The organism is Gottfriedia sp. NPDC058432, from assembly GCF_042721555.1.
Classification (GTDB): Bacteria; Bacillota; Bacilli; order Bacillales; family Bacillaceae_G; genus Gottfriedia.
On record NZ_JBHXLC010000008.1, the window covers coordinates 1 to 114,492 of the forward strand.

Annotated in this window: 129 protein-coding genes and 3 tRNA genes (1 of these 132 only partly in view); 104 read left to right on the forward strand and 28 right to left on the reverse strand. The window is 32.1% G+C overall.

Features of this window, described 5'->3' with window-relative positions:
* The first annotated feature begins 175 nt into the window (after window positions 1-175).
* From ltrA to ACFWM3_RS09710, 3 genes are all read left to right on the forward strand, one after another.
* Window positions 176-1,477, forward strand: coding sequence for a group II intron reverse transcriptase/maturase (gene ltrA / locus ACFWM3_RS09700; RefSeq protein ID WP_390311225.1), 1,302 nt, complete (start codon window positions 176-178; stop codon window positions 1,475-1,477).
* A gap of 270 nt (window positions 1,478-1,747) precedes the next feature.
* Window positions 1,748-1,990, forward strand: a complete 243-nt coding sequence (locus ACFWM3_RS09705) for a hypothetical protein (protein ID WP_390311226.1) — start codon at window positions 1,748-1,750, stop codon at window positions 1,988-1,990.
* 502 nt (window positions 1,991-2,492) lie between these two features.
* Entirely contained in the window at window positions 2,493-2,681 is a 189-nt protein-coding gene (locus ACFWM3_RS09710) for a hypothetical protein (RefSeq protein ID WP_390311227.1), read from the forward strand.
* A 253-nt stretch (window positions 2,682-2,934) separates the two neighbouring features.
* Here ACFWM3_RS09710 and ACFWM3_RS09715 read toward each other — a convergent pair whose 3' ends face one another.
* Window positions 2,935-3,138, reverse strand: coding sequence for a hypothetical protein (locus tag ACFWM3_RS09715; RefSeq protein ID WP_156339729.1), 204 nt, complete (start codon window positions 3,136-3,138; stop codon window positions 2,935-2,937).
* Window positions 3,139-3,547: 409 nt separating this feature from the next.
* Here ACFWM3_RS09715 and ACFWM3_RS09720 point away from each other — a divergent pair, with 409 nt between their 5' ends.
* Both ACFWM3_RS09720 and manA read left to right on the forward strand, forming a co-directional pair.
* Window positions 3,548-4,417 carry an ROK family protein gene (locus ACFWM3_RS09720; RefSeq protein WP_390311228.1) on the forward strand — a complete coding sequence of 290 codons (870 nt, stop codon included), beginning with the start codon at window positions 3,548-3,550 and terminating at the stop codon, window positions 4,415-4,417.
* 23 nt (window positions 4,418-4,440) lie between these two features.
* Window positions 4,441-5,385 (forward strand): mannose-6-phosphate isomerase, class I, encoded by a 945-nt coding sequence (manA, locus tag ACFWM3_RS09725; RefSeq protein WP_390311229.1) that lies wholly within the window; start codon window positions 4,441-4,443, stop codon window positions 5,383-5,385.
* A 135-nt stretch (window positions 5,386-5,520) separates the two neighbouring features.
* Here the strand turns inward: manA and ACFWM3_RS09730 are convergent, their stop codons facing one another.
* The 3 genes from ACFWM3_RS09730 to ACFWM3_RS09740 all read right to left on the reverse strand — a co-directional run bounded on the left by ACFWM3_RS09730 (window position 5,521) and on the right by ACFWM3_RS09740 (window position 7,754).
* Entirely contained in the window at window positions 5,521-6,039 is a 519-nt protein-coding gene (locus ACFWM3_RS09730) for a cysteine hydrolase family protein (protein WP_390311230.1), read from the reverse strand.
* Window positions 6,040-6,159: 120 nt separating this feature from the next.
* Window positions 6,160-7,044: an RCC1 domain-containing protein gene (locus ACFWM3_RS09735; RefSeq protein WP_390311328.1), complete on the reverse strand. Its 885-nt coding sequence runs from the start codon at window positions 7,042-7,044 to the stop codon at window positions 6,160-6,162.
* Between the two features lie 74 nt (window positions 7,045-7,118).
* On the reverse strand, window positions 7,119-7,754 hold the full coding sequence (locus tag ACFWM3_RS09740) for a pentapeptide repeat-containing protein (RefSeq protein ID WP_390311231.1): 636 nt from the start codon (window positions 7,752-7,754) through the stop codon (window positions 7,119-7,121).
* 270 nt (window positions 7,755-8,024) lie between these two features.
* Between ACFWM3_RS09740 and ACFWM3_RS09745 the strand changes: the two genes are divergently transcribed.
* Both ACFWM3_RS09745 and ACFWM3_RS09750 read left to right on the forward strand, forming a co-directional pair.
* Window positions 8,025-8,417 carry a spore coat protein gene (locus ACFWM3_RS09745; protein WP_390311232.1) on the forward strand — a complete coding sequence of 131 codons (393 nt, stop codon included), beginning with the start codon at window positions 8,025-8,027 and terminating at the stop codon, window positions 8,415-8,417.
* Window positions 8,418-8,725: 308 nt separating this feature from the next.
* Window positions 8,726-9,094: a DUF4180 domain-containing protein gene (locus tag ACFWM3_RS09750; protein ID WP_390311233.1), complete on the forward strand. Its 369-nt coding sequence runs from the start codon at window positions 8,726-8,728 to the stop codon at window positions 9,092-9,094.
* Here the strand turns inward: ACFWM3_RS09750 and ACFWM3_RS09755 are convergent, their stop codons facing one another.
* Window positions 9,095-9,637: a helicase gene (locus ACFWM3_RS09755; protein ID WP_390311234.1), complete on the reverse strand. Its 543-nt coding sequence runs from the start codon at window positions 9,635-9,637 to the stop codon at window positions 9,095-9,097.
* 149 nt (window positions 9,638-9,786) lie between these two features.
* On the opposite strand from ACFWM3_RS09755, the gene ACFWM3_RS09760 reads away from it, so the two are divergent.
* Window positions 9,787-10,485 carry an aspartate/glutamate racemase family protein gene (locus tag ACFWM3_RS09760; RefSeq protein WP_390311329.1) on the forward strand — a complete coding sequence of 233 codons (699 nt, stop codon included), beginning with the start codon at window positions 9,787-9,789 and terminating at the stop codon, window positions 10,483-10,485.
* Window positions 10,486-10,573: 88 nt separating this feature from the next.
* Here the strand turns inward: ACFWM3_RS09760 and ACFWM3_RS09765 are convergent, their stop codons facing one another.
* Window positions 10,574-11,119, reverse strand: coding sequence for a CcdC protein domain-containing protein (locus ACFWM3_RS09765; protein ID WP_390311235.1), 546 nt, complete (start codon window positions 11,117-11,119; stop codon window positions 10,574-10,576).
* Window positions 11,120-11,302: 183 nt separating this feature from the next.
* Between ACFWM3_RS09765 and ACFWM3_RS09770 the strand changes: the two genes are divergently transcribed.
* The 4 genes from ACFWM3_RS09770 to megL all read left to right on the forward strand — a co-directional run bounded on the left by ACFWM3_RS09770 (window position 11,303) and on the right by megL (window position 15,468).
* The gene (locus tag ACFWM3_RS09770) at window positions 11,303-12,442 is read left to right on the forward strand and encodes a sensor histidine kinase (RefSeq protein WP_390311236.1); all 1,140 of its coding nucleotides are present in this window, start codon (window positions 11,303-11,305) and stop codon (window positions 12,440-12,442) included.
* Window positions 12,443-12,463: 21 nt separating this feature from the next.
* Window positions 12,464-13,132, forward strand: coding sequence for a response regulator (locus ACFWM3_RS09775; protein ID WP_390311237.1), 669 nt, complete (start codon window positions 12,464-12,466; stop codon window positions 13,130-13,132).
* A 545-nt stretch (window positions 13,133-13,677) separates the two neighbouring features.
* Window positions 13,678-13,809, forward strand: coding sequence for a hypothetical protein (locus tag ACFWM3_RS09780; RefSeq protein ID WP_268875886.1), 132 nt, complete (start codon window positions 13,678-13,680; stop codon window positions 13,807-13,809).
* Window positions 13,810-14,271: 462 nt separating this feature from the next.
* Window positions 14,272-15,468: a methionine gamma-lyase gene (gene megL / locus ACFWM3_RS09785; RefSeq protein WP_056474842.1), complete on the forward strand. Its 1,197-nt coding sequence runs from the start codon at window positions 14,272-14,274 to the stop codon at window positions 15,466-15,468.
* Window positions 15,469-16,079: 611 nt separating this feature from the next.
* Here megL and ACFWM3_RS09790 read toward each other — a convergent pair.
* Complete coding sequence (locus ACFWM3_RS09790) at window positions 16,080-16,868, reverse strand: HAD family hydrolase (RefSeq protein ID WP_390311238.1); 789 nt, start codon at window positions 16,866-16,868, stop codon at window positions 16,080-16,082.
* 216 nt (window positions 16,869-17,084) lie between these two features.
* Between ACFWM3_RS09790 and ACFWM3_RS09795 the strand changes: the two genes are divergently transcribed.
* The 4 genes from ACFWM3_RS09795 (at window position 17,085) to ACFWM3_RS09810 (ending at window position 19,869) form a co-directional block, all read left to right on the forward strand.
* Window positions 17,085-17,651: a DUF1643 domain-containing protein gene (locus tag ACFWM3_RS09795; protein ID WP_056474845.1), complete on the forward strand. Its 567-nt coding sequence runs from the start codon at window positions 17,085-17,087 to the stop codon at window positions 17,649-17,651.
* Between the two features lie 287 nt (window positions 17,652-17,938).
* Window positions 17,939-19,126, forward strand: coding sequence for a helix-turn-helix domain-containing protein (locus tag ACFWM3_RS09800; RefSeq protein WP_390311239.1), 1,188 nt, complete (start codon window positions 17,939-17,941; stop codon window positions 19,124-19,126).
* Between the two features lie 154 nt (window positions 19,127-19,280).
* Window positions 19,281-19,568 (forward strand): hypothetical protein, encoded by a 288-nt coding sequence (locus ACFWM3_RS09805; protein WP_390311240.1) that lies wholly within the window; start codon window positions 19,281-19,283, stop codon window positions 19,566-19,568.
* A 73-nt stretch (window positions 19,569-19,641) separates the two neighbouring features.
* Window positions 19,642-19,869 carry a hypothetical protein gene (locus ACFWM3_RS09810; protein WP_056474851.1) on the forward strand — a complete coding sequence of 76 codons (228 nt, stop codon included), beginning with the start codon at window positions 19,642-19,644 and terminating at the stop codon, window positions 19,867-19,869.
* Here the strand turns inward: ACFWM3_RS09810 and ACFWM3_RS09815 are convergent.
* Window positions 19,856-20,812, reverse strand: a complete 957-nt coding sequence (locus tag ACFWM3_RS09815) for a hypothetical protein (protein ID WP_390311241.1) — start codon at window positions 20,810-20,812, stop codon at window positions 19,856-19,858. The genes ACFWM3_RS09810 and ACFWM3_RS09815 overlap by 14 nt on opposite strands.
* A 181-nt stretch (window positions 20,813-20,993) precedes the next feature.
* Window positions 20,994-21,911 (reverse strand): alpha/beta hydrolase, encoded by a 918-nt coding sequence (locus ACFWM3_RS09820; RefSeq protein WP_286131752.1) that lies wholly within the window; start codon window positions 21,909-21,911, stop codon window positions 20,994-20,996.
* Between the two features lie 188 nt (window positions 21,912-22,099).
* Here ACFWM3_RS09820 and nagZ point away from each other — a divergent pair, with 188 nt between their 5' ends.
* Together nagZ and ACFWM3_RS09830 are read left to right on the forward strand one after the other, a co-directional pair.
* Window positions 22,100-23,743, forward strand: coding sequence for a beta-N-acetylhexosaminidase (gene nagZ / locus ACFWM3_RS09825; RefSeq protein ID WP_390311242.1), 1,644 nt, complete (start codon window positions 22,100-22,102; stop codon window positions 23,741-23,743).
* 89 nt (window positions 23,744-23,832) lie between these two features.
* Window positions 23,833-24,075 (forward strand): hypothetical protein, encoded by a 243-nt coding sequence (locus ACFWM3_RS09830; protein ID WP_390311243.1) that lies wholly within the window; start codon window positions 23,833-23,835, stop codon window positions 24,073-24,075.
* A 171-nt stretch (window positions 24,076-24,246) separates the two neighbouring features.
* On the opposite strand, the gene ACFWM3_RS09835 is transcribed toward ACFWM3_RS09830, so the two are convergent.
* Window positions 24,247-26,643, reverse strand: a complete 2,397-nt coding sequence (locus tag ACFWM3_RS09835) for an Ig-like domain-containing protein (protein WP_390311244.1) — start codon at window positions 26,641-26,643, stop codon at window positions 24,247-24,249.
* A gap of 260 nt (window positions 26,644-26,903) precedes the next feature.
* On the opposite strand from ACFWM3_RS09835, the gene ACFWM3_RS09840 reads away from it, so the two are divergent.
* The 6 genes from ACFWM3_RS09840 to ACFWM3_RS09865 all read left to right on the forward strand — a co-directional run bounded on the left by ACFWM3_RS09840 (window position 26,904) and on the right by ACFWM3_RS09865 (window position 30,155).
* On the forward strand, window positions 26,904-27,290 hold the full coding sequence (locus ACFWM3_RS09840) for a RidA family protein (protein ID WP_390311245.1): 387 nt from the start codon (window positions 26,904-26,906) through the stop codon (window positions 27,288-27,290).
* A gap of 129 nt (window positions 27,291-27,419) precedes the next feature.
* A complete protein-coding gene (gene cdaS, locus ACFWM3_RS09845; protein WP_056474857.1) occupies window positions 27,420-28,046 on the forward strand; it encodes a sporulation-specific diadenylate cyclase CdaS in 627 nt (208 codons plus the stop codon).
* Between the two features lie 297 nt (window positions 28,047-28,343).
* Window positions 28,344-28,772, forward strand: coding sequence for a DUF4395 domain-containing protein (locus ACFWM3_RS09850; RefSeq protein ID WP_335474467.1), 429 nt, complete (start codon window positions 28,344-28,346; stop codon window positions 28,770-28,772).
* A 196-nt stretch (window positions 28,773-28,968) separates the two neighbouring features.
* Window positions 28,969-29,232 carry a hypothetical protein gene (locus ACFWM3_RS09855; protein WP_390311246.1) on the forward strand — a complete coding sequence of 88 codons (264 nt, stop codon included), beginning with the start codon at window positions 28,969-28,971 and terminating at the stop codon, window positions 29,230-29,232.
* Window positions 29,232-29,513 carry a hypothetical protein gene (locus ACFWM3_RS09860; protein WP_390311247.1) on the forward strand — a complete coding sequence of 94 codons (282 nt, stop codon included), beginning with the start codon at window positions 29,232-29,234 and terminating at the stop codon, window positions 29,511-29,513. The genes ACFWM3_RS09855 and ACFWM3_RS09860 overlap by 1 nt, the downstream gene beginning before the upstream one ends.
* Before the next feature lie 186 nt (window positions 29,514-29,699).
* Window positions 29,700-30,155, forward strand: coding sequence for an SRPBCC family protein (locus tag ACFWM3_RS09865; RefSeq protein WP_390311248.1), 456 nt, complete (start codon window positions 29,700-29,702; stop codon window positions 30,153-30,155).
* A gap of 58 nt (window positions 30,156-30,213) precedes the next feature.
* Here the strand turns inward: ACFWM3_RS09865 and ACFWM3_RS09870 are convergent, their stop codons facing one another.
* The gene (locus ACFWM3_RS09870) at window positions 30,214-31,251 is read right to left on the reverse strand and encodes an LLM class flavin-dependent oxidoreductase (RefSeq protein WP_390311249.1); all 1,038 of its coding nucleotides are present in this window, start codon (window positions 31,249-31,251) and stop codon (window positions 30,214-30,216) included.
* 297 nt (window positions 31,252-31,548) lie between these two features.
* On the opposite strand from ACFWM3_RS09870, the gene ACFWM3_RS09875 reads away from it, so the two are divergent.
* The 10 genes from ACFWM3_RS09875 to ACFWM3_RS09920 all read left to right on the forward strand — a co-directional run bounded on the left by ACFWM3_RS09875 (window position 31,549) and on the right by ACFWM3_RS09920 (window position 38,796).
* The gene (locus ACFWM3_RS09875) at window positions 31,549-31,752 is read left to right on the forward strand and encodes an alpha/beta-type small acid-soluble spore protein (RefSeq protein ID WP_056474875.1); all 204 of its coding nucleotides are present in this window, start codon (window positions 31,549-31,551) and stop codon (window positions 31,750-31,752) included.
* A gap of 170 nt (window positions 31,753-31,922) precedes the next feature.
* Window positions 31,923-32,372, forward strand: a complete 450-nt coding sequence (locus ACFWM3_RS09880) for an RrF2 family transcriptional regulator (RefSeq protein WP_025568186.1) — start codon at window positions 31,923-31,925, stop codon at window positions 32,370-32,372.
* Between the two features lie 443 nt (window positions 32,373-32,815).
* A complete protein-coding gene (locus ACFWM3_RS09885; protein ID WP_390311250.1) occupies window positions 32,816-33,142 on the forward strand; it encodes a hypothetical protein in 327 nt (108 codons plus the stop codon).
* 497 nt (window positions 33,143-33,639) lie between these two features.
* Window positions 33,640-33,999: a DoxX family protein gene (locus tag ACFWM3_RS09890; protein WP_390311251.1), complete on the forward strand. Its 360-nt coding sequence runs from the start codon at window positions 33,640-33,642 to the stop codon at window positions 33,997-33,999.
* The gene (locus ACFWM3_RS09895) at window positions 33,996-34,850 is read left to right on the forward strand and encodes a VOC family protein (protein ID WP_390311252.1); all 855 of its coding nucleotides are present in this window, start codon (window positions 33,996-33,998) and stop codon (window positions 34,848-34,850) included. The genes ACFWM3_RS09890 and ACFWM3_RS09895 overlap by 4 nt, the downstream gene beginning before the upstream one ends.
* 315 nt (window positions 34,851-35,165) lie before the next feature.
* Window positions 35,166-35,993: an electron transfer flavoprotein subunit beta/FixA family protein gene (locus tag ACFWM3_RS09900; RefSeq protein WP_056474895.1), complete on the forward strand. Its 828-nt coding sequence runs from the start codon at window positions 35,166-35,168 to the stop codon at window positions 35,991-35,993.
* Window positions 35,994-37,034, forward strand: coding sequence for an electron transfer flavoprotein subunit alpha/FixB family protein (locus ACFWM3_RS09905; RefSeq protein WP_098428894.1), 1,041 nt, complete (start codon window positions 35,994-35,996; stop codon window positions 37,032-37,034).
* Window positions 37,018-38,313: an FAD-dependent oxidoreductase gene (locus ACFWM3_RS09910; RefSeq protein WP_056474900.1), complete on the forward strand. Its 1,296-nt coding sequence runs from the start codon at window positions 37,018-37,020 to the stop codon at window positions 38,311-38,313. Before ACFWM3_RS09905 ends, ACFWM3_RS09910 begins: the two co-directional genes overlap by 17 nt.
* The gene (locus ACFWM3_RS09915; protein WP_025568180.1) at window positions 38,314-38,610 is read left to right on the forward strand and encodes a ferredoxin family protein; all 297 of its coding nucleotides are present in this window, start codon (window positions 38,314-38,316) and stop codon (window positions 38,608-38,610) included.
* Between the two features lie 6 nt (window positions 38,611-38,616).
* The gene (locus ACFWM3_RS09920) at window positions 38,617-38,796 is read left to right on the forward strand and encodes a tudor domain-containing protein (protein ID WP_025568179.1); all 180 of its coding nucleotides are present in this window, start codon (window positions 38,617-38,619) and stop codon (window positions 38,794-38,796) included.
* A 97-nt stretch (window positions 38,797-38,893) separates the two neighbouring features.
* Here ACFWM3_RS09920 and ACFWM3_RS09925 read toward each other — a convergent pair whose 3' ends face one another.
* The gene (locus ACFWM3_RS09925) at window positions 38,894-39,319 is read right to left on the reverse strand and encodes a hypothetical protein (RefSeq protein ID WP_056474903.1); all 426 of its coding nucleotides are present in this window, start codon (window positions 39,317-39,319) and stop codon (window positions 38,894-38,896) included.
* 729 nt (window positions 39,320-40,048) lie between these two features.
* Between ACFWM3_RS09925 and ACFWM3_RS09930 the strand changes: the two genes are divergently transcribed.
* From ACFWM3_RS09930 to ACFWM3_RS09940, 3 genes are all read left to right on the forward strand, one after another.
* Window positions 40,049-40,888, forward strand: a complete 840-nt coding sequence (locus tag ACFWM3_RS09930; RefSeq protein ID WP_056474907.1) for an SAM hydrolase/SAM-dependent halogenase family protein — start codon at window positions 40,049-40,051, stop codon at window positions 40,886-40,888.
* A gap of 389 nt (window positions 40,889-41,277) precedes the next feature.
* Window positions 41,278-41,991: a WxL domain-containing protein gene (locus ACFWM3_RS09935; protein ID WP_390311253.1), complete on the forward strand. Its 714-nt coding sequence runs from the start codon at window positions 41,278-41,280 to the stop codon at window positions 41,989-41,991.
* 142 nt (window positions 41,992-42,133) lie between these two features.
* Window positions 42,134-42,601, forward strand: coding sequence for an RDD family protein (locus ACFWM3_RS09940; RefSeq protein ID WP_056474912.1), 468 nt, complete (start codon window positions 42,134-42,136; stop codon window positions 42,599-42,601).
* A gap of 29 nt (window positions 42,602-42,630) precedes the next feature.
* Here the strand turns inward: ACFWM3_RS09940 and ACFWM3_RS09945 are convergent, their stop codons facing one another.
* On the reverse strand, window positions 42,631-42,942 hold the full coding sequence (locus ACFWM3_RS09945) for a hypothetical protein (protein WP_025568175.1): 312 nt from the start codon (window positions 42,940-42,942) through the stop codon (window positions 42,631-42,633).
* A 171-nt stretch (window positions 42,943-43,113) separates the two neighbouring features.
* On the opposite strand from ACFWM3_RS09945, the gene ACFWM3_RS09950 reads away from it, so the two are divergent.
* The 24 genes from ACFWM3_RS09950 (at window position 43,114) to ACFWM3_RS10065 (ending at window position 64,595) form a co-directional block, all read left to right on the forward strand.
* The gene (locus ACFWM3_RS09950; protein WP_390311254.1) at window positions 43,114-43,725 is read left to right on the forward strand and encodes a sterol desaturase family protein; all 612 of its coding nucleotides are present in this window, start codon (window positions 43,114-43,116) and stop codon (window positions 43,723-43,725) included.
* Between the two features lie 352 nt (window positions 43,726-44,077).
* The gene (locus tag ACFWM3_RS09955) at window positions 44,078-45,295 is read left to right on the forward strand and encodes an SLC45 family MFS transporter (protein ID WP_390311255.1); all 1,218 of its coding nucleotides are present in this window, start codon (window positions 44,078-44,080) and stop codon (window positions 45,293-45,295) included.
* 140 nt (window positions 45,296-45,435) lie between these two features.
* Window positions 45,436-46,107 (forward strand): deoxyribose-phosphate aldolase, encoded by a 672-nt coding sequence (gene deoC, locus ACFWM3_RS09960; protein ID WP_098860840.1) that lies wholly within the window; start codon window positions 45,436-45,438, stop codon window positions 46,105-46,107.
* Window positions 46,108-46,270: 163 nt separating this feature from the next.
* Window positions 46,271-46,444: a 30S ribosomal protein S21 gene (gene rpsU, locus ACFWM3_RS09965; protein ID WP_003152957.1), complete on the forward strand. Its 174-nt coding sequence runs from the start codon at window positions 46,271-46,273 to the stop codon at window positions 46,442-46,444.
* A gap of 14 nt (window positions 46,445-46,458) precedes the next feature.
* Entirely contained in the window at window positions 46,459-46,908 is a 450-nt protein-coding gene (locus ACFWM3_RS09970) for a GatB/YqeY domain-containing protein (protein ID WP_056474918.1), read from the forward strand.
* Window positions 46,909-46,951: 43 nt separating this feature from the next.
* Entirely contained in the window at window positions 46,952-47,131 is a 180-nt protein-coding gene (locus tag ACFWM3_RS09975) for a hypothetical protein (protein WP_390311256.1), read from the forward strand.
* A 448-nt stretch (window positions 47,132-47,579) separates the two neighbouring features.
* Window positions 47,580-48,044 (forward strand): hypothetical protein, encoded by a 465-nt coding sequence (locus ACFWM3_RS09980; protein ID WP_390311257.1) that lies wholly within the window; start codon window positions 47,580-47,582, stop codon window positions 48,042-48,044.
* Between the two features lie 342 nt (window positions 48,045-48,386).
* Window positions 48,387-48,635: a sporulation protein YqfC gene (yqfC, locus tag ACFWM3_RS09985; protein ID WP_088011443.1), complete on the forward strand. Its 249-nt coding sequence runs from the start codon at window positions 48,387-48,389 to the stop codon at window positions 48,633-48,635.
* Window positions 48,636-48,682: 47 nt separating this feature from the next.
* On the forward strand, window positions 48,683-49,870 hold the full coding sequence (gene yqfD, locus ACFWM3_RS09990) for a sporulation protein YqfD (RefSeq protein WP_390311258.1): 1,188 nt from the start codon (window positions 48,683-48,685) through the stop codon (window positions 49,868-49,870).
* 4 nt (window positions 49,871-49,874) lie between these two features.
* Window positions 49,875-50,837, forward strand: coding sequence for a PhoH family protein (locus tag ACFWM3_RS09995; RefSeq protein ID WP_056474929.1), 963 nt, complete (start codon window positions 49,875-49,877; stop codon window positions 50,835-50,837).
* Window positions 50,838-50,910: 73 nt separating this feature from the next.
* Window positions 50,911-53,013, forward strand: a complete 2,103-nt coding sequence (locus ACFWM3_RS10000) for an HD family phosphohydrolase (protein WP_390311259.1) — start codon at window positions 50,911-50,913, stop codon at window positions 53,011-53,013.
* A 9-nt stretch (window positions 53,014-53,022) separates the two neighbouring features.
* A complete protein-coding gene (ybeY, locus tag ACFWM3_RS10005) occupies window positions 53,023-53,499 on the forward strand; it encodes an rRNA maturation RNase YbeY (RefSeq protein WP_056474934.1) in 477 nt (158 codons plus the stop codon).
* Entirely contained in the window at window positions 53,480-53,860 is a 381-nt protein-coding gene (locus tag ACFWM3_RS10010; protein ID WP_390311260.1) for a diacylglycerol kinase family protein, read from the forward strand. Before ybeY ends, ACFWM3_RS10010 begins: the two co-directional genes overlap by 20 nt.
* Before the next feature lie 47 nt (window positions 53,861-53,907).
* The gene (locus ACFWM3_RS10015) at window positions 53,908-54,306 is read left to right on the forward strand and encodes a cytidine deaminase (protein ID WP_025671606.1); all 399 of its coding nucleotides are present in this window, start codon (window positions 53,908-53,910) and stop codon (window positions 54,304-54,306) included.
* Window positions 54,299-55,207: a GTPase Era gene (era, locus tag ACFWM3_RS10020; protein WP_056474939.1), complete on the forward strand. Its 909-nt coding sequence runs from the start codon at window positions 54,299-54,301 to the stop codon at window positions 55,205-55,207. The genes ACFWM3_RS10015 and era overlap by 8 nt, the downstream gene beginning before the upstream one ends.
* Before the next feature lie 232 nt (window positions 55,208-55,439).
* Complete coding sequence (locus ACFWM3_RS10025; RefSeq protein WP_069034173.1) at window positions 55,440-55,583, forward strand: YqzL family protein; 144 nt, start codon at window positions 55,440-55,442, stop codon at window positions 55,581-55,583.
* A 27-nt stretch (window positions 55,584-55,610) separates the two neighbouring features.
* Window positions 55,611-56,396: a DNA repair protein RecO gene (recO, locus tag ACFWM3_RS10030; protein WP_390311261.1), complete on the forward strand. Its 786-nt coding sequence runs from the start codon at window positions 55,611-55,613 to the stop codon at window positions 56,394-56,396.
* A 97-nt stretch (window positions 56,397-56,493) separates the two neighbouring features.
* Window positions 56,494-57,132 (forward strand): transcriptional regulator CcpN, encoded by a 639-nt coding sequence (gene ccpN / locus ACFWM3_RS10035; RefSeq protein ID WP_056474942.1) that lies wholly within the window; start codon window positions 56,494-56,496, stop codon window positions 57,130-57,132.
* 20 nt (window positions 57,133-57,152) lie between these two features.
* Entirely contained in the window at window positions 57,153-57,965 is an 813-nt protein-coding gene (locus tag ACFWM3_RS10040; RefSeq protein WP_056474945.1) for a pyruvate, water dikinase regulatory protein, read from the forward strand.
* Window positions 57,966-58,509: 544 nt separating this feature from the next.
* Entirely contained in the window at window positions 58,510-60,318 is a 1,809-nt protein-coding gene (gene dnaG / locus ACFWM3_RS10045; protein ID WP_056474946.1) for a DNA primase, read from the forward strand.
* 29 nt (window positions 60,319-60,347) lie between these two features.
* A complete protein-coding gene (gene rpoD / locus ACFWM3_RS10050; RefSeq protein ID WP_069034168.1) occupies window positions 60,348-61,466 on the forward strand; it encodes an RNA polymerase sigma factor RpoD in 1,119 nt (372 codons plus the stop codon).
* Between the two features lie 843 nt (window positions 61,467-62,309).
* Window positions 62,310-62,666: a cytochrome c550 gene (cccA, locus tag ACFWM3_RS10055; RefSeq protein ID WP_056474948.1), complete on the forward strand. Its 357-nt coding sequence runs from the start codon at window positions 62,310-62,312 to the stop codon at window positions 62,664-62,666.
* A gap of 106 nt (window positions 62,667-62,772) precedes the next feature.
* Complete coding sequence (locus ACFWM3_RS10060; protein ID WP_390311262.1) at window positions 62,773-63,480, forward strand: tRNA (adenine(22)-N(1))-methyltransferase; 708 nt, start codon at window positions 62,773-62,775, stop codon at window positions 63,478-63,480.
* Window positions 63,477-64,595 (forward strand): Nif3-like dinuclear metal center hexameric protein, encoded by a 1,119-nt coding sequence (locus ACFWM3_RS10065; RefSeq protein WP_390311263.1) that lies wholly within the window; start codon window positions 63,477-63,479, stop codon window positions 64,593-64,595. The genes ACFWM3_RS10060 and ACFWM3_RS10065 overlap by 4 nt, the downstream gene beginning before the upstream one ends.
* A gap of 56 nt (window positions 64,596-64,651) precedes the next feature.
* Here ACFWM3_RS10065 and ACFWM3_RS10070 read toward each other — a convergent pair whose 3' ends face one another.
* Both ACFWM3_RS10070 and vrrA read right to left on the reverse strand, forming a co-directional pair.
* The gene (locus ACFWM3_RS10070; protein WP_390311264.1) at window positions 64,652-65,596 is read right to left on the reverse strand and encodes a 4-hydroxy-3-methylbut-2-enyl diphosphate reductase; all 945 of its coding nucleotides are present in this window, start codon (window positions 65,594-65,596) and stop codon (window positions 64,652-64,654) included.
* Between the two features lie 81 nt (window positions 65,597-65,677).
* Window positions 65,678-66,469 (reverse strand): VrrA/YqfQ family protein, encoded by a 792-nt coding sequence (gene vrrA, locus ACFWM3_RS10075; protein ID WP_390311265.1) that lies wholly within the window; start codon window positions 66,467-66,469, stop codon window positions 65,678-65,680.
* Between the two features lie 225 nt (window positions 66,470-66,694).
* Here vrrA and ACFWM3_RS10080 point away from each other — a divergent pair, with 225 nt between their 5' ends.
* Both ACFWM3_RS10080 and ACFWM3_RS10085 read left to right on the forward strand, forming a co-directional pair.
* Window positions 66,695-68,002 (forward strand): DEAD/DEAH box helicase, encoded by a 1,308-nt coding sequence (locus ACFWM3_RS10080; RefSeq protein WP_056474957.1) that lies wholly within the window; start codon window positions 66,695-66,697, stop codon window positions 68,000-68,002.
* A 251-nt stretch (window positions 68,003-68,253) separates the two neighbouring features.
* Complete coding sequence (locus ACFWM3_RS10085; RefSeq protein ID WP_390311266.1) at window positions 68,254-69,147, forward strand: deoxyribonuclease IV; 894 nt, start codon at window positions 68,254-68,256, stop codon at window positions 69,145-69,147.
* Between the two features lie 238 nt (window positions 69,148-69,385).
* On the opposite strand, the gene ACFWM3_RS10090 is transcribed toward ACFWM3_RS10085, so the two are convergent.
* The 3 genes from ACFWM3_RS10090 to ACFWM3_RS10100 form a co-directional block, all read right to left on the reverse strand.
* A complete protein-coding gene (locus tag ACFWM3_RS10090) occupies window positions 69,386-69,679 on the reverse strand; it encodes a hypothetical protein (protein ID WP_390311267.1) in 294 nt (97 codons plus the stop codon).
* Between the two features lie 124 nt (window positions 69,680-69,803).
* On the reverse strand, window positions 69,804-70,055 hold the full coding sequence (locus tag ACFWM3_RS10095; RefSeq protein WP_056474964.1) for a DUF2624 family protein: 252 nt from the start codon (window positions 70,053-70,055) through the stop codon (window positions 69,804-69,806).
* A gap of 373 nt (window positions 70,056-70,428) precedes the next feature.
* On the reverse strand, window positions 70,429-71,298 hold the full coding sequence (locus ACFWM3_RS10100; RefSeq protein WP_056474967.1) for a YitT family protein: 870 nt from the start codon (window positions 71,296-71,298) through the stop codon (window positions 70,429-70,431).
* Between the two features lie 266 nt (window positions 71,299-71,564).
* Here ACFWM3_RS10100 and ACFWM3_RS10105 point away from each other — a divergent pair, with 266 nt between their 5' ends.
* The 5 genes from ACFWM3_RS10105 to ACFWM3_RS10125 all read left to right on the forward strand — a co-directional run bounded on the left by ACFWM3_RS10105 (window position 71,565) and on the right by ACFWM3_RS10125 (window position 74,869).
* Window positions 71,565-72,341: a metal ABC transporter ATP-binding protein gene (locus tag ACFWM3_RS10105; protein WP_056474968.1), complete on the forward strand. Its 777-nt coding sequence runs from the start codon at window positions 71,565-71,567 to the stop codon at window positions 72,339-72,341.
* Window positions 72,338-73,174, forward strand: a complete 837-nt coding sequence (locus ACFWM3_RS10110) for a metal ABC transporter permease (protein ID WP_056474971.1) — start codon at window positions 72,338-72,340, stop codon at window positions 73,172-73,174. The genes ACFWM3_RS10105 and ACFWM3_RS10110 overlap by 4 nt, the downstream gene beginning before the upstream one ends.
* Before the next feature lie 7 nt (window positions 73,175-73,181).
* Window positions 73,182-73,592 carry a Fur family transcriptional regulator gene (locus ACFWM3_RS10115; protein ID WP_056474972.1) on the forward strand — a complete coding sequence of 137 codons (411 nt, stop codon included), beginning with the start codon at window positions 73,182-73,184 and terminating at the stop codon, window positions 73,590-73,592.
* 162 nt (window positions 73,593-73,754) lie between these two features.
* Complete coding sequence (locus ACFWM3_RS10120; protein WP_390311268.1) at window positions 73,755-73,928, forward strand: DUF4083 family protein; 174 nt, start codon at window positions 73,755-73,757, stop codon at window positions 73,926-73,928.
* Window positions 73,929-74,086: 158 nt separating this feature from the next.
* On the forward strand, window positions 74,087-74,869 hold the full coding sequence (locus ACFWM3_RS10125; RefSeq protein WP_056474976.1) for an SDR family NAD(P)-dependent oxidoreductase: 783 nt from the start codon (window positions 74,087-74,089) through the stop codon (window positions 74,867-74,869).
* Window positions 74,870-75,003: 134 nt separating this feature from the next.
* Here the strand turns inward: ACFWM3_RS10125 and ACFWM3_RS10130 are convergent, their stop codons facing one another.
* Window positions 75,004-75,435, reverse strand: coding sequence for a VOC family protein (locus ACFWM3_RS10130; RefSeq protein ID WP_390311269.1), 432 nt, complete (start codon window positions 75,433-75,435; stop codon window positions 75,004-75,006).
* A gap of 299 nt (window positions 75,436-75,734) precedes the next feature.
* On the opposite strand from ACFWM3_RS10130, the gene ACFWM3_RS10135 reads away from it, so the two are divergent.
* Both ACFWM3_RS10135 and ACFWM3_RS10140 read left to right on the forward strand, forming a co-directional pair.
* A complete protein-coding gene (locus ACFWM3_RS10135) occupies window positions 75,735-76,190 on the forward strand; it encodes a hypothetical protein (protein WP_390311270.1) in 456 nt (151 codons plus the stop codon).
* Window positions 76,191-76,459: 269 nt separating this feature from the next.
* Window positions 76,460-78,070 carry a M20/M25/M40 family metallo-hydrolase gene (locus tag ACFWM3_RS10140; protein ID WP_390311271.1) on the forward strand — a complete coding sequence of 537 codons (1,611 nt, stop codon included), beginning with the start codon at window positions 76,460-76,462 and terminating at the stop codon, window positions 78,068-78,070.
* Window positions 78,071-78,112: 42 nt separating this feature from the next.
* On the opposite strand, the gene ACFWM3_RS10145 is transcribed toward ACFWM3_RS10140, so the two are convergent.
* Together ACFWM3_RS10145 and ACFWM3_RS10150 are read right to left on the reverse strand one after the other, a co-directional pair.
* Window positions 78,113-78,244, reverse strand: coding sequence for a hypothetical protein (locus ACFWM3_RS10145; RefSeq protein WP_286131754.1), 132 nt, complete (start codon window positions 78,242-78,244; stop codon window positions 78,113-78,115).
* Window positions 78,245-78,343: 99 nt separating this feature from the next.
* Window positions 78,344-79,108, reverse strand: a complete 765-nt coding sequence (locus ACFWM3_RS10150; protein WP_056474989.1) for an arylamine N-acetyltransferase family protein — start codon at window positions 79,106-79,108, stop codon at window positions 78,344-78,346.
* A gap of 441 nt (window positions 79,109-79,549) precedes the next feature.
* Between ACFWM3_RS10150 and ACFWM3_RS10155 the strand changes: the two genes are divergently transcribed.
* The 4 genes from ACFWM3_RS10155 (at window position 79,550) to ACFWM3_RS10170 (ending at window position 83,518) form a co-directional block, all read left to right on the forward strand.
* Window positions 79,550-80,602 carry a sulfate ABC transporter substrate-binding protein gene (locus ACFWM3_RS10155; RefSeq protein ID WP_056474991.1) on the forward strand — a complete coding sequence of 351 codons (1,053 nt, stop codon included), beginning with the start codon at window positions 79,550-79,552 and terminating at the stop codon, window positions 80,600-80,602.
* 107 nt (window positions 80,603-80,709) lie between these two features.
* The gene (gene cysT, locus ACFWM3_RS10160) at window positions 80,710-81,540 is read left to right on the forward strand and encodes a sulfate ABC transporter permease subunit CysT (RefSeq protein ID WP_056474994.1); all 831 of its coding nucleotides are present in this window, start codon (window positions 80,710-80,712) and stop codon (window positions 81,538-81,540) included.
* A 2-nt stretch (window positions 81,541-81,542) separates the two neighbouring features.
* Window positions 81,543-82,424: a sulfate ABC transporter permease subunit CysW gene (gene cysW / locus ACFWM3_RS10165; RefSeq protein ID WP_390311272.1), complete on the forward strand. Its 882-nt coding sequence runs from the start codon at window positions 81,543-81,545 to the stop codon at window positions 82,422-82,424.
* Between the two features lie 11 nt (window positions 82,425-82,435).
* Entirely contained in the window at window positions 82,436-83,518 is a 1,083-nt protein-coding gene (locus ACFWM3_RS10170) for a sulfate/molybdate ABC transporter ATP-binding protein (protein ID WP_390311273.1), read from the forward strand.
* Window positions 83,519-83,578: 60 nt separating this feature from the next.
* Here ACFWM3_RS10170 and ispG read toward each other — a convergent pair whose 3' ends face one another.
* The 3 genes from ispG to ACFWM3_RS10185 all read right to left on the reverse strand — a co-directional run bounded on the left by ispG (window position 83,579) and on the right by ACFWM3_RS10185 (window position 86,004).
* A complete protein-coding gene (ispG, locus tag ACFWM3_RS10175; protein WP_056475001.1) occupies window positions 83,579-84,679 on the reverse strand; it encodes a flavodoxin-dependent (E)-4-hydroxy-3-methylbut-2-enyl-diphosphate synthase in 1,101 nt (366 codons plus the stop codon).
* Window positions 84,680-84,796: 117 nt separating this feature from the next.
* The gene (locus ACFWM3_RS10180; protein WP_056475004.1) at window positions 84,797-85,129 is read right to left on the reverse strand and encodes a hypothetical protein; all 333 of its coding nucleotides are present in this window, start codon (window positions 85,127-85,129) and stop codon (window positions 84,797-84,799) included.
* Between the two features lie 116 nt (window positions 85,130-85,245).
* On the reverse strand, window positions 85,246-86,004 hold the full coding sequence (locus tag ACFWM3_RS10185; protein WP_056475006.1) for a DUF1189 domain-containing protein: 759 nt from the start codon (window positions 86,002-86,004) through the stop codon (window positions 85,246-85,248).
* Window positions 86,005-86,317: 313 nt separating this feature from the next.
* Here ACFWM3_RS10185 and ACFWM3_RS10190 point away from each other — a divergent pair.
* The 17 genes from ACFWM3_RS10190 to ACFWM3_RS10270 all read left to right on the forward strand — a co-directional run bounded on the left by ACFWM3_RS10190 (window position 86,318) and on the right by ACFWM3_RS10270 (window position 102,125).
* Window positions 86,318-86,392: transfer RNA gene (locus tag ACFWM3_RS10190), tRNA-Asn, on the forward strand.
* A 12-nt stretch (window positions 86,393-86,404) separates the two neighbouring features.
* Window positions 86,405-86,481: transfer RNA gene (locus ACFWM3_RS10195), tRNA-Met, on the forward strand.
* A 12-nt stretch (window positions 86,482-86,493) separates the two neighbouring features.
* Window positions 86,494-86,583: transfer RNA gene (locus ACFWM3_RS10200), tRNA-Ser, on the forward strand.
* A gap of 236 nt (window positions 86,584-86,819) precedes the next feature.
* Window positions 86,820-87,428, forward strand: a complete 609-nt coding sequence (locus ACFWM3_RS10205) for a superoxide dismutase (protein ID WP_056475008.1) — start codon at window positions 86,820-86,822, stop codon at window positions 87,426-87,428.
* Between the two features lie 113 nt (window positions 87,429-87,541).
* A complete protein-coding gene (locus ACFWM3_RS10210) occupies window positions 87,542-88,759 on the forward strand; it encodes an MFS transporter (protein WP_390311274.1) in 1,218 nt (405 codons plus the stop codon).
* Between the two features lie 102 nt (window positions 88,760-88,861).
* On the forward strand, window positions 88,862-91,030 hold the full coding sequence (locus tag ACFWM3_RS10215) for a peptidoglycan D,D-transpeptidase FtsI family protein (RefSeq protein ID WP_390311275.1): 2,169 nt from the start codon (window positions 88,862-88,864) through the stop codon (window positions 91,028-91,030).
* Between the two features lie 248 nt (window positions 91,031-91,278).
* Complete coding sequence (gene pstB, locus ACFWM3_RS10220) at window positions 91,279-92,106, forward strand: phosphate ABC transporter ATP-binding protein PstB (protein ID WP_056475015.1); 828 nt, start codon at window positions 91,279-91,281, stop codon at window positions 92,104-92,106.
* A 23-nt stretch (window positions 92,107-92,129) separates the two neighbouring features.
* Complete coding sequence (gene phoU, locus ACFWM3_RS10225; protein WP_056475018.1) at window positions 92,130-92,783, forward strand: phosphate signaling complex protein PhoU; 654 nt, start codon at window positions 92,130-92,132, stop codon at window positions 92,781-92,783.
* A gap of 137 nt (window positions 92,784-92,920) precedes the next feature.
* Entirely contained in the window at window positions 92,921-93,907 is a 987-nt protein-coding gene (locus ACFWM3_RS10230; protein ID WP_056475021.1) for a nucleotidyltransferase family protein, read from the forward strand.
* Between the two features lie 85 nt (window positions 93,908-93,992).
* Window positions 93,993-94,142 carry a 50S ribosomal protein L33 gene (gene rpmG / locus ACFWM3_RS10235; RefSeq protein ID WP_056475024.1) on the forward strand — a complete coding sequence of 50 codons (150 nt, stop codon included), beginning with the start codon at window positions 93,993-93,995 and terminating at the stop codon, window positions 94,140-94,142.
* Window positions 94,143-94,254: 112 nt separating this feature from the next.
* A complete protein-coding gene (locus tag ACFWM3_RS10240; protein ID WP_390311276.1) occupies window positions 94,255-94,818 on the forward strand; it encodes a 5-formyltetrahydrofolate cyclo-ligase in 564 nt (187 codons plus the stop codon).
* Window positions 94,819-95,025: 207 nt separating this feature from the next.
* Window positions 95,026-95,973 (forward strand): L-lactate dehydrogenase, encoded by a 948-nt coding sequence (locus ACFWM3_RS10245; RefSeq protein ID WP_056475030.1) that lies wholly within the window; start codon window positions 95,026-95,028, stop codon window positions 95,971-95,973.
* Window positions 95,974-96,088: 115 nt separating this feature from the next.
* Window positions 96,089-96,835, forward strand: a complete 747-nt coding sequence (locus tag ACFWM3_RS10250; RefSeq protein WP_390311277.1) for a M15 family metallopeptidase — start codon at window positions 96,089-96,091, stop codon at window positions 96,833-96,835.
* 111 nt (window positions 96,836-96,946) lie between these two features.
* A complete protein-coding gene (locus ACFWM3_RS10255) occupies window positions 96,947-97,150 on the forward strand; it encodes a YqgQ family protein (protein ID WP_390311278.1) in 204 nt (67 codons plus the stop codon).
* Between the two features lie 57 nt (window positions 97,151-97,207).
* On the forward strand, window positions 97,208-98,182 hold the full coding sequence (locus ACFWM3_RS10260) for an ROK family glucokinase (protein WP_156339737.1): 975 nt from the start codon (window positions 97,208-97,210) through the stop codon (window positions 98,180-98,182).
* Between the two features lie 299 nt (window positions 98,183-98,481).
* Complete coding sequence (locus ACFWM3_RS10265; protein ID WP_056475041.1) at window positions 98,482-100,374, forward strand: LTA synthase family protein; 1,893 nt, start codon at window positions 98,482-98,484, stop codon at window positions 100,372-100,374.
* Between the two features lie 818 nt (window positions 100,375-101,192).
* The gene (locus ACFWM3_RS10270) at window positions 101,193-102,125 is read left to right on the forward strand and encodes a M14 family metallopeptidase (protein ID WP_056475043.1); all 933 of its coding nucleotides are present in this window, start codon (window positions 101,193-101,195) and stop codon (window positions 102,123-102,125) included.
* An 85-nt stretch (window positions 102,126-102,210) separates the two neighbouring features.
* On the opposite strand, the gene ACFWM3_RS10275 is transcribed toward ACFWM3_RS10270, so the two are convergent.
* Entirely contained in the window at window positions 102,211-102,387 is a 177-nt protein-coding gene (locus ACFWM3_RS10275; RefSeq protein ID WP_069034124.1) for a DUF2759 domain-containing protein, read from the reverse strand.
* 157 nt (window positions 102,388-102,544) lie between these two features.
* On the opposite strand from ACFWM3_RS10275, the gene ACFWM3_RS10280 reads away from it, so the two are divergent.
* Complete coding sequence (locus tag ACFWM3_RS10280; RefSeq protein WP_056475045.1) at window positions 102,545-103,171, forward strand: MBL fold metallo-hydrolase; 627 nt, start codon at window positions 102,545-102,547, stop codon at window positions 103,169-103,171.
* A gap of 12 nt (window positions 103,172-103,183) precedes the next feature.
* Window positions 103,184-104,314, forward strand: coding sequence for an SAM-dependent methyltransferase (locus ACFWM3_RS10285; protein WP_390311279.1), 1,131 nt, complete (start codon window positions 103,184-103,186; stop codon window positions 104,312-104,314).
* Between the two features lie 29 nt (window positions 104,315-104,343).
* Here ACFWM3_RS10285 and ACFWM3_RS10290 read toward each other — a convergent pair whose 3' ends face one another.
* Window positions 104,344-104,586: a DUF2626 domain-containing protein gene (locus ACFWM3_RS10290; protein ID WP_056475051.1), complete on the reverse strand. Its 243-nt coding sequence runs from the start codon at window positions 104,584-104,586 to the stop codon at window positions 104,344-104,346.
* A gap of 349 nt (window positions 104,587-104,935) precedes the next feature.
* Between ACFWM3_RS10290 and comGA the strand changes: the two genes are divergently transcribed.
* From comGA to ACFWM3_RS10335, 9 genes are read left to right on the forward strand one after another with little or no spacing between them, the layout of a single operon-like run.
* On the forward strand, window positions 104,936-105,997 hold the full coding sequence (comGA, locus tag ACFWM3_RS10295) for a competence type IV pilus ATPase ComGA (RefSeq protein WP_056475054.1): 1,062 nt from the start codon (window positions 104,936-104,938) through the stop codon (window positions 105,995-105,997).
* Window positions 105,990-107,033 (forward strand): competence type IV pilus assembly protein ComGB, encoded by a 1,044-nt coding sequence (gene comGB / locus ACFWM3_RS10300; protein ID WP_390311280.1) that lies wholly within the window; start codon window positions 105,990-105,992, stop codon window positions 107,031-107,033. Before comGA ends, comGB begins: the two co-directional genes overlap by 8 nt.
* Before the next feature lie 11 nt (window positions 107,034-107,044).
* Entirely contained in the window at window positions 107,045-107,341 is a 297-nt protein-coding gene (gene comGC, locus ACFWM3_RS10305) for a competence type IV pilus major pilin ComGC (RefSeq protein ID WP_082459599.1), read from the forward strand.
* A complete protein-coding gene (gene comGD, locus ACFWM3_RS10310) occupies window positions 107,307-107,780 on the forward strand; it encodes a competence type IV pilus minor pilin ComGD (RefSeq protein ID WP_390311281.1) in 474 nt (157 codons plus the stop codon). The genes comGC and comGD overlap by 35 nt, the downstream gene beginning before the upstream one ends.
* Window positions 107,767-108,096, forward strand: coding sequence for a pilus assembly FimT family protein (locus ACFWM3_RS10315; protein ID WP_056475059.1), 330 nt, complete (start codon window positions 107,767-107,769; stop codon window positions 108,094-108,096). The genes comGD and ACFWM3_RS10315 overlap by 14 nt, the downstream gene beginning before the upstream one ends.
* Window positions 108,077-108,511: a competence type IV pilus minor pilin ComGF gene (comGF, locus tag ACFWM3_RS10320; protein WP_390311282.1), complete on the forward strand. Its 435-nt coding sequence runs from the start codon at window positions 108,077-108,079 to the stop codon at window positions 108,509-108,511. Before ACFWM3_RS10315 ends, comGF begins: the two co-directional genes overlap by 20 nt.
* Window positions 108,480-108,884 (forward strand): hypothetical protein, encoded by a 405-nt coding sequence (locus ACFWM3_RS10325; protein ID WP_390311283.1) that lies wholly within the window; start codon window positions 108,480-108,482, stop codon window positions 108,882-108,884. The genes comGF and ACFWM3_RS10325 overlap by 32 nt, the downstream gene beginning before the upstream one ends.
* Window positions 108,885-108,897: 13 nt before the next feature.
* A complete protein-coding gene (locus tag ACFWM3_RS10330; RefSeq protein WP_390311284.1) occupies window positions 108,898-109,422 on the forward strand; it encodes a shikimate kinase in 525 nt (174 codons plus the stop codon).
* 22 nt (window positions 109,423-109,444) lie between these two features.
* Complete coding sequence (locus tag ACFWM3_RS10335) at window positions 109,445-109,654, forward strand: YqzE family protein (protein ID WP_056475068.1); 210 nt, start codon at window positions 109,445-109,447, stop codon at window positions 109,652-109,654.
* Window positions 109,655-109,778: 124 nt separating this feature from the next.
* Here the strand turns inward: ACFWM3_RS10335 and ACFWM3_RS10340 are convergent, their stop codons facing one another.
* Both ACFWM3_RS10340 and ACFWM3_RS10345 read right to left on the reverse strand, forming a co-directional pair.
* On the reverse strand, window positions 109,779-110,585 hold the full coding sequence (locus tag ACFWM3_RS10340) for a YqhG family protein (protein ID WP_390311285.1): 807 nt from the start codon (window positions 110,583-110,585) through the stop codon (window positions 109,779-109,781).
* On the reverse strand, window positions 110,572-112,257 hold the full coding sequence (locus tag ACFWM3_RS10345; RefSeq protein ID WP_390311286.1) for a DEAD/DEAH box helicase: 1,686 nt from the start codon (window positions 112,255-112,257) through the stop codon (window positions 110,572-110,574). Before ACFWM3_RS10345 ends, ACFWM3_RS10340 begins: the two co-directional genes overlap by 14 nt.
* Before the next feature lie 357 nt (window positions 112,258-112,614).
* Between ACFWM3_RS10345 and gcvT the strand changes: the two genes are divergently transcribed.
* Both gcvT and gcvPA read left to right on the forward strand, forming a co-directional pair.
* Complete coding sequence (gcvT, locus tag ACFWM3_RS10350; RefSeq protein ID WP_056475077.1) at window positions 112,615-113,718, forward strand: glycine cleavage system aminomethyltransferase GcvT; 1,104 nt, start codon at window positions 112,615-112,617, stop codon at window positions 113,716-113,718.
* 26 nt (window positions 113,719-113,744) lie between these two features.
* Window positions 113,745-114,492, forward strand: the 5' portion of a protein-coding gene (gene gcvPA / locus ACFWM3_RS10355; RefSeq protein WP_056475079.1) for an aminomethyl-transferring glycine dehydrogenase subunit GcvPA. Its footprint extends 638 nt past the window's final position; 748 of the gene's 1,386 nt are visible here — the first part of the coding sequence; the start codon lies at window positions 113,745-113,747; its stop codon lies beyond the right edge, outside the window.

Genomic DNA, 114,492 nt, shown 5'->3' on the forward strand with positions numbered 1-114,492 from the left:
ATGACATAAAGGAAAGCGGATTACGGGAAAACTGTACGATCCGTTTGATTGAGCGGACGGAGGGAGGCTATTGCCGACCTCCTTCGACTCTACACCAATAATTATCATGACAACACAACATGATATAGGAAAGGACCTCTACTTTGTTCATGTGTTTAGAAGGAGGTAAGAGTGAGTGAATGCTAGAAAACTAGCTAACTACACCGATGAAAAAGCTCAAGAACTTTTGAAAACACTATATCTATGTGCCAAGGAGAAACCTAATCGTAAATTTCATGCATTATACGATAAAATCTATCGCCCTGACATTCTATTAGAAGCATGGAAACGTGTAAAGAGTAAGAAAGGAAGTGGAGGAATAGATGGACAAACGATTGATGAGATCGTTACAAAATATGGAGAAAGTAAATTCTTAAATGAACTGTATGCACAGCTTAAAGAGAATAATTACAATCCTAATCCAGTTTTGAGGACCTATATTCCAAAAGACGATGGAAAGAAAAGACCTCTAGGGATTCCTACTATAAAAGACAGAGTGGTGCAAATGGCAACAAAGATGGTCATTGAACCTATTTTTGAAGCTGATTTTCAAGATTGTTCATTTGGATTCCGTCCTAAAAGAAACGCCCATCAAGCGATGGCGAAAATAAGGAAAGCAGGCAGAAATAGTTCTTGGGTAGTCGACGTCGATATCCAAGGTTACTTTGATAACATTAATCAAGATAAACTGATGAAGCTAGTTGAACAGAAAATCAATGACCGCCGAGTTTTAAAGTTAATCCGAAAATGGTTACAAGCAGGAATAATGGAAGAAGGAACAATAAGAAATCCCATAACTGGGACACCGCAAGGTGGGGTAATCTCTCCATTACTCGCTAATATATATTTGAACACATTGGATAAACTCTGGATGAAGAAATTCCATCATTTAGGGGAGCTAGTTCGTTACGCAGATGACCTTGTAATTTTAACTAGAACAAAACAACAAGCTTTAGAAAGTATACATATTTTACAAATAATCATGAACAAACTGGACTTAACAATCAATCGTGAAAAATCGAAGTTAATAAATCTGTTTGATAACAAAGAAGGTTTTGATTTCTTAGGATTCCACAACCGAAAATTTAAGGTCTTACTAAAAGGTGGAAAAACCTATTACGCAATGTCACACATTCCGAAGAAAAATGCGATGAAAAAGATGAGAGCAAAGATTAAAGCATATACAGAACCTAGAAACAAACTGTATTTAGACATAAAAGAACTAATAAAAGGATTAAATAGGAGGCTTCAAGGCTTTAAGAATTATTACAAAATATCCTCGAAAGCAGCAAAGTGGCTAAATATAATCGACTGGTATGTGCTAGAAAGGCTCACACTTTTCTATAACAAGAAAAGAAACAACAGTAACAACCATGGTAACTTTAAGAGAATTCGAGGAGAGATAGAACATTTAATTGTGAAATTAGCAAGGAATTAACCGTAAAGCATGAGAAAGAAGAACATCGGAAAGCCGTATGAGGGAAAACTTCATGTACGGTTTGATGAGGGGGAGCTGAAATTAAAAGAGATAGCGTAAGCTATCCCTTTGAAATCAGTTCTCTACTCTACAAGTAAATGGCAGATTAATTCAATAAGGAATTTGCAAACATATAGTTAAAAATGGAAAAATATGTTAATGTTAGTAGTATCAACTTAGGAAAATCTTATTAGTGAATATAATAAATTGAGTAACTAAGGGAGAATAAAAATGAAAAAAATTCTTTTGTTTTCAGTAAGTTTTATCCTATTATTTGTTGCTTTAAATGTATTCTTAGGTATGCTTTTAACGGTATTTTATCAGCCTGATATAGCTAATCAATGGAGTGATATTTCAAAATTGCCACATGAGGTTGTTTTTGTGGAAAGTTCTTCTGTATCTCCATTCATTATTACAATGTTATCAGTTATTATCGCATTTGTTATACAAAACCGTTTTGCTAAAGCTAATTAAAATATAATTGAATTAACTAACTAACTAACTAATGCAATAGTTGAAGATCAAGTTGCAAATTTGTGGCTTTTTTTATTGAAGTAAATGGCAGTTTAGTTAAACAAGGGAATTAATAATTTATTGTCGAATAATAGTAAGTTAAATATAGATTTTTAGAATATTGAATATACTTATAGTTCATAAAAGAATTACTTAAAGGAGATGAGTTTTTATTAGAAAAAAAATACTTTCATCATTCAGCATATTAATACTAATAATCATAAATTTAACAGGATGTAACACAGTCAAAGGAAGTACCAATGAGAATCAAACTTCAAAGGTAAATAAGGCAGTAGTCTCTACAAATGATTTAGCAGATGGTTATATAATAGAACAATTAGACATTGAAGAAATAGAGTATTCCTTTATTAAACAAGGAATTGCAAATAATAAAAGAAATGGTGTTTATGCAATTCATGACAAAGGGGGAAAAGAATTATATTTTTTCTTTAACGGAATTGACATGAATTATTGGAATATTAAATTCGGGTTGGATGAACATAAATTAACAATTTCATATAACTCAAAAGCAGATAAAGGTTTAAGAATACAATCATTGTTTGTTTTGAAATCGAAAATAAATATTGATGCAAATTTAACTATTAGTTTAAAAAATAACGGACAAGAAACAGTCTTTGACAATGTAAGGTAATATTTAAAATGATAAAAACACATCAATTCATTGAGTGCTTTCAATGTTTTAAAACTAAACTTTATGCAACTAACGCACTGCTATAGTTGCATAAGCGTTCCAAAAAGTTGTCTAATAGACAGCATCTTTTTTATTTCAAATATCAACATTTTAAGTTAACAGAGACTAGAATTAAAAAAGAATGCCTAATTAGACATTCTTAGGGGATTCTTAATTTGATAAATTTAACTACGTAACTTTCTACTTTTTGAACTTACAAGTTCCACCATCTGTCACTACGACGACCATTATTATCGCGTCTTTCATTGTCGCAACGATCTACTGCGCGACAGAATTCTTCTTGATTAACCGTGATTTTCGCATTAAATGTAACCTCGTTATTTCTTCTATTATTTCTATTATTATTTCTTTCGTCATTTCTATTATTATTTCTTTCGTTATTACAATTGCAACTCATTATAACACTACCTTTTCCTTTAATTTAATCTCGATATCTTATGATTGGACAAGCAAAATGATATGGACAAGTGTTTGATTTTAATAAAAATATGATGCAATTCCATGGATTTATTTAGCATTGGAAAAAACGGCTAAATAGGGGTTTGGAGTTTAATTTTAAATTTACGAAAAAGGAAGTCGCTCAAGAGAGGGGCTTCTTTTTTTGTACATGAAAAGAGTCTTCTTTTTATATAGCTTTCATAAATATATATGGATTAAAAAATATATTTCGTCCAATAAATCATGTGAAATTAATCGCTTGATTTTCTTTAAAAATGTTTCTATATACAAAAAAAGTAAGGCGAGCTTCTAACTACTTTAAATAATGTAAGGTTTAATTAGTTTATTTTAATTGGAGGTAATGGCGAATGTTAGGTGCAATCGAAGCAGGTGGAACAAAGTTTGTTTGTGCAATAGGAGATGAAAATGGCAATTTAATTGAGCGTATTCAATTTCCAACAACTGTGCCAGAAGAAACGATTTCACAAGTAATCGAATTTTTTAAGAACTATCCCATAGAAGCAATTGGTATTGGATCATTTGGGCCGATCGATGTGAACGAAGCGAGCTCTACTTACGGATCGATTACATCAACTCCTAAAATGGCTTGGCAAGGCTTTCCTTTTGTACAAGCTATAAAGCATTTTTCTGTTCCAATTGGTTTTAATACGGATGTAAATGCTGCTGCCCTAGGTGAAGCCACCTTTGGTGCAGCAAAAGGGTTAGATAGCTGTTTATATATAACAATTGGTACGGGTATAGGGGCTGGAGCTGTCGTAAATGGTTATTTACTTCAAGGCATCACACACCCTGAAATGGGACATATATTAGTGAGACGTCATCCGCATGATGAGTTTGTAGGGAACTGTCCATACCATCGTGATTGCTTAGAAGGCTTAGCATCTGGACCTGCAATTGAAGCGCGATGGGGGAATATAGGTTCAAATCTAATCGATCGAAAAGAGGTTTGGGATTTAGAAGGATATTACATTGCCCAAGCACTTATGCAATACATATTAATTCTTTCGCCTAAGAAAATCATACTTGGTGGAGGCGTAATGAATCAAATGCAAGTTTTTGAAAGTGTTTACAAATATTTAAATGAGCTAGTTTGCGATTATGTTAGTTTACCAGAGTTGAATGAGTATATTGTACCACCTGGTTTAGGTAATAACTCTGGAATTATTGGAGCTCTTATGCTTGCACAAAATGCATTAAATAAAAATGCACTAGTTTAAATAGCCTATTGGAGGAAATTAGCATGCAACCCTTATTTTTAAAACCAGTATTTAAAGAACGAATTTGGGGTGGGACAGCTTTAAAATCAGATTTTAACTATAACATACCAAATGAAAATACAGGTGAATGCTGGGCAATCTCAGCTCACCCTAATGGGGCGTCAATTATTGAAAATGGCCCATTTGCAGGTATTGCATTAAATGAATTATGGAAAAAGCAACCGGAATTATTTGGTCATCCAAAGGAAGAAGTTTTCCCACTATTAACGAAAATATTAGATGCCAATATGGATTTATCTGTTCAAGTTCATCCTGAAGATTCTTATGCAAAAGTTAATGAAAATGGTGATCTCGGAAAAACAGAATGCTGGTATATTCTTGACTGTAAAGAAGACGCACATATGATATTTGGCCATAATGCCAAAACAAAAGAAGAACTAATTAGCCAAATTAACGAAGGTGAATGGTCAGATTTACTTCGCCGAGTAAAGATTAAGCCAGGTGATTTTTTCTATGTCCCAAGTGGAACCATTCATGCATTATGTGAAGGAACTCTCGTATTAGAAACACAACAAAGCTCTGATACAACTTATCGGGTATACGATTATGATCGAAAAGACCATGAAGGAAATTTAAGGGAGCTTCATTTAAATAAAGCAATCGATGTAACAACAGTTCCTCATCAAGAAACAGAAGTGGAATTAAAGTCGGAAGAAAAAGAAAATATAAAGATTAATACATTTGTAGATTCGGAATTTTTCACCGTATATAAATGGGATGTTACTGGAAAAGCTTATTTAACCTATAATGATCAATATTTACTTTTAAGTGTAATAAACGGTAAAGGAAAACTGATCCATAGCGGAGAAGAATATAATTTATCAAAAGGCTCGAACTTCATCATTCCTGTTGGATTTGGGGAATTTGTTTTAGATGGAGATTGTGAAATAATTGTTTCGCATACTTAAGAATTAAGGCATTCCTTCAGAAGGTTTTCAGACTGAATGCAAGCGCTTGCTTTGCGAGGTAAATGAGTACCGCAGGCAGAGAAGAAAGCGGGTGTTTGTTAAAAAAATAAAGGCAGCTTAATAGCTGCCTGCATTTTAAAATTCAACTTCGCTAGTAGTTTTAGGATCAGCTAACCAGCGCAATGTCTGATTATGGTGCTTAATAATTTGCTCAGCCTTAAGCTCATCTGAATTCCATGTACTATGAGCATCCGTTACAAGTGTAACCTCATAGCCATTTCCAAAGGCGTTTCTAGTCGTTGTATCAACACAGATTTCTGTTTGAATTCCCGCCATGACTAAATGATTAATTTCCTGCTTTGTCAGCTCTTCTTTTAAACCCGTCTTAAAAAAAGAGTCTGGTGTTGTTTTATGTATAATGATATCTCCATCAATTGGAGCAATATCTGACTGAATTTCCCAACCAGGTGTACCGTATTCAAGTGGAGAACCTTCTTCAGAATGTTGTATATAAAATATTGGCGTATTCGTAGCCCTTGCTTTATCGATCAATTTGTTTAGATTATTTAATAACGTTTCCCCGTTATATACGGGATTAGATTCGGAGAACATAAAAGCCTGCACATCAATTACTAAAAGAGCTGTATTTCTCATTTATAAATCTCCCCTTTCAAAAATGGATATTTTTTAAACCTTATAGTAGAAAATATATCATTATTAACAGTAGAGGAGAAGGGTATTTTCAGGAAAATTTCTGCTTGTTGTAATTATAAACTATTTTCCGGACAGTTGGATACCGTGCCAACTGCTTACATCACATTGGCCAAATTCATTACTACCTGCAGCATCAACCGTGCCATCTGATTTAAGTCCGAGAGTATGTGTGCAACCCGCCGAAATCGCTACAATATCGAACCAGTCACTTACATTACATTGGTCATGCCTATTCAAACCTGTACCAATAACAGAGCCGTCTGATTTTAGTCCAATCGTATGATTACTACCCGCCGAAATCGCTACAATGTCTTGCCATTCGCTTACATCGCATTGACCATCTTTATTCAATCCCACAGCAACAACCGTGCCGTTCGATTTAAGCCCGACGGTATGAAGATAACCCGCAGAAACCGCCACAATATCATGCCAGCCAGTTACTTTACATTGACCATACCGATTGTTACCTACAGTTGTAACTGTGCCATCCGGTTTCAGTCCGACAGTATGCCAATCACCAGCCGCAATCGCCACTATGTTGTGCCAATCACTTACATTGCACTGACCATCGTTGTTTCGACCTACAGCAATAACCGTGCCATCTGATTTAAGCCCGACTGATCGACGCCAACCAGCCGAAATCGCCACAATATCAAACCATCCACTAACATTGCATTGTTCATGCTTATTCCATCCGACAGCCACAACAGTTCCGTCTGATTTAAGCCCAATGGTATGAGAATTACCTGTGTGAGCGTTACCCGCCGCAACCGCCACAATTTCGCGCCAATCGTTTACTTCTAGTTTGCCATATTGATCATCACCTACAGCTGTAACAGTACCATCTAATTTAAGCCCGACGGTATGACGATAACCAGCTGCTATAGGAGATTTAGGCCATGTTTTTACTTTTAACTCTGCTTCGTTCGGGGAAGTATGATCCATGTTTTTATCACTCCAATTACTAACAGGATTTAAATCGTAATTCTGACTAAAATCTTTAGATTTAATCATAACTTCTAATCTACAATCTTTAGCCCCATCAATGATGCAAATTGAATGGCTTGATTTGATGAAACTTTACAGCCGTTTAAATTACTAATTGAAACTGTTAATTCATTAAAAGTAGAACTACTAATATCGATACCTTTGAGTGATGTTTGTTCGAAATTTGCTCCATCAATATCACATCTATTAAAATCAACTTTCTTGAATTTACAATCATAAAAATCAGTACTTTTTAGAACAGAGTCACGAAAAATTACTTTTTCTAATTTTGAATCTCCGAATAGTGACAAATTTAAAACTGAATTTTCAAACTGTACATTTCCAATGCTAGATTCAGTAAAATTTGCGCCTAATAATTTACAATTTTTAAAGACAACTTTGTGGATGGAAGAATTTCTCATATTGCAATTTGATAAATCACAGTCTTCAAAATATACATCAGTCATACTGATATTTTTAAAATCTGTATTCGTGAATTTACAATTCTTGATTACCGCTTTATATAAATATACTCGATCTACAACTTCATTTTCAAAAACAGAGCCAGAGATCTCACACATTCCTAATTCTGGGTCCTCTTCATAAAAAATGTCATAAAAATTTCTAGCTATTAATTCTTTGGGGATAGTAGGTGTATCGATTTTCATAGTGATTCCTCTCTTTAAATAAAAATTCATTAGATTTGCTACTCATTACTATAAAGAACTTTGAGTTTTAAAAAAAGACTTTTAATTTTTTTTAGTCTGTGTCCAAAACCGCTTGTTTTTTTCTCTGTAATTTAAGAAGAGAGTATCATTTCGATTTTGAAAAGCTATTAATCTAAATCTATTAAAACTTCCATATTTATACTAGGATACTTGTCCAATCTACTTCTATTATTTTGAATAAATTATATTAAAATATCAGGAGGTGATTTTATGCATTCAATTCGTCCAGTTGCAAATGCTAGTGTAAATCAAAGACAAGGATCTTTTAATAGATTAGAAAATGCACAAGCGGAAGTTCAAAGATTAGTAATTCGCGATTCACACACAATTACAGTTGCTCAGACTGAAGCTCAAGCTTTAGTTTTAGTACAAGCTTCACTTCAAGCTGCAATTGAAGCTGTGATTCTTTTATTTGCTGATGATCCAAGAATTAGTCAACTACAAAAAGTTGCTCAATCCTTAGAAAATCTTCAATTACAATCCCAATCTGTTGTCATTGAAAATTCAGATGGAATTGTCGTAACACAAACTGAACTGCAAATTGAAGTAGTCATTCAAGCTGCAATTCAATTATTAGCACAAGTAGTAGCAAAACTCGGCTAATAAAATTTGGAGAAGAAAAGGACAAGCGTATTAAGTCCTAAACTCATATTCAAATAATTTATTAAAAGATTTTTTGCTAGGGTTTATGACTTTTTTTGAAGTTGATGGTAGTCTTCCGACTTCAAAGAAAGTTAACCTGATTTTGATTTTAATACCATCTATTTTTATCAATCCGACAAAAATAGATGGTATTTTAGTGTTCATCTATCATTAATTATTAAAAATAAAACAAAAGTATCGCTTCACGCTATATACTCTTTGTTTTAAAATAGTAGAAATAATAAAAATTTTAATAAGGGGTAAGGTAGATGAATATTACAACAACTGAAGTAAACGGACAACTAATTGCAATCGCCAATGCAGATTCAGTAATACTTATTGATGAACAAAGTGCTTTAGATCTGATTATGACAATAAGTTATGATCATAAAAGTAATCGTATAGCACTTAACAAAGAGGCGATTTCAGAAGATTTTTTCAATCTTAGTACGAAACTTGCTGGTGCGGTGCTTCAAAAGTTCGTTAACTACAATATTAAGTTTGCGATTATAGGTGACTTTTCTAATTATACAAGTAAGGCTCTAAAAGATTTCATTTATGAGTGTAATAAAGGGAATAATGTATTTTTTGTTTCATCAGAACAAGAAGCAATTGATAAATTATCTAATGCAAAATAATCACTCCTTTTGACAAAAGATAAAATAATCATCGTTATTCCAAACGTGGAGATGATCCGCACGATATCCGCGAAGCCATAGTACACCATTAATCCGTCTAATGTAAAAACCTTTCGGAAAATCTTCATCTTCAGATAATGCCTCAGATGCAATTGTAATTGAACCGGATGGAGCTTGATGTTGCTTTACAGAATTCCCTATAAAACCTTCTGGTTGATCTAAATATGATAGTCTTAAGTAAGGTCCTAGCTCAAGAGGGCACAATTCCAAATTCAGTTCCTTTGCTTTTTTATAAATTTGAGGTGTTGTTGCCCCTTCTAAAAATCCAAGATCGCCAACCGTTAGTTCAACCGTTTGAAGGCTGTACTTTGTATTTGATACAGGAAAGTGATCATCTTTTAATAGCATCTCACCATATTCATTCATCGAGATAGAGGATTGTTGTAAATTCTCGATTAATTGAGATTTCGTAAGTCCACCAACATCTACTACTCTAGTAATAAATGGACAATTAGGGTATATTTTTTCATTTTCAATATGCATTTTGTTCACTCCTACTACATATTTATTGTGCTAAAAATATTCTATAGTTCTCGTTAAATTTCCTTGTTAAACTAAGAGATAATAATAGGTCATGATTTTTTTGATGAACAAATGAGTAAAAACTTTAAAGATATTGGAGTTGAATGATGATGAAAACAATTGGGCTGATTGGTGGTATGAGTTGGGAGTCTTCATTACTGTATTATCAAATTATGAACGAACGTGTGAAAGAAAAGCTTGGCGGTCATCATTCCGCAAAAAGCTTACTGTATTCAGTCGATTTTCAAGAAATTAAAACGCTCCAGTTTGAGGAGCGATGGGATGAGTTAACGAAAATTATGATTGAAGTTGCTAAAAAGCTGGAGAGTAGTGGAGCAGAATGTCTTGTAATTTGTACGAATACAATGCATAAGATGGCAAAGGAAGTTGAAGAATCGGTCAAAATTCCTTTATTACATATTGCTGATGCAACTGCTAAAGAAATTGTAAATAATGGAATTAAAAAAGTTGCCTTGTTAGGGACTGCATTTACAATGGAGCATGATTTTTATAAAGGAAGATTAATTGAACAGTTTGGTTTAGATGTTATTGTCCCAAATGAAGATGAAAGAAAACTTGTACATAATATTATTTATGAGGAACTTTGTCTTGGAATTGTGAAAGAGGAATCTAAGCAAGTTTATTTGAACATAATCGATCATTTAATTGGGCAAGGAGCTAAAGCTGTTATTCTCGGTTGTACTGAAATAACGATGTTAATCTCTCAGGAAAATTGCAGTATTCCTGTCTTTGATACGACAAGAATTCATGCTGAAAGTGCTGTAGATTTTGCTTTAGGTATTAAATAATAAAAGAAACCCACAAGGTATTAAATATTTCCTTGTGGGTTTTTATATTTTACAAACACTGTACTAATTAAAGCGGAGAGTATAGTAATTAACCTTCAATAGGGAAATCGTTGCTTGTTTGAGCAAGTGTTTTCTCTTTCCGAATCATGAATAAATTGAAGACAATATAATAAGCAAACATGATTAGCATTAGCCCAGCAGACCATCCAGAAGCCATACTTTGTAATTTGTTAGTTAAATCATCATTTTGTAATCCATTTAGTTTTTCAATTGAATAAATATCATAAATTCGATAAACCAAGCGACCGAAGAATAGTAGAGTAACAGTACCGCTAATCCAAATATTTGTATGATAGAACCATGCTCCATTTCTATTTTCAAAATTTGTTTTAATTGTAGCGAAATAAGCAAGCCCAATGCCAATTAAAATACCAATCACATCTGATGTTAAAATAATTGGTTTTATACCACCTTGAAATAGTATTAATGCGCCAATTAAAAAGAAGATAACTGTACTTATACGCATTCTCTTCTTATTCAATTGCTGCCATCCGATACTTCGACGGATTCTTTTAAAGATGCGATAAACTAAAAGTAAAATAATGATTCCGATAAAAATATATTGTTGATTCATTGTTTTTCTCCTTAATTTGTATTGTATGTTCATATGATATTCTTTTATTTATTTTGAATCGACTTCTATTTGATAGAAATTCATTCATAAAGTCTATAACTAGAGATAGAGGAAAACAGGAAGAATATTGATTAAAATTAAGAGTGAATCTTTTAAATGGTAAATGAGAGGAGTAAGTTTATTTTGAATAAGAACAATGTCTTCTTATTAAGACCAATTATAGGTGCCACTATTATTTTAATTTTCATGAGCACAGGGAAGTTATTTAGTGGACCACCTCTTAAAACGGCACTTTATTTAACGATTTGGGTTACTTTAACTTGTATTTTATTGATCCCTAAAGATAAATGGTCGAATGCAAATTTAGTTATTGCGTTTAGTATTATGGTGATTGAAGCATTGGTCGGATTAATTTTGTTTAAAGAAATAAATGTTTTGTATTTTTTAGCTTTTATGTTTCATGTAACGATTATCAGGTCATCTTTATCGAGGACTCCGATTACATCCATAATCGTTATGATCGTCATTGCTTTAATCTATACGCGATTCGGACACCAAGATTTATTAAACGTTTTAACCTATATTTTGATCTCAATTATTATTTATTTAAATATTCGAAGTAGAATGCAGCGAAATGAAATGTATGCATTGAATAAACAACATGTCGTTAATTTAGAAAAAGCATATAGTCAGCTACAAGAAGCGTCTTCTACTGTTATGCAAAATGGAATTTTAGAAGAGAGAAATCGAATTGCTAGGGATATTCATGATGCTGTGGGACATAGTTTAACTTCCATTATCGTTCAAATGCAAGCTGTACAATATATGATAAAAAAAGATCCAAATCAAGCCGAACAAAGTTTAAAGGATATGTTAGTAGTTGCCCGAAAAGGTTTAGATGATATACGTAAATCGGTTCATTCACTTGCCGATGATCTTCCTCAATCTGCAATTGGCACATTAGAAACTTTACTGACACATATGGAATCCTCATCTTCTATTCAATATTCCTTCAAAGCGGAGATAGGTGATGTTGAATTAGATGTCGAGGTATACAAAATACTGTTTAGAATTTTACAAGAATCAATTACAAATGTTATACGGCATTCTCAAGCTACAAAATTAGATGTTGTACTACGAAAGGAATCTAAAGGCATCAATATGACTATTAGGGATAATGGGGATTTAGAAGATGCTCAAAAAATTAGTGAAGGATTTGGATTAAAATCAATGAGAGAAAGACTAGAGAAAATGAATGGTAGTCTTTCCTATTCAGTTATTTTTCCACATGGCTTTGAAATTGTTGCAAAAATACCTTTGTGACGAAGGGAAGGGTGAGAAAATATGTCATATGAAAAAATAAAGGTCTTACTAGTTGATGACCAAACGATGATTAGGCAAGGCTTTAGTTATGTAATCAATCTACAAGATGATATGAACTTAATTGGTGAGGCATCTGACGGAATAGAAGCAATCAAGTTAGCAAAAGAAAAACGCCCAGATGTCATATTGATGGATATACAAATGCCTTATCTTTCGGGTATTGATGCTACAAAAGAAATAATGAAACAATTACCTACGACGAAAATTGTTATTTTAACTACATTTGATGATCAAGAATATATTTACCAAGGAATTCGATCGGGAGCAATAGGATTTTTATTAAAGGATGCTGAAGTTGAGGAAATGCTTGATGCGATTCGCTCAGCCTATCGAGGTGAAGCTATTTTTAAAACAACTCTTGCAGCAAATGCACTTTCTAGAGCGATTGTTTCTGGTTTTGCTATCCCAGGTAAAAAAGGTGAATCAATGCTAATCGAAAAACTAACGGATCGTGAACAAGAAATCCTCCAGGAAATGGCCTATGGACTTCGAAATGATCAAATCGGTAAGAAATTATTTATAACGGAAGGTACTGTTAAATCACACGTCCATCGTATATTACAAAAATTTGACTGTGAAGACCGAACGCAAGTAGTCGTAACGGCGCTTAGGAATGGAATGGTGAAGTAAGAAGGAAAGGATTTAGGAAAGTAAATAAAAAGTAGATGTTATTTCTAGCTGAGATAACACCTACTTTATTTGGACCGAAATCTACATAAATGAAATTTTTGATAATGGCTTGTATTACTTTTAAAATCAATTCGGAGGAAAAAATGGAAAGGATAATTTAGGAAAGAAGTTTCGAATTGAATTGTGCTAATTTTAGATTAAATTTAGGGCTAGAAGAAATTATTGGGATGACTTTAAAATCAGTAATAAAATGCTGTAAAAGATCTTCTTTATATAGACTCGGTAATAAATGTGATCATAAAATACATCTAATTAAATAGATATAATATTAAATGGTAGAAAGGAAGAGTTTGTTCTAGTCGATGACCTATTTTGTACAAGATTTTTTATGATAAAAAAAGAGGAAAATAAAAAAAAACTACGAACTATTATTATTAATTCAGTTAATCGAAGTACTTCTTCATAAAAAATTGGATATGTATTTTATTAAGTATGTTTGTTAACAATACAGAAATTAAATAAAATTTACTAAAGAGGTGTATTCAATGAGCGTCCATGACCCAAACGAATTTGATGAATTGATCCCAAATGATACCGATTTAAATTTTATTAAGAAGTTTCCAGAAGTTGAAGAAGCGATTGGAATTGATGAAATTCTGAAGTGGTTAGAAGATTAACAAAATCAGATAATTTGAAAATAAAAAAGTACTTTCTAAATTTTTAGAAGGTGCTTTTTTTCATTTTCAATTAATTTAGAATAAACCTAGTCAAAGAGGATGACTTTTTTTGATTGCAGTTTGATTATTTCGGAATATAAATGACTGATGTTTTAAGCTTTGGTTATAAAAAATTGATAAAAGCGAACGGAAAAGCAATAGGAAAAAAGTTAGGTAGAAAATTTAGTGAATAAATAGTAAGAACCAATGCAAGAGAGAGTATTTTGCTACTTTCATTTTTAATTTAAGTCTTATATAGGATTAAGAGCATGTAATTTTACCTATAGTATGATCTATTGAAAGGTATTGCTTTCCTATATATAGAAGTAGTCTAAGTGAACAATTTGTAAGGGCTTTCATTTTAGGTTTTTGCTTTAATTAACGTTTGATCAATACGCACTTAATTAAGGAGGCTAATTAGAAATGAAGAAAAATCAGTTTGATACAAAGTTGATTCACGAAGGCTACAAAACTAGTGAGTATCACGGGAGTTTAACTCCTCCATTATTTCATACGTCTACCTATACATTTCCAACTGCACAACATGGAGAACAGTCCTTTGCCGGAGAAAAAGATGATTTTATTTACTCAAGATTAGGAAATCCAACCGTTCAAATTTTGGAAGAACGAATGGCTGCGTTAGAAGAAGGAGAGGTAGCGTTAGCATTTGGTTCTGGAATGGCTGCTGTATCTGCTACAATTTTCTCGTTAATTAGCACTGGGGACCATATTTTATGTTCAAAAGGCATATACGGATGTACGTATGGATTTTTAGAAATGTTGGAGAGTAAATTTGGAATTGAACATAACTTTTGTGAAATGGATACTGAAGAAGAAATCCATAACTTAATCCAAGAAAACACGAAAGTTATATTTATTGAAACACCGATCAACCCTACAATGAAAGTCATTGATATTGAAATGGTTGTCGAAGTTGCGAAAAATAATAATATTACAGTAGTAGTTGATAATACTTTTTGCTCACCTTATTTACAAAAGCCATTAACACTAGGCTGTGACATTGTGCTACATAGTGCAACGAAATATATTAGTGGTCATGGTGATGTAGTTGCAGGAATTGTTGTTTGTAAAACAAAAGAGCTAGCTGATCGAATGACCCCTATCCGAAAAGACATAGGTGCGATTATGTCACCATTTGATGCATGGCTGTTGCTTCGAGGATTAAAGACATTAGCAGTTCGAATGGACCGTCAATGTGAAAATGCAAAAAAGGTCGTTTCATTTTTACAATCGCATCCAATGATAAAGGAAGTATTCTACCCGGGAGACTTTAAAAATCAAAATTATTTTATTGCTAGTAAGCAAATGAAAAAAGGTGGGGGAGTCTTCGCATTTACATTTGACGGGACAAAGGAAGAAACTCAGGAATTTATTAACCATTTGGACATGATAAAAATAGCGGTAAGTCTAGGGGATACAGAAACATTAGTTCAGCATCCAGCGACGATGACACATGCAGTTGTTCCAAAAGAGTTACGAGAAAAAATGGGCATAACAGAAAATATGCTACGCATGTCAGTCGGGTTAGAAGCATGGGAAGATATTGTAGCTGACTTACAACAAGCTTTACTTAAATCTAATAGCAATACAGTATGTTAATCTTGATTTGATAAAAAAGTACTTTCTAATTTTTTCTTAGAAAGTACTTTTTATTTTAGCTCTAAAATTTAAATGGATAATTAACAATATCATTAACCCCCATAAATTTGATACTACATTTTAAGAAACAAATATTACACATCGAAACGTCAATTTCATTACTTAAAAAACTTAATAGGACGAGAAGTCTTTCAAAAGGAAGATTTTTATGATTATTGACATAAATAGGGGGTATATCTAGTCAAAATCGTAATAATTATATAACAATGTCGATATGAAATTGTATGTTTGCTTTGATTTTTTGGCTAAATTGACTGCTTAGACTAAACGATTCACTTTAAGGCACTAGTTTATGGTGAAAAGTAGCCCGTAATACGGATAGCAGTATAGGTATATTTCTAGTTTAATTGCATTTTTCATACTTTTAATTGCAGTTCTAGAATTTTTAATTGCAATTCCGGGATTTTAATTGCAGATTTGCCATTTTTAATTGCGATTCTGGGAATTTAATTGCACTTACTTGAAATTACGATTTAATCCATAACCAAATCAATTAAAAAAAAATCCAGCAAGTCCCCATAAAAATGGACCACTAGATTTTTAAACAAAACCTACTTATTCAAAGAATCAATAATCGGATAAAGCTCTTCTAAATGAGTAATTTCATATGTAGGTACAACTTCATTTCGTTCCTTATGATGCCTATTAATCCACACGTTTTTCATTCCAATTCTGCTTGAGCCTAAAATATCTGTCATAAGATTATCTCCGACCATAATGACCTCTTCTTTTGAAAGTTCCATTAATGATAAGGCATGTTCAAAAATACTTGGGTCAGGTTTACCTTTTCCGAAGTCTCCAGAAATTAGTATTTGATCAAAATACTCTTTAATCTTTGGTGTAATTGAAAGCTTCGTATGTTGCAAATCAGGAGAGCCGTTTGTTAGTAAGAGCAGTTTATATTGTTCATTTAATCGATCTAGCACATCAAATGTTTCATCGTATACAAAAGGGTTTCCTTTTCGTTCTTCAGGGAATGTTTCGGCTAATAAATGACCAAATTCTGGATCATCTATTCCAAATGCTTTTAAGCCAAGCGTCCATGCATTTTTTCGATAGGCAGGAGAATTCGCCTTCATTTTTGGAAATTGATCATGATCATCTAAAAAATTCCCCCATAGTCCTTCGAATGGATTGATGCCAATTAATTTTGTGAATTCGTATGTATCGTATGATTCATAAAGCTTTCTAGCCGAATCACGAACGGCATTTTCAAATTCAGTTGGGTCAATACCGTATTTTTCTGTAGCTAGTTTACATGTATTTGCAAATGCAACTTGAACACTTTTTTGGTCCCAAAGTAATGTGTCATCCAAATCAAATATGATTCCTTTAATCATAAATAATAGCCCCTTCCAAATATGAACTGTCTAAATTATCCACTATCGTACTAGGAAAATATGAATTAGTAAATAGAAAGCTACTAAAATTTTACTTTTTTTTAGATACATTTAATGATTATTTATTTTAAATTAATAATTTAGTACAAATGACGATTAAATGGAATATAATACCTTGTTGATTTTGTTTTAATTAATGATGAAAAGAGTGAGTATATGTCATTTGAGGATTTTGTAAACTGTCATTCAATGCAAATTAACTCGAAGGCGGTCTTTGATAAACAAAATAAATTAATGCGATATTCGCTTACAAGAACTTGGGATGAATCGAAAAAGAAAGCTACGCTTGTATTACTTAATCCTTGTCGAGCAGATCATCTAAAGAGTGATTATATATTGGCGAGATGTCTTAACTTTTTTATAGATTATAAGAAAGGTAACTTCGGCTCGCTAGAACTAGTAAATCTTTTTGCATTAATGGAACCGGATTCAACAAAGCTAAAAGGGAAAGAATGCGAAGTTGGCGAACATAACGATGAAGCAATAAAATTAGCGATTAGTAACGCAGACATTATTATAGTAGCTTGGGGTTCAAGTAAACGATTTAAGTGGCGAATAAAAGAAGTTCTAGACCTGCTAGAACCTTATAAAGATAAATTATTTAATTTTTGTGATGACTCAAATCGGAAAGATATATTGATTCACCCAGTTATTTTAGCGGAACGACATTGGTTAGAAAAATTAAATTTTGAAGCACTTTACGAATGGACTACAAAAGATTAATCTTAATGATATTTCTGAAGGCAACTCATTTTGGGTTGTTTTTTTTATTGCTTGAAAATTCAAATACTTATATTTGTAAAAATTGTTATAATAAATTGAGCATATAGTTTTAGTTCAAGGTAGAAAGCTACCTCTTAAATTAAATACTAAACTTTACTAAAATTGCAGACTTCTTAGAAACTCAATTATTACTTGAGTCCATTTTCCATTAATTCAAGTAACACTTGATTTTAACTATTCAATTAACTAGATACAATGAAATTAACTTTTAAATAGAGGTGATATAAATGTTTGATATGAAAAAAGTAGGTAGACAAATCGCTCAATTAAGAAAAGCAAACAAGATTACACAGATGAAGCTAGCTGATCAATTAGGTGTTAGCTTTCAAGCAATTAGTAATTGGGAACGAGGAGAGACAATGCCTGATATTTCGAAATTACCTGAGCTTGCAGAAATTTTTAATGTAAGCATTGATGAAATTTTAGGAAATGAAAAAGGCGTTAAATTGATCAATAATTTAATTGAAAAAGATAATGCGGATTCTTCAATTGAGTTAGAAGTTGAAAAAGAAGAATTTTTAAATGTTGCACCGATTCTTAATATCGATCAAGCAGACATCGTTTTTAGAAATGTTGAGAATCACCTTACAATTACTGATACATCGGATATTGCTCCCTTTGTTAGTGAAGATATAATTGATGAATGTGCAAAGAAGGAATTTGATTCGAATGGAATCAAAGAATTATCACGCATGGCACCTTATATTAGTAATGATGTAATTGATGAATTTGCGGAGAAAGAGTTTGAGTCAAATGGAATTGAAGAATTAACTTGGGTTGCACCGTTTATTAGTACAGAATTAATGGACGAATTAGCGAAGAAAGAGTTTGAAACGAATGGTATAAAAGCTTTAACAACTTTGGCACCATTCATCAGCGAAGAAGTAATGAATGAATGCGCAAAGAAAGAGTTTGAAACAAGTGGTATAAAAGGATTAACTCAGGTGGCACCATTTATCAGTAACGATATCATTGATGAATGTGCAAAGAAAGAGTTTGAAACAAATGGTATAAAAGGATTAACTCAAGTAGCACCATTTATTAGCGATGAGATCATCGATGAGCTTGCAATGAAAGAGTTTGAGCTAAATGGCATAAAAGAAATAACATCAATGGCAGCATTTATCGGTGACGAAATAATCGATGAATGTGCAAAGAAAGAGTTTGAAACAAATGGTATAAAAGGATTAACTCAGGTGGCACCATTTATCAGTGATGAAATAATAAATGAATGCACAAGAAAGAGTTATGAATTAAATGGGATTAAGTCATTAGCACCGATTTGTCCTTTTATTGAAGGTGACCTACTTAATGAACTTGCTTTAGATGCTATATCAAAACATGGCATTAATGAGATTATTTCAGTGATCCCATTTTTAAATTCAAAAATTGTAAAGAATGCAGTAATTAAATAGCTTTCAAACTGAACTTGTATTTACTTTCAGGGGTCGCAATTAGGACCCTTTTTTATTTTTTCTAGACATTTTATTAATAAATAAGGATATTTTCTGGACAATTCAGTAATATCCTTTATCATATAAATAGTAAAAATAATGAAAAGGTGACTTTATGAAAAAATTACTTGTAATCGTGGCTTTAGCAGTCTGTCTAATTATCTCTGCACAAACAAATCCATCAAAAGGAGAGTTTGTCACTTGGGCAAAGGATCAGCTTAAATTGGAATCAAAAAATAAATACATTGATTTTGGAATTGACTTATTAGGGGAAAAACTTATTAGTAAGGTTACAACTAAAAAAGATTATGTCTTTTTTTCAGTTTACGAGGTTAAGGCTTTAGACAAGGAAATAAAAGTGGTCGGTTTATTTAATCACTTTATTCCAATTTCAAAAAAATAAATTATGAAGAGTTAGTGGAAAACTTTGATTGCTTGTATATAATAGAATAATAAAGTTAAAAGAGGTGGAAAGAATGAGCAAATCAAAAGCAAGAAAATTACGAGACAAACTAGTTAGAGAAGGTAAACGAAATCCAGAATTAAGTAGAAGTTCATTTGCGATGTTAGATTTAAATACCCGTAGAACAAAAACGAAACAAGAAAAATTAAATCAAGTTAAACATAAAAAACAGTCCTTTGGAAAAGATGATTTTCAAACAAAGGACTGTTTTTATTTAGATGCTGATCTTATTGTTGTGTAACAGGCGCTTTTTTTACTTTATTAGCGAATTTAACTGTTAGATTTGTTTTATATACGTCGGCCGCAGCTTCAAATTGATTGTAAGTATTATTAAATTTTTTAAAAACGTTAGTTGCATTTACAAGAGCAATTTTTGCTTTTGCTACATCTCTTTTTTCAATTGCATTATCTAAGCTTTCATTATCTTCTATATCATAGAGCTCATCAAAACCATCTTTAAAATACTTATCAAACATAGAATCTAGATCTTTTTCGATTTGACGATGTGTTGTGTAATCCATATCAAGAACATCATATGCATAGCTAATAATTTCTTGTTCTTTAGATGTCATCCCATAAAAGCGTTGATTTACTAAAGCATATTCAGTTTCATAGTTTTTATATTCAGCAGGTAATTGCTTACGAATATAAATTTCATTTTCAGTATAAATTTGATCCTCGATATCGTATACATATGACTCGATCATATCATATGTGTGGTTTTGGTAATTTCTAACTGCCATCAATTTATTTTTTTGAGTTGTAAAGTATGTTTTAGCACCCTTTGAATCTACTTTTTTAATATATGTATTAAACTGTGCTGTTACTTTTTTCATATCTACTGCAGCATTGTCTTTACGCGCTTTATCAATTCTTGTTTTAAAGCTCGCTGTTTTTTTCACTAGTTCGTCTTTACCTGTATATCCGTATTTATTAAATAAAGTAACATCAGTTTGTAGTTCTTTATAATAATCATAAACTTCTTGATCTGTATAATAGATTTCACTTTTTAAGTTGCTAAGAACTTTTATGTAAGAGCTGACTTGTTTTTTTAAATCATTTTGAGCTTGGACAACTTTAGTATTAGTTGCAGCTTGGGTTTCAGTTGGAAGCATACTTAATAGAATACCTGCAGATAGAGTTGTTGCAGTTGCTATAGTTGCGATTTTCTTAAATTTATTCATTTCGGTCTCCTAATATTAAAATTTTTCACACTATTAGTATATTACATGTTACAAAAATATTAAATATATATTAATAAGATTAAATATGTTTTAAATTACCTTTAAATGAAGTTATACCAGTTCACTCCACTTAAAGGTAAATAAATTAAGTGCTACAATCATAAACTAGTAAAATCTATTTTTAGTCTCGAGAGGCATTTACAATTAACTGTGCCATTCTTCTTGGGTATACTTTTGCAGTTGACATATGATCGCCACTTCCTTGTATAAAACGATAAACTCCCAATCTACTAGCCATATGAGGATACCAACCAGAATTTTCGCCTGTAGGTACTACTGTATCTTCTTGTAAATTAATAAAGCTTCTTGGAGTGGATAATTGGTAAAACGTTTTTAAATCTAGTTTTTCAACAAGGGGAGTTGCCGGTTCAGGTGTTGTCGCACTATAAATTTGCCTCGCCGTTTGTAAATCAGCCAAGTTAACAAATACATCTCGGAAATATTGGAATGGTAGTTTGATTGTATTATCAGAAGATTGCGCAGCTAAGTCTAATAGGAATTTTTGGGCTTGAAGTGGAAATTGATCTGTAAGGCTTTCACCGTCATTTAAAACAAAAGCATTCCAAAAAACTAATCGTTTAATTCGATCGTGAAGCTGTTCAGCGACTTTTTGAATGACAGTACCACCAAAGCTGTGACCTATCAAAATAATATTATTAAGCTTATTAGACGTTATATAATGAACTACTTGCTTTGTAATGATCTCATGATTTACATTTTTATCTTTATCTGTACCATGCCCAGGCAACTGTGGTGTGTGAACAATATGTCCCATTTTTAGTAGTTCTCGTGTGATTCCGTGCCAGAAGAATGGATCAACCCATGAGCCGTGAACTAAAACGAAAGTAGCTTGAGCATGCTGACGATAAAAAATGTCAGATTGGTCAATTGAATGATGCTGTTGATGTATAGGATATGATTGATATTCGTTATACCAATATTGGTGATAATCATAGTAAGGATTATTTTGATTTGGATTCATATTTTGATTCCTGTAGTTTATAGGTTGAATCATTTCATGGGATTTTTTACTGGTCATGCTAATTAGTCCCTCCTCGTTAATCTTTCTCATCGTATGCACCTATTCGTTAGAAGGTGCCCACTTAACTAATGGAAATATAAGTAAGTAAAGAGGGGGAAATAATATTTTAGGAGGAGAATATTATCAAAAAAGCTGTTATTTTATTAATACTATTGTTAATTGTTTGTACAAGTGTTTACTTTGCGTTGAAGGATAAAGTTTTCCAAGATTCATCACATTCGAAGCCAAATAAAAATACAAATCATCAAACGGAAACGGATACTAATCATTCGAATCAACTTTCAACAAAAGAAATTTTAAATAATATAATTTCAAGCGCTAAACAAGGAGAAATTCCAAACCAAAAAAATATAGAAGTAGGAAAGACTTCCTTAAAAGATATAACGGAGCAATTTGGGGAATCTACCCAAAAAGATGAGGTTGCTAATAGTACGTACTTAACTTATCAAAAACAGGGATTTGCTGTAGGGTATGATCATCAAAATCGAATTTATGAAGTAAGATCATATAATTCTAATTTACAACAAGTTCACTATGACGATATTATGAAACAATTAAAAAAGCCAAGTAAGATTAAATATTATAAAGATCAACAAGTTGATCAAATTATTTTAGTTTATGAACTACCAAATCAAATTGAACTGAAGTTTATTTTACCAAGACCAACTAGTGAAAATAATAATCCTACATTGCATCATACGTCAGTATCAATTATTGACCAGCTTATTCCTAATACTGGCACTAAACTAGATCAGCTTTTAAATGCAATGACACTTCAAGAAAAAATAGGTCAAATGATTATTTCAGGTTTTTATGGACCGAATTACTCAAATAGTTTAAAAGAACTAGTTGAACAATATTATATTGGTGGATTTATTTTTTACAATGAAAATCTAACGAATAACAGTCAATCGGTTAAACTTGTAAATTCAATAAAGGCTGCTAATCGAAATAATCTTTTACCGATCTTATTCGGAGTTGACCAAGAAGGTGGAAGGGTATCACGTTTACCAGGAAATCTAGGTCAAATACCGTCAAACGAAATAATTGGAAAGAAAAATAATGGACAGTTCTCATATGAAATAGGACAAATACTAGGAGAACAGCTACAAGCTTTTGGTTTAAATATGGATTTTGCTCCTGTTTTAGATGTAAATAGTAATACTAAAAATCCGGTCATTGGTGATCGTTCATTTAGTAATAATCCAGCAACTGTAAGTAAATTAGGAATACAAACAATGAAAGGAATTCAATCAGAGAAAATCATTCCAGTTGTAAAACATTTTCCTGGCCACGGTGACACTTCGGTTGATTCCCATTTAGAGTTACCTGTTGTAAACAAATCGTATACTGATTTAAAATCGTTAGAATTAATACCATTTAAGGACGCTATTAATCAAAACGCAGATGCTGTTATGATTGCCCATATTTTATTACCAAAAATCGATCCTAAATATCCTGCTTCAATGTCTAAAAAGGTCATTTCATCAATGTTAAGGAATGATTTAAAATATGATGGAGTGGTTATGACGGATGATATGACGATGGATGCAATTGGAAAAAATTATAATTTGGAAAAAGCAGCGGTTACTTCCATTTTAGCTGGAAGTGATATCATTATGGTTGCTCATGATCCTAACAAAGTAAAAGCTGTATATAAAGAAATCGAAACAGCCGTGAAAAACAAAACAATTTCAGAAGAACGTATAAACGAGAGTGTAAAAAGAATCATTTTACTAAAACAAAAATATAAATTAGACAATAATCAAGTAAAGCCGATGGACCTTCAAAAGCTCGTTGAAAAAACAAACAAATTAGTAAAAAATTAGCAAAAAAAGGAAATTACCACCTTTTGTCGAATAAATAGTCTAAAAAGGTGGTGTTCTTTCTGGCTAGTAAGATTTCAGATGCAGGATTAATGCTATTGGCTATTTTTAAAGAACTTCAAGAAAAAGAGCCAGACTTTGAAAAAGGGCTTCATAATGAAGTAGGAGTAGCTATTGATGATGTCGAACCTGCATTAATTGAATTGGAAATGCAAGGATTTATAAACGGTTTAACTTGGATTAAGAGTGATATAGATCAAAAAGAAAATGCTTCATTATTTAATATTTCAATAACACCTACAGGATTAGCTAGAGTAATAGAATTATTAAGATAATATGTATACATAAAATGACTACCTCAAATGTTACGAGGAGTATAGTTTATTTCCTTTTAGAAAAGTCTGTGAAACAGCCATATATTTTTATCGATTATAAACTTTCTTAAATAAACATACCAAATTACGCTGAAAAAAAGAGCCTAAAAATATTCTCTTAGGCTCTTTTTTTTATTTAGAAACAGTCGTGTTAATTGTATAACTTATGATACCAGAACGGTTTCGTGCGTAAATACTTAATTTTGTTCCAAGCTTTTGTTTAGGAATTTTGACCGTATATGTTCCTTTGTTAGATGTGGTGGTTGAACCAATCGTTTTCGAACCAGATTTCACATAAACCGTTGTAGATGGTTCGGATTTACCTGTTACAGAAGTTGAGTTGATGCTAACTTTGTTAACCGTTGGTGTCTTAGGAGCAGTAACCACCTTGACTAATGTACTTTTACTGGTATTTTTTGAAGCATCCGTCGCTGTAATGGATAGTGTTGTGTTGGACGATTGCTTGGAAATTGCTATCTTAAAAGTACCAGTATTTGTTGCTTTACCAGTATTTAGTACTTTAGTTCCTTTTTTAATCGTAATCAGTGCATTCGCTTCTGATTTTCCTGAAACGGTTGCTGAAATATTACTGATTCGATTGACTGTTGGTGCATTAGGAGCAATTGTATCCTTAATTTTTGATACCGTGACTTTGCTTCGATTCCCAACTAGATCAGTCGCTGTTGATTGGATCGTTTTATTTTGAGCAATGTTTTTCAATGTAACTGTAAATTGACCGTATTTATTAGCTTTCGTCGTAACTGTTTTTCCGGTAGACGGTTGGCTAGCCAATGGAACAGTAGTTGCCATTGTGCTAAGAGATTTTGTGTTAACCATCGAATCGACCGAAAATGCAGTCGAACGAGAAGTGGTTGTTGGGATTAAAGAATCCGTCGACAGATTGATTGTAGCATTCGGTTCGGCTGTTCCTTTTACAATGTTGGTAGCATTATCGATACTCGTAATCACTGGCGGCTTTGGTGCAACAGTGTCACGAAGTACGTTTTCAACAACAGTGTCTGTCCCATATGGTGCTTCGGCTGGAAACAGATCTTCTAAGAAATACATAAAATGAACCGTAGTATTCGCTCGTAATGGAGTGATTAATGGAACAGAAAATGTTCCATCCGGTTTTGTTATAACTTCATAAGGATAATCTGCCGCATTAATCTGTAATTTAATATTTGGTGGTGCAGTCCCTGTGATGATCAACGATGAATCGTATAATGAGTTCACATGAATACGCGAATCAGGTTCAGACACAACATTTACCGATAAATAATCGACCAATCCCTGATAAGTTGCTTTTATAATCGTACCACCTGATTTTTTTGCGATAAGTTTATTGGATGCATCAATCGATACAATTGATGGGTCAATTGGCGTTAAGGTAACTTCATTTGGGTCAAGGAATGTGATTTCGTTCTTCTCATTTATATATTGCAACCCATAATAGGTCGATTGGTTTTCTTTTAATTGAATATACGGATCTTTAAACTCAATCCGTTTAGTCAAAGGCTGACTTATTGGATAGTTTTGTACCTCAATATATTCAGGATCTTCGTAGTTTTTGTCATTTGTGTTTTTAGCATAAGCGATTTTATCCATGTTTTGAGAAAATACAACATTGTCAATATCATTTCCAACTGTGCGTAAATAAGCACCTGTTGTTGCGTTGAAAAATTTAATCTTATGGAAATAATGGAAAATTAATTCATTATTTTTACCGTAACTAATTGCACGAGAAGTTGTTCTATTATTTTTGGCTGATTCGTTGATGTACACATTAAAAACAGTTGAAGACTTTTCAAAATTACGATTCACATCGTATTGCACAAATGGATTTGCGAGTCCTGAATCATTTGTTAATGATAGCGTATTGCCATCAGGACTAAAAATCATTTGACGAATCGGATAATACCGAGTCGTTTTAAACGGATTTTCAAACGATTTTATGACTTTTTTTGTTTCGTAATTGATAATTTCAACGGTCGAATCATCTGTGACAGCAACAATTGGTTCTGTTGGATGGATACTTACACGTAATCCGTATTTATAATCAAATGATTTTTCAAACAGTACGGTTTTTGTTGCATCATCATATATGGTTAACCCATATGTTCCATCTGATAATTCATGTGTTATACCCATGATTCGTTCATCGGACCCTTTAAATGAAATTTGGGCGATATAATAAGGTAATGTAAATAATTTGTCCCCTGTCTGAACATCGAAAAACTGTGTGTTTTCGCCTTCATTTGAATACAAATAAGAACCATTAGGACTATAATTAAGATAGCGAACAGGCATATGGTTTAGTAATGCTCCTGTTTTTGTATCGTACATTCCAAAGTTCACAAAAACTCGATTCCCGTCCGGTGAAAGAGTTGGGCTGTTACCAGGACTTGCAAAAATCAAAGAAGGATTCGGTTCAGTCTCAGCAAAGACTGCTTTTTGTTGAGTAAGCGTAGCATTCGTACAAAAAAATAGTAGTAGACACAGTATGGATAAACTCGTTTTTTTAATCATATATTCTCCTTAAATAAATAGTCACTACTCGATTATATAGTGCTAATGTCAATAAAGATATGAGAATATTCGTAATCGAAGGGCAAGTTGAAAAATACAAATGATGTTTTTGCTTTTAAAACGTTTCAAAAAAATTTATAAAAGGTTACGATTGTAACATATTGAAAGAATATACTTGGTCGAAGGAGTGGGGGGATAAAATTCACTTGCAAGAAATAAACATCATTTCCATTTCTAAAAGAAAAAAGGAGGGAATAAAAATGAAAATTAAAAAAGTAAACCCCGAATCTGTTGCTTCACCTGTTGGCCAATATAGTCATGTCACAATTGTCCCAAGACATGCAGAGCTAGTAGTTTTATCAGGTCAAGTAGGAAACGACAAAAACGGAGTATTTCCAATTGATATCGAAAGTCAATTTGTCAATGCACTTGAGAATATAAAAAACATCCTTGAGAGCGAGAAAGTCGAGCTTAATAATCTTTTTAAACTCAACTTCTGGCTAACGGAGAAAATCGATCGTCAATTCTTTCTAGACTGTTGGACTCAATTTCATTCCGGTAACCCACCTGCAACAACTTATGCTTATGTATCAGCTTTAGCAAATCCAGACATTAAAATAGAAGTAGAAGCATGGGCAGCAAGATAATCAACTTAGTTCGTTACAATCAATCGTTATTGAATTAAAACTATGGATGGTAATGATTGGTATAACATAGCGAACTTTGGGAAACTTAAGTGGAGGTAATTCGGTTCGAAAGCGAGATGAAAAATTGAAATGGATGAATTCGAGTCTCAATTAAATCCCACTGTAAGAAAAAATATAACAAAAACACTAACACAACTTAATATGAAAATCGAAGGCATGATTGGAAGAATTGAAAATAAAGGATGCGGCATATTAACTGAATTTGAAAATATCCATCGCGTCTTTAATAATTTACAAATGGATGCAGCCTCATTTTATTTAAATTCATATCTATCTCCGTATACTGATATCTTTGATGAATTGGCAATTACAGTTCAGCACTTATCAAAACGTAAACATGGCGGATTAATTGTAGTAAAAAGAGACGACTCACTTGAAGAGTTGATGAGTTCAGGGATACATGTCGGTGCAAAACTATCCCCAGCATTATTAGAATCAATTTTTTATCCAGGTAGCCCGTTACATGACGGAGCAGTACTGGTTGAAAATAACATGATCATTTCAGCAGGTAATGTACTTCCACTATCTAAAATTACATACGATAATAAAAAACTTGGAACAAGGCACCGAGCAGCAGTTGGAATTTCAGAACAAAGCGATGCACTTGCTCTAGTTGTATCAGAAGAAACAGGAAATATATCTTTTGCTTATAAAGGAAGCTTATATCCTGTTAAATATGGGGCACCTATTAATTAAAACCGAAACGATCAATTAGATCGTTTTTTTTTTTGTTGAAAAATGAGATTGTCAATTAGTGTCCAATTCCAATATGACCGTTATGAGGAATTAAATTACAAGTTTAAGCAAAAGTACTACCTCATGGCCATTTTAAAGATTGAAAATTTTTAATATCAACTCGCTGAACGATCATTTAGATCATTCTTTTTGTTTTTATAATAATTTTACTTTTTTCAGATTTTATGGATTGAATTGTTTTTGAAATCATATTATGATTATACTTAATTATTCCGATACGAAAGGTTGGTTTTTGGTATGTCTAATCCAAAAATAAATACAATTCCATTACCTTTAGTTCGTACAAATCAATGGACCATCTTTATATCTGTAATATTAACATGGATTACTGGTCAGTACTGGCTACTACTTATTCCTTTAATCAGCGGACTAAGTGGATTACTTTTTGATTTTCATCCAATCATAAAATTTGCTAAACGTTTTTTAAAAAAGAAACCATCGAGCTATCCGCAAGAGGATAAAGGTCAACAAAATTTTAATCAAACAATTGCAGTAACCTGTTTATCTCTAGCATTTATTGGTGCATTAGTTGGTTGGAACGTATTATTTTATGTGTTTTCAATTATGGTCGCATTAGCTTCGTTTATCGCAATAAACGGATTTTGCATTGGTTGCTATATTCATTTTCAATGGAACCAATATAAATATCGAAAAAGCTTAAGGTAAATTAAATAAAAATCAGAGTCTTCTCATTAAATGAGAGGACTTTTTTTATGATTTCAAAACAATAATCTGATAGAAATAGAAGTTGAATATAAAAAAATGGAAGGAAACTCGTAACAAAAAATTCATGGGTTTATTTCAAATATCTAACTGATGTATGATATGATATAATAATAAGTCTTTTATGGTGGTGATTTGGATGGAAAAAGCTCATTTCTTAGAAGAACTTATGAGATTTATTTCAAATATGGATCGTGATAATTCTGTTGTTCAATTTTCTGTTCCAGGCAAAGGACGATTTACACTTGTCCTTCAAGAAGAAGAACAATCTATTAAAGCAGACGTCGAAGCAAATCCTGAAATAGAAATTATGATTAGAAAAAGTCAGGATGAGTACAAAAAGGGTTTAGGGGTGTCAACATCTGAGTTTTTAAAATCAATTTCCTCTAAAGACTTCATCTAATGATTTTTAGAAATGTTATATGGCCGCTTAATGTACGAAATAAACTTACCCAATTTAGAAGTATAAGATTCACTCCAGAAGAAACATTTGATTTTATTTCACAAATAGTCTTGGAAACAGAAGATTTATTAAAAAATGAAGTCATTGGAAAAACATATACTGAAGAACATGGAAATTATAAAGGAATATCAAGAGTCGTAATAAAAAAATTTCGAATTTATTTTGAAATGGTCAATAACGATATAGTTATTGTAGCAATCGTATTTCCGGGTGAAAAATAATAAAAATCAGAGCCTTCTCATAAATGAGAGGGCTTTTTTTATGATTTGAATACATAATTCGGTATACTAGAAATAGTATTTGAAAATGTAACGTTCTCCAAGGTTTTTAAAGCAAATTAGAAATTGAGGATTTACTATAAAATTAAACGAAATAGATGAATTATTGCTTCAGGAAGGAGATTTAAAATGATTCAATGGAAAGAAGACATTGTTATAAATGAAAATATCGAAAAAGTATGGAGTCTATTTTTAGATAAAAACATTAAGAAAATAATGCCAAAAGTTGAAGAACATAATTTAATCGATAAAAATGAAAATGAAGTAGGTGCAAAGCATCAGCAAAGTTATAGAGAAGGAAAACGTGTAGAATCTTATATTGTTGAAACTTTGGCTTACGAGGATACTGAATCATATAAAAAAAAGCAAATCCATTTTGTTTTAGCAAATGCGTTTGTAACGAATCTGACATTTACATTAGAAAAAATCGACGATTTACATACAAAATTTATTTATGAAGGCACGAATGCCGGAGTAAATTTTATCGGACGAGCTATGTTAAAGCTAGCTAATCCAAAGGGGAATAATTTAAAGGCAGTACATGATTTTTTACAAAGAGTCGAACAAGAAGCTTTAAAGGCGTAGGATTAATAGGAATTTATAAAACAACAAAAAGGAGAGCATTCCATACTCTCCTTTTTTATTATTTATTTGATACTTTACTTAATAATTCATATGAATATAAACGCGCTGCATGATCGAAAACTGAACCATTTACCATGATTTCATCAGCTTTTGTTATATTTAAAACTGTTTGTAGCTTTTCAGTAACGGTTTCGATTGTACCAATAGCAGATAGTTTCATTTGATTTTCAAGTGTTTCTTTTTCATATGGACTCCAAATTTCATCCATATCGTCAACTGGTGGTTTTAAAAGAGAAGGTTTACCACCTCGAATTAAGTTTAAAAATGATTGTTGTTGTGTGGTGAAAAGTCTTTTTGCTTCTTGATTTGTGTCAGCAACGACAACATTTAAGCCAATCATTGCATATGGTTCATCTAAACTTTTAGATGGTTTAAAGTTATTGTGATACAACTGCATTGCTTGAACTGTATAATCTGGTGCGAAGTGTGCTGCAAATGCAAATGGTAAACCTAATTCAGCAGCTAACTGAGCACTAAAGCCACTTGATCCTAATAGCCAAATTGGTATATTTAAACCTTCGCCAGGCACAGCTTGAACCGTTAAACTGCCTAATCCACCTGGCGGATTAAAGTAATTACGTAATTCCTCTAATTGAGCAGGGAAGTCTTCATGGCTGCGTAAATCTCTACGTAACGCTCTCGTTGTTGACATATCACTACCAGGAGCACGACCTAATCCAAGATCAACACGACCTGGATGTAGTGATTCTAATGTACCAAATTGTTCTGCTATGACTAATGGAGCATGATTTGGTAACATGATTCCTCCAGAACCAACTCGAATCGTTGATGTTCCACTTGCAATATGTCCAATTACAACTGAAGTAGCTGAACTTGCAACTGCAGGCATATTATGATGCTCGGCAAACCAGTAACGGTGATATCCCCATTTTTCAGCATGCTGTGCTAAATCAAGACTATTTTTAAAAGCATCAGCAGGAGTGCTTCCTTCAACAACCGGTGCTAAGTCTAATACAGATAAAGGTATTTCACTTAAATTCTTAGCAACTTTATCTTGGAAACGATTATTCATCATAAAATTTTCCTCCTAAAAAAACATTTTTCAATATATGGAAATAACGAGACGTTTTCATTAGATAAACTGTGTTTTAATTATATACAGTATGCTAAGATTATAGAAAATCTTAAGGCATAATACAAGTTTTTGAACTTGGAAATATTTATTCAGGGAAACTTCATTTGGTAACAAGAAGCACTTTTGGTAAAAAGAAAAAAATTTGTAAATAAATGTATAGAATAAATTTTAAGAATCATACTATCTTTAATCTGATAAACAACATCAGAGCATCCAAAAGACAAAGGAGTCGACAACATGGCAAACAGAAGATCTTCAAATCAATATGCTTCACCAAATGCAAATTCAGCAATTGAGCAAATGAAGTTCGAAATAGCTTCTGAATTTGGAGTGCACTTAGGACCAGACACAACTTCACGCGCTAACGGTTCAGTTGGTGGAGAAATTACGAAGCGTCTAGTTCAAATGGCAGAACAAAGCCTAGGCGGATATGCTCGTTAAATAAAAAATGAGGATGGAAAGCAAACTTTCTATCCTTTTTTTATTGTCTAAAAACAAAGATCCATCCAGTAAATCGTTATCTACTTACATTTAAAAAAGTCTAAAAACTACTATATACTTGCAAGGGATACAAAAACGGGGGATAATAATATCACTGGATGGTGATAAAAATGTCAAGTTGTAAAAATTCCGTTACACCTAAGTGGTTCGGATTTGCTATTCAGGCATTAGTTTTACTAGCAACAACAGAAGGGGTTACACCAAGTAAAGCAATCGCAAAACATATTAGATCAGGTGTTTCATTTATGAGAAGAATTATGGCTCCCCTCGTAAAGGAAAAAATAGTAGAAGCAAGAGAAGGACGAGATGGTGGCTATTTATTAGCTAAGTCACCTGAGGAAATTACCTTAAAACAAGTCTACATTGCCCTACAAATGACAGAACCTCTATCAACCGCACTAATTGAATCCACATCTGACTGTACTAGTGGACGTGTAATGAACAATGTATTTTCAGACTTTGCAATTGAAGCAGAAGAACACTTACTTGGCTTTTTATGTAACTATACTTTGGCTGATTTTGTAAGACGTGCCAGTCATAAAACAATCGAATCACTTTGAAAATATCGTACATTTGGATGTACGATATTTTTATATTGTTTGGGATAGTGTGTCTGTTAGGAGGCGAGTACAATAAAATTTAGAATCGCAATTAAATTTAGAGAATGCTAATTAAAATAGTGTAATCGCAAATAAATTTCAGGAATCACAATTAAAATTGTAGAATCGCAATTAAATTTGGAGAATGGTAATTAAAATAGTGCCATCGCAAATAAATTTCGATAATCGCAATGAAATTAGTCATTTCGCAATGAAATTTTGAGAATTACAAATAAAAATAGCGAAATCGCAAATAAACCATACGAAGTGTATAGTTTACAGGGGAAAATATCAAATTTTTATTTCGAGAGAAGTGATTTCTCTCAGATCATGATCGATTGGACTTTTTTTAATGATATAAATTAAAAATTGCTTCTTTTCTTATGAAATGTGAGGTGTTTTAATTGGAGCAAAATGATCATTATCAAAATTTATTAAAAAGGCTTTGTAAAGCTAATAATATCTCTCCCCGAAAACCTAGATTTGAAAGTATTGATGGTTTCGTAATTATCCATGTAAAAAATCATTTGAAAGAAGGAGTAGATTTAGAAAGCTTTAAAATATTAAATCTTATTTATCAAACAGTTGTACCTTTAGGCATAAAGTTCAATCAACAATTATTTTTATATCCAAATGGGGATCGATTAGATAGAGTTACGATCTCTTTTAGCAGAAATGATTATATGGTTTTAAACAAGAAACTGGAAACAGGAGATATTAATAATGAGTAAAAATAGTTTTAATTAATTATTTTTACAAAGCAACAATAAAGTGATTTTACGAATTCTTTTAAATATTTATATGGGATACTATAAAAGTAACAAAAAAAATTTAGAAAATTTTGGAGAAAAGTGAAAAATGTATGAATTTTATTAGATTTCAATAAATCATCTGTCAATGGTATGCGGACGAGGTGATAAATTCCTCCACGCTTTCTTCCATTAGAAATTTAGTCCCTTACGAGTTTCAGCTAGCCCTCAAATTTTAACCTTGAGAGTATGGATAAACAAAAATCAAAAAATGCACTTGTAATGAGAACAGTTATAGCATATACTGTACTTAAATCAACACACTTACAAAAAGTAACCAACTAATTTTAACCGCACTATTTTTTTAAGTATTACTGTTTCTAAGCTAAGAACAGTAATGATTCAGTAAAAACCTCTAAAATTAACTGTACTTAATATAAGTTCAGTAAAAACAAACAACAAAAGGGAGAGATTTTTAAATGAAATGGTTTACTCGAATTATTCAAGGGATTTTAATTATTGCATTTCTACTGTCTGGATCTGTGAAATTAAGTGGAAATACTCAGATGTTACATGATTTTAAAGAGGTTTATGGTTATTCAAAAGGTATGATGTATACGATTGGTTCATTTGAGGTGTTAGGGGCAATTGGTTTATTAGTTGGTTATTGGAAGTTGGTTTTAGGTAAACTTGCTTCAGTCGGATTGGCGATTATTATGGTAGGTGCTGTATTTACTCATTTACATGCGGGTCAAGGCATGAGTGTTGCAATGGCTCCGTTCATTCTGTTAGTGTTAACATTAATTGTACTATTTTCTAGAGGAGGTAAATTAAAATGAATTTTCATCAAAAGCCAAAAGTTTATGCTCCAACTGTTGAATTAAAAGTTGCAAATTTAGAGCGTTCATTAACGTTTTATCAAGAGGTTATTGGATTAAAAGTGTTGGATCATTCAACTACAAATGCTAGTTTAACAGCGGATGGGGTAAATGTATTAATTAAATTAGTGCAACCAGACAATGTTACACCTAGAAATGAGCAAAATACAGGATTATATCATTTTGCGTTATTAGTACCTACTCGAAAAGATTTAGGTATCGTGCTAAAGCATCTGATTGAAACTAGAAATCCACTTCAAGGTGGTTCGGATCATTTAGTCAGTGAAGCGATCTATTTAGCGGACCCGGATATGAATGGTATTGAAATTTATGCAGATCGTCCGTCAGAGAATTGGCAATGGCATAATGAGTATGTCGTTATGGATAGTAAACGATTAGACGTAGAGGGACTTTTAGCACTTACTGAGGATGAAGCTTTTACTGGTCTACCATCAGGAACAATTATGGGTCATATCCATTTGCAAGTTTCTGATTTAAATAGCACAGAGAAGTTTTATTGTGAAGGGCTTGGATTTGATGTTGTAACGAAATATGGAAGCCAGGCATTATTTATTTCAACTGGACGTTATCATCATCACATCGGTTTAAATACTTGGCATAGTGCAGGAGGAGTTGAACCTTCTGATAGCAGTGCAGGATTAAAGAATTTTACATTGTTATATCCAAGTGAAGAAGAAAAATCGGTGGTAGTAAATCGTTTAAAGAATATGGGAGCTTTTGTTTTTGAAGAAAATGGAGTTACATTTACAAAGGACCCTTCAGGCATAACAATCCAACTATTAGTTGGTTAATGAAAAACAAAATACAAAAAATTTGAGTATGAGACTGATTGACTCGCTTGTCTTTCAAGGCGAGAAGTCTGGTGAGGAGTGGAATTACCCTAGACGGTAATGAGCACCGCTCAGCAGGCGAAGTAACGAAGAAAGCGAGCGTTTGGCGGGCAGTCTAAGAGACATTTTCAACTACTATGTTGTGAATGTCTCTTTTTTTTCGTTTCGCTTTTTTTAGTTGCATTCTATCATATTTTTTCAATAAAAATAATATATTTGAACAACATGTACATTTACTAACTATGGGAGACGGGAAGAAAAAGGGAGAGTGAAAAAGTGTTACATATTGTGGTTTGTATAAAACAAGTGCCAGATACGAAGATCATTAAGATGAATCCTAAAACGAATACGATGGACCGTGCAAGCGCTCCAGCAATATTAAATCCGTATGATGCTCATGCGGTAGAGGAAGCTGTTCGAATTAAGAATAAATATGGTGGAACAGTTTCGGTTATTACCATGGGGCCACCACCTGCTGTAAAAGCTATAAGAAAATGTATTGAAATTGGTGCAGATGAAGGGTATATGATTTCAGACCGTGCATTCGCTGGGGCAGATACGTTAGCGACAAGCTATGCTTTGACGAAAGCGATTGAGAAAATAGGACAAATTCAAGCGATTGATTTAATCATTTGTGGAAAGATGACAATTGACGGTGATACTGGACAAGTTGGACCAGGTATAGCACGTCGTTTAGATATACCACCGTTAACATCTGTTAAGAAGGTCCAAGAAATTAATAAAGGTGATGGATATGCAATTGTTCATCGAAAAATAGAAGATGGCCATGAAGTGATTAAAACGAGTTTACCTTGTCTATTTGCAGTTGAGAAGGAAATAAATGAAGTTCCTTATTCATCACTTACAAATATGATAAAAGCTGCAAGGTATAACCCGACAATATGGGCCGTGAAGGATTTAGAAGATATCGATATTAAACAACTAGGTTTAAAAGGTTCACCAACAATTGTATCGAAAGTATGGGCTCCACCAAAGGCTAAAGGTGGTACGGTATTTGAAGGAACTTCATTAGAAAAAGTAAATGAACTAATGAAGATTTTAAATGAGAAGAAAGAGTTATTTGAAGTGAAAGGAGGGGTATAAATGGATTTCTCAGAGTACAAAGGTATTTGGGTGTTTATTGAAGAAAACGATAAAGTCATAGCACCCGTGTCACTTGAATTGCTAGGAGCTGGTAAAGAATTAGCAGAAAAACGTGGCTGCGAATTAGCAGGATTATTAATTGGTGAAAATGTGAAATCGTTAGCCCCTACGTTATTTGAATACGGTGCTGACATCGTTTATGTATATGATGACCCAATTTTTAAGGATTATCGTACTGAATCTTATATGAAAGCAGTACTTGAATGTTGTAACAAATATAAGCCTGAAATCTTATTATATGGAGCTACTTCTAAAGGGAAGGATTTAGCAAGTGCAGTTGCAACTGACTTACCTACAGGTTTAACAGCCGATACAACTGTATTAGATGTTGAAGAAGATACAGGGCTATTATTAGCTAGTCGACCTGCTTTTGGTGGAAATATAATGGCAACTATTCTTTGTAAGAAATATAGACCTCAAATGGCGACAGTTCGTCCAAAGGTTATGAAAGCGCTCGCTCCTATTCCTGGCGCTGAGGGAGTTGTGATCGAAGAGGAAATTGATTTAAAAGAAGAAGATATTCGTACAAAAGTTTTAGAGATTGTACGTGCAACAACTAAGAAGGTTCGCATTGATGAAGCGGATATCATCGTAGCGGGTGGCAAAGGATTAGGTAGTAAAGACGGATTTCAGTTGATTCATATGTTTGCTGAATCGATTGGAGCGGCTGTTGGTGCAAGTCGTGATGTAGTTGAAGCTGGCTGGGTTGAACATCATCATCAAGTTGGTCAGACTGGCTTAACGGTTACACCAAAAATTTATTTTGCAATTGGGATATCTGGCGCAATCCAACATATTGTTGGGATGCAAAATTCAGGTCTCATTATTGCAATCAATAAAGATCCAAATGCGGCAATTTTTCAATCTTGTCATTACGGCATCGTAGGAGACGCATTTGAAATTGTACCAATGCTGATTAACCAATTCCAAGAAAGTTTTTCTTTAAAGGAGGAAAATCACGATCATGCCGGAAAAATTTGATGTAATTGTCGTTGGAGCAGGCCCAGCAGGAATTTCATGTGCATACGAACTCGCAAAAAATGGTGTTAATGTTGTCCTTATTGAAAGAGGAGAGTATCCAGGTTCGAAAAATGTTATGGGTGGCGTATTGTATCGTAAAATGATGGAGGATGTTATACCTGAATTTTGGAAGGATGCACCAATTGAGCGTGTGATTGTAGAGCAGCGAGTTATGATGCTTGATAAACAATCCGCTACTACCTTTGGATATAAAGGTCTTGAATTTGCTGAGGAACCTTATAATAATTTTACTGTTCTGCGCTCAAAATTTGATCAATGGTTTGCTCAAAAAGCAGTAGAACAAGGTGCATTATTAATTAATGAAACAGTTGTTCTCGAGTGTATTGTTGAAAACGATATGGTTGTTGGGGTAAGGACGGATCGACCAGACGGTGATTTATATGCCGATGTGGTAGTTCTAGCTGATGGAGTAAATTCACTTTTAGGAAAATCTTTAGGTTTCCATAAAGAATGGAGACCAGATGAAGTCGCTTTGGCTACAATGGAAATTTTAAAGCTGGATAGTAAAATAATTCAAGATCGATTCGGTCTTGAAGGTAACCAAGGGGTAGCAATTGAGCTATTTGGAGATGCGACAAAAGGCATAGTTGGCACAGGATTTTTATATACAAATAAAGATTCTCTTAGCATTGGGGTCGGTACATTATTATCAGGAATGATTGAAAATAAATTGAAACCTTATGATTTACTTGAATATGTTAAGAATCATCCGATGATTAGACCGTATATTCAAGGAAGCGAACCACAAGAATACCTTGCTCATTTAATTCCTGAAGGTGGGTACAAATCGATTCCTAAATTGGTAGGAAACGGAGTGTTGGTAATTGGTGATGCAGCACAGTTAGTAAACGCAATTCATCGTGAAGGTTCAAATATGGCAATGACATCTGGAAGATTAGCAGCAGAGACCATTATCGAAGCAAAAGCGATTGATAACTACTCTGATGTTGCTTTAAAACCATACGCTGATAAATTACTAAATAGCTTCGTAGGACAGGATTTGAAAAAATATAAAGATGCAACACATCATTTTGAAAAATTCCCTCAATATTTCGAGCAATATATTCCACTATTAAATAAATCTGCCAGCCAAATGTTTACAGTAGATGGTAAATCTAAATGGGAAAAACAAAAGAATATTATGAGTAATATAGGAGGAGCAAAGGCTAAAATTAAGCTTGCGAAAGATGTATACAAAGCATGGAAGGTGATGAAATAAATGAGTGAGACAAAAAAAGAAAGTACAATCGAAGAAAAGCAGTATCTCGTTCGTTTTAATGCCGATACAAAATCGCACTTAACTGTACTAGATTCCGATATTTGTATGACAAAATGTCCTGATAAAATCTGTACGATTTTTTGCCCTGCAGAAGTTTATAAATGGGAAAATATTCGAATGCATGTTGGATACGAGGGATGTCATGAATGTGGAAGCTGTAGAATAGGCTGTCCTCATCAAAATATTAAATGGGAATATCCGAAAGGTGGGCACGGAATTATATTTAGATTGGGGTGATCTGAAATGTTCTCGATAGGCAACTATGTTATGTTTAGCTTAGATGGTGCTGTGGGAACGGTTATGGAAACTAAAGATAATCATTGCTTAGTAGCTTGGGAGGATCGTGTTTGTAGCTGGGCAAGTTTCGATCTACTAAGGAAAATTAGCTGCGCAGAATTAATTCAACTCTTCACTCCAAAATAATTCACCTATTTTTAAATGTAAAAAACCTATAAAATATGGGGGCTATATGGGAGGTAACTAAAACCACCTATATAGCCCCCAATTACATATTAGAGCATCACATTAACCCGTATACCATAAAAACAATTCTAAATGTTCCTTTTTCTATTTTCACTTTTTTAGGTTCTATGATAGATTTTTTTTCAGATTTCGGTTTACATATTTTACAGGATTTTTTTAAGTTATCACTGTTTTTAGGTATAGATAATTTTGTTTTTTCTTTTTGACTAGTTTCTAGTTTAGAGTGTTCAGTTTTATTAACTATCTTGGTTGGTTTAGTACTTATGTCTTTTTCTGTTGCTTCATTATATTCTGCTTCATTTGAAGGATCTGTAAAAGAGGTAAAAATAAATATAACAAATAAGGCCCCAGTAATAATAAAATTCTTTAAAGCCTTTCCGTTCATTTTAAAGAAAGAGATCATCCCCAAAATAATAAAAAAAAGGATTCCAATAAGACATAAAAATTCAATAAACGTGTACAATAGATAGCCTCCCTATATTTCGCCACATAATAAATATTCGTTATAGAGGACTAAATAACCTTTTTGAAGTGAAATAAACCATTACTAAAGTTTAGGAGTGTTCCGTTAAACAAAATAATAAGTACTATTTTCCTATACTTAACAATTTATTTTTAGTGCTTTAGTTGTTATTGTTTGATAACTAAATAACACCCGTAGATAAAAATGTTGTATACCTATTATCAAAGGAATAATTTTTTCCTAGAAAAAATAGACCACTAATATGAGCTCGATCATTTATAAGGAAGACTCCTATTAATATAGAAGTCTTTACATAATTTTTTAATAACGTCAGTCCACTTAAATTAAAAAGTTCCCCAAATTGTCCCCTAGTTATTTAATTTAGAATACATCATTATACAAATCTAGGGGACATTAATAGTAGTAAAAAATGTTAATGTACCAGCATTCCAAAACTATATACTTATAACATTTACATGCTAATGTTATTAATAGATATAGGATCTAACGACTATATCTTTTTTATTTTGAAGTTTAAGGGAAACGTTGAAACGAATATTAAGGATAAAGGAATTAATATTTACTAAAACTATACAATTCGAACCATATGAATGAATAAATTCAACCGTATAATTAAATTCATTAATTAAATACGAATATTATCATTGACTAAATAATAGATTGAATTTATATTTAATTTTAAATATTTGAATAATTAGGGGTGCTTAAATGGGAAATGCATTAGTGTTTCAGTCAGATTTTGGATTACTAGATGGAGCAGTTAGCGCTATGTATGGTGTTTCTTGTAATGTAAATCAAGATATAAAGATTTACGACTTGACCCATGATATACCTCAATACAATATTTGGGAAGCTTCATATAGACTTGTACAAACAATGAATTACTGGCCAGTTGGAACAGTATTTGTTTCAGTTGTAGACCCAGGTGTAGGGTCAGATCGTAGAAGCATAGTGGCTCGCACAAATACGAATCACTTCATTATTACACCTGATAACGGAACATTAACACATGTTGGCAAAATATATGGGATCAACCAATTAAGAGTCATTGACGAAGAAATTAATAGACTTCCAAATTCAAGTGAATCTTATACTTTCCATGGAAGAGATATATTTGCTTATACAGGTGCAAGATTAGCTTCTGGAATAATTGACTTCGAAAATATTGGTCCAGAAGTAGATTCAAATTCATACATACAATTACCTATTAAAGAATGCCATAGTGAAAACAATTCGATAACAGGAACAATTGATATACTTGATGTTCGTTATGGTAGTATTTGGACGAATATTGGTCGATCAGATTTTCTCAAACAAGGCGTTTCTCATGGGGATTTTGTCGAAGTGCTAATTACATACCAAGGAAGAAAAGTATACAAACAAGCCGTAAAATATGGAAAATCATTTGCTGATGTAGCAATTGGAGAACCAATTTTATATGCAAACAGTCTGGATCAAATGGCAGTTGCTGTAAATCAAGGTTCGTTTACTGATGAATACGGAATTGATACCGGGATCGAATGGGAAATAACACTTATAAGCAAGTAGGAAAAGCTTAAGAGTATCAAACATTTAGAGCTAGTAGAAAAGAGCTAATTTTAGTAATTTTTCAATTGAATTTTAACTTAGAAGTTTACTTATATTTAAGTGGGCTTCTCTTTTTGTTGTGAATTTTAATCGGAAAATTGGAACTTTCGAAGTAGAATTTATAAGTTTACGTGAAATGTTTCACGTGAAAAACATTTTTGACTCTATTAAATTTCTTATATTTAGGGGATTTGTTTAATTAAAAGTAAAATTTAAGTGAACGTTTTCACAAATTATTCACAGACAATGGTATTTTTCTTTACTATAATTGGCCTTAACTTCAAGATAGATGTTTAGTTCTTTTTTGAAATATCTTTAATGAAGAATTTTATTTAAGGGGTTTTGATTAAATGAAGGTTTCAAAAATTGTAGCAATTGGTGTAGTAAGTTTTTCAACACTCGTAGGAGCGGCAAACACTTCCTTTGCAGCTGTCGCGTCTCAAGCAAATTCAAAAGCAGCTATTAATTTTACAGAAGGTTCTGGTCCAGTAACTCCAGTAGATCCAACTGACCCAGCAACTCCATTAGAGCCAATTGGACCTACTGATCCAACAGATCCTCCTACAGGTGAGACAGGTTCGTTAACATTGGACTTTGTTTCTTCAGTTCAATTTGGTTCGAAAGAAGTTTCAAGTAGTGATCAGGTTTATTCTTCTACATCTAAAAAGCCTTTTATCCAAGTTTCTGATCGACGAGGTACTGGTGCAGGGTGGAAAGTGACAGCTAAAGCTAGTAAATTTACAAACGGTGCAAGTGAATCACTACCTGGAGCGGTTCTTACATTTAAAAATGGATCAGTTGTAACACCAGGAAGTGGAACTGGCCCAACGCCTGCTCAAACGATTACATTAAATACAGATGGATTAACTGAATCATCAGTTGTTACTGCTGAAGCAGGTACGGGACTTGGTACTTGGTTAACTAGATGGTTAGGCCCAAATCCAGATGTTAATGATGGTGCAGTAAATAATAATGTTACTTTAAAAATTCCTGGTGGAACAGCAACAGTAGGTAATCATGAAGCAATTGTTACTTGGACACTAGTCGATGCTCCTGGAGTATAATTAAATCTACATAAAAAAGTTAATTGATTTTTAGCCTGATTAGAGTATTTTCTATCAGGCTTTTTATATTTTTCTACTAAAAAATTCTGTATAATTTAAACTGTCGTTTAGGACAGCTTAGAAACTAAAGGTGGAGATTTTATTGGAATCATATTCTAAATTAGCAAGTAGATCAAGTAGGTTATTAGCAATATTGGTTGATGGATTTATAAGTTTTCTTTTTATTTTTGCCATTTCTATTATTACTGGAATGACAAAGTTTTCAACATTTTTTGATCCTACTAGAGTAGACAAATTTGATATTTGGACTTCTCTACTATCCATTATTAGTGTCATTATATTTTATATTTTGATCCCTACATTTGTTTGGAAAGGGCAAACATTAGGAAAGCGTTGGTTAAATATTGTAATCGTTAAGAACGATGATCAGGAAGTAAATTTAAAGACGATGTTTTTAAGAGAAATTTTTTTCGTTTTAGGATACATTAAAATACCATATTTTTCGTTAGTTGTAGGTTTTGTTGCATTTGTCGATCCTTTTTTCATTTTTTCTGCAGATCGCAAAACACTACATGATTTAATTGCTAAAACTAAAGTAATTGATGTATAAAAAAGAAAGCTCAATTCGAGCTTTCTTTTTTATTTTAAAATTTTCATCTGGCTTATATGGGCACGTGTTTCTTCAGTACCTAATTCATAAATCATTGCATAAGCTTGTTTTAAAAAATAGTCATAACCATCGTTGTTTTCTTGACTCCAATTTGTGATTGGAATGATGAAAGCAGTTTGTATACCTGCTGCTTCATCATAACTGTCAATCTGATGGAAAATTCTTTCGAGTCTATGTTTTTCATCAATTGTAGCATCGATTTCTAACTCATAAGGTGCGTCCCCTTGATTCGGAACAATTGTTTTTGCTTGAACGGATACATAATATCTCCTTTTTTCCATAAAGATCTCCCTTTTACGTATTTTTGGTTATCATTTTTATTATCTTCACCGACCAGTGCTTTATTCAAAATTAATAATCAGCGCTAATAGCCCTAAAAAGGAATTTCATAAATAATATTGAAATATAAATTTGATATTAAGATAATTTAGGTATGGATAAGGGGGGATTTTATGAAGGGACTATATCGAGAATTTTTTCTTCATTTCGATATTATTGTGATGGGGGTACTTTTTTTAATTGGGATTATTTATAGTATAGGATTTCATTTTTCTTGGTTTACTGTCTTAATTTTCATTATAGGAATAATCTTTTTTATGTTTAGTGAGTATGTAACTCATCGTTTTATTTTCCACATTAAGGCACCAAAAAATAAACTATTTCTTAAATTTATGAAAAGAATTCATTATGATCATCATACGTATCCAGATGATTTGAAATTGTTATTTTTACCGATATGGTACAGCATTCCGAATTTAGGATCACTTTGTATCATTTATTTTTTGATATCTAGAAATCTAATTCAAACGATCGCATTTGGCTCAGGTTTAGTTTTAATGTTACTAGTGTACGAATGGAAGCATTATGTAGCTCACAGGCCAATTAAACCAATAACGAAAGTTGGCCGACAGATTAAAAAGCTACATATCTTGCATCATTTTAAAAATGAAAACTTTTGGTATGGCGTATCAACACCTATTTTTGATGGCATCTTTGGTACGTTGAAGGATGAGAAGGAAGTAGTAACAAGTAATACCGCGAAAGCCTTAGAAGAAAGAATGTAAGCAGAAAGTAAAAGAGTTATCTTGGAGGAATAATGTTTTACTTATTATCTTTTTTAATTGGTGGTTGTTACGGTATTATTGCTGGTTGTACGTTTTATATAATTAAAATGATTAAGGAAAATGCCTAGTGTTTACGCTAGGTTTTTTTGTCGGTTTTAAACACCTTTTATTTATGAAACAGCCTATTTTAATGAACTTTTACTAAAAAATTAATATTTTATTAAAATTGAAAAAAGGGTAAATATTTGATTGGATGGCCTACTATACTGAAAATAAGGGGGAATGATTGTGTCATTGGATCGAACTCAATTAGAAAATGTTTTAAGACAGATAAAAGAAAAGAGAAATTCAAATGACTAAACTAAATTATAAAAAAATTATGCTCTTAGGATTTGGATTTTTTGCAATCAGTCTTACTTGGTCCGTCTATAATGCTTTTATGCCAAAACTTTTAAGTGATTATATAAAGTCATCTGCTTTAATCGGATTTATTATGACGTTTGATAATTATTTTGCATTATTTTTACAACCTGCCGTTGGAATGTATAGTGATCGTTTAGATACACGATTTGGTAGAAGAATGCCATTTCTAATGATCGGTATGCCTCTTGCAGCAATATTTACCTTTTTAATTCCAGTGCATAAAACACTTTTTATGTTAATCTTTTTTATTGTGTTTATGAATTTAAGTATGAGTATTTTCCGTTCTCCTGTTATAGCACTTATGCCTGATTTAACAAGAGTTGAACAAAGAAGTAAGGCGAATAGTGTCATTAATTTTATGGGTGGAATTGGTGCTTTAATAGCATTCTTTATTGGTTCAATTTTATGGGATCTAAATAAAGGATTTCCTTTTTACTTAGCAGGATTTTTAATGTTAGTTAGTTTTCTAATTCTTTTTTTCTTTATTAGAGAAAAAAGAGATGTTCTAAATTATGAGCAAGCTGAAGAAAAGGTGAAATTAAGAGAAGGTTTCCGTTCAGCCATTCAGAATAAAAGTGTATTATTTCTATTATTAGCAATTCTGAGTTGGTTCACGGGATTTAATGGAATTGAGACCTTTTTTACACGTTATGGAGAAGTTTATTTAGGGGTAAAAGTAAGTGCAGCGGCATTTTCATTTGCTTTCCTCTCATTAGCATTTTTAATCTTTGCAATTCCTGCTGGGTTCATTGGAACAAAAATTGGTAAGAAACGCAGCATATTAATTGGTATATTTGGAATCATGATTGGGTTTATTGTTTTATTTTTCTTAAAGGATTTATTATACATTCGAATAGTCTTTTTGGTTATGGGATGTTTTTGGGCATTAGTAAACATTAATTCATATCCTTTTTTAGCTGAGATGGCACCGATTGGGTTTATTGGAACTTTCACAGGTTTATATTATTTATTCTCATCGATTGCCAATATTATTTCACCCCCATTTTTAGGTGCAATTATGGATCTAATTGGATTCAAATTCATGTTCTTGTATGGTTTTTTCTTTATTACAGTATCATTCTTTATGATGCTTAAAGTAAAAGACAATCATAAAACAGTCGAAAAAAATTCAAATGCATCTATTTAAATTTGATGCTTTGAATTTTTTTTAATAGTTATTAAATCGTTTCACATAATTAAAATTAAAAAACAAATAATAATGAATGCTTATTTCAGTGTCTTTAAAAGAGTAATTTTGAAAAAAACAAAAGTTAGGAGCACTACAAAATGACAACTAATATCAATAAATTGATTGATCATACAGTTTTAAAACCTGAAACAACTAAATCTCAAATTGAAAAATTATGTCAAGAAGCAAAAGAACATAATTTTGCTTCGGTTTGTGTGAATCCAACTTGGGTCAGTCATTGTGCAAGTTTGTTAAAGGGCTCTGAAGTTTTGGTTTGTACTGTTATTGGATTTCCTTTAGGCGCGAATACAAAAGAAACAAAAGCGTTTGAAACTAAGAATGCAATTGAAAATGGAGCCGGGGAAGTAGATATGGTGATCAATATCGGAGCTTTAAAAGATAAGGACTATGATACTGTTGAACAAGATATAGCAGCAGTTGTAAATGCAGCAAAAGGTAAAGCGTTAGTAAAAGTAATTATCGAAACAAGCTTGTTAACGAATGAAGAAAAAGAAATGGCTTCTAAGCTTTCTGTAAAAGCCGGAGCAGATTTCGTTAAAACATCTACAGGATTTTCAACTGGTGGTGCAACTGTAGAGGATGTAGCATTAATGAGAAAAACAGTTGGGCCTGATATTGGAGTTAAAGCATCAGGAGGAGTACGCGATCTAGCAAGTGTAAATGAAATGGTTAAAGCTGGGGCAACTCGAATTGGTACAAGTAATGGAATCACGATTGTCCAAGGAAACGTAGCGACAGAAGGCTATTGATTCCTTTTAATGGTAAAGGGTGTTAAGTTTCAAACTTGACATTTACCTGTTGACCTATCAATAGTTTATGTATTATAATCGTAAAAGACATGTGGAAAAGGGTTTCTTTTTTTACAGTGTTTTATTGATTGTAAGTGGTAGCTTGGAGGGAGGGAAAAGTAAGATGTCTAAAACAGTCGTTCGTAAAAACGAATCTTTAGAAGATGCTCTTCGTCGTTTTAAACGTTCAGTTTCTAAAACTGGTACGCTACAAGAAGCAAGAAAACGCGAATTTTATGAAAAGCCAAGTGTAAAACGTAAGAAAAAATCAGAGGCAGCGAGAAAACGTAAATTCTAAGAGAGGGTGTTACTATGAGTCTTCTCGAACGTTTGAATTCAGATATGAAACAAGCGATGAAGGAAAAAAACAAAGACAAGTTAGCAGTTATTCGAATGGTGAAAGCGTCATTACAAAATGAAGTAATTAGCTTAGGGAATAATGTGACATTGTCAGCTGATCAAGAGTTAACAATTTTAACTCGTGAAGTGAAACAACGTAAAGACTCCCTCCTGGAATTCGAAAAAGCTGGTCGTCAAGACCTTGTGGATAAATTAAAGCAAGAGTTACTGATTCTAAACGAATACTTGCCTCAACAATTATCTGAAGAGGAACTTCTTGAAATTGTACGTGCTACAATTTCAGAAGTCGGTGCTACATCAAAAGCTGACATGGGGAAAGTTATGAGTGCAGTTATGCCTAAAGTAAAAGGACAAGCTGATGGCTCTTCTGTGAATAAAGCTGTAGCAAGTCTGTTAAAATAAACGTCTATTTTTAGACGTTTATTTTTTTTTGTTTTTGGGATGAGTGGCTGTATATGGAATTGCGATTGTTAAAGAGTGTGCAAATAAAATGATTGAAACTGCAATTAAATTCCTTGGAAGTGCAAATAAAATCTTCGAAAATACAATTAAAATCTTCGAAACTGCAAATAAAAAAATCAAAACTGCAATTAACTCCTCAAAAATGATTACTTCACTCGAATAAATCACATTAGTTTGCTAACTTTTTACGATAACAATACCGTTCACTAAAAAAAACTTAATTTCTTATAAAACTGTTAAGTATTCTCCTCCACCAGCCTACATCTGCACCATTTTCAGTCTTGGTGTAAACTTTATCCTTTAATTGCGCTCCACACATATCCAGTTAGTGTGTCCTGAACTAGTTTAAGATCCTGCACTTAACCAATTTGACTTGAAAGTAAATTTAATTGAAATTTGCATAATCCAGTTTGGAGAAAACGCAACCGAGAATAGCTATTTGCTCTCGTTTTTTTGCAATATAAATTAATGGAAAAAATATTAATTTTTTAGTCTAAATTTAACTAAGTGTGTGATTTATATCACATATAGAATTAATTGTATTCGGTATGATGAATTTAGATGAACAATGCATTTGTTTATCATCCACTTGTAAAGGAGAGATGGGAATAATGACACCGTTCGGGGATTTACACAATGATTTAGGTGGAATAGCATTTGCTTTAGGTTGGTTAATAATAGTCGTACCATTCGCGTTTACATTAATCTTTATTACGAAAGAGATGGCAATAGGTGACGAAGAACGATTACAAGATGAGATTAAACAAGGGGTTCATGATTATGCTAGAACAAATAAAGAACTATTCATAACAGAAACATATGATACACCACAAATTGATACATCTATGACTAAAAGGTCGTTACCAATTAAGTTGTTAGGTATTATAGTAAGTGTACTCATCACCTATGTTACAGTCAAAGGGATTTACGGTGATGGGAATAGTGATCTAACTTCAATAGGTCTTGTAGTAATGTGGAGTCTATTCTTTCTCACACAAGGGGTTCTTTGGTGGGTTACTACTTCACAAGGAAAACAAGATGTTTATCAAGATGTTACAATCCAAAGAAGAATGTAAAAACGTAAATAAAATATTTCAACCGAGAATAGTATTTGTTCTCGGTTTTATTTTTGTATCAAAAGATTTGGCTGTAACTTCAATGACATAACTAAAAAAATAACGTCTTAATATTTTGGTTGAATATGCGCACCCCATTTAGACGCCAGTACCCATAAATCTCAATTTCCTCACTAAAATTTAAAATCAATAAACCCCACTTTTATAAAATCCAAATATTCATCTTAAATTTCCATTGCCTTTTTCTTTTTATATCATACCTTCTCAGAAATCATCATAAATATGATATGAAAGGGGGAGGAGTCTATCTTGAAAAGATTAGCGCATAATTTAAAAACATGGATGTCAAGTAAGATGGACTTACCACCAGATGTACTATTGGAATTGCCACGTATTACGATGTTAGGTCAACTACATATTTATATTGAAAACCATAGAGGGTTACTTGTGTACTCAGACAATGAATTGCGTTTGTTAATGAAGCAGGGGCAGTTGTTGATTAAAGGGAAAGATTTTGTTTTGAAGACGATGTTGCCTGAGGAGATTTTGTTGGAAGGCGAAATTGAGCATGTGTATTTTATTAATGAATAGCATCTAGAACTTACACCATGATCAGTCTAATGACATGGGGGATTAGGATGAAAAACCAATGGACTTCAAATCTTACAGGGATGGTTCAAGTAAAAGTGATTGGGCTTGGACCAGAACGTTTTTTAAATGAGTGTATGCGTAAGGGGATTCCACTTCGTGAGGTGAAGAAAAGTGGAACAAATTCGATTACGTTTACAATTGAGTTGAAAGATTATAAACGGATCAAGAATATTCCTCGGAAAAAAGAATATAAAGTATATTTTATTGGCCGGAAGGGGCTTCCTTTTGAAGTTAGACGAGCTTGGAAGTATTTTGGATTTGTTATGGGTGTTGTTGGCTTTTTATTAGTTTTATTTTTACTTTCAAATATGGTTTGGAGAATAGATATAAAAGGTGCTTCACCTGAAGTTGAGTATAAACTTCGGAAAGATTTAACTCAGATGGGAGTTAAGACTGGCGCATCTCAATTTACTTTACCTAGAATGCAAATAATCCAGAAAAAGCTACAAGATGAGAATCCAACATTAACCTGGATTGGTGTACAATTAAATGGGACTACCTTTCATTTTGAGGTAGTTGAAAAGCACATACCTAAACCTGAGAAGGCATTAAGTCCACGTCATATTATTGCAAGTGAAGAAGCTGTTATTTCAAGCATGTTTGTTGAAAAAGGGAAACCTCTTGTAGTAAAGAATGATTTTGTGAAAAAAGGTCAAATATTAGTATCTGGAATAATCGGTACGGAAGAACATCCTATTTTAGTACCAGCTGTTGGCAAAATCATGGGGGAAGTTTGGCGAGAGGAAATTATTAGTGTCCCCTTAGATACTCCTTTTACGGTGCTTACAGGAGAAAGAAAAACTAGTTATTATATTGGAACTAAGGAAAATAAAATAAAATTTTGGGGATTTGATAAGAATAAATATAAGTCTTTTGAAGATGAAAGTAGTTCGTATCAATTTAAATTTATAAAATGGAAATTGCCGATCTTTTTTAGTAAAAAAACAATTCTGGAAAGTGAAAAATATGTTAGAACATACTCTAAAGTGCAGGCTGCACAACTTGGAAAAGAAATTGGTAAGAAGGAATTAATGAAAAAGTTAAGTCCGGATGCCAAGATTTTACAAGAAAAAGTTTTGCACGAGTCAATAGACAATGGTAAAGTTAATTTAAGAATGTATTATAAAGTTTTAGAAGATATCACAAAAACGAAAACTATTGTTCAAGGGGACTAAAGTAATGCCAGAACAACTACTAACGATTAATCAACAACTAGAGGATCCAAACGAAGCAATTGCCTTATTTGGTACAAACGATAAGCATCTAGAAATAATTGAGAATTTGCTTGATGTTAAGATTGTGTCTCGTGGTCAATCTGTACAAGTTTCAGGTACGAATGAAGATGTGAAAACTGTTGAGCAAATCATTCAAGCTCTTTTAGAGGTTATTCGAAATGGAGTGAGTATTACATCGAGGGATGTTACATACTCAATTCAGATGGCTAAAGAAGGAAGGCTGTCATCATTTGCTAGGTTGTATGACGAAGAAATTATTAAGAATTCAAAAGGAAAACCTATTCGAGTTAAGACTTTTGGGCAAAGACATTATCTTCGTGCAATTCAATCAAATGATTTAGTATTTGGAATTGGACCTGCTGGTACAGGTAAAACATATCTTGCAGTTGTCATGGCTGTTCAAGCATTAAAAAATAATAAAGTAAGTAAAATTATTTTAACAAGACCTGCTGTGGAAGCTGGAGAAAGTTTAGGATTTTTACCAGGAGATTTAAAGGAAAAGGTTGACCCGTATTTAAGACCACTGTATGATGCTCTACACGATGTTTTAGGGCAAGAGCATACTGTGCGTTTAATTGAACGAGGAACAATTGAAATTGCACCTTTAGCTTATATGAGGGGACGTACTTTAGAAGATGCCTTTGTCATTTTGGATGAAGCTCAAAATACGACAATGGCTCAAATGAAGATGTTTTTGACCCGTTTAGGATTTGGCTCTAAAATGGTTATTACAGGTGACCCTTCACAAATTGATTTACCTAAAGGAGTAAAGTCGGGTTTAGTATCAGCTCAACATACACTTAAAGGTGTAGAGGGCATTGGTATGACGATCTTGGAACAAACTGACGTAGTTCGTCACCCACTTGTACAAAAGATTATTCAAGCTTATGATTTAGCAAAAGAATGATTCGTAGTGACCCTACATTGATAGGGTCATTTCGTATTTTTATGATGAGGTGCATTTCTAGAAAGGGGAAACAATGAATAGTTTGCAAGCTTTAATTCAGCGTTTTAAGAATCAAACTCTTGTCATATTACTATGTACCATTGCATTCAGCTTATTAAGTTTTCTTCTTTTAGTTAGTCATGTTAGACCGGTAAAATACGACATTCAGCTATTATCAATTGCTGATGATAATATTTATTCACCTATCACGATTGAGGATAAAGGAGCTACAGCTAAAAAGCGACAAGAGGCTGAATCAAGAGTTGAGGATGTATATAAATACGAGGAAAGTTATACACAAAAGCGTATTGACATAGTAAATTCAATTTTTGATATTGTAACAGAAGTGAAAAACAAAAATGCAAAGAGTGATAATCCTACAGGACAAGCATTAATTGATAAAGAAACAAGTGATGTAAAGAAAAAACTGCCTGACGACATTCGTAAAAACTTAGAAGATAGTGTATTTAGTACTTTAGTTAAATCGTCAGATGAACAGTTAAATATTACTAAAGCTTCGTTAAATACAGCTATTAATAATGTTATGTCTGAGGAAATTACTACGAGCCAAATCGAAGAATCTCGTGGAAAGCTGCGAAATGAATTATCATATGTAAGCGTTAATCCTTCACTAAAGGATGCGATGATCTCAATTGGCGATTTTGCTATTGTTCCAAACTACTTTTATGATGTCGAAGCGACAAAAGAGAGAAGACGTCTAGAAAGTGAAAATGTAGATAGTGTCTATATTTTACAAGGACAAGTCTTAGTAAAAGCCGGAGAAACAATTACAAAGGAAAAATATGATCAATTAAAATTAGTTGGTTTAATAAAAAACAAACAGTCGATTCAACCGTATATTGGATTAATTTTATTAATTGGAGTATTGGCGTACTTCGTATTGAAGCAAACGGCAACTTTAAAAGATAAAGGGAATATATACATCGTTACATACTATAGCATTGTAATTTTTACAATCTTAATTTTGAAAATTGTAAGCTTGTTTCAAAAAGTTGAGTTTTCTGGCCTTGTATATGTAGCTCCAGTTGCGATTGGGACTTTGTTAATAAAGTTTTTATTAGGTAATCGATATTTAATGGTTTCGTCGATTATTTTCTCTATTTGCGGTAGTTTAATGTTTAATGAAGATGTAAATGGCGCAATTAATTACTCGACTGGAATCTATATTTTATTTAGTTCAATCGCCGTTTTATTTTTAAATGAGGTTAAAAATAAGCGTTCAATGATTCTCCATGCTGGATTTTTAATTTCGCTTGTTAATATTGCTACTCTGTTTTCTTTGATTTTAATTCGGAATGGTCAATATTCATCTGTAGAAATTGGGATTTATTTATTAATGGGACTTACTTCTGGAGTTTTATCAAGTGTCATTACGATGGGGATTTTACCTTTTGTAGAAGATTCGTTTGGGATGGTGTCCTCATTTAAACTTGTTGAGTTGGGTAGTCCAAATCATCCTTTATTAAGAAAAATTTTATTAGAGGCTCCGGGTACATATCATCATAGTATAATGGTTGCAAATTTAGCTGAAGGTGCTTGTGAAGCGATCGGTGCAAATGGTTTGTTAGCTAGAGTTGGAGCATATTATCATGATATAGGTAAAACGAATAATCCAGGATTCTTTATAGAAAATCAAATGGGTGGTCATAATCCCCATGATCGTATTAAACCGATTCAAAGTAAAGATATCATTTTAAGGCATGTAAGTGATGGTGTAACAATACTAAAAAAATATAATTTGCCAAAAGATATTATTGATATTGCAGCAGAGCATCATGGTACAACTTTATTAAAGTATTTTTATTACAAAGAAAAAGAGACGAATCCTGATGTTAAAGAAATTGATTTTAGATATCCTGGTCCAAAGGCTCATTCAAAGGAATCGGCAATTGTAGGAATTGCTGATAGTGTTGAAGCGGCAGTTCGTTCGTTAAAAGACCCTGATATGGAAAAAATCGAGGTATTAGTTTCTTCGATTATGCATGATCGCTTGAATGATGGTCAGTTTGCAATGTGTGAATTAAATTTAAAAGAATTATATATTGTTGAGAAATCATTGTGTGAGACTTTAAAAGGAACTTTCCATTCAAGAATACAGTATCCAGATGAAAGATAAGGTGAAATAATGGTTCAATTAGAAATAGATTTTATAGATGAAACAAATGAAGTGACTAACGAACAGCAATCTGATATAAAGGGTTTACTAGAGTGTGCACTTGAATATGAGGGTGTAACTGGTGAAGTTGAAATTGCAGTTTCATTTGTAGATGATGAAAGAATTCATGAAATTAATAAAGAGTATCGAGAGAAAGATCGTGCTACTGATGTAATTTCATTTCCAATGGAAGAATTAGGGGAAGGAGAAATTGAAATCATTGGTGTGGACTTACCGCGTACTTTAGGTGATATTGTCATTTCAATTCCTACTACTAAGAGACAAGCTGAGGAGTATGGTCATTCGTTCCGCCGTGAATTAGGTTTTTTAGCAGTGCACGGATGTTTACATTTACTAGGTTATGATCATATGAATGAAGCCGATGAGAAAGTGATGTTTACAAAACAAAAGGAAATATTAGAAAAATATGGCCTTGAAAGACTCTAAAAAAAGAGCGACATTATTTAGATCTTTTGGTTTTGCATTTAGTGGTATTTTTAAAGTCATTAAAGAAGAAAGAAATATAAAAATCCATTTATTTGCAGCCCTTATTTCAATCGGCCTTGCATTTTATTTACATATTAGTCGAATAGATTGGTTAATTCTTCTACTTATTATTACAATGGTCATTTCGCTAGAGCTTGTAAATTCTTCAATTGAGGCAGTTGTAGATTTAGCATCACCTAATAAACATCCTTTAGCAAAAAAAGCGAAGGATGTGGCAGCTGGTGCAGTGTTAGTCGCTGCAATTGTTTCAATCATTATAGGTGCTTTGCTATTTTTTCCGTATTTTACTATACTACGTTAATAAGACCCCACTTTTTTTGTTCGGGCTTATAATAGGAGGCTACATAAATGGATAAACAACAACTTATAAATGAAGCGATAAAAGCTAGAGTAAATGCATATGTACCATATTCGAAATTTCAAGTTGGTGCAGCATTACTTACTAAGGATGGTCAAGTTATTCGTGGTTGTAATATAGAAAATGCATCATATGGTCTAACGAATTGTGCAGAACGTACTGCATTATTCAAAGCGTATTCAGAAGGCATTACGGAGTTTACAGCAGTGGCAGTAGTCGCTGATACCGAGGGACCTGTTGCGCCTTGCGGGGCATGCCGTCAAGTTTTATTTGAACTTAGTGGTCCAGATACAATCGTATATTTAGCAAACTTAAATGGAGCAATCCAAGAAACATCAGTAAAAGAATTATTGCCAGGAGCATTTACATCGGAGGATTTGAATGAATAAAGAAAGTTATAAATCAGGTTTTGTCTCAATTATAGGTAGACCAAATGTAGGGAAAAGTACATTCCTAAATCGAGTAATTGGTCAAAAAATAGCTATAATGAGTGATAAGCCTCAAACAACTCGTAATAAAATTCAAGGCGTTTTTACGGAAGATGATGCACAAATTGTCTTTATCGATACGCCAGGAATCCATAAACCAAAACACAAACTTGGTGATTTTATGGTAAAGGTAGCTCAAGACTCAATTAAGGATGTTGACGCTACGTTATTTATGGTAAATGCCAATGAAGGATTTGGTCGTGGAGATGAATTCATTATTGAGAAGCTGCAAGGAAGTCGTAGTCCAGTTATTTTAGTTATTAATAAAATTGATACAATTCATCCTGAACAGTTATTTGATTTAATCAATAAATACAAAGACTTATACCAATTTGCTGAAATTGTTCCAATCTCAGCATTACAAGGGAATAATGTCGATCGCTTATTAAAAGTTATTAAAACTTATTTACCAGAAGGTCCGCAATATTACCCTGCAAATCAAGTAACAGATCATCCTGAAAGATTTATCATTTCAGAATTAATAAGAGAAAAAGTATTGCATTTGACTAGAGAAGAGGTTCCACATTCAATTGCTGTTATTATTGAGCAAATTGAAAGAAGACCAGAAGGAAATGCAATATACGTGAATGCAACAATTGTGGTTGAAAGATCTTCCCAAAAAGGTATTATTATCGGAAAGCAAGGTAGCATGTTAAAAGAGGTTGGCAAGCGTGCTCGTTTAGATATAGAAAACTTGCTTGATACAAAAGTATTCTTAGAGTTATGGGTTAAGGTTCAAAAAGATTGGCGTAATCGTATGTCTCAATTAAGAGATTTAGGTTTCCGTGAGGATGAGTATTAAAAGGCAAAAATTAAGCGATAGGGGCTTAGAATCAGGGGGCTAGTAATATTACCGTTATTTAAAAAGCCCAACACACTTCTTTTGATTTTGCAAGCTTTTTATTTGTTATTTTAATAAATTTTATACACATGAAAATCGGGAGAGAAGGTCACATTATAAGTAAGCAGGGAAAGTAATTTGGCTATAGGTAATGAGCAATGAGTTGTAGCTATTCTTGAAAGGTGGTTTCTCAATGTTGAATTTTACCTGGGATGTCTTTTCTAAAACTGGAAATGTTGAGACGTATTTATTGTTTAAGCAGCTTGAACAGGAACATGTGGATCAGAAAAGTTACATTGATGAAGAAATAGCTGATATTGATTCCCTACATACTTAACCTTCATCCAATTGGATGGTGAGTTAAATGTTACAGCGTGTAGAAGGAATTGTATTACGGGCAAACGCTTATGGAGAATCAAATGTTATTATTACTCTTTTAACAAGAGAATTAGGTAAGATAGGAGTTGTGGCAAGAGGAGCGAAGAAGACGAATAGTCGACTTGCTTCTGTTACACAACTCTTTACATATGGGTCGTTTTTAATTCAAAAAGGATCTGGATTAGGTACATTAAGTCAAGGTGAACTGATTGATTCATATCGAGAATTAAGAAGTGATTTAGTTGCAACTGCGTACGCTTCGATTGTTGTAGAACTTACAGATAAAGCTGTAGATGAGAAAAAAAATAATCCGTATTTATTTGAATTAGTCCTTCAATTACTACAGCACATGAATGAAGGTGCAGATGCTGAAGTTTTGACTTATTTATTTATGACGAAAATGATACCTGTGTTAGGATATCACCCATTTTTTGATCAATGCATAAATTGTAGACGTAGTGCAAATGAAAATATATTTGTAGCCTTTTCTGTTAAAGAAGGTGGGTTTTTATGTCAGCGTTGTAAACAGACCGATCCATATGCTTTTTCTGTTACTGAAAAGTCGGTTAAGCTAATGAGGTTATTTTATCATTTTGATGTAAATCGACTTGGTAAAATTGAGGTTAGTGAAGCAACTAAGAAAAACTTACAACAAATTTTATTTTCTTATTATGATGAATATAGTGGGATCTATTTAAAGTCACGTAAATTTTTAGAGCAATTGAAAAATATGGATAATTTTCTGAAAAATAATAAAAATTCAGAAACCTAAGGAAGGAAATAGGCTACCTATTTCCTTCTTTCTTTTTTAAATTGTAAAAATAGTATATAATATTTATTAGAGAGTATAACATATTGGATAGTTAGGGGTGAGGGAAATAGAACTGACAAAGCGACAAACTCAAATACTTGAAATAGTAAAAAGTAATGGACCAATTACAGGTGAACATATAGCTGATAAGCTAGCACTTACAAGAGCTACGCTTCGCCCGGATTTAGCTATTCTTACAATGACTGGTTTTTTAGAAGCAAGACCACGAGTAGGATATTATTACACAGGAAGAACAAGCGGTGCACAGGTCATTGACAGAATAAAAAAATTGACTGTAAAGGAATTTCAGGCGATTCCTGTTGTAGTGGATCGAAGTTCATCAGTATATGATGCGATCGTTACAATGTTTCTTGAGGATGTAGGAACGTTATTTGTTGTTGATCAAAATTCGGTTTTAACAGGAGTACTTTCGAGAAAAGACTTACTCCGTGCAAGTATAGGAAATAAAGATTTGCATACATTACCCGTAGATATTATCATGACGCGGATGCCAAACATTACAATTTGCTATAAAGATGATACAATTTATAATGTAGCTAAGAGTTTAATTGAAAAACAAATTGATGCTGTCCCTGTTGTTCGTGAAAGTGAGCATGGACTTGAGGTAATTGGTCGATTTACAAAAACAAATTTTACTCGTGCGATTGTAGACTTAATGAACAATGATATGTTTTAGTAAAGTTAAGAGGTGAACATATGGGCAATTCAATCGTTTATGTTGTATCAGATTCTGTTGGAGAAACAGCAGAGCATGTCGTAAAGGCGGCTATTAGTCAATTTCATCAAAAATTCGAGATTAGACGTGTACCATACGTTGAAGATAATGCAACATTAATTGAAATAGTTCAAGTAGCAAAAGAAAATAATGGTATTATTGTATTCACATTAGTAAAACCTGATATGAGAAAGAAATTATTAGAAGAAGCGCAAGGTGCTGGTGTAATTGTTTATGACTTAATCGGTCCATTAATCGATAAAATTTCAACGATTCATAAACTTGAACCTAGAAATGAACCAGGTGTTGTTCGCAAACTAGATGAGGATTATTTCCAACGTATAGAAGCAATTGAATTTGCGGTTAAATATGATGATGGAAGAGACCCAAGAGGTATTGAAAAAGCTGATATTGTCTTAATTGGTGTATCTAGAACATCAAAGACTCCTTTATCACAATATCTTGCTCATAAAGGATTTAAAGTTGCCAATGTGCCTTTAGTTCCAGAAGTAGATCCACCAGAACAACTACTTAAAGTTCCAAAAGAAAAGTGCATTGGGTTAATGATTTCTCCAGAAAAGTTAAACAATATTCGAAAAGAAAGATTAATTTCCTTAGGACTGCACGACGGAGCTAGTTATGCTAATATTTCAAGAATTGAAGAGGAACTAAAACATTTCAATAATGTTGTTAAACAAATTGGCTGTAAAGTTGTAGATGTTTCAAGTAAGGCAGTAGAAGAATCCGCTAATGTAATATTAAATTATTATTATCAAAATAAGCAGATAAGATAATTTTTTAGAAATTAAAAATGATGATTGATCTTTTTAGACTGACACATTAGAGTAATCTAATGTGTTTTCATCTTTTTAAAATAGGAATTTAAATAAATTAGGATCGTATGTAAAAGTTGAAATTCTTTAGTACTTATTGCTAGATTTCCTAATTAAAATAGATTATAATAAAAAATTGTATGAAATGAACTAATAATAGGTTTAACTTTTTATACTTACGAATAAACTATGAATATGTGCTTCCTAGTTTATTGAAGGATGGAAATAAAACTACATAAATCGATACATGTTTTGAAGGAATTACAAAAGACGTGTAGAAATTAATCATAAGCGATAAATAAATGGGTTAATGAAAACCAGAACTAGCAGTTGAATGCAATGCTTATGAACTACTGTTTAGCACTTCTTTTTTAGATAATTATTAATTCATATATGACTTAATAAAGTAAATTAACTTAAGTTTTAATATATGGAAATATTTTTGTCGAATCATGAAGGAATACAGTGAGTTTTATCGAATAAAATAGTATATGGAGCTGTCAGTATGGGAAACAGAATTCCCGATGAACTTGTCGAGCAGGTTCGTCAGTCAGTCGACATAGTTGATGTAGTAAGTGAGTATGTTCCTCTGAAAAAACAAGGAAGAAATTATTTTGGACTATGTCCTTTTCATGGAGAAAGCACACCATCTTTTTCTGTGTCTCCTGAAAAACAAATTTTTCATTGTTTTGGATGCGGTGCTGGAGGAAATGCGATTTCTTTCATTATGCAGCTTGAAGGACTTAACTTTCAAGAATCTGTCCATCAGCTTGCAAAAAATACAAATATCACTTTACCTTCAGATACGGTTGACACAGTCAAGAATCCACAAGCTACTGAGCAAGGCATTATGCTTGAAGCTCATGAGTTTGTCAAAAAGTACTATCATCATCTATTAGTTAACACAACTGAAGGTAAACAGGCGTTAGAATACCTACTTAACAGAGGTATTTCGAAAGAGGAAATAAAGCATTTTGAGCTTGGTGTTGCTTTAGATTCTTGGGATGCTGTTACTAAAGTGTTAGAAAAACGTGGCTATCCAATGCCAATCATGGAGAAAGCTGGTCTAGTTGTTCGAAGTGAACGTGATGGTAATTACTATGATCGATTTAGAAATCGATTAATTTTTCCGATTCATAACCATCAAGGAAAAATTGTTGCATTCAGTGGAAGAATAATGGGTGAAGGTTCACCAAAATATTTAAATAGTCCTGAATCTTCAATTTTCCATAAAGGAAAATTATTATATCAATTTTACCAAGCAAAGAATGTCATGAGAAAGCAAAATCGGGCAATCTTAATGGAAGGTTTTGCAGATGTCATTTCTGCGTTTAGAGCTGGTGTCCATGATGCAGTTGCAACCATGGGAACTTCATTAACAGAGGATCAAGCGAAAGTCTTGAAAACATCTGTTGATCAACTTATTATTTGTTATGATTCAGATCAAGCTGGTATTAACGCAACTGAAAAAGCAGCTAAAGTTCTTCAAAAAGAAGGATTTACAATTAAAGTTGCACAAATGCCTGATGGCTTAGATCCCGATGAATATATAAGACAATTTGGTCCAGAAAAATTTAATACCTCTATTATTGAAGCTAGTGTATCATTAATGAGTTTTAAAATGCAATATCATCGAAAAGGAAAAAATCTTTTAGATGAAACTGTTAAATTTCAGTATATAAAAGAAATGCTACAAGAAATTGCTAAACTAAGTCAACTGATTGAACAAGATTATTACTTAAATCAACTCTCAAAAGAGTTTTCTATCTCGATTGAAGTACTTAAGAAGGAATTTGGACAATATAGTAATCAGGCAAATCGTATATCTAATGTAACAGAAGTAAAAACTGATATCAAACGCGATATTACTTCTAAGACACTTCTTCCTGCACATGTTCGAGCTGAACAATTACTTTTAGCTCATATGTTAAATAGCAGTGACGTGGCTGAGAAAGTGAGACAGCAATATCAGGGTCTATTCTACAATAATGATTATTCCGAGATTATAATCCATCTTTATGCTTATTATGAAGAGGGCAATGAGTCTAATATTAGTAAATTTATGAATTACCTTCCTTCAAAAAGGTTACTTGAAGTAGTTTCAAAAATTGTCAATTTACAGATAGCACCTGAACTAACAGAGCGAGAGTTAAAGGATTATTTAGATGCATTAAACAACTATGATAAACAACAACGTATACGTGAAAAAGAAATAGATCTGAAAAAAGCTGAACGTGAAGGAGATTTTGTAAAAGCTGCAACGATTCTTCAACAAATCACACAGCTAAGATCTAGTATGAAATATGTTAAATGATTCGCGAACTTTTCGAAGGAGGGGAACAGATGGCTGATAAATCGGCTCGTTCTAAAGATACGGAAACAGAAGTAACACTTGATCAAGTAAAAGCATTATTAATTGAAAATGGTAAAAAACGTGGTGTAATTACATATGAAGAAATTGCAGATCGTTTAAACGGATTTGAAATTGATTCAGATCAACTTGAAGAATTTTATGAGCAACTAGGTGAACAAGGTATTGATATTGTTGGTGACGCTGATGATGAACCTAGAGGAACTCAATTAGAGAAGGAAGAAGAATTTGACTTAAATGATTTAAGTGTTCCTCCTGGAGTAAAAATTAATGATCCAGTACGTATGTACCTAAAAGAAATTGGTCGAGTTGATTTACTTTCTGGACAAGATGAAATCAATTTAGCGAAACGTATTGAAGAAGGCGATGAGGAAGCGAAACGACGCCTAGCGGAAGCGAACTTACGATTAGTAGTAAGTATTGCAAAACGTTATGTAGGACGCGGTATGCTGTTCCTAGACCTTATTCAAGAAGGTAATATGGGATTAATCAAAGCCGTTGAAAAGTTTGATTATCGTAAAGGTTATAAATTTAGTACATATGCGACTTGGTGGATTCGTCAAGCGATTACTCGTGCAATTGCTGACCAAGCAAGAACAATCCGTATTCCAGTTCATATGGTGGAAACAATTAATAAATTAATTCGTGTTCAACGTCAATTACTTCAAGATCTAGGTCGCGAGCCATCTCCTGAAGAAATTGGTGAAGAAATGGATTTACCACCAGAAAAAGTTAGAGAAATCCTTAAAATTGCTCAAGAGCCAGTTTCATTAGAAACACCAATTGGTGAAGAAGATGATTCACATTTAGGTGATTTCATTGAAGATTCTGAAGCAACTTCGCCAGCTGAGCATGCAGCTTATGAAATGCTTAAAGAGCAATTAGAAGATGTTCTTGATACATTAACAGATCGTGAAGAAAATGTTTTACGTTTACGATTTGGTTTAGATGACGGACGTACTCGTACTTTAGAAGAAGTTGGTAAAGTATTTGGAGTTACACGTGAGCGTATTCGTCAAATTGAAGCGAAAGCTCTACGTAAATTACGTCATCCAAGCCGCAGCAAACGTCTAAAAGATTTCTTAGAATAGAATGTTTAAAAAGAGTTTATCCTTTATTGGGTAAACTTTTTTATTTTTTATCCAAAATATCAAAAATGAAAACGTTTTAATTAGTAAATATGTCACAATAAAAATTTTGTCAAAATATATCGAATGTCCGTACTAAATATATAATTGTAGTGCTATGCTACATACTAAGTAATACGAACTGGATGACCAATGAACGAGATGGAAATCCGATTCTCTTAGAACAATATTAAAATTGATCTTTTAACTATTTATTCTAAAGATGAATCATAGGATAATTTAAGCAAAAATGGTTATTATAAATTATGGAGACGCTAGTAGTAATTCCATCTTTTTAAACAATTGGTTATCTATTTACTTTATTTTACAGAATTGTCTTTAAATTTGCAAATACTCATTTTCCCTACTTTTTTAATAATTTTTATAATTAGTTCAATACTACTAAATATAAAATAAATGGTTTGAAGACATATTACCTATATCGTAATAGCAATTATTTATTAGAATTTCATTATAAAATTTAGTTGAATCATTTGCTTTAGTTTTTTGGTGGAGATGATTAAATTCGATTTAAGAGTTTAATGGGTGACGCTGGTTTTAAATGGTTTCTTAAAAAAACTTACTTATTTCATTTATCAAGAGGTGAGTTTATACAAATATAATTTGCAAATATGCTAGATCGAATTTAATTCTTTATAGTAGGAAGGTTTATATAATTTTGAAATCGTTTAACAATTTTTAAATTTATCCAATATAATACTTTTTTTATTGTTTTTAATCGTATACAATAATAATGTTATAGTAATTAATTTTATTTTTTTAAGGGGTTACATAAGGGGGATCATAATGAAACGAAATCCATTAATTCCTTTTGCTCTAATTGCAGCACTAGGAATCGCAGTCATGCTAATTATTTCATTAAAAGGAGCAAAACAGGCTGATGAAATTGCAAACGGTGACAAAAAACCGGCGCAAACAGCATCAACTAAGCCAGATGAAATATATGCTCAAACATGTGTTAGCTGTCATGGTGATCAATTACAAGGGGTTGTAGGACCAAACTTAACTAAAGTAGGTTCAAGATACTCAGAAGATCAAATCAAAGACATTCTTAAAAACGGTAAAGAAGGCGGAATGCCAGCTGGTTTACTACAAGGACCACAATTGGATGCTGTTGCTAAATGGTTATCTGAGAAAAAATAAGCAAGCATATAAAATGACCTCTTCGTTAAGAAGAGGTCATTTTGGTTTATTGACTACTATAGTGTAAAATAAAGTTATGAAAATAAAATGAAATGGTGATTTTTTTATGAATGAAGTTAATTTATCAAAGCGTTTAAAAAGAGTATTTGATTACATACCAGAGGGCACGAAATTAGCTGATATTGGATCAGATCATGCTTATTTACCTTGTTATGCAGTTTTAAATAAAAGATGTACCGCAGCAATTGTAGGGGAAATTACTGAAGGTCCATATAATTCAGCACGTTCTACGATTCGTCAAAGTGGGCTAGAAGGAATTGTTGAAGCGAGAATGGGAGACGGGCTGGAAGTTTTAGTACCAAACGAAGTAGATGTCATAACAATAGCTGGAATGGGTGGTTCTTTAATTTCTAGCATATTAGAAAATGGTAAAGAAAAACTTCAAGGTGTTGAAACGTTAGTTTTACAACCAAATATTGGTGCACAACAAATCAGAAATTGGCTTGATCAAGAAGGATATTCTCTTGTGGAAGAAGATATATTAGAAGAGGATGGAAAAATCTATGAAATTCTAGTAGCTTCTAAATCAAATCCTAATAGTGCATACGGTGAAATGAAAGATATGGAGTTATTTATAGGCCCATTCTTATTAAAAAACAAAAATGATGCATTTAAGAAGAAATGGGAACATGAAAGAAATAATTTTGAAAGAATCCTAACTCAACTTGAATCAGCAAAACAAACAGAGGAATCAGTTCAGAAAATTAAAGAAGTCGAACAGAAACTTGAGTGGATAAAAGAGGTGCTTTCATGAAATCGATAAATGGTTTTCAGGTAGTACAGCAATTTGAAGAACTATTCCCTAAGCATTTAGCTGAGGAAGGTGATCCAAATGGTCTTCAAATTGGTACATTATCAAAACAAGTGACAAAGGTATTAATTGCATTAGATGTCACAAAGGATGTCGTAGAAGAGGCAATTTCAATAGGAGCGAACCTAATTATTGCTCACCATCCTATTATTTATCGTCCTTTAAAAAAGATAGAGACAGACAGTGAACCGGGTAAAATTGTGGAACTTTGTATCAAACATGATATAGCCGTTTTTGCAGCACATACAAATGTTGATATTGCAGAGATCGGTGTGAGTGATTTTTTAGCTGAAGCTTTACAATTAGAAAATACGAAAGTTCTCGTTCCTACATATGTAGAAAAATTAATTAAGTTAGTTGTATTTGTACCGAAAACACATGCAGAAATTGTATTAAACGCAATTTGTGATGCTGGAGCAGGTCATATTGGCCAATACAGCCATTGTACCTTTAGTTCGAATGGGACAGGGACATTTATGCCTTTAGAAGGGACAACACCATTTATTGGGCAACAGGGTCAATTAGAAAAAGTTGATGAGGTAAAGCTCGAAACAGTTGTTCCCCAATTAAAATTAAAACAAGTTCTTAAAGTGATGCAAAAAGCTCATCCGTATGAAGAAGTGGCATATGATACTTACACACTAGAAAATGAAGGCAAAACATTCGGGATTGGAAGAATAGGAAGCCTTAAAGAAGAAATTTCGTTAGAAGAATTTGCTTATTATGTGAAAGAAAAATTAGATTTACAAGGTGTAAGAGTGGTTGGGAACTTAAGCGAACGAGTAAAAAAGGTTGCCATTGTAGGTGGAGACGGAAATAAGTTTGCCTATCATGCAAAAAGAAATGGTGCAGATGTTTATTTAAGTGGTGATATTTATTATCATGTGGCACAGGACTTTAAAATGCTTAATTTAAATATAGTTGATGCAGGACACAATATTGAAAAAGTAATGAAATTAGGTGTTAAACGTCTTTTAGATAATAAATTAAAAGAAAAAAACATGGCTTGTGAAATTATCGCTTCAACCATCCACACTGATCCATTTACATTTATTTAATCGTATTTTCACTAAAAAAAGGACTTCAGGGTTAAAAATCCAGAAGTCCTTTTTGTTTAGTCTTTTATTCTAACTTTAGGTAATATTTTATTTAATTCTACTATTGATTTTGTATCCCAAGTGCTTTCATCGTTTGGATCGTATTTCTCCAAAAATGCGACAACCTCACGTGTTATCGGTGTTGGAGTAGAAGCTCCAGAAGTAACTGCTACAGTCTCAACGCCCTCTAACCATTTTAATTGAAGTTCAGTAATATCTGAAATACGAAATGCCTTTGTTCCTGCAATTTCATGTGAAACTTGTGCAAGTCTATTTGAGTTATTACTCATCGGGTCACCTACGACTATTGTTAAATCTGCTTGTCCTGCTTGTTCAGCAATCGCTTCTTGACGTACTTGAGTTGCCATACAAATTTCTTTATGGACATGAGCAGTCGGATATTTTTTAATTGAGTATTGAATTAATTCTACTACGTCCCATTGGCTCATAGTTGTTTGATTTGTAATGATAATTTTATCAGTAGGAATATCTAAAGCATCAATATCAGATTTATTTTGAATTAAGTGAACAATCGAAGGAGCGATTCCAACTGCGCCTTCTGGTTCCGGATGTCCTTTTTTACCAATATAAATAAAGTGATAGCCTTCAGCCATTCGTTCTTTAATTAAATCATGTGTTTTAGTTACATCTGGACATGTTGCATCAATCGTCGTAAGTCCTTTTTTGATTGCTTTTGATTTTACTTCTGGAGAAACTCCATGGGCGGTGAAAATAACAGTACCCTTTTCAATCTTATCTAAAATATCTAATCTGCTTGGACCATCTAAAGTAATGATTCCTTCTTCTTCAAATGCGTCTGTAACATGTTTATTATGAACAATCATACCAAGTATGTAGATTGGTCTTGGTAATGATGGATCTTTAGCTGCATTTCTAGCAATGACCATTGCATCTACAACTCCATAGCAATAGCCTCGTGGGGTAACTTTAATAACTTTCATGGAGTAGCCCCTCCTTTATAATATTGTTGTCATTTTTTATTATAAAGGAGGGAGATACTACTATACAAAGAAAAAGAAAATTTACATAAACAATTTTGGTTTTGGATTTACATTTGATGCAGGTTCTTCAATATTATGAGATGGTTCTACTTCTACTTCTGACTTAACTGGAGCTTTTTTTCTTCTTTTTGGTTTTGTTTCTTTTATTTGCTCTACATCTATTATTGCATTCGCTTCATTTTTTTTACTTTTTTTTGTGTCGACCGGATCATCGGTATTTACTGCTTTAAATATTTTGTAAATTGAAGGGAAATTTTTAATAGCAGGAGCGTATTGTTGAATCATTGGCGTAACTTGTTGAGCAGCTTGAACAGCTTTTTGCATACCACCGATGACACCTGTAATAGAAGTGTCTCCACCCATTAAACGTGAGAAAAAACCTGGACTGCCATCATCTTCTTTTTCGGGTTTTTGCCCAGTCATTGGGTATTGATTTTGTGGTTCTTGTTGCTGATAATTACTACCGCCTTGTGCCTGCATTACTGGCTGATTTTGAAAAGGAACAGGTTGTAAAATTTTATTTTGGCTTATATATTGTTGATGTGCGTTTAACTGCGGCTGATATGAAATTGGTTGCTGATAATGACCTTGTTGCCCAACTATTTGTTGGATAGGTGGATAAAACTGTTGTTGAAATTGCTGATAAGGTTGCTGTGGCGATTGGGGATATGGATATCGTTGATCAAAATTTGGTCTTGCACCGTATGGATTTTGTGAATTTTGATAAGGCTGTTGATAACTATTATAATAATTTGGACCGCTCATAGGAAAAGGCTGTTTATTTTTTTTCTTAAACTTATCAAGTAATCCCAATCTAATACCTCCTTTCAAAAATGCTCTTTATTACTTAGGCTATGCACATAATTTGAAATGGTTAGTATAGGACAGAATAAAAATTAAAATGCTAAAAAAGAAGAAAGAAAAATTAGAATTAGCCTTATTGGGCAAATCTATTGTATAATAGATAATTGTAGCTATTTTGTACGAGGAGTTAGATTCCTCATTACATAGAAAGTTTAAATTAAGAAGGTGAGTTATATGGCAATTTCATTTAAAAATTTTCAATTAAAACCATTTATTTTGGAAGCGATAGAGAAGAAACACTTTTCAGAACCAACAGAAATTCAACAAAAGATCATTCCTCAAGTTAAAACTGGACGTAGTGTAATCGGTCAATCGCAAACAGGGTCAGGAAAGACTCATGCATATCTAATTCCGACGATTAATACATTAGATCCATCTTTAGATCAAGTACAATTAGTAATAACTGCTCCAACTCGTGAATTAGCAACTCAAATTTATAATGATGTTCAAGCAATCATTGAATGTTGTCCAGAAGATGAGCAGTTAACTGCAAAAAACTTCGTTGGAGGAACTGACTACAAACGTACTGTTGAAAAACTAAAAAAACAGCCACATATCGTAATCGGAACTACTGGACGTATTAAAGATTTAGTAAATGATAATGTATTATTAGTTCATACTACGAAATATTTAGTAGTAGATGAAGCAGATTTAATGTTAGATATGGGATTTATCCATGATGTGGACCAAGTTGCATCAAAAATGCCAAAGAAACTACAAATGCTTGTTTTTTCGGCGACAATTCCTGAGAAGCTTAAACCGTTTTTGAAAAAGTATATGGACAATCCTGAACATATTCATATTAATCCGCAACAACTTTCAGCTCAGAAAATTGAACATATCATTGTTCCAAGCAGACATAAGGACAAAGTTAAAATGGCTAAAGATATTTTATTAAGTTTTCAGCCATATTTAGCAATTGTCTTTACAAATACGAAGAAAAAGGCTGAAGAAGTTGCGACTCAATTATCATCATATGGCTTAAAAGTTGGTCAAATTCACGGAGATTTAACTCCTCGTGAACGTAAAAAAATGATGAAGCAAATTCAAGATTTAGAGTTCCAATATATTGTTGCTACTGACCTAGCTTCCCGAGGCATCGATATTGAAGGGGTAAGTCATGTAATAAATATTGAATTACCAGCAGATTTAGACTTTTATGTCCACCGTGTAGGACGTACAGGGCGTGCAAACTTCTCTGGAACTGCGATTACTATCTATGACCAAGAAGATGATCAAGCATTAGACAAGCTTCAAGACCGTGGTATTACATTTGAGCATCGTGAACTTAAAAAAGGTGAGTGGGTTGATTTAGGTCCACGCGCAAAACGTAAGCTTCGTAAAAAAACAGATCGTAATTTAGATGCAGTTGCTAATAAAGCAATTAAAAAGCCATCTAAAGTTAAACCTGGCTATAAACGTAAATTGAATGCACAAAGAGAATCATTTAAAAATAATGTGAAAAGAAAAACGAGTAGATAGTTTGAAAAAAGAAAGGAAGAATATTCCTTTCTTTTTCTTTTACACTTTAAGAAAGTATAAATTGGCAACGAGGAAGTTAATTCGACGTGGTAGCCAATTTTAGGAATAAAGTATAAGTGCAACTAAACCTCTGTCTTCGCCTAAGACTTGCCAATCGGCAAGTTTTCTTTATAAACAGGCGAACAATTTAACCATGTTTGATTTTCGTGTTAAAATGGTAAGTATGATTAATTAAGGTAGGAGCTGAAAGAATGTTACGAATAGGATCTCATGTTTCAATGAGCGGTAAGAAGATGTTTTTAGCCTCTAGTGAAGAAGCTGCAAGTTATGGTGCTAATACATTTATGGTGTATACAGGTGCACCTCAAAATACACGCCGTAAAGCAATTGAAGATTTAAATATTGAAGCGGGTTTAAAACATATGGCTGAAAATGGAATTGCTGATATCGTAGTCCATGCACCATATATTATCAATATTGGAAATACTACAAATCCAGCTACCTATGAATTAGGTGTTGAATTTTTACAAAAAGAAATAGACCGTACAGCAGCATTAGGAGCAAAACAAATCGTATTACACCCTGGTGCTCACGTAGGCGCTGGTGAAGATGCTGGTATCGCTAGAATTATTCAAGGTTTAAATGAAGTATTAACAGCTGAAACTCCAGTACAGATTGCGCTTGAAACAATGGCTGGAAAAGGATCAGAATGTGGTAAATCATTCGAAGAAATAGCGAGAATTATGGAAGGTGTACATTACAACGATAAATTATCAGTTTGTTTTGATACATGTCATATTAATGACGCTGGATATGACATCGTTAATGACTTTGATGGTGTCTTACAGCAATTCGATCACTTAATCGGGATTGATAAAATAAAAGTACTTCATATTAACGATAGTAAGAATCCAATGGGAAGTCGAAAAGACAGACATGAGAACATTGGCTTTGGATCGATTGGATTTAAAGCATTAAACTATATTGTTCATCATCCACAACTAATGGACATTCCTAAAATTTTAGAAACTCCATATGTTGGGGAAGATAAAAACAACAAGGTTCCGCCGTATAAATTAGAAATAGAAATGTTACGCAATCAAGAATTCAATGAAAATTTAATTCAAGAATTATTGAAAGCATAATTTAAAGAAACCAGTCCAATTTAAATAAAGGGCTGGTTTTTATTTTCTTATTAGTGATAAACTAGCAAATATGCTCTTATTCTTCCTAAATTGAATAAAAAACTGTTAATTATATTTAAAATAGAGCGGTTTATCAGCTACAAATAAAAATCCCTGCAGAGATACTCCCCCAGCAATAAAAAAAGGGCACCCATATGTCAGTTAATCCGACATATGAGTTCGCCCCATTTGATCTTCTTTATAATACTATTTCTACAATTTTTTTTAACTTACTATCTAAATATGAAGCAATTATCTTTCCGTCTTTAATTCTTTTCACAGTGACAACATTACTAACTAATTCGTGATCATGTTCGTCTAAGTGCATTAATTTAATATAGACCACATGTGCCTTGTCACGTTCGATTAAACTACTAGCGATATTAAGAGCTAAGTTATGGCTTAAATCATCCATATGAAACATGTGTTTGAATTTCACTTCATCATCTGTTTCTTTGTCTAAATAAATTATTTCATAATGTAGCTCATGCAAATCCATATTAATCCCTCTCATTTCGTTTTGGAATAATTAGGTGATTCGTTGTATGAGCATTATATGATTAGTGAAATGAGGAGAGTAATAAATTAAAGCTTTTTAATGAACATTTTAACCAAGCTTAAGTTAGCTTTTGAAAAATAATATCAATTTGTTGTGCAGTGGCCTTTGAGGTAACATTTGCAATTTGGGAAAGAATTTGTTTTTTATGTTCAGTGTCATATATATTATAATTTTTCCCGTTTAATATTGCAGCCACTTTATTGGCTTGATCTGGAGTAATATACACTTGATATTGTTGACTTAATTTTAATAAATCCTTTGGTGTTATACTATTAACCTTTTTATTTATGAGAGTCTGGATAATATTCATTCTGAACCTCCTCTTAGGTGAAATACTTCATCAATAAATTTTATGAAAGGTCATTATAAATAATGAGCATAGGACACTAATCTCAATTAATTTTTCAAAAATAATATGTAAATCAGTAGGAGGAGCGTTATAAAACTTTGAAATTTCTATGATTTCATTTGGAAATTCAGAAGTAACTAAAGGTTTTTGAAAAGACAAATACTACATAATAGCCGTGGAGTTCTTTAAACAGTGTTAAAAGGATCAAATCGTATTGAGGAGTTGAGGTATTTGATTGATGAGATTAAAAATGGAATTAAATTAACAACTCAATTAAACTATTAAAATAGAAAAGCTTGAATTCATGATAGAATTCAAGCTTAATTGTTTACTATTAATGGATTGCTTTCTTCTTAAACTTTCCACCTTTAACATCAGCTATATTTCCGATGGCTACAAAGGCATTTTCATCATAGTCTTCAACAATTGATTTTAATTTTGCTTCTTCAAGTCTTGAAATGACTGTAAAGATGATTTTTTTATCTTCACCCATAAAGCCACCTTCGCCATGAAAATATGTAACTCCTCGACCTAATCGGGCATTTAATGCATCACCGATTTCTTTATCATTATCACTAATGATCCAAACAGATTTAGTATCTTGGAACCCTTCAATTGTTAAATCAATTGTTTTAAATGCTACATAATAGGCAATTAATGAATACATAGCATTATCCCATCCAAATACAAATCCTGCACTTCCGAGAATAAAGACATTAAATGCCATAACAACTTCACCAATTGAAAAAGGTGATGATTTTGTTAAAAGTATTCCTATAATTTCTGTCCCATCAAGTGAGCCACCATTACGAATTACTAAGCCTACGCCAATTCCTAAACCTAATCCACCAAATAATGCAGCTAGTAAAGGGTCATTAGTTAAATGAGGAATGTCCTTAAAAAGAGAGGTAAATACTGAGAGAACAGTGATACCAAATAAAGTTGAGATAGCGAATGTTTTACCTATTTGTTTATAACCTACTATTACAAAAGGTAAGTTTAACAAGAATAGAAAAATACCGAGATTAATCGAAGTAATATGGGAGAGGATCAAAGAGATACCTACGATTCCACCATCAATGATATCAGTTGGAATAAAGAATGCTTTTAAGCAAGCTGCCATCAGAGCAGCCCCTAATGTAATAAAAAACCCCCGTTTAATAATCTTAAAGTTTGAAAGCTTACGATGTGTAATTGCGTTCAAAAAACCACCTCTTTATCTATATTTATATGTTAATTGTAACACATTGTATTTTTCGTCACAAAGTGATAAGTCTTATTTATTAAAAATACATTAAAGATTTTCCGTGGAAATTAAAGGATTTAAAGTATTGATAAAGATGAAATTAAATTAAAAACGTATATAAATTTTGCCGAGTTTTCTTTGTTTACAAATAAGAACTATTCTCTTATACTAAGAACTTGAAGTAAAACGTAATTATTCCTAAATAGATGAAGGTGTTTTAATAAATGAGTCAAGATATCATAAAAATTGAAGATTTGTCTTATAGCTATGAACGTCAAAAGGTATTAACCGACATTAATCTTCTAGTAAAAAAGGGAGACTTTTTAGGTCTAGTTGGTCCAAATGGTAGCGGCAAATCAACTCTACTAAAATGTATATTAGGTATCCAACAACCAGATGAAGGAAAAATAGAGATATTCGGTACAGATATTCGAAAAATGAAAAGCTGGGATAAGATTGGTTATGTATCTCAAAAAGCGAATAGTTTTAACTCTGGATTTCCAGCATCGGTTTTTGAAGTAGTATCATTAGGTCTTGTTTCTAAACTAGGATTGTTTAACGGTTTTAAAAATTCGGATAAACAAAAAGTCGCTGAGGCCTTAAAATCAGTTGGTATGTATGAATTTGCAAATCGTAATATCGGCGAACTATCAGGTGGACAACAGCAGCGTGTCTTTATTGCGCGAGCACTTGTAAGTAATCCCGAACTATTAATACTTGATGAACCAACCGTTGGGGTAGATGCTGAAAATGTAGAAAGCTTTTATGAATTACTTAGCGATTTAAATACTAAGCTTGGTATTACTTTATTATTAGTTTCTCATGACATAGGCATTATTACTGATAAAGTATCACATGTTGCATGTTTAAATAAAAGATTACACTTCCATGGTAGTAGAGATAAGTTTAAAGATGCTACTGAGAAGGATTTGTCTCTTCTATATGGCCATTCTGTGCATGTACTATCTCATAATCACGAGAATGGGGGAGAGCGAATATGATGGATTTTTTTCATTATGATTTTCTGAGAAATACATTAATCACTGGTATGATTATTGGAGTTATGGCTCCTTTATTAGGTGTATTTGTTGTATTTAGGAGATTATCACTTATTTCTGATGCGTTGAGTCACGTGACTTTATCAGGAGTTGCAGCAAGTCTTTTACTTGAAAAGTATTTCTTTACATCTGGTTTTGTTAGCCCTTTATTTATGGGGATGACATTTTCAGTTGCAGGAGCATTTTTAATTGAAAAATTAAGAAGTGTTTATAAACATTATCAAGAGTTAGCAATTCCAATCATTCTTTCAGGAGGAATGGGATTAGGTGTTATTTTAATTTCATTAGCTAATGGATTTAATACAGATCTATTTAGTTATTTGTTCGGTAGTGTTAGTGCTGTGTCACAAGAAGATTTAATTACTGTCATAATTATAGCTGTTTTTGTAGTAATATCTATTATAGTACTTTATAAAGAATTGTTCCTATTATCATTTGATGAAGAATATGCAGTTGCTTCAGGTATAAATGCAAAATGGATTCATTACTTGTTTATTTTATTAGTTGCTTTAGTAGTATCCATTTCAATGAGAGTTGTAGGTGTTTTATTAGTATCTTCTCTAATGACTTTACCAGTAGCATCGAGTATACGAATTTCGAAGGGGTTTAAGCAAACAATCATCTTTTCAATTATTTTCGGAGAGTTTTCAGTAGTTGCAGGTATTTTGCTTTCTTATAATTTAAATCTAGCGCCTGGTGGTACGATTGTGATCCTGCAAATCCTTATTCTTATTTTTACTTTAGGTTTGAAGAAGTTAAGAACAAGTCAAAGGTAGTGATTAAATGAAATTAGCAGATGCATCAAAATTATTAAAAGAAAGAGGCTTTAAAAATACGCCTAAACGATATGATATGCTAGAATATATTTTTAGGCAAAATAAATATGTAACTGCAAGAGATATTCAACAAGCATTAATAGATAAATACAAAGGCCTTAGCTTTGATACAATTTATCGCAATTTATCTACGTTTATCGAAGTAGATGTAGTGGAAGTTACGGAACTAGATGGTGAAAAGCGTTTTCGATCAAAGTGCTCTTCTTCAGAGCATCATCATCATTTTATTTGTTTAGATTGTGGTAATACAAAAAGTATTTATCGATGTCCTATGGAAAATTTATCTGTTGATTTACCTGGTTATACAGTACAAAGCCATAAATTTGAAATATACGGACTATGTCCAGAATGTAGTTGAATTCCAACCACTTTTAGAGAGTACAAATAGTACTCTCTATTTTATTTTAGGGATAAGATCTAATTTTTAAAATGTATTACATAATTTACCAATTTCGTATATACTTAAATTAGAAGTGAAGAATTTATTTAATGTACATTGATAATACTAAGGAGTAAAAATATGGAAAATATAGCTATAGGAGATTTAATCTTTCAGTTGATTGTATTTTTAATACCGGTTGCTATTATTATTTTTGTTGTATTTATTTATCGATCTACTAAGAATAATAGGGTTCAAATGCAGAGACTTGAGGCAAAGCTTGATAAAATGAACGAAGACATAAAAAAAGATTAGTAGACTATATTCCAAGTTTCTAAAGACAATATATTATTGTCTTTTTTTCATTTATAAGGTATAGTAAGTTTCAACATACGTTTAAATGTTTAAACATATAATCTTAATTGAAATTAAATGATAAATAATATAAATGTGAAGAGCAGGGAGACAAAAAGATGAAATCAAATGAGACCGTATTAATTACAGGAGCGTCTGGAGGAATTGGTAAAGAATTAGCTATTTTATTTGCAAAAGATGGATTCGACTTAGTTTTAGTAGCTAGATCAATTGATAATTTGTTAAAAGTAAAAAATGAAATTGAATCAATGTCGAATGTAAAGATTCAGCTATTTTCAAAGGATTTATCTAAGGAAGATGAAATAGTTTCTTTAGAAAAGGAATTAAATGCTGAAAATATTCAAGTTGATTATTTAGTGAATAATGCTGGATTTGGATTATTTGGGGAGTTTGCAGCTACAAATTTAGACGAAGAGTTAAACATGATTGATTTAAATATACGTACAGTTACACATCTGACAAAACTGTTTTTAAAAGGAATGATTGAACGAAATAAAGGTGGGGTGATGAATATTGCTTCTACAGCAGCATTTCAACCAGGGCCTTTAATGGCAGTTTACTATGCATCAAAGTCTTATGTTCTTTCTTTTACAGAAGCACTTTCGAATGAAATGAAAGGAACAAATATTAAAGTAACAGCTGTATGTCCTGGTGCAACAGAAACGGATTTTGGAAAACGTGCTAATATGCATGAATCAAATTTATTCCAAAGTGGAGTAGGGAATGTAAAAGATGTTGCTAAAGTAGCATATAGGGGATTTAAAGATGGAAAGACAATTGTGATTCCTGGAATGACAAATAAAATACTAGCAAATTCTGTTCGATTCATGCCAAGAAAATTAGTTACGAATGTTGTAAGGTATATCCAAAGAAGAATATAATTGATCAAAACGACTCAGTCCTTGACCGAGTCGTTTTTTGCAGCTAAATTATGTATGAATTTCTAATTAAGAATTTTTAGAAACCTGGAAGTTTAGAACTTGTAAAATTAAACAAGCAATTATTCACTAATAGATTATTGCTGCCCGGCAGGGTGTGTAAATACTTGGAATAATACGCCAAATTTGTCAACTACTTTACCATAACATGGGCTAAATCCAGTATCTTGTAAAGGTAATTCTACTTCACCGCCATCTGAAAGGCCTTCAAAAAATCTTTTTGAAATTTCAATTTCATTTGTAGAAATACAAATTGTTACTTGGTTTCCACTTTGGAATGGGTAACCAGGATAAGTATCTGAAACCATTAATACTGATTCTCCGATTTGGATCGTTGCGTGCATGATTAAATTCTTAACATCAGACGGTATTTTTCCTTCTGAGTCGTCTCCAACTTCTCCATAAGTTTGACTAAATAATACCTTAGCATCAAGTGCTTTTTCATAAAAATTAATTGCTTCTTGAGCATTTCCATCCATGATTAAATAAGGGATTAATTCTAATGACATGTCCACTACACTCCTTGTTTAAAAATTAAATTGTGAATTGAAAAAAATATGACTTAAATAGTCTAAAACGCTTGTTTAACTATTACCATATTCTATTCTATTCATATCTAAATTATAAAATAAAGAACATACGTTTGCAATATAGATTATTTCAAATTTTTTTCGACATAAAACGGGAACTTTTGTTCTTTTTTAATTGTTATTTTATCCGTTAAATAAAGGGGAATTCCCTCTATTGTTGAATAGTATGCATTAGGGCAAGATGTTTAATAAACTTATAGCCTAGGAGGCTGAGTGGTTTGCAGGAGCTCAAAAAATATAGAAGAAATGTCTTCTTATTATTGTTTGTTATACTTATTTCATTTATAGGACATTTTGCGAACTCATTGCCAATTGTTAGCAGAAGAATCTTAGAAGGGATTTTTTGGCTTTCGCTAATTAGTTGTTTTGGAATTATTACAAATGGAGTAATAAAGTTTAGCCAAAAAATCGGTAAGTTAGCATACTTTTTTGTTTTAGGTAGTTTAATTAGTGCAATTTTTGCGTTTACGGTCGAAACTTTAAATACAATAAAAGTTATCTCATTTTATATTTATTATATTTGTCTTTTTGCAAGTTTAATTACTGGTGTAATAGCAATTATAAAAGAAGAAAAAGGGTTAGCAAAATTATCTGGATTTATATTTATGTTCGTATTTGGATTAATTTTTGTGTGTACTTTTATTGTGTGGAATATAAATGGTGCTCAGTATTAAGCATCAGACTGTCTACTAAGCGCCTGCAAGTAGTCTGACATTCAAGATTTTTAGATACTTTGACTAAAGACAATTTTAAATATTAATTTAGGATGCTATTAATTCAATTTTTTCCATCTAGAAATAGATGGTTTTTTATTTTTTACCGTTTCTACTATTTAAAAAAGGTATTCAGTCACATTTCTAGAATAGGTGAATTATTGATCGAATTACCCATTACAATTAGAGATCTTTAAAATTAAATTACAGAATGATTATGGGGGACAAATATGAATAAGATGTTATGGAATTCACCTGAAAACTTGAAAAAATTACTTACAGAGCTAGTTAGCTGGAAAAGTATAACGCTAACAGATGGCGAACGGCAATTTCCAGTAAATTTATTTAAAAAGCTATCTGCTTTACAATATTTTAAAGATTTACCGCATCAACTGAAGTTGCATGATTCAGATAAAGGTCGGAAATTTTTAACTGCATTGTATAAACGGCCAGATATAAAGGATACGATTTGTCTTATAAGTCATTTTGATACAGTAAATACAGAAGAATATGGTGAGCTTGAACATTTGTCTACAAATACAGAGGATTTAACAAATGCTTTTCAAGAACGGATAAATGAATTATCAAAAGATGTTCAAAGTGATTTGAATTCTGGTGAATATTTATTTGGTCGTGGTTCGATGGATATGAAAATGGGACTTGCGATGCATATGAGTATTATTGAGAAAGCTAGTATTGAGGAATGGCCAATAAATCTTTTATTATTAACCGTTCCTGATGAAGAGGTAAATTCAGCTGGAATGCGTGATGCGGTCTCAACACTTGTAAATCTTCAGGAAGAATATGATTTGAATTTTAAATTATTTTTAAATGGTGAGCCTGTATTTTCACAAGAACCGGGAGATCCAAAGTATTATATTTACTCTGGTACAATTGGTAAAATAATGCCAGCAGCATTATTTTATGGGAAAGAAACACATGCTGGAGAACCATTAAGTGGCATAACCTCTCCATATATTGCATCCTTTTTAACTAGAAAAATGGAGTGGAATGAGGAGTTTCAAGAGATTGATTTTGGTGAGAAGACTCCGCTACCTGTTACATTACAGCAGAAGGATTTGAGGTTAGAGTATTCGACTCAAACGCCATTTCGTTCATGTGCGCTATACAATGTGTTTTTAATGAAAAGAAATGCTTCTGAAGTCTTTAATTTATTCGAAAAAATAGCACAAGAAGCTGCTGAAGAATGTAATTTTGAATATGAAAAGATTTGTAATAGACATAACGTAAATCCGGTTGGAAAAGTAAAGGTTATCCAATATACAGACTTGCAGCAATATGCTATCAGGAAGCTCGGCGAGGATTATGTGTTGAACCTTAAAAAAGAAATTCATTCGCACAATGAGTGGGATGATCGTGAGAAGTCCTTTAGAATTGCAGACAATTTAATGATTGAATGTCAGGAGCTTGCGCCTGCTATGATCATTTTATTTGCACCACCTTACTATCCAGCAATAAATTCTACTGGAGATGAGTTAGTGGAGCAGTGTATAAAATTTTCTTCAGAGCTTGCTAGTAATCAGTTTAATTTACCAGTAAAACGTATTCACTATTTTAATGGAATAAGTGACTTAAGTTATGTAAATTACAGTGATTCGCTTGGCGGATGGACAGCATTCGAGTTGAACACACCAGTATGGGGAGATAGTTATACTTTACCTTTTAGCTTAATGGGAAAATTAAATGCTCCTGTGTTAAATATCGGACCGTTCGGAAAAGATGCACATAAGTTAACTGAGAGGTTACATATGAGAAATGCATTTGAAGAAGTGCCTTATATAGTAGAAGAAGTGATTCATATGATTAGTAAAATGAAATGATAAAAGGACCTTCTAATTCCAAAAAATTAGAAGGTCTTTTTTTTAGTATTCTATTTCTTCAATATCCTTTGGCTGCGGAAGTGGTTGGTTATTTTTTTGGTTCTGATTTACAATACTTATTTCGTCTTCTTTTCTTTCTCTTATAATGCTGTTTTGCTTTTCGTGATTTTTCAAATTATTTGCTCCCTTCTCTTCGAATACAGTTAATTTGTGCAAAATTAACTAATTTATTAGAAGATTGAGGAGGAAAATGTCATGGCATGGCCAATTTGTTTAACCTTTCATTTCTGCTTTTTGATTAAATAGATGATTAAAAATTGATTGCCACTCTTCTTGATTTTTTATTTCAGTTACACAAATTCTATGATTTTTGGTTACTTTTAATTGGTGATCTGATAATGAAATTCTTCCTTCTTTCGTTAATAAGTTGACGATTTTATATTGGGTGAAAATTGTTTCTTTACTAGTTTGGAAGTAATGAAATTGTTCTTCGAATTGTTGTAGCTGCTTAGGAATAATTGAAATGAATAATAAGTCATTCCAAGTTCCATTAAACTTTTGAAGTATGAAGTTCGAATTGTCTTGTTCAATCATTCGATAGGATCCATTTGGATCTGAGTATTCATAATGGTCATGAAGCAAGAGGGGTTCTAAAAAACCGCCACCAATTCCTACGTCTGCGAGATAATTTTGATCGTTAATTTTTACTAATATAGATAAATGTGAGAATTCAGGATTCCAACATTGTTTTTCTTCATTCCAAAATTTGGTTGAAATAAATGATACATTAAAACCTAATTCCTGTAAGACTGAAAAAAGTAACGAATTCGTTTCAAAACAAATCCCACCTCGCTTACCTGTAGCTATTTTTTTCATAATTTTTGAAGGATTCATTGAGAGCGGAATTTGAGAAATAATATCGATATTTTCAAATGGTATTGAAAGTAAATGATGCTTATGAATTTGTTTTAATGAGGAATATGAAATTGTTTGGATTTGTTTTAAACGGATGTGTTTAAAATATGACTCGATTAGCATGAAATCCTCCATAAAATTTAATGTAAATAGTAAATATATTGAGTATACAATGAGACATGTATAAAAAGTGAATAATAAGAGAAATAATTTTAAAAATTCTAAAATCATAGTTGACACATAGGAATAGTGTGTTTATTATTAAGCTTATATAAAAATTCAATATGGCTGATTGGAAGACCAAAGGCCCTTAACTATTTTCATTAGTTAAGGGTCTTTTTGCACTTTAAAAAGGATAAATTGGCAGCGATGAAGAGTACTCGCCATAGCTGCTGATTATAGGAATAAAGTATAAGTGCAACTACGTCTCTGCCTTCGCTTAAAAGGCTAGGCAATCGACGAGTTTTCTTTATATTTGTGCCTTAAAGGGGAGATTTTAATGTGTTGAAGTGTAGGGATGGGTACAAATAAAAATCGGAAAATTGAAATTGAGAGGGGCAAATCATTGTGGGGGCAAAGAAATGGATTATTAGCTCGGTAGTTGTTGTATTAGCAGTTTCAGGAGTGTTATATGCAACCTTGAAAGACGATAAATCTGAGGCAACCAATACTGAAGCAGCAAATAAAAAAGTAGAATTGTTAAATGTTTCTTATGATCCAACTCGCGAATTATATGAAAGTTATAATAAAGCTTTTAGTAAATATTGGGAAAAAGAACATAACCAAACTGTCACAATTAAACAGTCACATGGTGGTTCTGGAAAACAAGCTAGGGCAGTAATCGACGGTTTAGATGCTGATGTAGTAACACTAGCTCTTGGATATGATATTGACTCGATCAATGAAAAGGCACAACTATTATCCCCTAATTGGCAAAAAGAATTTGAATACAATTCAACGCCTTATACATCAACAATTGTTTTTTTAGTAAGGAAAGGAAATCCGAAAAATATTAAGGATTGGGATGATTTAACGAAAAAAGGAGTTCAAGTAATTACTCCAAATCCAAAAACTTCAGGTGGTGCAAGATGGAATTATTTAGCTGCTTGGGGCTATGCAGATAAAAAATATAATGGTGATGAGAAAAAAGTAAAGGCATTTATGAAGAAATTATATAAAAACGTTCCAGTTTTAGATACTGGGGCACGTGGTTCAACCACTACATTTGTTGAAAAAGGAATTGGAGATGTATTAATAGCTTGGGAAAATGAAGCATTACTTTCAGTGAAGGAATTAGGTGAGGGGAAATATAAAATTGTTTACCCTTCGATTAGTATTCTAGCTGAACCACCTGTTGCGGTTGTAGATAAAAATGTGAAGGAAAAGAAAACTGAAGAAGTGGCAAAGGGCTACTTATCTTATCTTTATAGTAAAGAAGGTCAAAAAATCATTGCCGAAAATTATTATCGTCCGAGAGATAAAGAGATTCTCGCTAAATATAGTAAACAATATCCTAGCCTACCATTGCTAACAATTGATAAAGATTTCGGAGGATGGGCGAAAGCTCAATCGAAGCATTTTGATGATGGTGGAGTATTTGACCAAATTTATCAATAATCACGTAATTGAAAAATAAGGAGGACATTGGACTTTATTGGGCGTTTTACTAGAGCTTAAGCCAAGTCTTCTTTATTTGATTTTTATTTTAAGGAGGATTGACATAATTGTTTAAGAAGCGAAAAAGAATCCTACCTGGATTTGGATTAACGTTTGGATTTTCAATATTATATATAAGCTTTTTTATTTTTCTTCCGGTATCGATGCTGTTCTTACATTCTTTTGATATAGGTTGGTCTAAATTTATAAAAATCGTGAGTGAACATAGAGTACTAATGTCTTATAAAGTAAGTTTTGGAACTGCCTTTATTGCTGCGATTATTAACGCTGTTTTTGGTTTATTAGTAGCTTGGGTGCTTGTACGTTATCGTTTTCCTGGAAAACGAATTGTAGATGCATTCATTGATTTACCTTTTGCATTACCGACTGCAGTTGCTGGTATTACTTTAACAACATTGTATTCTCCTGATGGATGGGTTGGAAAATTTTTCTCTTTCAAAATTGCTTATACACCACTCGGGATTATTATAGCTCTTACATTTATTGGTTTACCATTCGTAGTAAGAATGGTTCAACCTGTTCTTGAAAATTTTCAAAAAGATGTTGAGGAAGCAGCGGCAAGTCTAGGTGCAAGCCGTTTTCAAATTTTTTGGAAGGTAATTTTTCCAGGGATTTTACCAGCATTATTGACAGGATTTTCTTTAGCATTCGCAAGATCATTAGGGGAATATGGGTCAGTCGTGTTTATTTCGGGAAATATGCCAATGAAAACTGAAATTACTCCATTGTTAATTATGACAAAATTGGAGCAATATGATTACTCGGGTGCAACTGCACTTGCAATTGTGTTATTAGTAACTTCTTTCTTACTCTTATTGATCATTAGTATTTTCCAGAGATACGCAAATCGTGCTTTTGTTCAAGGGGGTAAGGGTTAATAATGGAAAGAGAATTTAAGATTGAGAGAAAAATAGAAATGAATGCTAGTACTGAGAAAAGAGCAAAATTGAGCGTCAATACTATTCCGATTATTTTAATCAGTATTGTCATACTTTTTTTAGCGCTATTTTTATTTCTTCCTTTAGTTTCAATTTTTATAAAGGCTTTACAAGATGGTTTTGGAGTTTATAAAGAAACGATTGTAAATGATGAAACATTGGCAGCAATTAAATTGACGTTTTTAGTAACGATTATTACGTTACCACTTAATGCCATTTTTGGCGTTTCGATTGCGTGGGCTACAACGAAATTTAATTTTAAAGGGAAAAATATATTAGTAACTCTAATTGAATTACCTTTTGCAGTGTCGCCGGTTGTTGCAGGATTTTTATTTGTTCTTTTATTTAGTCCGAATAATGGAGTTTTTGGTGGTTGGTTAAAGGAACATAATTTGAAAATCATTTTTTCAACCCCAGGAATTGTTTTAGCAACAATATTTGTCACATTGCCTTTTGTAGCGAAAGAATTAATTGCGGTTATGCAGGCAACAGGGAGTGCTGAAGAAGAGGCTGCACTAACTTTAGGTGCGAACGGATGGCATATTTTTTGGAAGGTGACACTCCCGAAAATTAAATGGGGACTTTTGTATGGCGTAATATTATGTAATGCAAGAGCGGTTGGAGAGTTTGGTGCTGTATCAGTTGTATCTGGACATATTCGTGGAGAAACAATTACAATGCCACTTCATATTGAAAATTTGTATAATGAGTACCAATTTCCACAGGCATATACAGTTGCATCACTTATGTCCATTTTTGCGATTCTGACATTAGTTATTAAAAATATAATTGAATGGAAAGTTCAAAAGGAAGAGAAACAATAGGAGAGGATTGTATGTCAATTAAAGTTTCAAATGTAATAAAAAGCTATGATAATGAAACTGCCTTAAAAGGAATTGATTTAAATATAAAAAAAGGGGAATTGGTTGCTTTATTAGGTCCATCTGGGTCGGGTAAAACAACATTGTTAAGAATAATTGCCGGTTTAGAAAATCCAGACTTGGGTGAAATATTTTTTGAAGATCAGGATGTAGCAAATGTGCAAGTAAAAGAAAGAAATGTAGGATTTGTATTCCAGCATTATGCTTTATTTCAGCACATGACTGTTTTTGATAATATTGCATTTGGTTTAAAAGTTAGACCAAGAGCTACACGTCCTTTAAAAAGAAAAATTCATGAGAAAGTGATGGAATTGCTATCATTAGTAAAATTAGAAAGCTTTGCAAATCGATTTCCTTCTCAATTATCTGGTGGACAAAGACAACGTGTTGCATTAGCTAGAGCATTAGCTGTTGAACCAAGTGTATTATTATTAGATGAGCCATTTGGGGCATTAGATGCAAAAGTTCGAAAAGATTTAAGAAGATGGTTACGTAAACTCCATGATGAAATTCATATTACCAGTATATTCGTAACACATGATCAAGAGGAAGCGCTAGAAGTTGCAGATCGAGTTGTCATTATGAATGGCGGGAAGATCGAACAAATTGGAACACCGGAAGAAGTTTATCATACGCCAGCAAGTCCGTTTGTTTATGATTTTCTTGGCAAAGTCAATTTATTTCATGGAAGGATCAATAAGGGTAACTTAATAAGTGGTGGATTAGAAATCCCATTACCAGAATTAGATGAACAAGAACATAAAGAACATAAAGAAGTTACGGGTTATGTTCGTCCTCATCAAATTACAATCGAAAAATTTGAAACAAATCAAACTTCGATCAGTGCAATAGTAACCCATATTCATGCTGTAGGACCGATCGTGTATGTGGAAGTCCTTCGGGAGGATACAAATGATTATGTTGAAATCGAACTCATGAATGAATTATTCTACGAACTAAATATTCAACTTGGAGAAAGAGTATTTGTTCGTCCTAATGAATTGAAGGTATTTATTCCTCAGGATTATTCGATTTGATAAGATAGGAAAAGAATAAAAAAAGGTTAAGGAGCAGTGTCCTTAACCTTTTAGTTATTATTAACCTTTTGCTGCTTCTAGTTCAGCTAGTTTTTCTTTTGCAATAATGTCGATTTCGCGTTTTAGTTCTTCTACCATAGTTGCTTCTGGAACTTTACGAACGATTTCTCCATGGCGGAATAGTAATCCTTCACCACGTGCTCCAGCAATACCGATGTCTGCTTCACGCGCCTCACCAGGACCGTTTACTGCACATCCTAGTACGGCAACTTTAATTGGTACTTTTAGTGTTGAAATGTATTCTTCAACATCATTTGCAATACTAATTAAGTCAATTTCAATTCGGCCACATGTAGGGCATGAAATTAATGTTGCAGCGTTTGAAGATAAACCGAAAGACTTAAGTAATTCTCTTGCAACTTTTACTTCTTCAACCGGATCTGCGCTTAATGAGATACGCATTGTATTTCCGATTCCTTTACTAATGATTGCACCTAAACCAGCGGCACTCTTAACTGTACCAGCAAACAAAGTACCTGATTCAGTAATACCTAAATGTAAAGGATAATCGAAAGCTTTTGAAGCTTTTTCATAAGCTTCGATTGCTAGGTTTACATCTGATGCTTTCATCGATACGATGATGTCATGGAAATCTAAATCCTCAAGAATTTTAATGTGATGTAATGCACTTTCAACCATTCCATCAGCAGTTGGGTAACCATATTTCTCTAAGATTCGTTTTTCTAATGAACCAGCATTAACACCGATACGAATAGGAATTCCTTTAGCTTTAGCAGCATTTACTACTGCTTCAACTTTTTCTTTACGACCGATATTACCTGGATTAATTCTAATTTTATCTACTCCGCCTTCAATTGCTTTTAAGGCTAATTTATAATCAAAGTGTATATCTGCAACAAGAGGTATGTTAATTTGTTTTTTAATATCAGCGATTGCATTTGCAGCTCTTTCGTCTGGTACTGCAACTCGAACAATCTGACATCCAGCTTCTTCAAGTCGTTTAATTTCTGCAACTGTTGCTTCAACATCGTGTGTTTTTGTTGTTGTCATACTTTGGATTGAAATTTCATTTGCTCCACCAACAACTACATTACCAACTTTAACTGCACGTGTTTTACTTCTATGTGTAATTTCGTTCACGAGTAACTCGCTCCTTCAAAAATAACTTTATTTCTATTTTGTATAAATCTACATTATCATATTTTCTTCATGATTACTCATTTTATCAACTGGTTCTAAAGAAATATATCACAAATTTTATTTTTGTGAAGAGTAAATTGGGAATTTATATGATTTTCCACTTTGAATTTTAGTAGGTGAAAGTCCATTATTTAATGCACTAAAATCTTTTGTAATTTGGCTGATTGGCTGGTTAAAATCAGGGTTAAGATTTTCGATAATACCTAAAACAGTGTCACCGTTTTTGACTTGAATTTTTTCATATTTTGGAAGTGAGGTTGATTTTTTTTCTGATTTTGTTGCTTTTGCTACTGTAGCAATATGTTTAGTGGGGATCGTCCCTACTTGAAGGTCAAAGAATATTATATATGCAAGCAATAAAGAACCAAGTAAAAAAGCTATTTTTTTCATTAATAATCACTCCTTTTGTAGACTATATGCTTGTCCACAACGAATATTCCTATTAGGAGCTTGGAATAAAAAATTTAAAACAAAAAAAAGAAGTGTGCAACACACTTCAGTAAACATTATTTTTTAGAAGGTAAGTTTTTAATTGTTAATGTGTACATACCAGCTGTTATTAAAATAAAAATTAAAGTTTGGAATGGGATATTTATTTTCAATAATCCTAGCAATAAATAGATAATTGTAGGTAATGTTAAGCTATATGAAACCATTGCAAAGCGTTGTCTAAAAGGCAAATGCTTAGTCGACTTAAATAAAGCTGTTAAAAACGCTAATAATGTAGCAACTATAAATATGAAGATACAAGAACCTAAATAAAATAGGAAAAATAATGCGATTAAGAATACTGGAAGAGCTTCTTTTATACTTTTAATAAATTTTGAAACTTGCGTTTTGTGTATTTCTTTAGATTTTAATGAAGGATAAGGATAATCTTGTTCGCCTTTATCATTTTTAATAACTAGTCTATTCTTTAATACAACAAATGCATACTGTTCGTTTTTTAATTTTGAAGGTATAACTGTTTCATTTGGATAAAAAGCATATTTATATTCACCGATATTTCGTTCAAACGGCGTATTGTCGTTAATTGTTAAAGATCCTTTGTTTAAAGAAATCGACTGAATATTATCTTTAAGCAAGTCAGAAACATTGTTGACCTGAAGCTTCACATCTTTTACTAATGAAAAGAATCCCGGAAGAGTATATAAAATTGCTAGTAGGAAAAGAAAAAAGATTGTTTTACCGATTTTTTGGAGTCTATATCTTGATATTGTTTTTGGAGAGTATAAACTAAACCAAAATTGTTTAAATATATTCATAAACTCATCCTTTCTTATTATTGTTATTTCACTTCCCGAAATTTATTATGTAACTTTCGGGCTATTTTGTATATTATAATCTTTTTTTGGAAATTGAATATTAAACTTTAATTAAAATGATAAGAGTAAATAAGAAGAGAATGACAATGGTTTAAGGATTGAATTTATGTTTGGCTTTAAATATCGTTAAAACAATTTATTTTCAATAAAAAATAGTTAATATAAATTAATAATGAAAAAAATAATAAAAAGTGTTGACGTTTAGTTTAAAACATGATAAATTAAATATTGTCTTAAGGACAACGTGAATTATTCCGCAGTAGCTCAGTGGTAGAGCACTCGGCTGTTAACCGAGTGGTCGTAGGTTCGAACCCTACCTGCGGAGCCATTTTTATAGTTTGGCGGTGTAGCTCAGCTGGCTAGAGCGTACGGTTCATACCCGTGAGGTCGTGGGTTCGACTCCCTCCGCCGCTACCAATATTTTATTATGGAGTAATACCCAAGTCCGGCTGAAGGGATCGGTCTTGAAAACCGACAGGGGTGTAACAGCCCGCGGGGGTTCGAATCCCTCTTACTCCTTAATTAGTGAAAAAGTCTTCAACTATAATGTTGAAGACTTTTTTCGTTTTGGTTATTAAATTAACAAATGATGAGTTTAAATCTTCGATAATCCACTTCGCTTAATCAGAATTTTTCTTCCAAAAATTAATCTTTTTTACTTTCTTTCCCTTTTCTCGAGCATTACTATTGAAATCTTTCAGTTTATTTGATAACTTTAAATTGAAATTCACTATTATCTTTGGGAGGAAATAAAAATGTCAAAATTTGAATTACCACAATTACCTTATGCTTATGATGCATTAGAGCCACACTTTGATAAAGAAACAATGAATATTCACCACACTCGTCACCACAATACATATGTAACAAACTTAAACGCTGCTTTAGAAGGTAAAGAAGTAGCTGCTTCTTCAATTGAAGAATTAATTTCAAACTTAGATGCACTTCCAGAAGGTATCCGTACAGCTGTACGTAACAATGGTGGTGGACATGCTAACCATAGCTTATTCTGGACTTTATTAACTCCAGAAGGCACTGGCACTCCAGTTGGTGAAGTTGCTGAAGCAATTAACGCTAAATTCGGTAGCTTAGATGAGTTAAAAGCTGCGTTCACTCAAGCTGCATTAACTCGTTTCGGTTCTGGTTGGGCTTGGTTAGTAGTAAACAATGGTGAGTTAGAAGTGACTAGCACAGCTAACCAAGATTCACCATTAATGGAAGGAAAAACTCCAATCTTAGGTTTAGATGTATGGGAGCATGCTTACTACTTAAACTACCAAAACAAACGCCCTGACTACGTTGGTGCATTCTGGAATTTAGTAAACTGGGATAAAGTAGAAGAATTATACCAAGCTGCTAAATAATTTATAAAAAATGAACACTACTTAATTAATTAAGTAGTGTTTTTTTATGTTTAAAAAAGGATAAATTTTCATTTACTCGGAAAACTAGTTCATGAGACAAAGGAGAGTTTATTATGAGTAAGTGGAAATTTTTATTAGGTGACGTAGATTTAAATAAAGACTTAATTCTTTTACTGAGTGTAGGTGGATTGTTTACTTTAGCGACAGCTTTATCTAGCACATTTGTAAATGTTTATTTATGGAAGCAATCAAATAGTTATTTACCAATTGCTTCTTATCAATTTTCGATTGCGTTTTTTCAAGCTCTTACATTCATAATTACAGGTAGATTAGCTAAAACAATCGATCGGGTTGTCATTTTAAGAGTGGGAATTTCTTTTTTGGCAGTATTCTATATAGTTGTTTTACTATTTGAAACGAAAACATTATTAGCAACAATTATGATTGGAGCAATTTTGGGAATTGGGAATGGCTGTTATTATTTAGCGTTTAATTTATTAACATTTGAAGTAACAGAACCAGAAACTAGACAATTTTTTAATGGTTTTTTAGGTCTAATTAATTCTTTTACGGGAATGCTTGGCCCCTTTATAGCTGGAGCGATTATTTCTTCAATGATAGGAAACAAAGGTTATCATTTTGTGTTCCTCGCTGCAGTCATTTTATTTGTATGTGCAGTTGTCTTAAGTTGTTTCTTAGTTAAAAGGGAACTTGATAGTGAGTTCAATATTAAGCGCGTCATTCTAGAAAGAAAACTAAATGAAAATTGGCGAAAAGTTACACATGCTAATTTCTTTCAAGGGATTCGTGAAGGGATTTTTATGTTTGTTATTTCGATTTATATTTTCTTATCTACAGGAAGTGAATTCGCATTAGGGAAATATGGATTAATTACATCGTTAATTAGCTTTATTACCTATTATATTGTTACAAGAATTATAAAAGAAAATTTTAGAATGAAAGCGATCTTTATTGGTGGTTTACTTTTATTCAGCGCTGTTTTTGTAATCGCTTTTAAAGTTACTTTTCCATTATTAATAATTTATGGTGCAATAATTTCTTTGGCATATCCAATCATTTTAGTACCTTACTTATCTTTAACATATGATATAATAGGAAAATCGTATAAGGCCAGGGAATATAGAGTGGAATATATCGTAATACGTGAAGTGTATTTAAATAGTGGTAGAATGTTTTCAATTGCAGTTTTCATTGTATGTACTAAATTATTTCCACCAGAACAATTTATTCCTATATTAATGTGTATATTTGGTGCAGGACACTTTTTGGTCTATTTCGTAATGAGGAACTTAGAATATGAACATGCTTAAGTATTGTCACTAAATTGTCAAAAACTTAGCAGTGATTCTTTTTCCGAATCATTAAAATATTAATATGTAGAATTAGTAATTGTAGAAAAAAGAGGAGAGAAAATGAATAAGCCTAAGAAATATAAAATCACATTACCCACACGACTAAATACACTATTTTTTCTTGTGTTTGTCTTATTTTCTTTTTTAATTCTAAGATTAGGTGTCGTACAAATTGTAAAAGGTGAAGACTATAAATTAGAATTAGAACGTACAGAAAATATGACCGTCGATCAAGCTGTACCAAGGGGGAAAATTTTAGATCGTTACGGAAAGGTTGTAGTAGATAATACGCCTTTACGTACAATTACGTATACTAGAAAAAAAGGGACATCTTCAAGTGAGTTATTAACAATGGCGACAAAGTTAAAAAGTTATCTTAAGATGCCAACTAATAAAATAACTGAACGAGATCGAAAAGATTTTTGGTTATTAAACAATCCTGAAGATGCAAAAAATCTAGTATCAAAAGAAGAAGATAAAACACTAAAAGCTCAATATAAAGATGATGACGCTTCTTACAATAAAGCTTACTATAATTTACAGCTTGATAAAATTACAGCAGATGAAATGAATTCATTTAATGCAAATGAACTGCAAATACTTGCAATTTACAAGCAAATGAGTGCTGGTTATGCACTAACTCCACAAACGATTAAAAGTGAGGGAGTTACTGAAATAGAATATGCAACAGTTAGTGAACATTTGGACGATCTTCCAGGTGTAGATGTAACGACAAATTGGGAAAGAAAATATGTTTATGGTGATACATTCCGAACAATTTTAGGTAATATTACTTCTGAAAAAGAAGGTTTACCTGCTCAAAATATAGATTATTATTTAGCACGTGGTTATGATCGTAATGATCGTGTAGGAAAAAGCTATATAGAAAAACAATATGAAGATGTTTTACGTGGTACAAAAGGTAAGGCACAAAATGTTATTGATTCAAATGGTAATGTTGTTGATACGAAAGTGATTACAGAAGGGGAACCTGGAAGTGATTTAATGCTATCAATTGATATTGAACTTCAAGGTAAAGTTGATGAAATAGTAAAAAGAGAGCTCTTAAAAGCTAAAGCAACGTCAAATGGTCGATATTTGGACCGTGCATTTGTTACGATGATTAACCCGAAAACGGGTGAAGTTTTAGCAATGTCAGGAAAGCAAATTGTTAAAGACAAAAAGACAGGGAAAAATAAAGTTGTAGATTACGCAACTGGAAATCTTACTTCATCTTATGAGATGGGTTCAACAGTAAAAGGTGCAACTCTTTTAACTGGTTATCAAACTGGGGCAATTACGCCAGGACAAAGGCAATTCGATACGCCGATTAAAATTGCAAGTACACCAGTAAAAGCGTCATATAAAAATTTCGGATGGATTAATGATTTAGATGCCCTAAAGTATTCATCAAACGTTTATATGTTCCGAACAGCTATGGCTATTGGACATGCACATTACGTAGAGAATAAGCCTTTAAATATCGACGTAAAAGCGTTTGATACATTCCGAAACAGTTTCAGTCAATTCGGGCTTGGAGTTAAAACTGGAATTGATTTACCAAATGAAGCAATTGGATTTAAAGGTGTGGAAAAAAAAGCAGGTTTACTACTAGATTTGGCGATCGGGCAGTACGATACTTATACGCCACTTCAATTAGCTCAATATGTTTCTACAATTGCAAATGGAGGTTACAGAATTCAACCACATGTTGCGAAAGAATTGAGACAACCTTCAATCGGCGAAGATACTGGTGTCATTAAACAAGAAATTAAGCCGAAAGTATTAAACCGTATTGATATGAAAGAATCATACATCGATCATGTTAAACAAGGTTTTATTAAAGTATATAATGAGACTGGTGGTACTGCTAACAAATACTTCAAAGGTGCAGACTATAAACCTGCAGGTAAAACAGGTACAGCCCAATCATTTTACGATGGTCCAGATCGTAAAAAATACAATGGACCACAAAAAACTTATAATGAAACATTGATGGGATATGCTCCGTATGACAATCCTGAAATTGCCTTTGTAGTAGTAGTTCCTTGGTTACAAACTGACCAAGCGCCAGTAAATAAATTCATTGGTCGAGATATTATGGATGAATACTTTAAATTGAAAAAAGAAAGACAATCAATTTATAATGACGAACCAAAAGACAATTTAGATAACCAAGACAATCAAGACACTCAAGATAATCAAGACACTCAAAATAGTAATCAATAAGAAGAGAAGGGGTTAAACCCTTCTCTTTTTTATTTGGAAAACTCCTTTTCTACCCCTTTCCTTCACCTTCTGAACTTATTTACATAATCTTTACATTCGGTTAAAACAGGTTTAATAGTTTGAGAATATGATTATTCATGTAACGTATTACTGAATTTACACGATTATAAATTTTATCTAATGATTAGTTAATATTTTATCTATCAAAAATAGAAAGCTTCCTTTAGGATGAGAGGGGATCGAAAGTTATGACAATGACATTAAATAGAGAGAATACAATTAAAAACGATGATATTGAAGAGACAAATACAAACGTAAAAAAATCAATTGTTTATGATACTCAAGATTTGAATTTATGGTATGGACAAGATAAAGCATTAAAAAATATAAATTTAAGTATTTATGAGAATGAAGTTACTGCAATTATTGGGCCTAGTGGATGTGGTAAATCGACTTATTTAAAAACGTTAAATCGTATGGTTGAATTAGTTCCTTCAGTTCGTACGGAAGGGAAGATTCTTTACCGCGAACAAGATATTTTTGATAAAAACTATCCTGTTGAAGAATTAAGAACGCATGTAGGAATGGTATTTCAAAAACCAAACGTATTCCCTAAATCAATCTGGGAAAATGTTGCATATGGACCAAAAATACATGGTATTAAAGATAAAGCTACATTAAACCAGATTGTTGAAAAAAGTTTAAAAGGCGCAGCAATTTGGGATGAAGTTAAAGATCGTTTACATGAGAATGCTTTTGGTCTTTCAGGGGGGCAACAACAACGTTTATGTATCGCGCGCTGTCTTGCAATTGAGCCAGATGTCATTTTAATGGATGAGCCTACTTCAGCACTTGATCCTATTTCAACTTTAAAAGTTGAAGAGTTAATTCATGATTTAAAGAAAGATTTTAGTATTATTATTGTTACTCATAATATGCAACAAGCAGCCCGTGTTTCTGATAAAACTGCTTTCTTTTTAAGCGGTGAAGTAGTTGAGTTCTCAGATACAAATAAACTGTTCTCAACACCTAAAGATAAACGTACTGAAGACTACATTACTGGACGATTCGGATAATAGAAGGGAACAGGTGAAAAGAGATGAGAAATCAATTTGAAGCAGACTTAAAATCATTACAAGAAATGATTATTGAATTGGCTGAGAAAACGAAAAAAGCAGTTATTAAAAGTATGGAGGCATTTCGTACTGAAAATATAGAATTAGCTTTAGAAGTAATCGATGAAGATGATCGCATCAATAAATTAGAAAAAGAAGTGAATGAATTAATTTTAGTAATTATTACAAGACAACAACCAGTTGCTGTGGACTTAAGAAGAAATTTAACGGCTATTAAGATTGCTCATGATCTTGAACGAGTGGCAGATTATGCAGTAAATATTGCAAAATCGACAATTCGTATACGTAGTCGTCAAGAAAACTTACCATTAGAGAATATCGAAAAAATGCATGAACTTGGCTTAGAAATGTTAACAAAAGCTTCAGAAGCATACCGAACAGAAGATTTACAAGCTGCTAAAGAGATTGGTGAAATTGATGATCTCGTTGATGAACTATATGGAACAACTGTTAGAACTCTAATGACAAGTATTGCAAATTCACCTGAGCATGTATCCAATATCATGCAAATGGCATTTATTTGCAGATATCTTGAAAGAATTGCAGACTATGCAACAAATATTGCAGAGAATATTTATTATTTAGTTAAAGGGAAACATTATTTATTAAATCAATAAATATAAGACGATCGTTTATAACAGTCAAATATGTTAAAAGGGTGTTCAGACAAAATTTACCTGAATGCCCTTTTGTCATATTTGTGTAATATAAAGCATACTTCTTTAACTAGTAGAAGATATTGAGGTGGTAATAAATGAAGGTTGTTATTTTAGCTGGAGGATATGGTCAAAGGCTTTTACCAATTACTAACAACATTCCTAAGCCACTATTACCAATCGCAAATAGAGCGGCAATTGAACATTTAATATTACATTTAACAAGACTTGGGTTTAATGAATTTATTATTCAGCTTCATTATATGTCCCAAGCAATAATAGAGACGATTAATGCAATGAAATTAATAAATGTTTCAATTGATTATATTATAGAAGAAAAAAGTTTAGGTTCAGCTGGTTGTTTAAGACTGTCTAAGCATTTTCTTAATGACCCCTTTCTATTAGTGAATGGTGATATTTTATTTGACGGTGATATTAGAGATGCAATTAAAATTCATTTTGAAAGTAAAAGTAAATTTTCTATGTTTGTAAAACAAGTTGATAAATGTGGATCATACGGAAATGTAAAAATAAAAAATGGACAAATAATCGATTTTATTGAAAAGCCGAATGAAGGTAGTGAAATTAGTAAATTAGTTAATACGGGAATTTATATTATGAATCCTGAATTATTAATTCAAATTCCAGAAAATCGTTATTTTGACATTAGTAATGATCTAATACCTTTAATGTTAAAAAATAATATCGGTTTAAATGCTTTTCATTTAGAAGGTTATTGGATTGATTATGGGACACCTAGAAGGTTTGCAAAGCTGAACGTAGATTGGATTGAAGAGAAATTAAACTTACCTATTCCTGCTGTTCAAATTTTACCTAGAATCTTTTTAGGTGAACATGTAACGATAAATAATAATGTTAAGATTGTTTCTCCCGTTATAATTGGGAATGATGTTACAATTGAAGAGAACTGTGTAATTGGCCCATATGTGTCGATTAGTTCTAATATTCGAATCGATCAAGGTAGTGTATTACATCATCAAGCTGTCTTTCAAAAATATACTCTGAATTATGAGAATAAGTTTGTACATAATTCAATAAAAAAAATTTCAAAAGAAATACATTGAATCAATAAAAACTATGGAAATTATCGCGAAAGAATGTTATTATATACAAGTCTGATTATGTCACTATGTCAGGAGGGAAAATAAAATGCGCGTAAATATTACATTAGCATGTACAGAATGCGGAGATCGTAACTACATCACTACTAAAAATAAACGTAATAACCCAGACCGTCTTGAGCTTAAAAAATATTGCCCAAGACTTAAAAAAGTTACAGTTCATCGCGAAACAAAGTAAACAGTAGGAATTTTCCTACTGTTTTTTTTATATTTAAATACTTATAATTTTAATTAGAATACATTTTATTAAACTCTTGAAAATTTAATCCTGACCTAAGGAGGACATTATTATGGAAAAAAAAGAAATTAGAAATTCTATGATGAAAAACTTGAAAAATATTTCAGTATCGGACCGAGAAGAAAAGTCAAACCAAATTATTGAAAAATTATTAAGCACAGAACAAATGAAGAATGCAGATATAATAGCAACAACAATGCCAATGGAGCATGAAATAAATACTAAGTATTTAATAACTGCTTGTTGGAAAATGAATAAATCAGTTGTTGTGCCTAAATGCAATCATGAAACTAGAGAAATGCATTTTTACAAAATCAATTCCTTCGATGATTTAAAGAAGGGGTATTTTGGAATACAAGAGCCAATTGAAGAAAAATGCGAGGAAATAAAGAAAGAATTTATTGATTTAATCATTGTTCCTGGCGTAGCATATACAAAAAATGGTGAAAGACTAGGATATGGTGGTGGTTATTATGATCGCTACTTAGAAGATTATAATAAACAACTCCTAGCCTTAGCTTATGACATTCAAATCATTGATGAACTACCGACAGAAAAACATGACATTATAATGCCGTTGGTTTTAACAGAATCAAGAATCATAAAAGCGATTTAATAAGTGCATAATGTGACACGATTTGTTTGAAAATAGGTAAGACTTAATTAGAGTCTTATAGTAATTCAACATAGCACACAATGTATTTGTATACGACTAATATTGTAACAAATTTGTAAAAAGTTTCACAAACTTTGAGTGGATATACATATATAATATAGAAGTCCCAGTTACTTACACTTTTATAACACAAATGAGGTGGATATTATGTTACACAAAGAAATAAATCGTGTCGCACTTATCGGAACAGGCGCAGTTGGAGCTAGCTATGCTTTTGGTATGTTAAATAAAGGTGTTGCCGAAGAATTAGTTATGATTGATTTAAATAAAGATAAAGCAGAAGGGGACGCAATGGATTTAAGTCATTGTCTGCCTTTTGTAGATTCTAGAACAAAAATTTGGGCTGGAGATTACAGTGATTGTAAAGATGCGAGTTTAGTCGTCATTACGGCTGGAGCAGCTCAAAAACCAGGAGAAACTCGTTTAGATTTAGTTGCAAAAAATTGCGCTATTTTTAAAGGGATCGTTGGAGAAATTATGGCTTCAGGATTTGACGGTATCTTTTTAATTGCCACAAATCCAGTAGATATATTAACTTATGCAACTTGGAAATTTTCAGGATTACCAAAAGAAAGAGTAATCGGATCTGGAACAAGTTTAGATACTGCGCGTTTTAGATATATGCTTGGGGATTATTTTAATGTTGATGCAAGAAATATCCATGGATATATTATCGGTGAACATGGTGACAGTGAACTACCAGTTTGGTCTAAAACAAATGTTGGTACCTCACCAGTACACCATGTATTAAAGAAAAATCCAAAATACAGTCAAAGAGAGCTTGATGAAATCTTTTTAAATACACGTGACGCTGCATATCACATTATTAAGAAAAAAGGTGCAACATACTATGGAATTGGAATGGGCTTAGTTAGATTAACAAAAGCAATTCTAAAAAATGAAAATAGTATTATTACGGTTTCTGCATATTTAGACGGACAATATGGAGAACACGATATATATATTGGTGTTCCAGCCGTAATTAATCGTGGTGGAATTCGAGAAGTTGTTGAACTAGATTTGAATGAATTAGAGCAACGACAGTTTAAAAACTCCGTAGACACATTAAGAAAAACGATGGAACCTATTTTATAAATTGTACAACTAAGACCTCTTTCTATTGAAAGAGGTTTTAGTGTATAGATTATTTGAAAAATATGCCATTTTTTTATATTGTTAAAGTAACAAAAAAGATGTTAGGGAGGTAATTTTGAAAAAGATAAATGGGAAGTACTCTTGGGTTTTAATAATATTTATCATAATTATTATTGGACTAGCTCTATTTTTTAGAAATCAAAATTACTTCAATCATCAGAAGACATCACTGAAATTTCCGAATTACGATGATACAGCAGTAGAAGTTGAGGATGGATTATTAGCTGTAAAGAATCCTACATCTAATTTAGTATTAGTTAATAAAGAAAGAAAGCTACCAGATGGGTATGAGCCACCGGATTTAGTTTATCCGATTGTTCCTTTACATGGTGTAAACAAAGATAAGACATTAATGAGGAAAGAGGCAGCTCATGCTTTAGAAAAATTATTTGAAAGAGCAGAAAAAGATGGCATAAAGCTTACTCCAGTGTCAGCATATCGCTCTTTTGATCGACAAAAAAGCTTGTATAATTATTATGTACAAATTCATGGTGAAGATTGGACGCAATCTTTTAGTGCTGTTCCTGGTACAAGTGAACATCAAACTGGTTTATCAATAGATGTATCATCTCCAAACTTCGGTAACAAGCTTGAACAAGCATTTGGAGAAACGATAGAAGGAACTTGGCTTGCAGACCATGCACATGAATTTGGATTTATCATTCGTTATCCAGAGGACAAAGTAAAGATTACAGAATACAATTATGAACCATGGCATATAAGATATATCGGAATAAAATACGCTACATATCTCTATAAACATGATTTAGCTTTAGAGGAAGTAATGAAGCCTAAAAAATAATTATAAATGCCTATAAAATTAATGGTTTGTTTGGTATCTCACATTGACGAGTAATCGTTTGCAACTTATACTTATTACATGTTTAGAAAGATAAAATAATAGGAGTTAAGTATGAAATCCGTATATGATATTCAACAATTTCTAAAAAGTTATGGCACCTTTATTTATACAGGTGATCGATTAGCTGACTTAATGTTAATACAAGATGAGCTAAAAGAATTATTTTTAGCGAATATACTTGAAAGTAAAGATTTACAAATTGCTACTATGATATTAAAGAAAGAAATGGATCAAATAAAAAATAAAACGGTTTGAAGAAATCGTTTTTTTTTAGAATCTATTGCAAACGATTTCACTGCGAAGGGAGAAGGCATAATGGCTAAAATGATTGTAGGTGTAGATTTAGGTGGTACAAGCATTAAATTAGCATTATTAACAAATAACGGGGAATTCATCGATAAATGGGAAGTACCAACTGATAAATCTGATAGTGGTAAGCATATTCCTAAAACAATTACAATTGCAATTGAAGAAAAACTTAAACAGATGGATAAAACAAAAGAAGATATCGCTGGAATCGGTATTGGAGCTCCAGGTTCAGTTCGATTAGAAGATGGACTTATATTTGCAGCAGTAAACTTAGGGTGGGTTAATTTTCCTTTAAAGGAAATTCTAGAAAAGGAATCAGGTATTCCTGTAATCGTTGATAATGATGCAAATATAGCAGCTGTTGGCGAAATGTGGAAAGGTGCTGGAAATGGAGCAAAAGATGTAGTAATGGTCACACTAGGTACAGGTGTCGGCGGAGGCGTAATTGTAAATGGTGATGTTGCGCATGGTATTAGTGGATCTGCAGGTGAAATTGGCCATATAACAGTACAACTTGAAAATGGAGTACTATGTAATTGTGGAAAAACGGGATGCTTAGAAACAATTTCTTCAGCGACAGGAATTGCAAGAATAGCAAATGAGAAGTTACAAAATACGACAAAAGAGACAGTTTTAAAAGAAATGTCGAATGATTCGCCAATAACAGCAAAGGATGTTTTTGAAGCTTATTCAAATGGTGATGAAGTTGCAGAAGAAATCGTTAATCATGTAATGAAATATCTTGCTTTAGTTTTAGCCGGAGTAGGAAATACATTAAATCCTGAAAATATCATTATTGGTGGTGGAGTATCAAATGCAGGTGAATTACTATTAAGACCACTAAAGAAATATTTTGACGAATTTGCTTTTACTACAGTGCGTGATTCGACAAAACTTTCAATTGCCAAGTTAGGGAACGATGCAGGAGCAATTGGAGCTGCATATTTAGTAAAAAAATTTATTACTAATGAAATTTAACTTAAATTTAAGGTGCTTCTAATTGAAGTGCCTTATTATGTTTATTGTATTGAATTGAAAAAAAAATTAGTTATTTGACGAGGGAACTAGTTTATGATAAATTGAATGACGTTAGAAAAAAACCTAAGGTACGTCAGATAAAATTTTTTTGATCCATACATTAGTAGCTAATAATTGTATGAATCATTTCAAAAATTCTTGGTATTAAAATGCCAATAAAATAGATATGTGAAATGCCAAACATTGTTTTTATATTAGATAAAATAGATTAATAGTCTTAACAAGAGGAGGAACAGAATATGTGGAAAAAGTTTATTAAAAACTTTGGATTCCCGTTACTTGCTGTATTCCTTTTATGGATTAAAGCAACGATTCTAAGCCAATTTTATTTTGATTTAGAAATTGAAAATTCAATGCAAGAATTTATTTTAATAATTGCTCCTATATCTTCATTATTAATATTTTTAGGTATAGCTCTTTTTGCAAAAGGACCAAAACGAAATAGAGCAGTTATTTGGATTAGTATAATCATGTCCTTTATATTAGTGGCCGATACGGCTTATTATTCATTCTTTGACGATTTCGTAACGATCCCAGTTTTATTTATGACACGAAACTTTGGTGATCTAGGTTCAAGTGTTAAAGCAATGATCAGCTATAAAACTATCTTAGCCTTTTCAGATATTTTTATCCTAATTGCAGTTAATTATTTCTGGGGTAAAAAATTCTTTACTACTGGTAACATTAAAGGGAAAGCTAGAACAGCTTATTTCTTAGTAGCAGTTGCTATTTTCTTAGTTAACCTTGGTTTAGCAGAAACTGAGCGTCCTCAATTATTAACGCGTTCATTTGATAGAGAATACATTGTTAAATTCTTAGGATTATACAATTACCATTTATATGATATGGTTATTCAATCAAAAACATCTGCTCAAAAAGCGATGGCTGATGATAGTCAATTAGCAGGAATCGAAAACTTTATTCGTGCTAACGATACTGGTGTGAATGCACAATTACATGGTAAATATAAAGGTAAAAACGTTGTTGTAGTTTCATTAGAATCATTACAAAATTTCGTAATTGGACGAAAAATTAATGGACAAGAAATAACTCCTTTCTTAAATAAATTTACGAAAGAAAGTTATTATTTTGATAATTTTTACCACCAAACTGGACAAGGTAAAACATCTGATGCTGAATTCTTAATTGATAATAGTTTATTCCCGTTAGATCGTGGTGCTGTATACTTTACAAACAGTAGTAATACGTTTACTGCTACACCAGCGATTCTTAAACAGGATCAAAATTATTACACTTCAGTAATGCATTCAAATAATAAATCGTTCTGGAACCGAGATATGATGTATCCAAGTCTAGGTTACGATCGTTATTATAATGAAGTTGACTTTAAAGTATCTGCAGCTACTTCTATTGGCTGGGGACTAAAAGATAAATATTTCGTTGAACAAGCAGTAGACAAAATGGTAGCAGAGCCTAAACCGTTCTACAACCGTATGATTACACTAACTAACCATTATCCATTCGAATTAAATGATGAGGACTTAATGATCCCACGTTTAAAAACTGGAGACCAAACTGTTGATAATTATGTAACAACAGTACGTTATTTAGATGAATCAATTAAACATTTCATTGAAGAAATGAAAGCAAAAGGTTTATATAATAATACAATCATTGTTATGTATGGTGACCACTATGGTATTTCTGAAAACCATAACCGTGCAATGAGTGAAGTATTAGGACAAGACATTACTCCTGCAGAACATGTTAAATTACAAAAAGTACCTTTCTTTATCCACTTACCTGGACAAACTAAAGGTGAAACAGTTCATAAAGTTGCAGGTCAAATTGATGTTAAACCTACAATTTTAAACTTATTAGGTGAAGATCCAAATAAAACATCTATCAATTTTGGTAATGATATTTTCTCTCCTAAACACAAAAACTTTGTAGTTTTCCGTGATGGAACAATTGTTACTGATAAATATATTTACACTGGTGAGAAGATGTATGATCCAAATACTGGTGAAGAATTAAAAGGTCAAAAACCACCTAAAGAAGACTTAGCAAAAGCAAATAAATCACTTGAGTATTCAAACTCAATTATTTATAAAGATTTACTTCGTTTCTATGAAGTTAAATATAAAAAAGCTGATACGAAGTTTGAATAAACATGAAAAGCACTTCCTTAATGGGAGTGCTTTTCTTATGAACAGAAAAAGTAGTTCATATAAAAAAGTAATATCATGTTAATTTCCACTTCAGGATGCTTGCCTTTAAGTACGGCAAGAATTTTGGATCCCTTGTCATATTCATTCCTCCTGCAAGTCTTTTAACTCCATCTCTCAGCCATCACGCTATCTTCACAGTAGTCAAATTCATGAATCTTTAATAATTCAATATGACAATGATAAAAAGCTAAATAAAGCACTTCCTAAACGAAAGTGCTTTCAGAGTGTTGCAATATAAAATCGTCAATAAGGAAAACGGACTTTAAGTGAACATTTAATAATGATAAAATTAGCATTTTTTGAATAATCTTTTAATGGTTTTAAATTTAAATATGTTTGAGCAATTTTATTATTTCAATAACACTAGAAATGATTTTTTTAGAAGTTAAAAATATTATAAGCTTTTTTAGAAAACAAATTCGATTATTCTAAGTAAATGCTATTTGATTAGGGTTTATCGCAGACATTTTTTGATGAATAAGTTGATTGGAATGGAGGGATGCTCGACTCCTATGGGATTAGCGGGAAGGCTGAGACCCCGCAGGCTCGCCGAGGAGTAAAGAATCTCGCCCCATGGAAAGCGAGCATCCTGGCATCCTGCAATGGAAATCAACATCACTCTACTCCTTTTACGAAAATTTAATAATTAATTGACAGGTAGTTTTTCAACAGCATGAGAGCACTTTCATAAACGAAAGTGCTTTTCTTAATTTTAATTACATACAATTAACTAGAAAATAACTGATGAGGTGAAAATTTTGTATAAAAACAATCTACCTTTATCCTTTCATCCAAGAAGATACGATTTTAATGAACTTTCGAAAGATATTAGTTTATTAGTACAAGAATTTTCTTTTCTTCGTTTAAATACAATTGGGCGGAGCGTCTTAAATCAACCAATATATGAGATTCAAATTGGAAGTGGACATAGAAAGGTGCATTGGAATGGTTCGTTTCATGCAAATGAATGGATTACAACCTGTGTAATCATGAAAATGCTTTATTGGATCTGTAACACTTTAACAACTGAGGATTTGCCATTTCATAAAGAATTATTAGGTTTATTTAGTGAAAATACCTTGTCGATTGTCCCTATGGTAAATCCTGATGGGGTAAATTTGGTTATAAATGAAACTGTTGAACAAAGTGATTATATGGAATTTGTTCATAAAATTAACGAAGGAAATGACGGTTTTACTGGATGGAAAGCGAATATTAGAGGTGTTGATTTAAACAATCAATTTCCTGCAAATTGGGAGTTAGAAAAAGAAAGAAAGAAACAAAAAACTTTCTCTCATAGAGACTACCCCGGAGATGCTCCATTAACTGAACCAGAAACAATTGCAATGAGTAACTTAGTAATCGAAAGGAAGTTTGATCTTATTTTGGCTTTGCATACTCAAGGTAAAGAATTTTATTGGGGTTATGACAATCTTGAACCGCCTATCTCGGAGGTTTATGCAAATTATTTTTCTAGTATCAGTCCCTATAAGGCAGTAAAAACAATTGATAGCCATGCAGGTTTTAAGGATTGGTATATACAAGATTTTCGGAAACCAGGATTTACACTTGAATTAGGTAAAGGAATCAATCCATTGCCACTCTCTATGTTTGAATCCATTTTTTCAGAGACTTTCCCAATACTGTTAGCGTCTTTATTTAATTTAGAAAACCAATCATTCTCAAAATAAAAAAGCTGACAACTTTGTCAGCTTTTTTATTTTAGTAACATGTTTTCTATATGTAGAAAATAGTCCGTTACAAAATAAATAAATATTATAAGTGCGCTGGTGGATAACCGTTATGTAAAATTGTCATAATGGCAAACCAACCAAATAAAACTAATGTAGCGGCAGACCAAAAAACGGCTAAAAAGTTCTTCTTCTTTAATGATCCTAATAAAGCAGGAACACTTAGAATAGCTACTAGTATAAAAATAATAACTGTACCCATTGTAAACCCCCTATAAATTTCGTCAAGCAACCCCTGTTTGCTATCACATCATTATTATTGTAAAACTTTTGTGAACAATTGTCTATTTGAAATTAAGTGCTGAAACAAAATTATGATATAGTATTATATAGATTAAAAAAGAAAGCAGGGTATGAATATGAATGTTTTACAATTACCATTAGGTCCATTACAAACTAATTGTTACATCTTAAGTAATGATATGAATGAAGCGGTTATTTTTGATCCAGGCGAAGAAGCACATGTAATCTTTAATGTTATTGAAGAAAATAAATTAAAGCCATTAGCGATCCTTTTAACCCACGCTCATTTTGATCATATTGGGGCTGTTGATGATGTGCGTGATGAATATAATATACCCGTTTATATTCATAAATATGAAGCAGATTGGTTAACAGATGGACAAAAAAATGGTTCTGAATTATTTATGAGAAATCAGTCAATTTTTGCAAGAGAAGCAGATCACTTGATTGAAAAAGAAGGCAAAATGGAAATTGGTCGTTTTTTATTTTCAATTTTTGAAACTCCAGGCCATTCACCGGGAAGTGTTTCATTTTATTGTAAAGAAATAAAGACAGTTTTTTCTGGTGATGCATTATTTGAAGGAAGCATTGGACGAACTGATTTACCAGGTGGGGATCACGACCAGTTGATCAGAAGTATAAAAGGTAAGCTTCTTTCTTTACCTGATGATGTCGTTGTATGTAGTGGTCATGGAGAAACTACAACGATTGGTGATGAGAAAAGACATAATCCATTTTTATAATAAGGTAATACAATGAAAAACATTATTATTAATGCAATAAAAAACAGTAAAGAAGGTTTTATTACATACGAACAATTTATTTCGTTAGTGCTATATGATCTTGAAAAAGGTTATTATCAAATGGAAAATGAAAAAATTGGACGAAAAGGTGATTTCTATACTTCAAGCTCAGTTGGTTCAGTATATGGTGAAGTAATTGCAGCTTCATTTTGTCGTTTTGTTAAGAATAAGCTAATCGAACCTTTTTTTGTTGAAGTTGGTGGTGGAAATGGCAGATTCGCATCATCCTTTCTTTCGTACTGTGAAAAAAAAGAGCCTGAAATATATCGTAATTTAACTTACTATATGATTGATGCAAGTCAATATCATCGTAAATTACAAATAGAATTATTGGCGAACCATTTGAATTGTAAACACTTCTCAAATATATTAGAAATCGAGCAAATCAAAAATGGAATGGTATTTTCAAACGAATTGTTTGACGCTTTACCCGTTCGAGTAGTTGAATTTAATCAAAACGAATGGCTTGAGGTAGTAATTTTAATTGATGAGCTAAATAATCTGAAAGAAAATCTCGTTAAAATACAAGATGATAAAATTAGTGATTTTCTAAGAAGAAATAATTTTGTTGGAACAAATGGGCAAAGAGTTGAAATTCCTGTTGGTATGAAAAAAGTTTATGATCTTTTACAATCGAAAATTAGTAAAGGAATCATTTTAACTGTTGATTATGGTTTCACGAGGGAAGAATGGGATGCACCCCATCGAATTAAGGGAAGTTTGCGCGGTTATTACAAGCACGAAATGAAATCAAATATACTAGAGAATTTGGGACATATGGACATTACAACTCATATTCACTGGGATGAATTAAAAATGTTCGGATTACAGAATCATATTGAAAATCTATACTTTTCTAGCCAAAGAGAAGCAATATTAGATTTTGGTATATTAAATTGGCTTATTCCGCATGCTCAGTCAAATCCATTTTCAAGCGAATATAAACAAAATAGAGCAGTGCAATCTTTAATTATGCCAGGGGGAATAAGCGATTCGTTTCAATGGCTATTACAAACAAAAGGTATGTCAACAAACGATCATACTAAGTTGAATGAATTGATTTCATTAAATGAATACAAATAAAAAAACCAGTCATATGACTGGTTTTTCTATTATTCACTAAAGCCAGGTACTAATAAGAAAGTACTATAATATGTAAATCCAATAAAGAACACAGTTAAGTATGCGCCAAAGATATAGATGTACATACGCTCAGAAAGCTTTAGATAGCCTAATACTACGAAAAATGCTGTTTGACATGCGAAAATAAGTGCAGCTGCTGACATATGTCCAACAAAGAACATTACCGTAAATATTGCTGTCCAGAATCCTAGAACGCGGAACATTCGATCCATCCTAAATCCCCCCATAAAAAATTTCTACCCATTCATTATTATAAAATAAGAAAGTTACAATTGTAAACAATGTATTAATACAATTCTAAATTGATTCAAGAGATATTCAAATGAACTATATCTGATATTATTTTTCTTATTTAATGATTTTCTATACATTAATTTGAAAACATACTTTTTGTTTTACAATATATAATTGATTTTTTTGAAAGTTATTTCGTTAAATTACCTTTAGTTTGTAAATAAATTTTAGCTAAATTTAATATTTTCGTTCAGTTTTATAAATATCATGATTTGATAGACAAGGGGAACAGAAATATAATTGCTTATATAGAAAGGGGGAATAAAAATGGTATCAGTAGAAAAAATGGTTGAAGAACTTCTAAAAAAAGCATGCTATTTTGGAGCATCGGATATACATTTGTTACCAAAAAAAGATGATGTACAAATCCTTTTTCGTGTTGATGGTGATTTGAAACTTATTCAACGAATAAATAAGGAGAAGTCTAAGAGGATCATCATGCATTTAAAATTTTTAGGAAGTATGGATATAGGAGAAATAAGGCGGCCACAGACTGGAATTTTAGTTGTTAATATTAATGAAATTATATTATCACTTCGCTTGGCAACTTTACCAACAATTATTGATGAATCAATGGTTATTCGTATTCATCCCCAACAAAAAATCGCCCCAATTGAAAGTCTTTCCTTATTCCCATCTACAACTCGTAAGCTTTTGTCTTTATTACATCATTCACATGGGCTAATGATGTTTACAGGACCAACTGGCTGCGGGAAAACGACAACTTTATATTCATTATTACAATCAGCTAAAAAAGACATAGCAAGAAATATTATTACTTTAGAGGATCCGATTGAACGGAAATCTGATGAATATTTTCAAGTCCAAGTTAATGAAAAAGCAGGCTTAACATATGCAACAGGATTAAAAGCTATTCTTCGATCTGATCCGGATATAGTAATGGTAGGAGAGATTAGGGATGAAGAGACTGCGAAAATTGCCGTTCGGGCAGCATTGACCGGTCATTTAGTATTAACGACAATTCATTCTAACAACACAAAAGGTGCATTATATAGAATGTTAGAGCTTGGAATTCCAAAAGAGGAATTATTTCAGGCAATGGTTGCAATCGTTTCTCAAAGATTAGTTCCAATAAAATGCCGTTATTGTGAAGGTGAATGTAAACCAAATTGTTTTGTTAATCGAAATCACCGAAGATTAGGGGTATATGAATTGCTTTATGGTAATGCTCTAAATTCGGTTATTAATGAATTTAGAGGGATACAAGAAGAAGTTCAATTATCTACATTAAATAGTCAACTCATTAAAGGATATGCCTTAGGTTTTATTGATAACAAACATTTGGACAGAAGTATGATCTATGGGTAAATTTTTTAATAAAAGAAAATTAACTTATATTGAACAAGCTAAGCTATTAAAAATATTAGGAGAACTTTTACAAAAAGGTTATCCTCTTATTCAAGCAATTGAATTCTTAACGATTCAATTCCCAGATGACCTAAAAGAATTGATTCATAAAGCTAACATAGCTTTGGTGGAAGGAAGATCATTTATCGATTTTGCTAAAATGCTTGGTCTTCATCAAGATGTACTCGTTTACTTGTATTATGCAGAAAAGCATGGCGATTTGTCCTTAGCGCTAAATGAAGGCAGTTTTATGCTTACAAAAAAGATCCAACATAGAGCTTACATAAGGAAAATCATGGGGTATCCTATTTTTTTAATCGCAATATTGGTGCTAATTTTGTTTTTGTTTAGAAATATAATCATTCCTCAATATGAAATGCTATTTTCAACATTCCATTCCAATCAGAATTCTTTTATTTTCATCTATCTACAAATTATAAAAAGATTACCTTCAATTATGTTTTCTTCTCTTTTCTTAATTGGATTGATCGTTTATGGATACTTATTTGCAATTAATAAATTAAATTCAATCGAACGGATGGATAAATTAATTCAAATTCCTTTAGTTAGTAAGTATTTAATAACAATGAATACTTATGAATTTTCAATGCAGTTAAGTATATTATTACATGCTGGATTTCCCATAGTTGATGCCCTAAAAACGATGCAGAATAATGATAGTAGGACATTTATAAAAGAAAAAGCCGTAGTATTTTACAATCAAATTTTAAACGGAATTTCTATGCAGGAAGCATTTAAAAATGAACGTGCATTTCATAAAGATATTATATTTGTGATTGAACATGGCATGAACAATAGTACTCTTAGTAAAGAACTAGCTGATTATGCTGATTATTTAAAGGATAGTATTGAAGCATACTTTCACCGATCGATAAGGATCATTCAGCCGATTATATTAATCCTTATTTCATCAAGTATTCTATCACTGTATATAGCCATCCTGTTTCCGATGTTTCAATTGATGAACAATATCTAGGAGGAGTTAGTTTGAATGAAAAAGGATTTACTTTAATTGAAATGTTAATTGTTTTATTTATCATTTCACTTCTTTTATTGCTAGTAATACCAAATTTAGGAAAGCAACAACAGTCGATTCAAACGAAAGGATGTTCTGCACTTCAAAAAATGGTCCAGTCAAGTGTTGAATCGTATCGATTAGAAAATGAACAATTACCTGAAAGTTTATCAGTCTTAAAAGAACAGGGCTATATAACAACATATAAATGCAATAACAAAGTTGAGTTATCGTATGACAAAGCAACTGGATCCGTATCTATACCTTAAAAAAAAGTTGGGTAATTCGTTTGGTTTTACATTTGTTGAAATGTTATTAGTCCTTTCAATTATGATATTGTTATTAATTTTACCAATCAATCAAGTTAGGAAGATTGAAGATGAACAAAAGTTAACATTATTTATTCAAATGCTTCAAAATGATATTTTTCTTGCACAAAGAAACGCTATAATAAAACAAATTCCTACTAGGATCATCTTTTATCAAGATAAATATGAAATGGAAGATAATTTACTAAATCCCCCTGTAGTTATTCGAAATTTTGACAAATCAATTAGCATAACTTACCTTACTTTAAAACCTCCGTTAAGATTTAACTCCGATGGTAAAATCTCAAGCTCTGGAACAATTTCAATTAAATATAAAAAAGCTGAATATATTATTACTTTTTATTTAGGAAGTGGTCGATTTAAATATGATCGGAAATGAAAAAGGGTTTACATTTATCGAGGCAGTTATTTCTTTAAACTTATTAATTATTTTTTGTATTATGATTGTTCCTTCCATGTCATTATTTTTACAAAAAAAAGATAAGTTAACGATTAACAATATGGCAGATGACCTATTAACAGATATGGTTCATCTTTATTTTATTAACAGAGAAGATTTTAAAGAGGGTTTCCATACAAAGAATGGAAGAGAGTTTTTAGTAAAAATAAACTCCAGAAATAATTTAAATTCGATTTGTATTCTTTGGACTGATCGAAATAAGGAAAGTGAAATATGTGAAGAATTTACTGAATGAAAGAGGATTTACTTTACTTGAAACACTTTTTTCACTTGTTTTATTTTTAATGATTATTTCGATTTCAACTTCAAGTTTAAAAAGCTTTGTTAAACGTAATTACAGTTATGAATCCGTAAATAGGTTAGAATTAGATAATTTTATAAAAGAAGTTCAAAAAGAGGCAAACAAGAGTATAAGTTTTACAGTTCATCCTGACCTTCTTCTCTTTGAAGAGTTTAATCAAGTTACGATTAGTTATCGTAAATACGCAACGATTATTAGACGACAAAGGCTTGGATTAGGACATGAAATTGTACTTCAAAATATAAAGGATATAAAGTTTGTACAAATAAGTGAAAGGCAAATCCTAGTAAAAGTAATCGATTTAAATGGTGGGACTTATGAAAAAACTATTCGGATATTTATCAATTAAATTTAAAATACTTGGTGAAAATGGAGTGTATATACCTTACACGATCTTTATGATAAATATTTTACTAATTTTTTTTCTAATACAAATTGATATCTTTCATTCGTTAAATACCTTTTATTCTTATACGAGAAATCAAAACGAACTAGACCGTATACATTCACAAGCAATTTACGATTTAAGGCATGGTAATTTATCACTTCAAGGAAATACAATAAAGTATTATAATAATACAAAAATTATATTGAATACTTCTTTAATAACAAATGATGAATATCATGTAACTTTAACTAGTAGTAATTCAAAAATAAAAAAATATGTAGTTCAATTTAAATATAAAAAAAGTACAAACCAAGTATTTGATTGGATCGATTAAGTTGGAGGATGAAATGGAATCAATTTATTTAGTAGGATTTATGGGGTGTGGTAAAACAACTGTTGGAAAGGAATTAGCTAAAAAAGTAAACAAAAAATTTATTGATTTAGATGAGGAAATTGTTTCTCAAACAGGCAAAAGCATACCAGAATTGTTTAATGAGTTTGGTGAAAGCGGATTTCGTGAGATAGAAACGCAAATATTAAAAAATTTACCATCAAAAAAAATGATCACTTCAACAGGAGGTGGAATCATTCTTCGTGATGAAAACATTGGGTATATGAAAGAAACTGGCAAAATAATTTATCTTGAAACACCAATTGAAATAATATATGAAAGAATACATTTGGATTCTAACCGACCAAACGCTGTAAATCGATCGGTTGAAGAATTGACTGAACTATTTCAAAGGAGAGAATCACAATATAAAAAAGCAGATTATGTAATTTCAACGAATAATTTAACGCCAATTGAAATTGCGTTGGAAATCATTGACTGTTTAAATTATTCAAAAGGAGGAGATAGTAAAGATAAGTGATAAGAAAGTAAGGTGATTTCTTTTGAAAACAAATGATTATGTAAAATATATGACAGAACAATTTATTAATTATATCGATCAACCAAAAGAGAAACGTGATTCAATAAAACAAGAAAAAGAAGAGTTGAAAGCTCCATTTTCTACTAACATGTTTGGAATGTTACCATTAAGTCTTGCTTTATTTATGAAAAAAATTCAAAATCGTAAAGAAAAAGAAAAGAAAAGTATTTAGTAAATAAGACTGATTTCAAATTTAGAAGTCAGTCTTTATTTTTTTTCTATAAAATTTTTAATAGTAGGAAGAGGAACAATCTAATTTAGAAATCCCTCTTTATCTAATCTTCACTTAAAAGCCTTTAACTTAATTTATTCATTGTGTTTGGTGATAGATAAAAAAGTCCACCATTAATTGCGTCAACATGAATAATTGGTTCATAAAGTTCTTTAAGTGCATTGAATTCTACATGATAATTTTCAGGTTTGTCTTCATCATCTTCATAAAATTGATTTAATAAATCTAAATCATGTTGCCATCTATTCCGTGCTTCTTCAGCCCATACCATATCTTCTTTTTCAATTTTGTTTCGAAGTAATTGTTCCATTCGATTTAAACCACTAATTGGTTTAATTATAGGTGACATCGAATAGCAAAAATCAGGTATTTTAGAGTTGAACTGGATTTTTTCAAGTTTTGTATGAAAATCTTCTATAATCCTTCCAGAAATTAAATGGATCCCAAAAGAATATAAATAATCTTTTTTATGATCACAAGTAAAAGAAACCTGATAATTAACAGCTAACCAAGGGTGTAATGCAATTTGTTGGCCTATAGGTGCTTTTGTGTCTTCATAAAGTCTAATTGACTGTCCTAGTTCATTAACGATTGAGAAAATTTGGTGAAGACGTGGCGAACCGAAATGAATTTGTTCACCTTTAAGATCTTCAGGTGCATTATCACTATCTGTAATAAGTGTTAACTTCATTGGATTTGGGATGCCGCCTGTTTTTTCTAAATAATGCCAATAGAAAGGGCGATTCATTAATTTTTTATCCATCTCAATTGTTAATTGTATTTCTAAATATGTCGGAGTTTTCTTTATGATTTCACAATCATTATGTGTGAAAAAGTATTCGATATAATCATGGATTTCATGTTGCTGCATAACTATCACCTGCTTGTTTATGTTGCTGTAATTGAATGATGGACGTTAAATTTGCCATTTTAATTTTCATTTCGCCTTCAGTTTTAGAGTGAATAAATATTTCATTCATATGAGCTTCAAAATCCTTATAAGGAATTCTAGTTAGAATATCATCCAGTTCTCCAATCACACGCTCAAATAAATTGATTTTTTCATAAAGTAGCCTTAGTATGTGTTCTTCAATTGAGCCAACGGTCGCAAAGTTATAGATGCTTACATCCTCTGTTTGTCCAAGTCGATGTATACGACCTATTCTTTGTTCTAGTCTCATAGGATTCCATGGAAGGTCATAATTAATCATGTTTGAACAAAATTGTAGGTTAATTCCTTCACCACCAGCTTCAGTTGCAATTAGAACTTGTACACGGTTTTTAAATAATTCTTTCATCCAGTCTTTCTTACCACGTTTAAAGCCACCCCGAAATGGTACAGATGTAATACCGTTTTGCTTTAATAACCATTGTAAATATAACTGTGTTGCGCGATATTCGGTAAAAATAATTACTTTATCATTTATTTTTTTTATTAATTCAACTACTTTATTTGCTTTTGAATTAGATGTAATTTGATTAATTTGATGAAAAATTTTCTCGATATAAGGATCGGTAATCTCGATATTTTCTTTTTCAAATCTTTGAAGCATTTTTTTCATTGATACATAAACTGCTTCGCGACTGCTACAAGCTTCACGCTTAAATGTTAAAAAGGAGAAGGCTGAGTTTACCCCTGTATATTGTGATTTCTGCCATTCATCGATTAAATCATAAAGTTTTTGTTCTTCCTCATTAAAATTAATTAATACTGTTTCTACCTTTCGCTTTGTCCATTCGATGCCTGTATCCTGTCTACGATTTCGAACCATTACTTTTCCAATTAGTTCACGTAATAAGTCTTCATGCTCTAGTGAGCGGTTTTTAGCAGAAAAGTATTCTTCAAAACTAGATTTATTACCTAAATGGCCAGGTTTTAATAAAGAAACTAAATGGAAAATTTCTTCTATGTTATTTTGAACTGGAGTAGCAGTAAGCAATAAACAATATTTCTTTTTAAGATGTTGTACAAACTCATAGTTTTTTGTTTTATTATTTTTAAGTTTATGAGCTTCATCAATAATGACGAGATCATAATTGATACTTAATATTTTTTCTCGATGAGGATCTCTTTTTGCAGTATCGATTGATGATACAACAACATCACAGTTATCCCACACATAATTCTTTTTTTGTTGTGCGATTGCAGGAATATGGAATTTTGTATTTAATTCAAAGGTCCACTGTGATACAAGTGATGCTGGAACTAGTATAAGCACCTTATTAACTAAACCACGAATCATGTATTCTTTTAAAATTAAACCAGCCTCAACTGTTTTACCTAATCCTACTTCGTCAGCTAAAATTGCTTTTCCATTCATTTTTTCAATTACAGTCGTTGCTACATCTAATTGATGAGGCAATGGAGTTAAGTTAGGTAAATGAGTAGGAGCAATCATTCCTGTAAAAGATGGAATTACTAATTTTGTAGAAGTATGATAGGCAAGCTTATAATTCTCCCAATTTGACCATGGTCCATCATTTTCAAGCTTCTCTAAGAACTCCTCTTGCCACTCTGTATGGAATTTAATCTCAATTGACATGTAAACCTCACCTATTTCATTTTTATATTGGTTAATCATGAACATTATTGTAAAATAACAGCTATAATGTTCGTTATTTTATTTTTAAAAAAATTCACTTTGATATTGCTGAAACTTGTCGTTTAATGTTAGGATAATAGTGTAGAAAAAAGTAAAAATTTATTATTCTTTTATTAAACAAAAAACTCTTATTGTTAAGAAAAAACAGTTAACTAATATAGTTTGATAATATTTTCTTGTTTTCTACTAGTTTTTCCGAAAATATACAAAATATGTAAATTATTTAATGGTTAGCTGGACGAACTATTAATTTAGTTTTCCATCATGCTAGCATGTAGATAAGGGGGAAATGGCTACATGACGACTTTATTACGCACACCATTGTTTGAAGATTACAAAGTATTAGGTGGTAAAACAATTGATTTTGGTGGCTGGGAGCTACCTGTGCAATTTTCGAGCATTAAAGAAGAACACGAAGCTGTTCGTACAGCAGCTGGTTTATTTGATGTTTCTCACATGGGAGAAATTGAAGTAACTGGTAAAGATAGTCTTAAATATTTACAAAAAATGATGACAAATGATATTTCAAAATTAAATGAAGAAGGCGCATTATATACTGCAATGTGCTATGAAAATGCTGGAACGGTAGACGACTTACTAGTTTATAAACATAACGAAGAACACTATTTATTAGTTGTAAATGCGTCTAATATTGAAAAAGATTTCGCATGGTTAATTTCACATGTTGAAGGCGATGTAAAAGTAGTTAATAAAAGTAATGAAGTTGCACAATTAGCTCTTCAAGGGCCAAAATCTGTTGCAATTTTACAACGTTTAACGAATGAGAACGTTTCTGATATTAAGTATTTCACTTTCAAAGATAATGTATTAATTGGTGATCTAAATGTTTTAGTTTCACGTACAGGTTACACTGGTGAAGATGGATACGAACTATACTTAGCTGCTGAAGATGCGTCTAAGCTTTGGACTTTACTATTAGAAGCAGGTAAGGAAGACGGTTTAAAACCATGTGGATTAGGTGCACGTGATACACTTCGTTTCGAAGCGGCTTTAGCATTATATGGTCAAGAACTAACAAAAGACATTACTCCATTAGAAGCTGGTATCGGCTTTGCTGTGAAATTAAATAAAGAAGAAGATTTCTTCGGTAAAGAAGTTCTGAAAAATCAAAAAGAGCAAGGTGTACCTCGTAAACTTGTTGGAATTGAAATGATTGACAAAGGTATTCCAAGAACTCACTATCCTGTTCTTGTTAATGGGGAAGTAGTTGGTGAAGTTACAAGTGGTACGCAATCTCCAACATTAAAGAAAAATATTGGACTTGCATTAATCAAATCTGAATTTTCTGCTTTAGGTACTGAACTTGAAGTTGAAATTCGAAATAAAAAATTAAAAGCAGTTGTAGTTTCAAAACCATTTTACAAAAGAGAGAAGAAGTAACTAGGGGGAGAAAGGGGATTACCTTAATGCATCGTTATTTACCAATGACAGAGCAAGATCGTCAAGAGATGTTAAAAGTAGTAGGTGTTTCATCAGTTGATGAATTATTTAGTGATATTCCTGAAAAAGTTCGTTTTAATGGCTTATTAAACATTAAAAAGGCAAAATCTGAAACCGATTTAATTCAGGAGTTAAGCGAATTAGCAAAGAAAAACGCTAACTTAAGAGAATATGTTTCTTTCTTAGGTGCTGGTGTTTATGATCATTATTTACCAACAGTTGTAGATCATGTTATTTCCCGTTCAGAGTTTTATACTGCTTATACACCATATCAACCTGAGATTTCTCAAGGTGAGCTTCAAGCAATCTTTGAATTCCAAACAATGATTTGTGAATTAACTGGTATGGATGTGGCAAACTCGTCAATGTATGACGGTGGTACTTCTTTAGCAGAGGCAACTACTTTAGCAGCAGGTCACAATGGTAAAAAACGTATTTTAGTTTCAAAAGGTGTTCATCCACAATCACGTGAAGTTATCTTATCTTATGCAAAAGGTCAACATTTAGAGGTAGTTGAAATTGGCATTAAAGATGGAAGAACTGATATCGAAGAATTAAAAAATGAAATGAATGACAATGTAGCATGTGTTGTTGTTCAATATCCTAACTTCTATGGACAAGTAGAAGAATTAGCTGAAATCGAACCAATTGCACATACTGGTAAAAGTTTATTCGTTGTTTCAAGTAACCCATTAGCATTAGCAGCTTTAACTC

Excerpts from the sequence above, each read along its gene's own strand:
- ACFWM3_RS10065 (WP_390311263.1), top strand. The coding sequence starts at position 63,477 with ATGAAATCGATAAATGGTTTTCAGGTAGTACAGCAATTTGAAGAACTA.
- rpoD (WP_069034168.1), top strand. The coding sequence starts at position 60,348 with ATGGCTGATAAATCGGCTCGTTCTAAAGATACGGAAACAGAAGTAACA.
- ACFWM3_RS10040 (WP_056474945.1), top strand. The coding sequence starts at position 57,153 with ATGGGCAATTCAATCGTTTATGTTGTATCAGATTCTGTTGGAGAAACA.
- era (WP_056474939.1), top strand. The coding sequence starts at position 54,299 with ATGAATAAAGAAAGTTATAAATCAGGTTTTGTCTCAATTATAGGTAGA.
- ACFWM3_RS10095 (WP_056474964.1), bottom strand. The coding sequence starts at position 70,055 with ATGAATATTATCCAGACTCTCATAAATAAAAAGGTTAATAGTATAACA.
- ACFWM3_RS09970 (WP_056474918.1), top strand. The coding sequence starts at position 46,459 with ATGAGTCTTCTCGAACGTTTGAATTCAGATATGAAACAAGCGATGAAG.
- ACFWM3_RS10265 (WP_056475041.1), top strand. The coding sequence starts at position 98,482 with ATGTGGAAAAAGTTTATTAAAAACTTTGGATTCCCGTTACTTGCTGTA.
- ACFWM3_RS09865 (WP_390311248.1), top strand. The coding sequence starts at position 29,700 with ATGATTCAATGGAAAGAAGACATTGTTATAAATGAAAATATCGAAAAA.
- ACFWM3_RS10275 (WP_069034124.1), bottom strand. The coding sequence starts at position 102,387 with ATGGGTACAGTTATTATTTTTATACTAGTAGCTATTCTAAGTGTTCCT.
- ACFWM3_RS09815 (WP_390311241.1), bottom strand. The coding sequence starts at position 20,812 with ATGAATAAATTTAAGAAAATCGCAACTATAGCAACTGCAACAACTCTA.
- megL (WP_056474842.1), top strand. The coding sequence starts at position 14,272 with ATGAAGAAAAATCAGTTTGATACAAAGTTGATTCACGAAGGCTACAAA.
- ACFWM3_RS10085 (WP_390311266.1), top strand. The coding sequence starts at position 68,254 with ATGTTACGAATAGGATCTCATGTTTCAATGAGCGGTAAGAAGATGTTT.
- ACFWM3_RS09840 (WP_390311245.1), top strand. The coding sequence starts at position 26,904 with ATGAAAATTAAAAAAGTAAACCCCGAATCTGTTGCTTCACCTGTTGGC.
- ACFWM3_RS10240 (WP_390311276.1), top strand. The coding sequence starts at position 94,255 with ATGGAAAAAAAAGAAATTAGAAATTCTATGATGAAAAACTTGAAAAAT.
- ACFWM3_RS10255 (WP_390311278.1), top strand. The coding sequence starts at position 96,947 with ATGAAATCCGTATATGATATTCAACAATTTCTAAAAAGTTATGGCACC.
- ACFWM3_RS09810 (WP_056474851.1), top strand. The coding sequence starts at position 19,642 with ATGAGCAAATCAAAAGCAAGAAAATTACGAGACAAACTAGTTAGAGAA.
- ACFWM3_RS10000 (WP_390311259.1), top strand. The coding sequence starts at position 50,911 with ATGAATAGTTTGCAAGCTTTAATTCAGCGTTTTAAGAATCAAACTCTT.
- ACFWM3_RS10290 (WP_056475051.1), bottom strand. The coding sequence starts at position 104,586 with ATGGATCGAATGTTCCGCGTTCTAGGATTCTGGACAGCAATATTTACG.
- ACFWM3_RS09755 (WP_390311234.1), bottom strand. The coding sequence starts at position 9,637 with ATGCATATTGAAAATGAAAAAATATACCCTAATTGTCCATTTATTACT.
- ACFWM3_RS10110 (WP_056474971.1), top strand. The coding sequence starts at position 72,338 with ATGATGGATTTTTTTCATTATGATTTTCTGAGAAATACATTAATCACT.
- ACFWM3_RS09930 (WP_056474907.1), top strand. The coding sequence starts at position 40,049 with ATGGGAAATGCATTAGTGTTTCAGTCAGATTTTGGATTACTAGATGGA.
- ACFWM3_RS09830 (WP_390311243.1), top strand. The coding sequence starts at position 23,833 with ATGCTATTGGCTATTTTTAAAGAACTTCAAGAAAAAGAGCCAGACTTT.
- gcvT (WP_056475077.1), top strand. The coding sequence starts at position 112,615 with ATGACGACTTTATTACGCACACCATTGTTTGAAGATTACAAAGTATTA.
- ACFWM3_RS10215 (WP_390311275.1), top strand. The coding sequence starts at position 88,862 with ATGAATAAGCCTAAGAAATATAAAATCACATTACCCACACGACTAAAT.
- ACFWM3_RS10210 (WP_390311274.1), top strand. The coding sequence starts at position 87,542 with ATGAGTAAGTGGAAATTTTTATTAGGTGACGTAGATTTAAATAAAGAC.
- ACFWM3_RS09735 (WP_390311328.1), bottom strand. The coding sequence starts at position 7,044 with ATGGATCATACTTCCCCGAACGAAGCAGAGTTAAAAGTAAAAACATGG.
- ACFWM3_RS10205 (WP_056475008.1), top strand. The coding sequence starts at position 86,820 with ATGTCAAAATTTGAATTACCACAATTACCTTATGCTTATGATGCATTA.
- phoU (WP_056475018.1), top strand. The coding sequence starts at position 92,130 with ATGAGAAATCAATTTGAAGCAGACTTAAAATCATTACAAGAAATGATT.
- yqfC (WP_088011443.1), top strand. The coding sequence starts at position 48,387 with ATGTCAAGTAAGATGGACTTACCACCAGATGTACTATTGGAATTGCCA.
- ACFWM3_RS10285 (WP_390311279.1), top strand. The coding sequence starts at position 103,184 with ATGAAAAACATTATTATTAATGCAATAAAAAACAGTAAAGAAGGTTTT.
- ACFWM3_RS10345 (WP_390311286.1), bottom strand. The coding sequence starts at position 112,257 with ATGTCAATTGAGATTAAATTCCATACAGAGTGGCAAGAGGAGTTCTTA.
- ACFWM3_RS09805 (WP_390311240.1), top strand. The coding sequence starts at position 19,281 with ATGAAAAAATTACTTGTAATCGTGGCTTTAGCAGTCTGTCTAATTATC.
- ACFWM3_RS09855 (WP_390311246.1), top strand. The coding sequence starts at position 28,969 with ATGGAAAAAGCTCATTTCTTAGAAGAACTTATGAGATTTATTTCAAAT.
- cccA (WP_056474948.1), top strand. The coding sequence starts at position 62,310 with ATGAAACGAAATCCATTAATTCCTTTTGCTCTAATTGCAGCACTAGGA.
- ACFWM3_RS10140 (WP_390311271.1), top strand. The coding sequence starts at position 76,460 with ATGAATAAGATGTTATGGAATTCACCTGAAAACTTGAAAAAATTACTT.
- ACFWM3_RS09890 (WP_390311251.1), top strand. The coding sequence starts at position 33,640 with ATGAAATGGTTTACTCGAATTATTCAAGGGATTTTAATTATTGCATTT.
- ACFWM3_RS09740 (WP_390311231.1), bottom strand. The coding sequence starts at position 7,754 with ATGAAAATCGATACACCTACTATCCCCAAAGAATTAATAGCTAGAAAT.
- ACFWM3_RS09995 (WP_056474929.1), top strand. The coding sequence starts at position 49,875 with ATGCCAGAACAACTACTAACGATTAATCAACAACTAGAGGATCCAAAC.
- ACFWM3_RS10105 (WP_056474968.1), top strand. The coding sequence starts at position 71,565 with ATGAGTCAAGATATCATAAAAATTGAAGATTTGTCTTATAGCTATGAA.
- ACFWM3_RS09765 (WP_390311235.1), bottom strand. The coding sequence starts at position 11,119 with ATGAATCAACAATATATTTTTATCGGAATCATTATTTTACTTTTAGTT.
- ACFWM3_RS09710 (WP_390311227.1), top strand. The coding sequence starts at position 2,493 with ATGAATTATTGGAATATTAAATTCGGGTTGGATGAACATAAATTAACA.
- ACFWM3_RS09775 (WP_390311237.1), top strand. The coding sequence starts at position 12,464 with ATGTCATATGAAAAAATAAAGGTCTTACTAGTTGATGACCAAACGATG.
- ACFWM3_RS10340 (WP_390311285.1), bottom strand. The coding sequence starts at position 110,585 with ATGCAGCAACATGAAATCCATGATTATATCGAATACTTTTTCACACAT.
- ybeY (WP_056474934.1), top strand. The coding sequence starts at position 53,023 with ATGGTTCAATTAGAAATAGATTTTATAGATGAAACAAATGAAGTGACT.
- rpsU (WP_003152957.1), top strand. The coding sequence starts at position 46,271 with ATGTCTAAAACAGTCGTTCGTAAAAACGAATCTTTAGAAGATGCTCTT.
- ACFWM3_RS09905 (WP_098428894.1), top strand. The coding sequence starts at position 35,994 with ATGGATTTCTCAGAGTACAAAGGTATTTGGGTGTTTATTGAAGAAAAC.
- ACFWM3_RS09705 (WP_390311226.1), top strand. The coding sequence starts at position 1,748 with ATGAAAAAAATTCTTTTGTTTTCAGTAAGTTTTATCCTATTATTTGTT.
- ACFWM3_RS10185 (WP_056475006.1), bottom strand. The coding sequence starts at position 86,004 with ATGAATATATTTAAACAATTTTGGTTTAGTTTATACTCTCCAAAAACA.
- manA (WP_390311229.1), top strand. The coding sequence starts at position 4,441 with ATGCAACCCTTATTTTTAAAACCAGTATTTAAAGAACGAATTTGGGGT.
- ACFWM3_RS09870 (WP_390311249.1), bottom strand. The coding sequence starts at position 31,251 with ATGATGAATAATCGTTTCCAAGATAAAGTTGCTAAGAATTTAAGTGAA.
- ACFWM3_RS10070 (WP_390311264.1), bottom strand. The coding sequence starts at position 65,596 with ATGAAAGTTATTAAAGTTACCCCACGAGGCTATTGCTATGGAGTTGTA.
- ACFWM3_RS10245 (WP_056475030.1), top strand. The coding sequence starts at position 95,026 with ATGTTACACAAAGAAATAAATCGTGTCGCACTTATCGGAACAGGCGCA.
- ACFWM3_RS09910 (WP_056474900.1), top strand. The coding sequence starts at position 37,018 with ATGCCGGAAAAATTTGATGTAATTGTCGTTGGAGCAGGCCCAGCAGGA.
- ACFWM3_RS09850 (WP_335474467.1), top strand. The coding sequence starts at position 28,344 with ATGTCTAATCCAAAAATAAATACAATTCCATTACCTTTAGTTCGTACA.
- ACFWM3_RS10120 (WP_390311268.1), top strand. The coding sequence starts at position 73,755 with ATGGAAAATATAGCTATAGGAGATTTAATCTTTCAGTTGATTGTATTT.
- ACFWM3_RS09895 (WP_390311252.1), top strand. The coding sequence starts at position 33,996 with ATGAATTTTCATCAAAAGCCAAAAGTTTATGCTCCAACTGTTGAATTA.
- ACFWM3_RS09915 (WP_025568180.1), top strand. The coding sequence starts at position 38,314 with ATGAGTGAGACAAAAAAAGAAAGTACAATCGAAGAAAAGCAGTATCTC.
- ACFWM3_RS09950 (WP_390311254.1), top strand. The coding sequence starts at position 43,114 with ATGAAGGGACTATATCGAGAATTTTTTCTTCATTTCGATATTATTGTG.
- ACFWM3_RS09820 (WP_286131752.1), bottom strand. The coding sequence starts at position 21,911 with ATGACCAGTAAAAAATCCCATGAAATGATTCAACCTATAAACTACAGG.
- ACFWM3_RS09795 (WP_056474845.1), top strand. The coding sequence starts at position 17,085 with ATGTCATTTGAGGATTTTGTAAACTGTCATTCAATGCAAATTAACTCG.
- ACFWM3_RS09980 (WP_390311257.1), top strand. The coding sequence starts at position 47,580 with ATGACACCGTTCGGGGATTTACACAATGATTTAGGTGGAATAGCATTT.
- ACFWM3_RS09955 (WP_390311255.1), top strand. The coding sequence starts at position 44,078 with ATGACTAAACTAAATTATAAAAAAATTATGCTCTTAGGATTTGGATTT.
- ACFWM3_RS10130 (WP_390311269.1), bottom strand. The coding sequence starts at position 75,435 with ATGTCATTAGAATTAATCCCTTATTTAATCATGGATGGAAATGCTCAA.
- ACFWM3_RS10280 (WP_056475045.1), top strand. The coding sequence starts at position 102,545 with ATGAATGTTTTACAATTACCATTAGGTCCATTACAAACTAATTGTTAC.
- ACFWM3_RS09880 (WP_025568186.1), top strand. The coding sequence starts at position 31,923 with ATGTCAAGTTGTAAAAATTCCGTTACACCTAAGTGGTTCGGATTTGCT.
- comGD (WP_390311281.1), top strand. The coding sequence starts at position 107,307 with ATGACAAAGCAACTGGATCCGTATCTATACCTTAAAAAAAAGTTGGGT.
- rpmG (WP_056475024.1), top strand. The coding sequence starts at position 93,993 with ATGCGCGTAAATATTACATTAGCATGTACAGAATGCGGAGATCGTAAC.
- ACFWM3_RS09720 (WP_390311228.1), top strand. The coding sequence starts at position 3,548 with ATGTTAGGTGCAATCGAAGCAGGTGGAACAAAGTTTGTTTGTGCAATA.
- comGB (WP_390311280.1), top strand. The coding sequence starts at position 105,990 with ATGGGTAAATTTTTTAATAAAAGAAAATTAACTTATATTGAACAAGCT.
- recO (WP_390311261.1), top strand. The coding sequence starts at position 55,611 with ATGTTACAGCGTGTAGAAGGAATTGTATTACGGGCAAACGCTTATGGA.
- ACFWM3_RS09945 (WP_025568175.1), bottom strand. The coding sequence starts at position 42,942 with ATGGAAAAAAGGAGATATTATGTATCCGTTCAAGCAAAAACAATTGTT.
- pstB (WP_056475015.1), top strand. The coding sequence starts at position 91,279 with ATGACAATGACATTAAATAGAGAGAATACAATTAAAAACGATGATATT.
- ACFWM3_RS09835 (WP_390311244.1), bottom strand. The coding sequence starts at position 26,643 with ATGATTAAAAAAACGAGTTTATCCATACTGTGTCTACTACTATTTTTT.
- ACFWM3_RS09780 (WP_268875886.1), top strand. The coding sequence starts at position 13,678 with ATGAGCGTCCATGACCCAAACGAATTTGATGAATTGATCCCAAATGAT.
- ACFWM3_RS09730 (WP_390311230.1), bottom strand. The coding sequence starts at position 6,039 with ATGAGAAATACAGCTCTTTTAGTAATTGATGTGCAGGCTTTTATGTTC.
- ACFWM3_RS09800 (WP_390311239.1), top strand. The coding sequence starts at position 17,939 with ATGTTTGATATGAAAAAAGTAGGTAGACAAATCGCTCAATTAAGAAAA.
- ACFWM3_RS10150 (WP_056474989.1), bottom strand. The coding sequence starts at position 79,108 with ATGCTAATCGAGTCATATTTTAAACACATCCGTTTAAAACAAATCCAA.
- ACFWM3_RS09860 (WP_390311247.1), top strand. The coding sequence starts at position 29,232 with ATGATTTTTAGAAATGTTATATGGCCGCTTAATGTACGAAATAAACTT.
- yqfD (WP_390311258.1), top strand. The coding sequence starts at position 48,683 with ATGAAAAACCAATGGACTTCAAATCTTACAGGGATGGTTCAAGTAAAA.
- ACFWM3_RS10080 (WP_056474957.1), top strand. The coding sequence starts at position 66,695 with ATGGCAATTTCATTTAAAAATTTTCAATTAAAACCATTTATTTTGGAA.
- ACFWM3_RS10180 (WP_056475004.1), bottom strand. The coding sequence starts at position 85,129 with ATGAAAAAAATAGCTTTTTTACTTGGTTCTTTATTGCTTGCATATATA.
- ACFWM3_RS09745 (WP_390311232.1), top strand. The coding sequence starts at position 8,025 with ATGCATTCAATTCGTCCAGTTGCAAATGCTAGTGTAAATCAAAGACAA.
- ACFWM3_RS10170 (WP_390311273.1), top strand. The coding sequence starts at position 82,436 with ATGTCAATTAAAGTTTCAAATGTAATAAAAAGCTATGATAATGAAACT.
- cysW (WP_390311272.1), top strand. The coding sequence starts at position 81,543 with ATGGAAAGAGAATTTAAGATTGAGAGAAAAATAGAAATGAATGCTAGT.
- cdaS (WP_056474857.1), top strand. The coding sequence starts at position 27,420 with ATGGATGAATTCGAGTCTCAATTAAATCCCACTGTAAGAAAAAATATA.
- ACFWM3_RS10015 (WP_025671606.1), top strand. The coding sequence starts at position 53,908 with ATGGATAAACAACAACTTATAAATGAAGCGATAAAAGCTAGAGTAAAT.
- ACFWM3_RS09935 (WP_390311253.1), top strand. The coding sequence starts at position 41,278 with ATGAAGGTTTCAAAAATTGTAGCAATTGGTGTAGTAAGTTTTTCAACA.
- ACFWM3_RS10025 (WP_069034173.1), top strand. The coding sequence starts at position 55,440 with ATGTTGAATTTTACCTGGGATGTCTTTTCTAAAACTGGAAATGTTGAG.
- ACFWM3_RS10230 (WP_056475021.1), top strand. The coding sequence starts at position 92,921 with ATGAAGGTTGTTATTTTAGCTGGAGGATATGGTCAAAGGCTTTTACCA.
- ACFWM3_RS10010 (WP_390311260.1), top strand. The coding sequence starts at position 53,480 with ATGGCCTTGAAAGACTCTAAAAAAAGAGCGACATTATTTAGATCTTTT.
- ACFWM3_RS09920 (WP_025568179.1), top strand. The coding sequence starts at position 38,617 with ATGTTCTCGATAGGCAACTATGTTATGTTTAGCTTAGATGGTGCTGTG.
- ACFWM3_RS09750 (WP_390311233.1), top strand. The coding sequence starts at position 8,726 with ATGAATATTACAACAACTGAAGTAAACGGACAACTAATTGCAATCGCC.
- ACFWM3_RS09790 (WP_390311238.1), bottom strand. The coding sequence starts at position 16,868 with ATGATTAAAGGAATCATATTTGATTTGGATGACACATTACTTTGGGAC.
- ACFWM3_RS10325 (WP_390311283.1), top strand. The coding sequence starts at position 108,480 with ATGAAAAAACTATTCGGATATTTATCAATTAAATTTAAAATACTTGGT.
- ACFWM3_RS09715 (WP_156339729.1), bottom strand. The coding sequence starts at position 3,138 with ATGAGTTGCAATTGTAATAACGAAAGAAATAATAATAGAAATGACGAA.
- ACFWM3_RS10330 (WP_390311284.1), top strand. The coding sequence starts at position 108,898 with ATGGAATCAATTTATTTAGTAGGATTTATGGGGTGTGGTAAAACAACT.
- deoC (WP_098860840.1), top strand. The coding sequence starts at position 45,436 with ATGACAACTAATATCAATAAATTGATTGATCATACAGTTTTAAAACCT.
- dnaG (WP_056474946.1), top strand. The coding sequence starts at position 58,510 with ATGGGAAACAGAATTCCCGATGAACTTGTCGAGCAGGTTCGTCAGTCA.
- ACFWM3_RS10315 (WP_056475059.1), top strand. The coding sequence starts at position 107,767 with ATGATCGGAAATGAAAAAGGGTTTACATTTATCGAGGCAGTTATTTCT.
- comGA (WP_056475054.1), top strand. The coding sequence starts at position 104,936 with ATGGTATCAGTAGAAAAAATGGTTGAAGAACTTCTAAAAAAAGCATGC.
- ACFWM3_RS10125 (WP_056474976.1), top strand. The coding sequence starts at position 74,087 with ATGAAATCAAATGAGACCGTATTAATTACAGGAGCGTCTGGAGGAATT.
- ACFWM3_RS09875 (WP_056474875.1), top strand. The coding sequence starts at position 31,549 with ATGGCAAACAGAAGATCTTCAAATCAATATGCTTCACCAAATGCAAAT.
- ACFWM3_RS09760 (WP_390311329.1), top strand. The coding sequence starts at position 9,787 with ATGAAAACAATTGGGCTGATTGGTGGTATGAGTTGGGAGTCTTCATTA.
- ACFWM3_RS10115 (WP_056474972.1), top strand. The coding sequence starts at position 73,182 with ATGAAATTAGCAGATGCATCAAAATTATTAAAAGAAAGAGGCTTTAAA.
- ACFWM3_RS10060 (WP_390311262.1), top strand. The coding sequence starts at position 62,773 with ATGAATGAAGTTAATTTATCAAAGCGTTTAAAAAGAGTATTTGATTAC.